The organism is Bacillus sp. SSR7 (assembly GCF_055902415.1).
The window spans coordinates 401,611-514,973 of the sequence record NZ_JBVVXV010000002.1 but is presented as its reverse complement, the minus strand read 5'-3'; the positions used below and the strand labels follow the sequence as shown (position 1 = coordinate 514,973).

The following is a 113,363-nucleotide window of genomic DNA, read 5'->3' as shown; positions in this document are numbered from 1 at the left end:
GGTATACCATTTCAACCTTTTCTTGCTAACGCCGAAATTTCAGATGATGCTACGCAAGTCGAGATTGAAACAGTAGATGATACGATAACGCTTCCATTAGAAACAGTCAAACATGCTATTCTTGGTTTTTCGAAAGAAGGAAAACCATTAAAAGAAGACGGACCTGTTCATTTATATTACAATGATGGATCTAATAGACAAAATCCAATCCGTAACATCCGCAAATTTACAATTATTTAAAGAAAAGGAGTGAGCTTCAGCTCACTCCTTTTTATAATAAATCTGCTGCTAGTTGAGCTAAATTAGATCGCTCCCCTTTTACAAATTTCACATGACCACTAATACGTTGCTCTTTAAATTTCTCTACAACATATGTTAAACCGTTATTATACTCATCCAAATACGGATGATCAATTTGCTGAGGATCTCCCATTAATACGATTTTACTTTTTTCTCCTACCCTCGTTAGTATCGTTTTCACTTCATGCTTCGTTAAATTTTGTGCTTCGTCAATTATAATGAATTGATCTGGAATACTTCTCCCGCGTATATACGTAAGAGCTTCTACTTCTATCGAACCCATTCCAGCTAAAATAGCATCTAACTCTCCTGGTTTTTTCGTATTAAATAAATACTCTAGATTATCAAAAATCGGTTGCATCCACGGCCTTAACTTTTCTTCTTTTTCTCCCGGTAAATAACCGATATCTTTCCCAACTGGAACAATCGGCCGTGCAACGAGTAGTTTTTTGTATAACCCTAAATCTTCCGTTTGCATGAGCCCCGAAGCTAAAGCTAGTAATGTCTTTCCTGTACCAGCTTTCCCCGTTAACGTGACTAGCGGAATATCTTCACGAAGTAACAATTCTAATCCCATAATTTGCTGCACATTTCGTGGTCGTATTCCCCATACTTGTTCATTGTGAAAAATAAGTTTCTTTACCTTCTTACCTAAATGATCCACAATACCTAGTGCTGAACTAGATCCACCTAATGCATCTTTCATTACTACAAACTGATTTGGATAAAAAGGATGATTTGCAATTTCGGATAAAGGCAATTCGCCTTTTTCATAAAAATAATCCAATTGTTCTTTTGATATATATCCTTCTAAAAATCCTGAATATATATTTTCCACTTCAATGACCCGATCACTTAAATAATCTTCCGCCTTTAAACCTATTGCATCTGCTTTTACCCTTACGAGCACGTCTTTACTTACTAAAATAACAGACTTCCCGTCCTCTTTTTCTTGTTCTTCTAAAGATAGGTTTTTTGCTACAGCTAAAATTCGATTATCATTTGTTTTTTCTACAAAAATATCTTGTAGTTGGACAAACGAACGATGATTTAATTCAATACGAAATGTACCGCCGTTTTCTAGCGGAATACTTTCATGCAGTTTTCCTATTTCACGAAATTTGTCTATTAACTTAGATACATAACGAGCGTTTCGTCCTACTTCATCCATATAACGTTTTTTCGAATCAACCTCTTCTAATACAACTGCTGGAATCACTACTTCATTGGTTTCAAATGAAAAAATAGATAAAGGATCCTGCAAAAGTACATTCGTATCTAACACATAAATTTTATCCAACCTGTTACCCCCTGACTCCACTTTTAAATTTGTAGAACAAGGGTTTCATCCATAAAATATGGACGAACCATTGTTATAATTATATGTACCGTATAAACGAGGTAGAATCGAAATGTATAGCCATTAAACCTTTTATTTATTTTTTATTCATTTCTATTCAATATATTACTTTTAATTATAATTATTAACATAAAATCACAATAAGTGATTACAAAAGTTAATAACTGACTTTCTTATTTATCACATTTATAATTCTTTCATTCCTGCTAACACTTGGTTATCGAGCTTTTTAGCTGCACGAAGATCATACGTTTTTTCATATGTTGGCTCAATTGCAAGTTTTGCACCATAAAACATAACATCACGTACTTCTTGTACATTTACTTCTATTACAGTTAATTTTAGAGGAATGCCTTCCATTCTATCAGTCAAAATTTCACCTGCACCACTTATGGAAAATACGGATTCATTCGCCATTATAGTCAATACCACTCCCGTACTATGTCTTATATTTTCCACAATACGTGAACGTTGATCTACTGCAAATCGAATACTAGTTTTACTCACTGCATACACCCAAGAAATAGCACTTACGTTAGGAACTTGTTTTTCAAAATCTGTTGTTGCTACCATAACAATACACTCTTTACGTAACGTTTGTACTAAATCATCTGTTAATGTGGGCTCTACTACATTCGCCATATTTCCACCTCCAAATATACTTCATATATCCTTATCATAACCTATTTTTCGAATTGCGAAAATATTATTTTTTCCCGCTATTATTCAAAAACATTACACTTCCATGATATACTTATACTGATAGAATTCGTATTGAGGTGACGAAATGAGAGTCAAATGTATGATTTGTGATAAAAAAGATATGTTAGATGATGAAAATCCTATGGCAAAAAAACTGCGTAATCGCCCTATTCATACATATATGTGCATGGAATGTTCGGAACGAATTGCTGAACGTACGATGGAACGTCATGCAAGTGGTAATTTCCGATTATATCGTGATAAAAAAGTCGAAGACGATTGGTAAAATATAAATAAGTCCTTTATCAATATGATAAAGGACTTATTTATATTTTTCAGGTTCGCGATTCATTTGATCCAAAAAACAATCAATAACTTCTAATGGAAACCTTACAGATTTTCTTTCTCCATTTATTTCATATGTAACTAAATACATTTCCTCGTCCTTCTTAACTTCCACATTTCTCAATTTATGTTCTTCATATATCATATTTCGAAATAACAAATACGTTTCTTTTGCAGCACTATCATCCGGACGTGCTTCAGCAACTGTTTTAATTGTTAACCAATTATATAACGCATCTTGTACTGAACGCATAAAACTTCCCCCCTCATCCCGCTTTTTGTTGTCTCGCTTGACGTAATCGCAACCTATAAATTCCAAGTACAATTGCCGCTACAACAAGCCCCTCTCCAACAGGTAAAAAAACTGCAAAGAAAGTTAACACTGTACACCCAATCGCTAACGATATATATATCACTATATTTTTTATTATAGATAGTTTTCTTGCAAAACCTAAATTATACACAAGTGCACTTAATATAATAATGACGCCATACAGTAACCACATCCCTAGTTCTGGATTTTCATCAACTTTACATAACTTCGCAAAAAACGACATTCTTTCTAACACCATTTATCCCCCTTCCTCATAAATCAAACCATTTTTCTTTATGTACTTAATACAAGAGTAACCTGTGAAAAAAATACTGTCCACAAAAAGAGTAAATATTCTAAAAAATAAACATAAAAAAACAGCTACCTTAATTAAAGGTAGCTGTTTTACTATTTTACGCTTCTACAGATTTCTTTTTCTTAGCAGCTCTTTCACGTTCGCTCTTATCAAGAATCTTTTTACGTAAACGAATTGATTCTGGAGTTACTTCACAGAACTCGTCATCGTTTAAGTACTCTAATGATTCTTCTAAAGTCATTAAGCGTGGTTTTTTCATTGTTGAAGTTTGATCTTTCGTCGCAGAACGAATGTTAGTTTGTTGTTTCATTTTCACAACGTTAACTGTTAAGTCATTCTCACGAGTGTGTTCTCCGACAATCATACCAGCATATACTTCTGTACCTGGTTCAACGAAGATTACACCACGGTCTTCAACTTGCATAATACCGTATTGTGATGCTTTTCCTGTTTCAAGTGAAACTAGAACACCTTGACGACGTCCACCAACTTGTCCAGCGTGTACTGGTTGGTAGCAATCGAATGTATGGTTTAAAATACCGTAACCACGAGTTAATGTTAAGAATTCTGTTGTGTAACCAATTAAACCACGTGCTGGAACCATGAAAGTAAGGCGAACTTGACCGTTTCCGTTATTCACCATATCTAACATTTCACCTTTACGTGCACCCATAGATTCCATAATAGAACCAGTATATTCTTCAGGTACATCGATTTGTACACGCTCTACAGGCTCACATCTTACGCCATCAACTTCTTTAATAATTACTTCTGGCTTAGATACTTGTAGTTCATAACCTTCACGACGCATGTTTTCAATTAAGATAGATAAATGTAGTTCCCCACGTCCAGATACGATCCATGCATCAGGAGACTCTGTATTATCTACACGTAAACTTACATCTGTTTCTAATTGTGAACGAAGACGCTCTTCAATTTTACGAGATGTAATGTATTTACCTTCACGACCTGCAAATGGACTGTTATTTACAAGGAACGTCATTTGTAGTGTTGGCTCATCAATACGTAATAATGGTAACGCATCTTGATGTTCAACTGGACATACTGTTTCACCAACGTTAATGTCTTCCATACCAGAAACAGCTACTAAGTCTCCAGCTTTTGCTTCTTCAATTTCTTGACGTTTTAATCCCATGTAACCAAATAATTTTGTTACGCGGAATTGTTTTACGCTTCCGTCTACTTTCATTAAAGCAACTTGTTGTCCAACCTTCATTGTACCGCGGAATACGCGTCCAACTCCAATACGTCCAACATAGTCGTTGTAATCAAGAAGTGCTACTTGGAATTGAAGTGGCTCTTCGCTATTATCAATTGGTGCAGGAATATGTTCAATAATTGTATCAAATAATGATTTCATATTCTCTTCTTGATTTGCTGGGTTTGAATCTAAGCTTGCTGTTCCGTTCATTGCTGATGCAAATACAACTGGGAACTCTAATTGATCTTCGTTTGCACCAAGTTCGATGAATAAGTCGATTACTTCATCAACTACTTCATCAGGGCGAGCGAAGTCACGATCAATTTTATTTACAACTACGATTGGAGTTAAGTTTTGCTCAAGAGCTTTCTTTAAAACAAATCGTGTTTGTGGCATACAACCTTCATATGCATCAACAACAAGTAAAACACCATCAACCATTTTCATAATACGTTCTACTTCTCCACCGAAGTCAGCGTGACCTGGTGTATCTAAAATGTTAATTCTTTTATCTTCATAGTGAATCGCAGTATTTTTCGCTAAAATTGTAATACCGCGCTCTCTTTCTAGATCATTTGAATCCATTGCGCGCTCTTCAACGTGTTCGTTCGCACGGAAAGTCCCCGCTTGACGTAACAATTGGTCAACAAGTGTTGTTTTACCATGGTCAACGTGGGCAATAATTGCTATATTACGTAAATCTTGTCGTTTTTTCAACATGTCCAACTCCTAATGTCTTTTTAATCCTTCTCTATTATAAGAGCGAAGGGGATACAATAGCAATTAAAATAAAAGCAAGAATGAAAATATAGTTGTATTCTTACTTTTGTGAAAGTAAAATGAGATTGGAGGGTGAAGAAATGGAACACATTCAATATCGCTTTTTATTAACGGCAATTATCGGTGTTATTTTCTTAATTGGTATCGGCATTATGATTGCTGAAAATAGTCCAATCGGTATTATTATTTGCATTATCGGCACATTTGTTACAGTTGGATACGGTTTTGTAACAAAAAGAAAAATGCGTAAATCGCAATAACGTCAAAAAGTAAGAAGCCTATATATAGCCTCTTACTTTTTTTGTTACTTGGATATAAAGTGAAACTTTAATCAGTGGGGGTTTTCTTCATCCCCCCTGATTATCAGCCCTCACCAATCGGGCTTTTCTGGGTAGCCCGACCCCCACCTCACTTCTTTACTTTCGTTGAATTTTGAGGTGGGGGTCTTACTGCCCATTAAAGCGGGATAAACGATAACACTTCTTCATACACCCCTGGCTTCGCAACTAATACGCTACTCTTCTCTACGATAGAAAGTGGCGCTCCGGAGAATGTTGTTACCTTGCCTCCAACTTCCTCTACAATTATCTGTCCCCCACCAAAGTCCCATGGTGATAATCTAGGCGTTACATATGCATCGATTCTTCCAGTTGCAACGTATACCATCTCTAAAGCTGCACAGCCATATGATCTCGTGCCTCTTGCTTTCTTAACAAGTGCCATCATACTTTCCATATTAAGCAATGGATTGTCGGTAAGCCATATCGCATTTAAAGCTACAATACCTTGCTCTACAGTACCTTTTTCTAATAAAGGTATTGGTACTTCATTGCAAAATGCTCCAGCCCCTTTTAACGCATGATATAATTCATCATGAACTGGATCATAAATAAGTCCAATCTTTCCGATACCGTTCTCATAAATTCCAATTGAAATTGCAAAATTTCTTTTTTGGTGAACAAAGTTCATCGTGCCGTCAATTGGATCAATTAACCAAACAACCCCGTCAGAAGAAGTTACCTCGTCTCCATAGCCCTCTTCACCTAAAATATGATGATGTGGGAATGTTTCTTTAATTTTCCCAATTAAAAACTGTTCTATTTCTCGGTCCATATTTGTTACTAAATCAGCTGCATTTGATTTTGTTTCTATAATAAGTGCTTTTTTCATTGATGCCATTAAACGCTCTCCCGCATCCCGAATCCACTGTTTGGCGTGTGCATCGATGTCTTTCCATACTTCTTGCATGTTTAAACACTCCGATCTATACTGTTCACAGAAAAAACGAACCCTTTATAAGGTTCGCACCAACTAATTTTTTATACATATACTATTATTACGCTTCTAAACGAATCATTTCAAGCCTTAACACTTCTAACTTTTGTACACACTCTTCTTTTTTCTGTTTATCATTTTCCATCATCGCATCATATAAAGTCGCTAATTCATAATCTAGCTCCAAACGTAGCACCGGTATTCTCTTTTCAGCATCTGTTCTCTTTAACGCATTAATCACCTGTCTCATATTATTTGCCTCCTCCCAATATTCGTCTGCCCTCGGACTAGAATTGATTAAATTTTCTGATTTTTTGTTTTATACTATACTATGTTGGATAAATCATCTATGCAACAAAATTATATTTTTTTATTTAAATTTTTTTGTGCTGTTTTTTTTATGAATAGTACAAGCTATGCTAAAATAAAAGCAAAATAGGAGTTGGAGGAACAATCATGACACTACAAACATTCAAATCAACTGATTTTGAGGTCTTTACAGTTGATGGTCTCGAAGAACGAATGAGTGCAATTAAAACGAACATTCATCCTAAGCTAGAAGCTTTAGGGGAACAGTTTGCAGCGTATTTATCCAAACAAACTGATGAGAACTTTTTTTATCATGTAGCAAAACACGCACGTCGCAAAGTCAATCCACCAAACGATACTTGGGTTGCTTTTTCAACAAATAAACGCGGATATAAAATGCTACCACATTTCCAAATTGGATTATGGGGTACTCATGCCTTCATATACTTTGGTTTAATCTATGAGTGTCCACAAAAAGTGGAGACGGCTCACGCCTTCTTAGAACATATAAATGATTTAAAAACAAATATTCCAAATGACTTCGTTTGGTCCATTGACCATACTAAACCAAGTGTAAAATTACATAAAACACTTGAAACAAATGATTTACAAAAGATGATTGAACGTCTAGCTACTGTGAAAAAAGCAGAATTATTAGTTGGTATTCATATATCACCAGAGGAGTTTTCAGCAATGACCAACGAACAATTCCTTGCTAAGATTGAATCTACGATGCAATCACTCCTTCCTTTATATGCACTTTGTAATAGATAGTAGAAAACGGACAATTTATATTGTCCGTTTTTAGTTGTTATCACATTATATCACTTCAGTTTTTATTTTTCAAAATTTTTTTACATTTTAACAAGCTTTTTTTCTTCAATTTCTTTAGCCTTTTGAATCGCACGGTATATAGAATATCCACTTACTTCTTGAAACTCTTTATCAATTTTCTTTTCTTCTGCTTTCGATGGAACAATCTCTTTAAAACGACGATATAAACCCATTAATTCTTCTCTTACAATTCCTTTTTCATATGCTTTCTCAATCGCTTCATAAAACTTCACAATTGTAACCATTTCCTCATTGGACCAATCATAATCTAACGGATATTGATATTCCATTTCGCACCTCATTTATCATTTCTTCTTATTTCAATACGCTATCTTAAAGTGATTTTTTCTACTTCACTATAGCCACTTTGCATTATACACTATTTATTCATTTTAATGGAATTGCCTTCCACTAGAAGTTAGTAGGAAGCAACTATTTAACATACTCACCGTAAAAATATTTTTTGCTATACATCTATAATTATTGGTGATATAATGCTTTTGTTTTATAGAAAATAAAGTGAAGCTCCCATCTCAAAAAAGCTTTTGTGAATGGCAGAAAAACAAGTCTCATTCTAAAAAAGAACGTAACTTTTTTAGAACAAGATTATATAAAACAAACTCTAATAAATATTAAAAAAAGAAGGGGTGTATAGATTGTCCCAATACGAAACACCATTGTTTACCGCTTTAGTTGAGCACAGTAAGCGAAATCCAATTCAATTCCATATTCCAGGGCATAAAAAAGGACAGGGCATGGATCCTGAATTTCGCGAATTTATTGGGCATAATGCATTAGCAATTGATTTAATTAATATTGCGCCGCTCGATGATTTACATCATCCAAAAGGTATGATTAAAGAAGCACAAGATTTAGCAGCCGCTGCATTTGGTGCGGATCATACTTTCTTTTCTATTCAAGGTACAAGTGGCGCAATTATGACAATGGTGATGAGCGTTTGCGGTCCTGGTGACAAAATACTAGTACCACGAAACGTGCATAAATCAGTAATGTCAGCTATTATTTTCTCAGGTGCAAAACCTATTTTCATGCATCCTGAAATTGATCCAAAACTTGGTATTTCACATGGAATCACAATTCAATCTGTCAAAAAGGCACTTGAAGAGCACTCAGATGCGAAAGGCCTACTTGTTATTAACCCAACATACTTTGGCTTTGCTGCGGACTTAGAACAGATTGTACAATTAGCACATTCTTACGATATCCCTGTACTCGTTGATGAGGCTCATGGTGTTCATATTCATTTTCACGATGAACTGCCGATGTCAGCGATGCAAGCCGGTGCAGATATGGCAGCAACAAGTGTTCACAAATTAGGTGGATCTTTAACGCAAAGTTCTATTCTTAATGTAAAAGAAGGTCTTGTGAACGTAAAACATGTTCAATCTATTATTAGCATGCTTACGACTACATCAACGTCTTACATCTTGTTAGCCTCCCTAGATGTTGCTAGAAAACGTCTTGCTACAGAAGGAACGGCACTCATAGAACAAACAATACAATTAGCGGAACAAGTTCGTGATGCTATAAATGATATTGAACATCTTTACTGTCCAGGGAAAGAAATGCTAGGTACGGATGCTACTTTTAACTATGATCCTACAAAGATAATTGTATCTGTAAAAGATTTAGGTATTACAGGCCATCAGGCTGAAGTATGGCTTAGAGAGCAATATAACATTGAAGTAGAGCTCTCAGATTTATACAACATACTATGTCTTGTCACTTTTGGGGATACAGAAAGTGAGACAAATACACTTATTGCAGCATTACAAGATTTATCAGCAACATTTAAAAATAAAGCTGATAAAGGTGTTCAAGTGCAAGTAGAAATTCCAGAAATACCTGTTTTAGCACTTTCTCCTCGAGATGCTTTTTATTCGGAAACAGAAGTCATCCCATTTGAAAATGCAGCAGGTCGTATTATAGCTGATTTCGTTATGGTTTATCCGCCAGGGATTCCAATCTTTACTCCGGGGGAAATTATTACACAAGATAACTTAGAGTATATTCGTAAAAACTTAGAAGCAGGTTTACCTGTACAAGGTCCTGAAGATATGACATTACAAACATTACGCGTGATTAAAGAGTACAAGCCTATCAGTTGATAGGCTTTTCTTTCACCCTTTTGGCCTTTTCTCATACGATATTATGTAATGTAACGTATAGGTGGGGATACTATTATGATTGTAATAGGCCGTTCTATTGTACATCCTTATATCACAAATGAATATGAGCCATTTGCAAATGAGAAACAACAAATTTTATCTATAATGGCAGGAAATCAAGAAATCTATTCCTTCCGAACATCTGGTGAACTCAGCTTTGATCTAAATTTGCGTGTTAATATTATTACTTCTGCATTAGAACTTTTTCAAAGTGGTTTTCAGTTTCGCACATTTCAACAATCTTTTTGTAACCCTCAGTATTGGAAAAGAACATCTCTTGGAGGATTCGAGCTCCTTCCAAACATACCCCCTTCCATTGCCATACAAGATATTTTCAAAAACGGAAAACTATATGGAACTGAATGTGCCACCGCTATGATCATTATTTTTTACAAAGCTTTACTAGCATTATATGAGGAAGAAACCTTCAACCGTCTCTTTGCAAACCTTTTACTTTATACGTGGGACTACGATCAAGATTTAAAGCTCATAACAAAGACGGGTGGCGATCTTGTCCCAGGTGATCTCGTTTACTTTAAAAATCCACAAGTGAACCCAGCTACAATCGAGTGGCAAGGAGAAAATACAATCTATCTAGGAAATTTCTTTTTTTATGGGCATGGCGTAGGTGTAAAAACAAAAGAAGAAATTATATACGCGTTAAATGAGCGACGAGTCCCTTACGCTTTTATTTCCGCTTTCTTAACCGATACTATTACCCGTATTGATAGCCGTCTTATGAGCTACCACGCTTCTCCTAGCACACCACAGACATCCATAGGATTTATTCCGATTAGAGATGATGCCATTGTTGCAACAGTTGGCAACACAACTACAGTTTATTAAAAAAAGCACCTACATATGTAGGCGCTTTTTTTATTTAAGCTTTTGTATGTTCTTTATGGTTACAGTCGCAATGAGATCCACATTTCCCGTATAGTACTGTTGATTTTTCATCTTCAAAATGTCCGATTGTTCCTTCACATACTTGGCATACGATTGTTCCCATTTTTCATTTCCCCCTGAGTTTTAATAGTAATCTATTTATTTATCATTAAGCTTTCGCATTATCTCTACTAGCACAGTCACAATATGTTCCGCATTTTCCGTAAAGCACTGTCGTTTTTTCATCTTCAAAATGTCCGATTGTTCCTTCACATACTTGGCATACGATTGTTCCCATTTTTCATTTCCCCCTAAGTTTATGGTCCTAAAAACTTTCAGCTGTCCATTTCCTATCAATTATTGGGCTTTTGTATGCTCTGTGTGATCACATCCGCAAGATCCACATTTCCCGTAAAGTACCGTTACTTTCTCATCCTCGAAGTGTGCAATTGTACCTTCACAATCTTGACATACGATTGTTCCCATTTTTCATTTCCCCCTAAGTTTATAATCCCAAAAACTTTTTTGTAACCGCTTAACTTTCTGTCTTTATTTTAATATGTTATACTTTTTACGTCAATAGGTTTTTAGTATAACACATTAAATATTTTAATTTTAAATTAGTATGCGATATTCAAACAAAAAAACAGCCATATTTATACGTACGACTGTTTTACATTATTTATTCTTCGTATTCCGCATGCAAAGATGTAGATGGAACTAGAAATGAGAAGAACTGAGCTAACTCAGCTGCTTCCTCTTCTGAACCTAATTTGAACACTTCCTGCAAATGTTGAACATTCTCTACATCATCTCGTCCAAGTAAAGTAGACCTTCCTGTTTGCATACAAACAATAAGTGGCTTTCCAAAAAACATATTTGTATAAATAACACCAAAATCATAACGAGTATCATGTGTCATAAACCCCAAAAATCGTACCTTCACACTTTCATGCTCATCATACAATTTTTCAAACATCGGTTTCCACCTTTCTATATCACCTTTCATTAGTATATTAAACAAAAAAAGGAATACTCCTTTTAATTGTCAAAAAATTCAGTAGGATGTAGAATGGTAGTATTCTACTAAGTTAGGGGGAACTTATATGCAACATGCCTTTATTACGCTTGTACCTAAATCCAATCAACAATCTGTTTCAATAGATGATATAAAACAACTTTTTCATTATTATAAAACAGTTACTTCCAAAACTGGTGTTCAAATTAATTACGCTTATACAAATACCGCTTTTCCGTATGAAATTTTAGATACATCAGCAACAACATTCAAACTACAATCTACTCACGATCGATATGACTCCATTTATGTTGGTGTCGGTATAGAAAAGGAACAAACTTATATTCAAGTTTCTTTACCACCTAATGCAACATTTGGTGATAAAGGAAAAGCAAATGAATTTTGCCGTTTTCTAGCGAAGAAATTAGAAGGAGAGTTACAATTATTTAATGGAAGAACAATGTATTTCTATACACGTTAATTTAAAAAAATAGAAAATATAATTAAGAAAAGTATGCAATTTGAACACGTAAGAAATAATGCCTGCTTTCTAATTTGCAATACAAAATATGCGATCACATATGCTAAATAAAGAAATACAAAAAATAGAATGACTTTATAATGCAACTTATCACCATTTGACAATGATAATACAACGGAAAAACCACTCCATAATAAAAAATGATAAAATATAACATGTAATATTCTCATGGAACCTTCTCCTTTGACATGCTCTATTTTATTAATATATGGTATTAAGTTTGAATCAATTACATATTACACGAAAGCATATATATGGCTTTTGGATTATATGTTTTAACGATTCAATTAAATTATTATATATTCATTCGACAAGTACGTATAAAGACCTTGCAAGCCATTTTTATTATAAAGTAAAAAATAGCCCATCTCTTTAAATAAGAGATGGGCTATTTTCATTACTTAAATTATTTTACAATGTGAATTGGCATTCCAAGAGCAACTTCAGCTGCTTCCATTGTGATTTCACCTAATGTTGGGTGAGCGTGGATTGTTTGAGCGATATCTTCTGCTGTCATTCCAGCTTCGATAGCTAAACCAATCTCAGAAATAATATCAGAAGCGCCTGCACCTGCAACTTGAGCACCTACAAGAAGACCATCTTCTTTACGTGTTACAAGTTGTAAGAAACCGTCAGTGCTGTTTAATGATAATGCACGACCGTTAGCAGCGAATGGGAACTTAGATACAGTTACAGTCATTCCAGCTTCTTCAGCTTGTTTCTTAGTGTAACCAACAGATGCTAATTCTGGATCAGTGAAGCATACTGCAGGAATTCCGATGTAATCGATAGCTGACGCATGGCCACTAATTGCTTCTACAGCTACTTTACCTTCGTAAGAAGCCTTGTGAGCTAATGGTGGTCCAGGAACGATATCACCGATTGCATAGATATTTGGTACGTTTGTACGACATTGCTCATCGATTTCGATGATGCCGCGGTCAGTCATTTTAACTCCAACTTGCTCAAGACCGATTTCTTGAGTGTTTGGACGACGACCTACAGTTACTAATACGTAATCTGCTTCTACAGTTTGGATTTCACCTTTAACTTCGAAGCTAACTTTTACGCCAGTTTCTGTTTCTTCAACGCCTTTAGCCATAGCTTTTGTATGGATTGTTACGTTACCTTTTTTCTGTAGAGCACGTTTAACAACAGAGCTCATAGCTTTTTCGAAACCAGCTAAGATTTCGTCGCCAGCTTCTACTACAGTAACTTCTGTACCGAAGTTAGCATATGCAGTACCTAATTCCATACCGATGTAACCGCCGCCGATTACAACAAGTTTTTTAGGAATTTCAGGTAAGCTTAAAGCGCCTGTAGAGTTGATAACACGTTTAGAGTATTTGAATCCTGGAATTTCGATTGGTGTAGAACCAGTTGCAAGAACAGCATTTTTAAACGTATAAGTTTGAGCTGCATCTTCAGTCATTACGCGTAATGTGTTAGCGTCTACGAAGTAAGCTTCACCGCGAATGATTTCAACTTTGTTACCTTTAAGAAGGCCTTCAACACCGCCAGTTAATTTCTTAACTACGCCGTTTTTCCATTCTTGAACTTTTGTAAAGTCAACTTTTACGTTCTCTGCAGTGATACCCATGTCATCAGAATGCATTGCATTCTCATAACGATGACCTGCATTGATTAACGCTTTTGAAGGAATACATCCAACGTTTAAGCATACGCCACCAAGGTTAGCTTTTTCAATGATTGCTACCTTTTGACCTAATTGTGCTGCACGAATTGCCGCAACGTATCCACCAGGACCTGCACCAACAACGACTGTATCTAATTCAATTGGGAAATCTCCTACTACCATTGTTATTACGCCTCCATTACTAATAATTGTGGGTCATTCAATAGACGTTTAATTTGGTTTAATGCTTTTTGAGCAGTTGCGCCGTCAATTAAACGATGGTCAAAGCTTAGAGATAATGCTAATACTGGAGCTGCAACGATCTCACCATTTTTCACAACTGGTTTCTCAGCGATACGGCCGATACCAAGGATTGCTACTTCTGGGTGGTTGATAACTGGAGTGAACCATTGTCCACCTGCAGAACCAATGTTTGTAATTGTGCAAGAAGCGCCTTTCATTTCAGCAGGAGCTAAACGACCTTCACGTGCTTTACCAGCAAGATCATTGATCTCGTTAGAAATTGTGAAGATAGACTTGCGATCTGTATCTTTAACAACTGGTACTAATAGACCTTTGTCTGTATCAGCTGCGATACCGATGTTGAAGTAATGTTTATGAACTACTTCTTGAGAAGCATCATCTAAAGAAGTGTTTAACATTGGATATTCACGTAATGCAGATGTTAAAGCTTTAACAACGTATGGAAGGTAAGTTAATTTAATACCTTTGTCAGCTGCAACAGCTTTGAACTTCTTACGGTGAGCAACAAGTTCAGTTACATCTACTTCATCCATTAATGTTACGTGAGGAGCTGTATGTTTAGAGTTAACCATTGCTTTCGCAATTGCTTTACGGATACCACTCATTTTCTCACGAGTTTCTGGATATTCACCAGCTGGAATTGGTTGTGCTTTTGGTGCTTCTTCTTTCGCTGCTGCTGGAGTAGCTTCTACTGCTGCTGGAGCCTCAGTTGCTGCTACTGCTTGTCCACCATTTGCAAATGCATCGATGTCAGCTTTTACGATACGACCGTTCTTACCAGAACCAGCTACTTTATGAATGTCTACGCCGTTTTCACGAGCATATTTACGAACAGATGGCATAGCGATTACGCGCTCATTTACTACTTCTGCAGTTGCTGCTGGAGTAGCTTCAGCTTTAGGAGCTTCTTCTTTTGCTTCTTCAGCTTTAGGAGCTTCGTCATGATCGTCGCCTTTAAATTTAAGGTTTTCGTATCCAGGAGCATCAAATTTAATTAATGTATCTCCAACTACTGCAACCGTACCTTCTTCTACAAGTACTTCAAGTACTTTACCTTTAACAGGAGAAGGAATTTCTACTACTGCTTTATCATTTTGTACTTCAAGAAGTACGTCGTCTTCGTTTACTTCGTCGCCTGGTTTAATAAACCATTTTACGATTTCACCTTCGTGGATACCTTCACCGATATCTGGTAGTTTAAATTCAAATGCCACGGAATTCAGCCCCCTGATTCATTTCTTTATTATGGAATATGGCAAAAGAAATCAGCATGTGCTGATTTCTTTTGCACATGAATAAGTAAAAATTAGAAGTTCATTACTTTGTTAACAGCTTCAACAATATCTTTGTGGTTTGGTAACCATACGCTCTCAGCTTGAGAGAATGGGAATACTGTATCAGCAGCTGCAACACGTACAACTGGAGCTTCTAAGTTTAAGATTGCACGGTCGTTAATTTCCGCTACAACGTTAGCTGCAATACCAGCTTGTTTTTGAGCTTCTTGAACTACAACTACGCGGCCTGTTTTTTCAACAGAAGCGATGATTGTTTCGATATCTAATGGTTGAACTGTACGTAAGTCAACAACCTCTAAAGAGATACCTTCTTTTTCAAGTTCTTCAGCAGCTTTTAATGCAGCGTGAACCATAGCACCGTAAGCGATAACAGATACATCTGTACCTTCACGTTTGATATCAGCTTTGCCTAAATCAATTGTGTATTCGCCTTCTGGTACATCTTGACGGAATGAACGGTACAATTTCATATGCTCTAAGTAGATAACTGGATCGTTGTCACGAATCGCAGAGATTAAAAGACCTTTTGCATCGTATGGAGTAGATGGAATAACAACTTTTAGACCAGGTTGTTGAGCCACTAAACCTTCTAAGCTATCAGCATGTAGTTCAGGAGTATGAACACCACCACCGAATGGAGAACGAACTGTTACTGGAGCAGTCCAACGTCCACCAGAACGGTAACGCATACGAGCTAATTGACCAGAAATTGAATCCATTACTTCATAAACGAAACCGAAGAATTGGATTTCTGGAACTGGACGGAATCCTTCAAGTGCAAGTCCAACTGCAAGTCCACCAATACCAGACTCTGCAAGTGGAGTATCCATTACACGGTCTTCACCGAATTCAGCTTGTAAACCTTCAGTAGCACGGAATACACCGCCGTTTACACCAACGTCTTCACCAAACACAAGTACGTTAGGGTCATTTTTCATTTCAACGCGTAAAGCATCAGTGATTGCTTGAATCATTGTCATTTGAGCCATGGCTTACTTCGACTCCTTTTCTTTGTAAATTTCATATTGTTCAGCTAAGTTGTAAGGCATTTTTTCGTACATGATTTCCATTAAATCAGTAACTTTTTGTTTTGGAGCTTGGTCAGCCTTAGCAATTGCTTGTTTGATATCTTCTTTTGCTTCTTCGATTACTTTCTCTTCAACTTCTTGAGACCATAGGCCTTTGTTTTCTAAGAATGCACGGAAGCGTACGATTGGATCTTTTTGTTCCCATTCGTTCTCGATATCTTTTGTACGGTAACGAGTTGGGTCATCACCAGCCATTGTATGTGGACCGTAACGGAATGTTAAAGTCTCGATTAAAGTAGGACCTTCGCCATTTACTGCACGCTCACGAGCGAAAGCAGTTGCTGCGTATACAGCTAATGGATCCATACCGTCTACTTGGATTCCGTAAATACCTGCTGCTACTGCTTTTTGTGCTACAGTTTTAGCTGCAGATTGCTTTTCTACTGGAGTAGAGATTGCATAACGGTTGTTTTGTACAACGAAGATTGCTGGAGCTTTGAATGCACCCGCAAAGTTCATACCTTCGTAGAAGTCACCTTGTGAAGCACCACCGTCACCAGTGTAAGTAATTGCAACAGATTTTTTACCACGTAATTTCATACCTAACGCAACACCAGCAGTTTGGATGATTTGCGCACCGATGATGATTTGTGGAGCAAGTGCATTTACGTTCTCAGGCATTTGGTTACCCATGAAATGTCCACGAGAGAATAAGAATGCTTGGTATAATGGTAAACCGTGCCATACTAATTGTGGCACATCACGATATCCTGGTAAGATGAAATCTTCTGCTTCAAGTGCGAAATGACTTGCTAATTGAGAAGCCTCTTGTCCAGCTGTTGGTGCGTAGAAACCTAAACGTCCTTGACGGTTTAAAGAAATAGAACGTTGATCTAGTACGCGAGTATACACCATACGGCGCATTAATTCTTTTAATTGATCATCAGATAATTCAGGCATAGCTGCTTCATTCACAACTTCGCCTTTTTCATTTAAAATTTGTAATGTTTCAAATTGAGCTGCGATAGCTTTCATTTGCTCATCAACATTAAATAGGGTCTTTTTTGTTTTAGTACCCATTCCGTTCACCTCTTCCTCTCTTGAACCATATTCTGAAACGCTTTCACTATCTATTCGCTAGATGGAAACCGCAACAATGTAAACCAACAAATTTATTTGTCGGTTGAGAATAATTTTGTGTACCTAACAATCTGTACTAATGTTTTTTCAGAAACATATTAATACAATCTTGATCACGTTTTTTAGTTTACAACTATTCTAATTACGATGTCAATTACTTTGAATACGTTTTTTTATAAATAATCTGCAGGTTTCTCCTACACAAACGTGTTTTTATTTTTCACATCTGTATTAGTAAGCATTAACCTACTGTTATATTATTCCCTTTTTAACTTGTTTTTTCTCTTAGAATAATATGTAAACGATTTAATTCCCTTTAGTTTTTCTCTCTTCTTAGCAAAAATATACAAACTCTTCTTCCTTTTATAGGTAATTACCCATACATTTCTACTCTTCCCTCCATACATTATAGTAACCGCAGTATTAGCGGGAAATGATAAAGGAGGTCATCTCATGTACGGATATTCATATTGCTATCCAACTTGTTCATATCCTTCCTACGGTTATGGCGGTTCTTGTGGTGGGTCTGGACGCGGCTTCGCCTTAATCGTTGTGTTGTTTATTCTTTTAATTATCGTTGGTGCTGCTTGCATTCGCTAATGTAAAATGAAACAACTATGGAAAGAAAGAGACGGCTCTGCCGTCTCTTTCTTTTTATTCCTACATAACCGATCTATAGTAAAATGCTTTCCAAATCGCTTCTCCTTACTTGCCGATGACTTTTTCCATCTCCTTTGGTAGACTAAAGGGGAAAGGAGAGATTACATATGCTTACAATGAAAGATGTAATTCGCGAAGGAGATCCTATTTTGCGAAACGTTGCAGAAGAGGTAGTATTACCAGCAAGCGAAGAAGATACAAATACCCTTAAAGAAATGATTGAATTTGTAATAAATAGCCAAGATCCTGAAATGGCTGAAAAATATAGTTTACGCCCTGGAATCGGATTAGCGGCTCCGCAAATCGGTATTTCAAAGAAAATGATTGCGGTTCATGTAACAGATACGGACGGTACGTTATATAGTCATGCATTATTCAATCCAAAAATCATTAGCCATTCTGTTGAACGTACATATTTACAAAGTGGTGAAGGCTGTCTATCAGTAGACCGTGAAGTACCTGGTTATGTCCCTCGTTATACAAGAATTACAGTGAAAGCAACTTCTATCAACGGCGAAGAAGTAAAATTACGTTTAAAAGGGTTACCAGCAATTGTATTTCAACATGAAATTGACCATTTAAATGGTGTTATGTTCTATGACCACATTAATAAAGAAAATCCATTTGCCGCTCCTGACGATTCAAAACCTCTGGAGCGATAGTAAAAAAAGGCGGAATATACTCTTCCGCCTTTTTACTATATGAAATAGATTCCATATTCACTTATAGCAACCCAGCCCATTTTAAACCGTGATATATACCGTCTTCACTAACATCCTTTGTCACATGATTCGCAAGTTTTTTCAAGTCTTCATGACCATTCCCCATCACAATACCTGTCCCAACCGCCTCAATCATTTCTAAATCATTTAAGCCATCCCCAAATGCATACACTTGTTCACGGTTAAATCCTAATTTTTCAATGAATTTCTCAATCCCTTTTGCCTTAGAACCACCATTTGGAATAATATCCATTGAATACGCATGCCAGCGAATAAAATGAAAGTCTGGATACTGATTTATAAACTTTTCTTCTTCATTTACTTCACAGAAAAGAAGTGTTTGATAAATATTACGCTTCTCATAAAAATCAGGTTCATATGCCGGATGCTCAAAATGTAAACTGCCAAACCCTTCTTTCACATAATCATGATATTCCACTGATGCTCTCATTTCTTGATGATCAAGATATACAAGCGGATATCCTTCTTGTTTTGCAAACTGAGTAAACTTATGTAGAGCAGCTGGATTTAATGGGTTATTAAATACTACCTCATCTTCAAATACAACGTACTGTCCATTAAAGCTAACATAATTGTGGATATTCAGTTCCTTACGAATATCTTCAAACATAAATGGTGCACGTCCTGTCGCAATTGCTACATGCACGCCTTTTTCTTGTAACTGTCTTACTGCATCTCGTGTAGATTGCGGAATCTTCTTATCATGATCTAATAATGTTCCATCAATATCAAAAAAGACAATTTTATCATTCATTTGTCAAAATCCTTTCTGTTACTCTATATTCCTATTTTGATTATCGCTTTTCAAATGCTAAAAAAAAGTATAACATATTAAACATCTGTGAAGAAAGCGTTCACTTTCTGACCTTATTTATGAAACCTGCATATATATATTAGTAAAAAATGTGGATACTTGTTCGTATGAATTTTCTTTTCTATTCTTTCTCATACTATATCTATAACTAACGGCTACTAATCGTTACTATAGAATAGCTTTCTCTGTATGAGAAAAGACAAGATTCAACATTCACTTTTGTCCTCTTTCTTATATCAGAGACGGCGTTTTCACTAGTAATATGCATGTTTAAAATAAGGAAAGGAAGGAGTAATCATGCTGAAGAAGCTGAAGAAAAAGCTGAAGCGTTATTTAAAAGATCTAGTCCGTAAAAAGACGATCGCTTAAATTGTGCCCATTTCGGGCTTTTTCTTCATTCTCATTCGAAAAAACATGAAAATCGTGACTGTTTGCTTTATAATAAGTAACAGATAATGCAAAACATAGACAAGGAGAGGTTTTCCAAATGATTTTTAAAGTATTTTATCAAGAAAAAATGACTGAGGTTCCAGTACGTGAAAATACAAAAGTTTTATATTTAGAGGCTACGTCTGAGAAGGATGTTCGTACAAAATTAAATAAGTTCGCATATAATATCGAATTCGTTCAGTCTGTGACTGGCAATCATCTTGAATATGAAAAAGAAAACGCTGATTTAACATTAGCGGAAATCGTATAGTCATATGAAATTTCTAAAGAATGATCAAGCAGCCGTTTTTGCTTTAGGTGGACTTGGTGAAATCGGTAAAAATACATATGCTGTTCAATTTCAAGATGAAATTATTATAATTGACGCTGGAATTAAGTTTCCAGAAGACGAACTCCTCGGAATCGATTATGTAATACCAGATTACACTTATTTTGTGCGAAACGAAGATAAAATTAAAGGATTATTCATTACACATGGTCACGAAGATCATATCGGTGGAATTCCTTACTTATTACGTCAAGTGAACATTCCGATTTATGGCGGAAAATTAGCAATTGCACTAATCAAAAACAAATTAGAAGAGCACGGATTACTTCGTAAAGCAAAGCTTTATGAAATTCAAGAAGATGATGTTATTAAATTTAAAAAGACATCTGTTTCCTTCTTCCGTACAACTCACAGTATCCCAGATTCATACGGAGTTGTTGTGAAAACACCTCAAGGACAAGTGGTTCATACTGGAGATTTCAAATTTGACTTCACACCGGTTGGTGAACCAGCGGACTTAACAAAAATGGCTGAAATCGGAAAAGACGGTGTACTTTGTCTCTTATCTGACAGTACAAACAGTGAAGTTCCAAACTTTACAATGTCTGAGCGCCGTGTTGGTGATAGTATTCAAGATATTTTCCGCAAAGTAGAAGGTCGTATTATCTTTGCAACCTTTGCATCAAATATCCATCGCTTGCAACAAGTCGTTGAAGCGGCTGTTGAAAACAATCGTAAAGTGGCTGTATTTGGCCGAAGTATGGAGGCAGCAATTGAAATTGGACAAAACCTCGGTTATATTCGCTGTCCGAAAGATACATTTATAGATGCATCTCAATTAAATCGTCTACCGGCTAATAAAGTTGTTATTTTATGTACAGGTAGTCAAGGAGAGCCAATGGCAGCACTTTCACGTATTGCTAATGGTACCCATCGTCAAATTCAAATCATTCCTGGCGACACAGTTGTTTTCTCTTCTTCACCAATCCCTGGTAATACAATTAGTGTAAGCCGTACAATTAATATGTTGTACCGTGCTGGTGCTGATGTAATCCACGGAAAACTGTCAAACATTCATACGAGTGGACACGGTGGACAAGAAGAACAAAAACTAATGCTTCGTCTAATTAAACCGAAGTATTTCATGCCAATTCATGGTGAATATCGTATGCAACGTATGCATATGAAATTAGCAAATGATTGTGGTATTCCAGAAGAAAACTGTTTCATTATGGATAATGGTGATGTTCTTGCCTTACGTTCAGATGAAGCAAGTGTAGCTGGTAAAATACCATCTGGATCTGTCTATATTGACGGAAATGGTATTGGAGATATCGGTAATATCGTATTACGCGATCGTCGTATCCTTTCTGAAGAAGGACTTGTTATTGTCGTTGTAAGCATTGATATGAAAGAATTTAAAGTTGCAGCAGGGCCTGATATTATCTCACGTGGTTTTGTTTATATGCGTGAAAGTAGTGATTTAATTAATGATGCTCAAACATTAATTACAACTCATTTAGAAAAAGTAATGGAACGTAAAACAACACAATGGTCTGAAATTAAAAATGAAATTACAGATACATTAGCACCATTCCTATATGAGAAAACGAAACGTCGTCCAATGATTTTACCAATCATTATGGAGATATAAGAAAAAGGACAATACCTTTATGGTATTGTCCTTTTCTCTTATCTTAAAAAGTGCTTGAAACGATCTACTTCATCGTCATGACCAATTACAATTAATATATCTCCCGCTTGAATGTTTTCCGTAGCTCGAGGGGATACAATAACTTCTTTACCACGTTTAATCGCTACAATATTCAATCCAAACTTCGCACGAATATCTAATTCGATTAAAGAATGACCATCAATTTTTTTATTTGCAATAATCTCTACAATACTATGCTCGTCTGAAAGCTCAAGATAGTCTAATACATTACTTGATGCAATATTATTAGCAATCCTTTTTCCCATATCGCGCTCTGGGTGCACAATGTGATCTGCTCCTATTTTACTTAATACTTTTTCATGATAATCATTTTGAGCTTTTACAGTAATATTTTTTACACCTAACTCTTTCAGAATTAACGTTGTTAAAATACTTGAATTTAAATTGTCTCCAATCGCAACGACTACATGATCAAAATTACGAATACCAAGACTTTTTAATACCATCTCATCTGTTGAATCTGCAATTACAGCATGTGAAGCTATATTTGCAAACTCATTAATTTTATCCTCATCTGAGTCAATTGCCATTACTTCCATACCTAATTGAGCAAGTTCCCGACAAATACTTCCACCAAAACGCCCAAGCCCAATGACAGCAAATTCTTTCTCTTTTTCACCCACAGAAATTCCTCCAATAACATCGAATACTATGTATTTTTATTGTAACATACTTTAGATTTGCTACAAAAACCTGTATATCATTCTTTATTTTTGTTTTTGCATATAAAAATACTGTTGTAAATAAAATGCGATACCGAAAATTAACATACCAAATACAAATATGTTTCCGAATGAACTAAATGTTTCAAAAACGAATAATAACGTTTCTTGTCCGAAAAAAGCAAATAATAGTTGTGTAAATGCGAATAGCAATGCCAATATGTAATGATGTTGATGGAATAAGTAATGCGTTGTACCTAAAAAAGCGATAAACGAAAGAATGAAAATCCACCAATTTTCTAAAAACAGTTGCCAATTCGTAAATTGATACCCATTTACTAATATCGCAATAATTGCTATAACCGCCATCGTTGGCACACTCCATAACAATGCACGCCCTCTAAAGAAATGAGTGCCTTTTATATCTCCCTTTTCATTTGCAATGTATGTTAGCACAACAGTACTTATATACAAAACAGAGAGAATTGTTAAAACAATTATGAGCCAAAAATGCAACTGATAATATTCATGTTCTATATTCGTCACGATAGCAGCTAACATACACGGTATTAGCATTCCCGTCCAACCATCTACTTTTCTCTCATTCCAAAATACCGTATTACCAATACGAATTCCTAATAGCATAAAAATAATGATACCTAGTACAAATAATGTAGTCTTATTTCCTACTAAGCTCGTTGAAAAAGCAATTAATCCAATAAATAAAAAAAGAACAAACCCATTCATAATTTCTAGTACAGGTGATAAATACCTTTTCACCCAGTTGTATGTCTCTTCATATTCATTATTATTCGCTAAACGGTAGGCATAAAAACTTATCCCAAAATAAACCGCTGCAATAATAACATATGTATATAAAACAAAACATAAAATCGCACTGCTAATCTGCACGTAATTCCCCACCCTTTTTTCTACGTTTCACCTTGATTTTACACACTCTCCACACGAATTGTAAACATATATAAGCTAGTTAACTAATCATCTTCTCAATAAGCGATAATGAATAATGAGCAGCGGCTCAAAACCACTGCTCATTATTTTATCCATTTGTATGCCGATGTGTATCCAAAACAAATATAAAAGATGTTTTCACCTTGGAACTAACGAATACCCACTTTAAATTGTTACCAAGTTGGCGAGCAAATTTACTTTCTAGTTCCCTTCCACTTTACATATTGATCTAAAAATACGATAGCTTTCTCAATAGCCTCTTCATCTGGCTTTAATTTTGCATGATGTAAACCATATTCTGAATTTACCCCAAGCCAAAACATAAATCCAGGAATCTCTTGAAGCATATAACCAAAATCTTCACCTGTCATTGCCTCGGTACATGTAATTACTTTCATATCAGTTTGTTCACTTACAAATTGCATAAACTCTCTCGTTAATGCTTCATGGTTATATACTTGATGATACATCGCTCCGTAGTCAATAACCGCTTTACATTGGAAGGAAGCTTCTATACCTGCAACAATTGCCTCAATCCTACTTTTAACACGACTCATTGATTCCACTGATAACGTTCGAATCGTTCCTTCTAACCGAGACTTTTCTGCTATGATATTTTGAACTGTACCGCCTGTTATTTTTCCGATTGTAATTACTGCACTATCAAGCGGGTTTACATTACGACTAATAACGGACTGAAGCTGTGTAACAAGGTGACTAGCTGCGACAATCATATCATTTGCAGTATGAGGATAAGCTGCATGTCCACCTTTCCCCTTTAAATCAACATATAACTCTGATGTATTTGCAAATAATAGCCCCTCTTTTGTAGCAATTGTTCCTACAGGGTATTCAGGTGCAATATGAAGGCCGAGAATAATATTCGGCTTCCATTCTTTTAACTCTTCACTCTCTAACATAGGAAGGGCCCCTCCAGGCCCTTCTTCAGCTGGTTGGAATAGAAATACAAGGTCATCATCTATTCTTTCTGTTACAGCTGCTGTTAGGAGGCCTAAACCGATTGTCGTATGTAAGTCATGTCCACATGCATGCATCATTCCTTCATGAACAGAAGCGAACTCATATCCAGTTTCCTCTGTAATTGGTAAACCGTCTATATCTGCGCGATAACCTATAACTTTTTCTGGATTTCTTCCCTTTACTTTAACAATGACACCTGTTCTCCATACTTTCACTTCCACATGTTCATTCGAAAGCGTTCCTATGTAATCTAAAATATACTGTTGTGTTTTCCACTCTTTAAATCCAATTTCCGGTATTTTGTGTAAGTCTCTACGAATTTGAACAAATTTGCTTACTACCATTTTTGCACCTCTATCTATAAAAAGCGTAAGAGCCTGTTTATGCTCTTACGCTTTTTTGTTTTTATTTCTCTGGGTTTAATTGACGAAGCTCTTGTTTAATTTCAGTTTTTGCTTTTGTCTTCTCATCAATCTCTTTAATTACACGTGCTGGAGTACCTGCTACAACTGTATATGGAGGTACATCTTCTGTCACAACAGCTCCTGCTGCTACAACTGCACCTTTACCTACTGTAACTCCCTCTAACACAACTACGTTAGCACCAATAACAACATCGTCTTCAACGATAACTGGTTTTGCTGAAGGTGGCTCAATAACACCTGCAAGTACTGCGCCTGCACCTACGTGACAGTTCTTACCAACAGTTGCACGTCCACCAAGTACCGCGTTCATGTCGATCATAGACCCTTCACCAATTACAGCACCGATATTAATTGTTGCATTCATCATAATAACAGCGTTGTCGCCGATTTCAACGTGGTCACGAATAATCGCACCTGGCTCAATACGAGCTTTAATACCTTTTAAATCAAGCATTGGAATTGCAGAATTACGACGGTCATTTTCAACAACGTAATCAACAATGTACTTGCTATTTTCATCTAGAATTGTCTTAATTTCAGACCATTCTCCAAATAATACACCAGACTTTTTATTTACAAATGCTTGTACCGTTTCAGGGAATGTTACTTCTTTTAAATCCCCTTTTATGTATACCTTTACAGGAGTTTTCTTTTCACTTTTTTGAATAAACGAAATAATTTCGTTAGCGTCCATCATTTTCATTCTTGTTGCCTCCTAAATCCATTTATAATGTTACTCTACCAAACGATAGAGCGAGTAGCAAGATAATAATCCTATTTTTCCATTTGAATTTCTTCTATAATTTCTAAAAATGCTTGTACTTGCTTCAATTGTCTAGCTGATTCACTCGTCAATAACCATGTTTCTCTCGTTAATTGGACAGGTGTTTTATACATATTTTCCTGTACTTCTTTTAAAACAGTAGAAGGTAAAAGAGCATAACCTATACCATTTAAAACGAGTTGTTTGCAAGTCTCAATTTGATCAACGACAATTGTTCTCTTAGGTGGATTAGAAAATAAACCATACCACCAATTTTGTATTTGTCCATAATAAGTCGAATCACTTTTAAATTGAATAAATGGTCTATTTGTTTCTTTTAACATCGAAATATCTTTTATTTCTTTATCCACTAAATAAAGTTCATCTTCAAATAATTGTTGCTTCTGGCCTTTATATTCTTGTGTTCCTCTCAATATAGCAACATGAACGTCTCCTTCATAAAATTGCTTTTGCACTTCACTACTCCAGCCAGTAAACAGCGATATTTTCACAGAAGGATATTTATGTACAAACCTCTTCAAAACAGGAGGAAGCCAATATTGACCAATAACTGATGCGACAGCTATTTTTAACGTCCCATGAGTTTCTGTTCTAAAAACAGCTAGCTCACTTTTAATATCCTCTTCCCTTTGTAGCATTTCTTTTGCGTAATTTGCGACTTTTTCCCCTTCAGGTGTAATTGTCAATCCTTTTTGCGAGCGAATAAAAAACTTCATTCCCCATTGTTTCTCCATAGATTGTAATCGTTGACTAAGCGCAGGTTGTGAAACAAATAAACGTTCCGCCGCTTTTCTCATATTTGATTCCTGTGCTAACACAACCATCATTTGAAAATCATCAATTTGCAACTTTCTCCCTCTTTCCTTAGCTTCCATACACCTTATCTCAATAAGCTTTTCATCCTTAATTTAACTACATACGCTTATATTTTTTATCTTTTTAAATATAATACATACACAACTGATATGCACGAAAAAAAAGTGACTTCTTCGGTTCTATGAAGTCACTTTTCTCACATTATCGATTATGTTGCCTTACTTTTTTATTCAACAATTTTAAAATCGCTCGACGCGTTAAAATCCCCTCAAAATACCCATCTTCATTGACAGCGCAAATAAATGGGTGATCAATAGTCATTTCTAATGCTTTTGCAAATGAATCTTCTAACTTAAGAACCGGAATATCTTTCTTCATTACTTGCTCTACTTTCATTTCGTCAAGTCTTTCAAACTCAATGCGTTCTAGCCCTAACATACCGTCTAAAATCATAGCAGTACTAATTAACCCATGCAATTTGTACATCGGGTCCAAAACAGGTATCGCCGAATATCCAGATTTCACAAGTACGAGTAAAGCATGCTCTAAACCATTCCCTATTTGGACGTGTGCTACTTTTTCTGATGAAATCATTAAATCTTTTACAAAAATTTGTTGAAACTCGTCTTTTGGAATACTAATCATATTACATCCCCCATTTTCCCTTTTTCCTGCTTATAATTACCGGCTCTATTCACATTTTATGACAGCGTTTTCACATTATTATTTTGTCCTTACATTCTTTCAGTAAAAAACAAAATTACACAGCTATTTTAGCATATAACACAAAAAAAAGACTACCATTCCGGTAGCGCTTAATACCCTTTATTTTTTAATCTGTAAAATAACCTTGTGATTTTTTTATATTGCATCACGTCAGTCTTTTTTAAACCATTCTCAATATCTGTAAGTTCCACAGCTAAAATTTCACTCGCATAATTTTGCTGAAATAAAATATCTAGTAACAAACTTTCCTCTTCTTCCGTTAAAACAAATTCCCTTTTCATATACCCCTCTCCTTATACTCGCATCGTTACCATTATTATATAAAATTTTCAGCCTATTTAATAGATGTAATATTCAGTTTTTAGTGGAGGGAATATATAAATTGTTTTTATTTCGTATATCGATTTGCATAACTAAACGCCGCATAAGCATCTGGCTTAATTTTTGCAGTTAATCCCATCGCTTGAATTTTCGCTGTCATATCTAGAATAAATTCTTTTGTTAAACCATCATTTCCGATATCTAAGTGAATCTCCATTATAAAACCAGCCCCATCTTGAGCATATGGATGCAATAAATCCCATATGGTTTGTATATGATTTGGAGTAAATAGGCATGCAATTTCTTGACTAAACTGCGTCTCTAAATATATTTTCTCGCGTAAAGTTGCTGGCTTATCTTTTACTGATTGATGGTGTAAACATCCCCAGGCTCCTTTTCCAACGCGATGAATATGAATTGCCGTAATAAACCTCGTATCCTTTTGATGTGCTTGTGAGTCTGTCCCAATGGATAAACGATATAAATTTCGCGGATCCTTTTCAATGAAATTACAAATACGGGTAAAGACCATATCAAAATTTAAATGTCTCTCTGAAACATTATAAAATTTATGTTCACCGGCCACATAGTCACGTCCTTTCAATTAGACAGACTTTTCGTATTCTCATTGTATGGGACAAAAACAAAAATTATAACTCCCTACCCTTTATTCGTTTCAATATTCCGAATTACATATTGGCAAACTTGGCACGTATAAATTACGTTTTGATTCGATTGAGCCGTTAGTACATGAATAATCTCAGCAGAATTGTGACAATTAGGACAAATCACAACTGGTAAACGTTCCATATAACACACCTCCTCACTATTTTCATCCTGCTATTTACAATTGGTGATGGATAATAAACAGTATAGGCCGAAGAAACCCTACTAATTACACTTTCACTTTATTACCATTGTAGGAAAAATGAAAAATCCTTATACATATATACTAAAAGTAATAGAACTAAAAAAGGTGTTGCCCTATGGCAACACCTTTTTTATATGTATCAAGAAATGATATCGTAAATCTCAATTGCAACCATGTCGATATTATCGAATTGATACACTTGAGGTTTTTCACCTTGTTGATACACTTCTAACTCATACATTTCACTTTTATCGAAAAATTTCACGCTACATTTGCGCTCACCGTTCACTTCAAAATAGCGTTGTGCTACTTCACCGCTTTCAGCTTGTTCTTGTAGACTAACAAGTCGAGTTAAAATTCCTTGGAGTAGAGACATGAAATCTCTCCTTTCTCTGATCTTCCTACCAATAGGTTTTACAGCTATACTCATTCTATCCGTCATAGCAGAAAAAATGTTCCACACTCTAGGATAAAGGTTATTGGCCAGAAACTCAACTAAAAATTTGTCGAAATACGAAGGAAAAAACAGAAAGAACATCTTTTCCCTTCTTTATTGCGATTTTTATACTGGAAGAATATAATAAAAAACAGTAAAAAGGAGGAATTGCAATGAAAAAAATTGAGGTTTACACACAACCTGATTGTCCGCCATGTGTTATTGTGAAAGAATTTTTAAAGCATAATAACGTTGTATACGAAGAATTTGACGTAAAAAAAGACGCCGCTGCTCGCAATCGTCTTTTATATGACTATGATTCTTATTCAACTCCGACGGTTGTAATTGATGGAGAAGTTGTTGCTGGTTTTCAAATTGAAAAATTACAACAACTTCTTAATATAGAATAGGAATAGGTAAAAACCTATTCCTATTTTTATCCCGCTATATTTTGGAAGTATGCATCTGAGTGTGGCAAGTTCATATTAAACGGAATATGCCCCTGATTAAAGTTTCACTTTATAATTGTTGTAACCTTTTTATTTCAGTTAAAAGTTCTTGGCTTTCATGATATCCAGCCAATTTCCATTTCCCTTGATCTCTTTGCAATGTTACAATTTGATATTGTCCACTTTTCGCCCGCTCATAAACATATAAAATTTTATGCTCTTCATCATATGACATTTTCGTTTCTGAATTAAAAGAAAATGGCGCTTCTTTTGCTGGAAGTAAATATTCACCACTTTGTTTATCACTTCTACTATTTTCATCTGTAAATACTTGAAGGAAATTCTCTGTAAAATATGGTGATAACGTTTCTATCATCTTATTCATCGGCAAGCGCTTCCCACGAATTGAAAATTGGCTTTCATAGCCTTTTTGTATCGTTACAAACACTTCTTTCCGATCGACTTTCACTTCCTCTTTTCCTAAAACAGTTGTAACACTATAACCAACTAGAAAGGCAACGCATACAAATAGAACTAACCATATTCCATATTTCCTCATTTTTTCACCTTCCTTTTAAGAAAACTTGTCTTTGTAGTATTCATTGTAACAATGATTATGCAAAGAAAGGGCTGGTTTCGTTCGTAAAATCTTTACAACGATAGACAGCATTTTCAGCACCATTTTCACTATTACCAATTTATGATAAAAACAAACAAAAAATGCACGAATCTCTTCGTGCATTAAAATAAAACATCTTCTTCATATAAATATTCATAGGATAAATCTATAAATAAAAAGTTTTCATCATCAATCGGGAAAGAGAATGTTCGTACCATCTCACCGGTTTCAATATCAGCATATAAATCTGAAAGTCTTGCCTTATTCTCAAAACGCATTTTCATAATATTCTCTAGAAAATACGGGCGCCAACTCCAGTTTTTCATGTAATACTCAGGCATCACAATCCATTCCCCATCTTTTTTCATAACGTTTCCTGATTGTTGGAAACCATCTTCGTTACAAATAAATATACGAAAACTACATTGTGATACACTTTGGCTAAATTGTAATAACCAATCATTTATATCTTCATTCTTTTTCTGTTTCGCTAAAACATCGCCAATTCGATCACGTAACATTTCTGTTAAATTATAAATCTTTTGTAGTTTTTTCTTCTCATGTTGAATAAATTGATGACACTCATTACCAAGTCGTTCTTTCAAAACGTTCGTTTCAATAAAATCAGGTAAGCATTCTTTCAAATAGTTCCCTTGATAGTACCTACCACCGTTTTTCCATGCATATTGTAATTGATAAAAAGCATCTATTTCTTCATATAACAATGTCGCACCAATTCTTCTAGCAAGTAATGATAAAGAATATAAAATATCTTGATAAGATTGTAAAAGTGCAGTTTGCCTTAAATTTGTTAAATCTACTTTTAAAATATCAGGTGCTAACACGCTAATACGTTCTAAATTACTTGTACCTGTTCCGACTTTATTAATCGAAATTTGAATACCATATGTACGATAATACATAAGCAAATGATTAAATTGCTCTATATCTTCTTTACATTCATGTTCTGTAATCTCTAAAACAATGTTTTTCAAATTTAAACCTTGTTTTTCATACATCAATAAAAGTTGAAGCAAACTTTCATCATCATCGTTCATTAATACGTTAGCATTCCGATGTATAAATAATAATAGTTTTTGATCACTTTCTAAATAACGATTTAAAGCTTTTTCTACTATAATGTTATCCGCTTCTAGTTGAAACTCACTTGGAATAGAGTCATCATGAAAGAAAGAAGCTAAACTTTGGATGCCCTCTTCTGTTTGAATACGCCCTACTACTTCATATCCAATTACAGTATGTTCATCAGCACTAAAAATTGCTTGATAATAAGGAAGGACTTTATCCAAGTTATTCATTACATCTAATGCATCTATCAACGTGCTTCCCTCCCTTTACTTTTCAAAAATTATAACATGATATTTACGGAAAAATAATAAAAAATCCCTTCAGTTTTCCTGAAGGGATTAGAGGGGTAAAATGCTAAGGGGAATTAGCAATTCTACTATGAAGAAAAAAGAGGTCTTAAATATAACGTATATATGACCTCTTGTAAACACTTTTCTTTCATATGTCACAATTCCGTCACATTTAACCGTGAAAAAATGAATGAAACATTCATTTTTTTATCCCTTTTAAAATGGATATTGATGTAAATGTTGTCCTCCATCCATTGTCATACAAGTTCCATTTATGTACGCAGCTTCATCTGAACATAAATAATAAGCTAGCCCTGCAATTTCTTCTGGCGTACCAAGTCTTCCAAGCGGAACACTTTGTATCGTACGCTTAGCCATTTCTTCTGAAATCCATAATTTATCAGCACCGCCCGTACGTTCAATTGGTCCTGGCGCAATAGCATTAACTCGGATTCCATATTTACGTCCCCACTCAACAGCGAGTGTCTTCGTCATTGCTAATACTCCAGCCTTCGCTGCAGCCGAATGAATAACTCCCGGACCTGCATCCCACGCATATGTTGCTACCATGTTAATGATATTTCCTTTTATACCTTTTTCAATCCAATATTTTCCGACAGCCTGACTACAGTAAAATGTACCGTTTAACACAATATTAATAACCGAATTCCAGCCGTTCACGGATAAATCTTCTGCTGGACAAATAAAGTTTCCAGCTGCATTATTTATTAAAATATCAATTCGTCCAAACTTCTCATCAATCTGTTCAATCATTTTCTGAATATCATCCGTATTTCTTACATCCATTTGTACCGGTAATATTTGTCCTGGAAATTGTTCAATTTCCAATTTTGTTTCCTCTAGTTTTTCCTTTGTACGTCCTGTAATAACAACTCGTGCCCCTTCTTTTGCAAAGCGAGTCGCCATTCCTTTTCCCATTCCGCTCGATCCACCTGTTATAATAACTACTTTTTCTTTCATATATATCCCCTCCCAAAAATGAATACACATTCATTTTATCATTTTATTTAATAGAAATCTTTATATTTTTAAACTTTTCTGATATTTTAACGTAAAGAGGTTTCTTTTTATTCGTTTTTTCGTTTTCTATACTACTTTTACATGATTTAAAATATATTAAAAAAAAACGAAAGGAGATTTGAGTAACCTGTAAATGTAACGAACACATATAATATAAACCAATTAGGTATACTCATATTTTTATGAAGAAAATTACGAGAAGAGATTTTCTAAAAACTGGAATGCGTACGTGTCTATATTCAATTATAACGACTAGCGTCGGATACTATTACGCTAAATATATTGAGCCTCATCTACTCTCTTTTACAGAACATACATTGAAATCACAACTCATACCAAAAAGTTTTCATGGTATGAAGATTCTTCAATTTAGTGATTTACATCTCGGATACTATTTCTCTCTCCAACATTTATCTCAAATCGTTTCTAAAATTAATGCTGTAAAACCCGACATTGTTCTCTTTACTGGTGATCTCATTGATAATTATCAAACATATACTGACACTCCTTTCGTTGCATCCATTTTAAAAAATATACAAGCACCCTTCGGTAAATTTTCTATTTATGGTAACCATGATCACGGCGGATATGGAACGGAATACTACGAACACATCATGCGTGAATCTGGATTTGAACTGTTACTAAACAGTGAAAAGAGAATCCGTCTACTGGATAATAGTGAAATTTCAATTTTCGGTCTTGATGATATACTATTAGGCAAACCAAAAATAAAGGAGACACTACAGCGCGCTCGGAAAAACATTTATAACATTGTTCTTGTTCACGAACCAGATATTGCACCGCAAATTGCTACATATCCAGTTAACTTACAACTTTCTGGTCATAGCCATGGCGGACAAGTACAAATCCCTTTTTTAGGCGCTATTATTACCCCAGCACTTGCTAAAAACTATGTAGAAGGTTTCTATACGATCCAAGATTTAGCTCTCTATGTCAATCGAGGCCTCGGCAGAACACGTGTCCCATTCCGATTTATGGCAAAACCTGAAATAACAATTTTTACGCTCCAACATTCGTAATCATTCGCCTATTTTCTTACATATCCTTTCTTGTACGCGCTCATCCATGTTTCATTTACCATATGATAAAAGTGAGTCCAATAAAGGAGGTTTGTTCATGTATCCATATTATCAACCAATCCCAGTCCGTTCAGCACCTATTGGTCCAGTAGGCGACTCACGCTTCTTTCCGTTTTTTGGCGTCCCATTTCTAGCTGGTATTGCTGGTGGACTGCTTGGCGGAGCATTAGCTTTCGGTCCTAGACCGTATTACCCACCATATCCACCACCTTTCCCACCGCCGACACCTTATCCTTGTTATGGTGGACCTTGTCAACAACCATTCTATTATTAATGTACCGCAACAATTCTACTAATGTTATTTCCTTTCTTAACCGATTCATGATCCATTAACATGCTTATAATAAAAAGTATTCTCTCTACGCATCCTTTATAATAAGTAGAGAACAAAGTAAAAAACCTCTTAAAAAAGAGGTTTTTTACTTTGTTCTCATTATTCAGCATCTGTATTTTGATACGCCATCTTAAATAACTTCACTTGGCTATCAATTTCTTCTGTACTACTATTAATAACATAGTAATAGTCACCAGATTTATTCTGTTCACGTGTTTTCACATTATCAGCTAAAGTAAGCTGTAAAATCGCCTTAATTCGTGCCTTCATTTCAATATCTAATATCGGGAAAGAGATTTCTACACGTTTCTCCATATTTCGTGTCATCCAGTCAGCTGAAGATAAATATATTTTCTCTTCTCCATTATGATGGAAATAATAAATACGGCTATGTTCTAAATATCTCCCCACAACACTAACTACCCGAATATTTTCACTTACATTTGGAATGCCAGGTCGTAGGCAGCATGTTCCTCGAACGATGAGTTCTACCTTTACTCCAGCTTGTGATGCTTCATACATTTTTTTAATAAGTGGTTTATCAGTTAATGAATTCATTTTAGCAATGATATATCCATTTCCATATTGCCTATGATAACGAATTTCTTCATCTATTAACTCCATAAATTGCTCTCTTATATCAAATGGCGCAACCGATAAATGATGAAAATGTGGCTTTGTTGTATAACCACTCAAATAATTAAAGAAATTTGTTGCATCGACCCCAAAGTCTTTCCGTGATGTAATATAGCCAAAATCAGTATATAGCTTTGCGGTTGCATCATTGTAATTTCCGGTTCCAAGATGTACGAACCTTTCAATTTTTCCGTTTTTTCTTCTTACAACTAGCGTAATTTTACTATGTGTTTTCAAATGACTTACACCGTAAATAACATGACAACCCGCCTGTTCTAATTCTTTAGCCCAATGCACATTATTTTCTTCATCAAACCTTGCCTTTAATTCAACCAACACCGTCACTTGTTTCCCTTTTTCAGCCGCTACCTTTAGCGCCTGAATAATTGGAGAATCACCACTTACTCGATATAATGTTTGTTTGATCGCAAGTACATTCGGGTCGTCTGCCGCATCACGAACAAAATCAACTACTGGCTGAAACGATTCAAAAGGATGATGTAATAAAATATCATGTTCGATCGCCTTTTCAAATACATCTTCCTCATCACCTAAGTCTTGAGGAGGTTGCGGAATAAGAGCCGGATATACAAGATGTTCATATAAAGGCGCTAGTTTTTTATATAAAGAAAATAGACATGTTAAATCTAACGGTCCATCCATTATATACACATCTTCATCTTTTACTTCCAACACCTCATATAATAACGCTAATACTCTTTCATCAATGTGTTCTTTGCCGACTTCTAAACGTACAGCAGCTCCCCACTTACGCTTTTTTAATTCTTTTTCAATTACTTTTAATAAATCTCTCGCACCTTCTTCATGAATCGTTAAATCCGCATTGCGTGTAATACGGAAACGAGTAACAGATGATACTTTATATCCAGTGAATAATTTATGAGTAAAACCACTAATTACATCTTCTAATAAAATAAATTTATGCTTTTGCCCTTCACTCGGTAAAAATATGAAACGTTCAAGTAATGAAGGAACTTGTACAATTCCTAACTTCGTACGGTTTTCTTCCTCCACTTGTTTCTCATCATATAACAGAGTAGCTAAATTCAAACTTTTATTTAATAACATAGGAAATGGACGATACGCATCGATAGCTACAGGTGTTAAGACCGGGAAAATTTGCTCATCAAAATACTCTTCTATAAATTCTCTTTGTTCTTTCGTCAAATCATGGAATGTTAAACGCTCAATCCCCTCTAGCTCCAACGCTGGCAACACATAATTTTTAAACGTATCATATTGTACAGTCATTAATTCATGGGCCTTTATCGCAATTTTATTTAATTGCTTTTTTGGTGTTAAGCCAGCCTTATTTTCTGGTTGGTTAAACCCAGCGCTCACTTGATCCTTCAATCCTGCTACACGTACCATAAAGAATTCATCTAAATTGGAGCTAAAAATGCTAATAAACTTTAATCTTTCTAAGAGCGGATTCATTTCATCCTGTGCTTCTTGTAGTACACGTTCATTAAATGCTAACCAACTTAGTTCTCTATTGTTGTAATAAGCTGTATCATTTAAATTGACTATATTCCCCTTCAACATTTCCATCCTCTTCACACTTCCCTTGAAACTTTTTTACTATAATTTAGTTACTTTCATTTTAACAAATTACAATATTCCAAAGTGTTAATTTTTTGTAAAGACATCCGTACAACTTATTGTTTTGATTCAAAGAATAAGTTAATATTCGTTTTCAATACTCTTTCCAGCTGCTTTTTTTGTTTTTCAGCTTGCACTTTTTCCGCTAATGCCGATTGTTCACATACAATTTTAAATGTTAATCCTTCTTTACTTTCTGTTATAGATATCGATTCAACAAGCGATCTTTGTCTTATATTTAGAGCTGCTGAAAATTGTAAAACAGCCCCTAATAGGCGGATTTTTTTTTGTTCGTTTTTATCAAACCATCCTTCAAACGGAGACAGATGTTGTTTGAATAACATTTTTGATTTATAAGACGCAATAAGCGCTAATCTAACTCGCTCTTTATGCATCATACCATCAATTGTTTTATTTGCTAATAAATAAAACGTATGTAAGCGGCTCGCTTCTTCGTCTATATATTTGCCTATATTAAATACTTTCGCTGCTTGATGAAATACTTCCCAGTCTTTTATTGACATAGAAATCAGCTCTGTTTCTTCAAGCTGTTGACAAATTAATCTTCCATGTTTAATAAGCTGCATTACAAATTCCATGTCCATTTCATATTCATGTGATAATAAATACAAACTTTCTTCGACCACGTTCGGATAATATGAAATCCCCAAATCTTTTGTCAACTCTTCATAGAAAACACCTTCTCTTAATCCTTTTCTACTTAATACAAATGCTGGCGCCTCTATAACATTAACAAGCGTATGAAATACTTCGACTGCTGGAACAATTGTATCCGCTCGATCTTTTGCCAATCCTTCCAATTTTTGAAGTTCTATGAACGACAATCCTTCCAATTCTTCTTTCACATTTTTAATATCTTCTTTTTTCATCTTGTATAAATGTACTCCTGCTATAGGATAACAAATTAAATTTTGATGAATTTTCACTAAGTTCCTCGCACTACCACCAATTGCAATAAGGGGCAATTTCTTATCAATTAACCATGGTAATGTTCGAAATTGATATTCTAGGTACGTTTGAAGCTTTTCCATCTCTTCTTCAGTAGGTATATCCTCTTTAATAAATTGTTGCTTTAAAGAAAGTGCCCCAAAGGGAAAGCTATGATACTCTAAAATCTCTCTATTTCGAAAGTATGTAACTTCCGTACTTCCTCCACCAATATCTACTGTAATCCCTTCCGAGAACGAAGTTGAATTCATAACCGCTAAATAGCCGTAACGTGCTTCTTCATATTCTGATAATACTCTAAGAGTAAAGTCTGTTTGTCCTTCAACAAGTTTTTTAATTTCCTCTTGATTCTCAGCCTGCCTAATTGTTGCTGTTGCAACACAAAGTACATGGCGCAACTGATGGAATCGTGTACTTTCTTGAAATTGAAATAATGTTTGTAACAATACCTCTATTCCTTCTTCAATCAACATACCATCGACTAAGTAATTCCTTAACCTTGCAACCACTTTCGTATTTTCAATCTCTTTATAAAAACCTCCGTTTTGCTTTTCATAAATAACTAAACGCATTGTATTAGATCCAATATCTATAATGGCATATTGCTGTTTTAATATTTCTTTCAAACTTCTCACTCTTTCATTATCAAATTTCTAAAACACATTCTATTACTATTATACAAAATAGTTGTTTTTTGTAACAATATTGCTTTAATATTGAAAATATATACAATCACTTTTTGCATATAATAAAAATCGCTTTTACTTATGGTATAATAATGAAAAATTGAAAGGAGATTCAATATGAAACCTTCACAACCACAATCTCAATTACAAAACCAACATTCTATTAATCGACTAGCTCAATCTGTTTTCGTTGTGAATCGTCATGCTAAAGCTGCAACTAATCCGAAGTATTTATACTGGTTAAAAAAGACAGCTTTAGAACGCTTAATTACTGAAAAAAAAGCTATTAAAGAAGGATTACATTTCTCTAGAAATCCACGTTTTAGCCAACAACAATCTGATGTTCTTATACGTTTAGGTGATTACTTTTTCCATATTCCTCCTACAAAAGAAGATTTTCGAATCCTACCACATCTCGGTCATCTTGAATCCTCCTATCGAAATCCGAAAACAACCTTATCTTTAACAGTAGCAAAAAAAACACTTCAAGATTATATTGGTCCTGAAGCGCTAAAACAAGAAAAAAAATTAAGTGAACCTGTCCCATGGTATAGTCGTACCTATACAAAAAAATAAAACAGTTTGGCCAATTGTAGGCCAAACTGTTTTATTTTTTCTCTTCTTTAATTTTAATATTTGCTTGTTTATAAAAAGCTATTTTTTCTGTATTATAAGATTTCGTAAATTCATTAAACTTGTCTTTTTCTGATTCAATATCTTTATAAGACTGATTTACTACTTTTACTTTTTCACTAATATCTTTTAATTTTGTCCCTTTATCTTGTAGCATTGTATATAATTCTTTTTCTTGTTTTAACGATTTATTATAGCTATCATACATTTTGTTAAATGAATCATGTCGTTTCTCATATGTGCTTTTCACTTTATCCGCTTGATCTTTCAATTTCTTATCTTCAATTTTCTTCACATATTTATCTGCCGATTTCACTTCTTCTTGTGCCTTATTTAAAGATTCTTTTTCTTTTTTAAGCACTTTTTCTCGTTCATCTGTATTTTTCACTGCTTGGTTTAGTTTTTCCTTAACAGTTTGATTATTATCTTTTCCTTCTTGAACAATCTGGTTATATAATTCTTGTCCCTGTTTCTCTAAAGTTTCAAGTTTTTTTGCATCTTCAAACATTGTTTTTTCTTGCTTTGCAGCATTTTCAAATGCAACATATAATTCCTCTTCTGGTTTCGGCCCGAAACAACCCGCTAGTAAAGTCATTGATAATGCAGTTACAATTGCTAATTTACTATATTTCAACATCTTTTTCCTCCTACTTATATACGATCATCGTGTAAAAAGCTATGAAATTATATATCCTTCTATAAACTCCACACTCGCACCTTTTTCACGAAAATCATTCATATTGTTTATAATGCTTGTACAAATTGTATTACTTGAAATTACATTTTCCGTTTTTGGACTAAATAGCAGTTCCATATCCATCTTTTACTTGGCACTTTTTAAAACCTATTAATATTATGTATTACATAAAAGTACAACGGAATTCATCACAACCATAATAATTTGAAGAACAACAGTAATCATTCACCTGATAAAAGATGTTCGTTGTTCTCTCACGTCTATCATTCCCTTTCCCGCTTTCTATCAAATAATCTCTTTGTTCATTTTACACAGTATAAATGCTATCTTGCAACTATTCCCTAAAAAGGAAAAGTGTAGAGTATGCTTTCCTCTACACTTTTAAAGTGAAACACATTGTGCAAAATGCATTGACACATCCATCATAATTATATGCCTATTTCATATATTTTTAAAGACTTTTATTACAAAAAAAGTTCTTTTTGTAATAAAAGTCAAAAAAATGTTACAATCAAAAACTTCTTCATATCATATTTCTTTACATCAAAGTTTTACTTATTTTCTTACGAATTTCTATGCTGGTACAATTGATTTTGTGCCTTTCTTAACAATTCTTCAAACGTTTTTCCTTCTATTGGATAACTAGCAGCCCCAAATAATAGAGTCATACTTAACAAGCCATTTTCTATTTCACTTTCAATATTTTTCATTAATCGGTTTGTTATTGTCGATTTTTCATGTCCGTTATCGATCGCCACAATAACATACTTATTTTCATCCCACTTCGTAACGACATCGCCTTTACGAATTGTCTTTACAATCGTACTCTCCAATTTTTGTACTAACACCTCCAATTTTTTTTCTTGCACTGTTTCTTTTAATCCTTTCCATTCTTTCACAGAAAGAATGTACACTGTAATATTATGAGAATCCCGTTCTGATAAAGCAGCTACTTTCTCAAAAAAATCAACTACAAAATCATTACTTGCCATTCCCCCTACTTCCGTATCCATACGCCCACTCGCTCTTTTATCATACCAATGTCCAAAATAATAGCTGAGTATCATTTGCAATATATAAATAATAAAGACGGTATAAAATGATCGCGAATCCAGTTTTGTAATTACATCCTGAAGCGCAATCCATTCTGTAACTGCCACTGTATTCCCAAGTAATAATCCACTAATTTTCCCTTTATGTTTCATACTTCTCCTCCCTTCTATACCAATATATGTTTCTATAACAATTATGTTTTTCTACAAAATAAAAAATGTACATATTGAGTGTATATTTCCGCTTAAGCTTGTCTACCATTTCTATTCTATTTCATATATATACCATACATTATTTTAGAAATATGGTGACCTACATGCTACAAAAGAAGAATCTATCAGATATTATACGTTTACTATCAGGTTTTCTGTTGTAGCTAAAATTATTATTTAATTCTTTCGGAGTAAACTTCATTACATACAATCAAATTGACGCTATTGTAAATTTTGTTCCCTTTCTTTTCATTCCATCTTTAGTTATACAAATATGGAATGAAAAGAAAGGAATCGAACAAAAAAGGGACTCAAAAAGGAAAACCTGCACTAAAAAAGGAACCTTTCATACAGGTTCCTTTTTATCATTGTCGCACCACAACTTCATTTGTTTGCAGCGGACCATATGATACTCCGTTATATTGAAATGTATATGTAGCCTGAAATAGTGTGTTTTTGAGTTCTTTATCTTTATTTGCTTTTATTTTACAAATTAATTCTACCTTCTCATTTGGTAATAAATTATCGATTCTCCACCTTACAAGCTGGAACAGAAACTCGCTCATTCCCTTATCCGCCTTTAATGAATTTGGAATATATGCAAAATAATCTCGAATCATATGACTTACTACAACTCGTGAAATCATTTTCATTCCTTTATTTTCAACTTCAATTCGAATAATAAGTATGTCGTTTACATCATAGGTCAGTTCATATGAAAATTTTTCTTTATACATACTACGGATTTGTAATGTAACTGCTACGTTAGGACATTCGTTTTCCTTTTTTGAGCCATCAATCCATAATACCGGTTGTAGCGGTATTGAACGCCTTCCTTGATCCGGAATTCGTTTCCATATTTTCATAATAATATTCACCCCATTTCAGATGCATCATATCCATACGACCTTATTCTGCCTCTCTACACAATATTAATAAAGCTCGTTACAAACTATATATAGTTATTACTCTTCCTTTTATCCTATTCGACAAAGTAAAGAAAAAACCATTTTTCATCTGTTAACAGCAGGTATTCTTACTGAAATATTTTTTTACAATTTCCTTCATTGACTTTTTACCAATACTAAGTATTACTCACTCTTTCGCTGTCCATACAACAGAATATTTTGACGGAAGAAAAAGTTTGCCTTTTAGTCAAATTTGACTATAATATTCTTTATGGCTTTGTCAGTGCACTTGTGTAAATTGATTTTTAAAAATATATTTATAATTTTTATACGCTGCACTCAAAACTTAATATAGTTTACTTATTATTAAAGGAGGGTTATCTTTGGAATCACAATTATCAAAAAAAGACTCCAGCAAGACAAAATTTGTTGTTGCGGGTTTACTACTTGGTATTTTAATGGCGGCAATGGATAATACAATCGTTGCAACAGCAATGGCAACAATCGTTGGAGACCTAGGAGGATTTGACAAGTTCGTTTGGGTCACGTCTGCATATATGGTTGCAACAATGGCAGGAATGCCTATCTTCGGAAAACTTTCTGATATGTACGGACGGAAACGCTTTTATATTGGTGGCCTTATTCTTTTCTTGTTCGGTTCTGCACTTTGCGGAACAGCATCTAGTATTGAGCAACTAAGTATTTATAGAGCAATTCAAGGAATTGGTGGCGGCGCTCTTATGCCTATCGCCTTCACTATTATGTACGACATATTCCCACCAGAAAAGCGCGGAAAAATGACAGGGCTATTCGGTGCTGTTTTCGGGACATCTAGTGTATTCGGCCCTTTATTAGGTGCTTATATTACAGACTATATAAGTTGGCACTGGGTCTTCTATATTAATATTCCATTAGGACTTATCTCCTTCTTCTTCATTACGAAATATTACAGTGAATCTCTAGAATTTAGAAAACAAAAAATTGATTGGGCTGGCGCTATTACACTTGTTGTTAGTATCGTTTGCTTAATGTTCGCCTTAGAACTTGGTGGTAAAGAATACGCATGGAATTCCACTGTGATTATCGGCTTATTTACAACAGTTGTTATTATGCTTATTATTTTCTTCTTCGTAGAACGAAAAGCAACCGAACCTATCATTTCTTTCCATCTATTTAAAAAACCTTTATTCGCAGCTAGCCAAGGTGTTGCCTTTTTCTATGGTGCCGCTTTTATCATCTGTACAGTTTATATCCCAATCTTCGTTCAAGGTGTTCTCGGCGGTTCAGCCTCAAATGCTGGATTAATTTTAACACCTATGATGGTTGGCTCTGTAATTGGAAGTCAAACAGGTGGACAGTTAGCTTCTCGAACAAGTTATCGTAACATTATGATGGCATCTGGCTTTTTCTTCGTTCTTGGTATTTATTTACTAAGCACTTTAACAATGGACACACCACGCCTACTCGTAACACTATTTATGGTTCTCGCTGGACTTGGTGTTGGTTTCTCTTTCTCAGTTTTAAGTATGTCTTCGATTCACAAATTAGAAATGAGAGACCGTGGTTCTGCTACATCAACAAACTCATTTTTCCGTTCACTCGGTATGACTCTTGGTGTAACGATTTTCGGTACAATTCAAAATCACATTTTTACAGATAAACTAAACACTCTCTTCCCTCCTGAACTAGCAAAATTAGCTCCAAAGGGTGGAGACACAAGTTTCTTATTATCACCAGGTGCTACCGATAAAATACCAGCTGAAATATTAACTGGTATTAAAGAAGCTCTAGCTACATCTATTGCCAGTACATTCTTCTGGGCACTGATTCCAGCTGTACTAAGTATTATTTGCATTTTACTTATGGGAAATGAGCGTCTTTTTACAGGACCAAAAACGAAACAAAAACAAAAGCAAGTAAGCTAATATATAGAAAAGAAACGGCATATCCCTTTATGAAAACGGATATGCCGTTTATAATATGTATAAAGTTTTTATATATAGGAGTTGAGACAGCATGAGCATGAAATTAGTCATTCTCGGCTTGCTACTCGAAGGAGATAAACATCCATATGAAGTGCAACACATCATGAAAGAACGACAAATGGACTGTTACATTAAATATGCAAAAGGATCACTTTACTATGCCTTCGAGCAATTAGAAAAACAAGGGGCAATTCGTGTTACAACTATTGTTCGAGATACAAATAGACCAGATAAAACAATTTTTCATATAACAGATGAAGGTAAACGGTTATTTCACACGTTACTATTAAAACAATTCGAGGCAAAAAATCAAATATATAAACCAATTTATTCGGCACTCTCTTTCGCGCATTTTGGTGATGATCAAGAGTTAATTCCCATTTTAGAAAAAAAGAAAAATGATACCGTTCAATATTTACATAACATGCAAACTATTTATGACTGTAGCAAAGGAAAAATCCCACGCGCACAACTATATATTTTGCAAAGCGTTATTGAACATATTACAGTTGAATTGCAATGGTTAAACACCCTTCTTGCAGATGCTGTTGTCGGGCGACTTTCAGAAATTGATATAGATGAAGGTTTAACTTATAAAGACGAAACTGTAAAAAGACAATAAAGTTATTTTATTTCAAAGTCTAAAACAAGTATAAACCCCTTCTAATTTAGGATGGGGTTATACTTGTTTAATTTTCTATATAAGATGAACAGATTATTTAATAACATAACTGGCATCTTATCTATGTACAGGTACTCTTTTCTTTGTAAATTTAATCGCACTCCCTTTCAATCCCCCTCATTTTTCTTACCTTTAAAAAAGTTAGAAAAATAAAAAAAATCAAAATAAAAAACTTTAGAATTTTCTTATTTTAAAACAGTAGACAAAATTCTAAAAATTGTGTTAGAATTTGTTTCAATATCATATCGCTTGTTAAATTCCTTTCAAAAGGAAAATGGGTACACGAACAGTTTGTTTCGTGTTTAAAAGGGAAGCTTGGTGAAACTCCAACACGGTCCCGCCACTGTAAATGCTGAGATTTCTTTTTGATGCCACTGTGAAAACGGGAAGGTGAAAGAAATCATATGAAGCATAAGTCAGGAGACCTGCCTGTTTTAACAACACTGATAGATTCACGGATGATGATGAGGTGTTAAAACAAAAAGGAAGGCTTATTTTCTATGCCTTTATGCTTTTTGTTATAGGTATTTCCTAGTAAACGGAAATGCTTACTTTCAATTAGGGAGGAATTTGAAATGGCAATTCAAACAAGTAACTTAGGTTATCCACGTATCGGACTACAACGAGAGTGGAAAAAAACATTGGAAGCTTTTTGGTCTAATAAAATCGATGAAGAACAATTTTTAACAACAATGAAAGAAATTCGTCTTCAACACGTTAAAGCACAGCAAGAAAAAGGAATTGAACTTATTCCAATTGGCGACTTTACATATTACGATCACGTTTTGGATACTGCTTATATGCTAGGATTTATCCCATCACGTTTTTCTGAGTTTACATCTTACCTTGATGTATATTTCGCAATGGCGCGTGGCTCTGAAGATCACGTAGCTTCCGAAATGACAAAATGGTTTAACACAAACTATCATTATATCGTTCCAGAATATGAAGAGGGATTACAAATCTCTTTAAAAGATAATCGTCCACTTCGCTTATACGAAGAGGCAAAACAAGAATTAGGAGTAGATGGAAAACCTGTTATTTTAGGACCATATACTTTCTTGAAATTAGCTAAAGGCTATACACAAGAACAATTCGCGACTATTTTAAAACAATTAGTTGCACCATACGTACAATTGCTTTCAGAACTACATGTAGCTGGTGCACAAATCATTCAAGTTGATGAACCGATTTTCGCTTCTTTAACGAAAGAAGAAATTCAACAAGCAAAAGAAATTTATGAAGCTATTCGTAAAGAAGTTCCAAATGCGAATCTTCTTTTACAAACATATTTTGATAGTGTAGAAGAAAACTATGAAGAAATTATTACATTCCCAGTATCAAGTATTGGATTAGATTTCATTCATGGTAAAGAAGGTAATCTACGTGCTATTTCAAAATATGGATTCCCAGCTGATAAAACTTTAGCTGTTGGTTGTATAGATGGCCGTAACATTTGGAGAGCCGATCTTGATGAAGTTCTTACGTTATTTACAACGTTACAAAAACAAGTCCAAACGAAAGATTTCATCGTTCAGCCTTCTTGTAGCTTATTGCATACGCCAATCGATAAAACAGAAGAAACTCACTTATCGACTGAGCTATTTGATGCGTTGGCATTTGCAAATCAAAAATTAGAAGAGTTAGTTCTTATTCATTCCGCTCTAACTCAAGGTACAGAAAGCATTCGTAATGAGCTGGAAACATATCGAAATGTACATCATACAATTCGTTCATCTGCTGCACGTAACCGAGAAGATGTCAAAGCAGCACGAACAGCACTAAAAGAAGAAGATTTTTCACGACCTCTTCCATTTGAAAAACGATATGAATTGCAACAAGTTGCCCTGAAGTTACCGTTGTTACCAACAACAACTATCGGTAGCTTCCCGCAAACAACTGAAGTTCGCCAAACGCGAAAAGAATGGCGTAACGGTGTTATTTCAAATGAACAATACGAACAATTTATTGAAAAAGAGACAGAAAAATGGATTCGTTACCAAGAAGAAATTGGTCTTGATGTTCTTGTACATGGTGAATTTGAAAGAACTGACATGGTCGAATATTTTGGTGAACGCCTTGCTGGTTTCTCATTCACTAAAAACGGTTGGGTGCAATCATACGGTTCCCGCTGTGTAAAACCACCCGTTATTTATGGTGATGTAGCCTTTATTAACGGAATGACTATTAAGGAAACTGTTTATGCACAAAGCTTAACAGAGAAAGTTGTAAAAGGAATGTTAACTGGACCGGTTACGATTTTAAATTGGTCCTTCGTTCGAAATGACATTCCAAGAAAAGAAGTTTCATATCAAATTGCATTAGCTCTTCGTCATGAAATTGAACTACTTGAATCTTCCGGAATTCGAGTAATTCAAGTCGATGAGCCAGCACTTCGTGAAGGAATGCCACTAAAAGAAAAAGATTGGGACGCTTATATTACATGGGCAGTACAATCCTTCCTTTTAGCCACTTCATCTGTAGCAAATGAAACACAAATTCATACTCATATGTGTTACAGTAACTTCGAAGATATCGTTGATGCGATTCGCGCATTAGATGCAGATGTGATTTCTATCGAAACATCAAGAAGTCACGGTGAATTTATTGATACATTAAAACATACAACATATGAAAAAGGCATCGGTCTAGGTGTATATGATATTCATAGCCCACGTGTACCAAGTAAAGATGAAATGTATAAAATCGTAGAACAATCTTTAAAAGTATGCGATCCTAAATATTTCTGGATTAATCCTGATTGTGGTTTAAAAACGAGAAGAACAGAAGAAGTTATTCCAGCTTTAGAGCACATGGTGCAAGCGGCAAAAGACGCTCGTTCCTTGCTAAAAACAAACGCATAATAAAAATGGGGTATCCTTTTTGAGGATACCCCATTTTTTATTCTTTACTTTCAAAAAAGAATTCATATTGTATTTTATATAATTCATCATCCGTTGGTTCTTCAAGAGGTGTTGCTTGTAATACAACCGTATACTCACCATTTGGAATAGGGATTTGAAATTTATTTGAAAGAATACTTGTTACAACGATACATTCATTTTCAACTGTAAAAGGAACTGTAACCGTTCTAATCACTTCTTCTTTCTCAATATGTTTCCCTGGGGTCACTTTTACTTCACAAGTATAATCAGAGAGTGCTTCAAAAATAACAGTTCCGTCCGCCTTCGCATAACCTCTCTCAAAATCCTCATCCGTCCAGTCAACGTAAGGCTGATCACCGTCATAGTTCATCAACATTAATTGCGAATACGAAATTGTTAACTCCATCGTTCCCTTCTCCTTCATTATGAAATATGCAACTACTACTTTACGTCAAATTTCACACGCGTACCATCTGGGTATTTATCTAACTTATTCCCTACCCAAGAGCCTGCTCCGCGGTTATCGGCTGGACTTATATATTCAATATGTGCTCCTTTTCCACCTTCTTTACACATCGCCATTGGCCATTCATCACGATCATACCCTTTTTTTGATGGGTATGGAGCTAACGATAATTTTCTTCTATCCGCAGCGCCACCACGGTCGATTGTACAAACTTCTGAATGTCCTTCTTTTATAGCATCCGTAATATGTTTCCCTGTCTCTGGATATCGATCTTTCGGAAATTCTAGAACTTGATCATACGCATTTGTTTTTTTAATACTTGTTTCCTCTGGAACAAGCACTTCATACACCGCTACTAGAATAGAAAGAATTGCAATAATTGAAATGATAATACCTTTTAATTGTTTCATGTATACCTCCGTGATTCTACCTGTTTCTTTTCCTCAATTATTATAACAAACTTCTCCTGTATATGTTTTCAGACATTATTTTAGCTCTTCTTCGCCATTCCGCCAAAAACTCTCATTTTTCTTCATCTTTTCACTAATGCTGTAGAAAACTAATAACCTTCCGACATTCTTTTTCAAAGGAAGTCCTCATAAAAGATTGAAATGATATATACGATACTTTTTGGGGAGGAAATATCATGGAAGCTACCTATAAAACGAAAGATGTGACGAATAAAACAGGCATCCCAAAACATATAGTCCGCAAATATAGTCAACTGTTAGAGGAACATGGTTATATGATTTCCAAAACAGCTGATGCTCGTATTTATAAACTTGATGATTTAAAACTATTGAAATCTATACACGAAAGAGTTGCTACATTGCAAGAGGACCTTTCAGAAACGATACCAATTATTTTAAAAGAAAAAGAAGCCCCACCTGTACCAGTTATACAAGATAAGCCAGAGATACAACCGAAAGAAAAAGAAGATGGGCGTAACTTTGAGGAGTTCATGTTAAAACTTGAAATGCTTGCTCAGTTAAACGAAGCAATTATTCATCAAAATTCTACTCTTATTACCCAAAATCGTTTAAAAGATGAAAAGCTAGATGAATTGATGCAACAAGTTTATGTAAAAGAAGGCTCTCAAGAAAAAATGCTACAAGAGTTAGTGGATCATGCCGCTCAAACAGATGCCCTGCAAAAAGAAAAGATGGACTTATTAATGAATCATATGTATAAACGAGAATCTAAACAAGAAGAAAAAATGAATAAACTCGTAAACCAAATTTATAATAAAGATAGCAACCGTGATGCACAACTTATGCAAGTAATTCGCGAAATTCAAGAAACAAAAAGATTAGTCGCCGCTTCAAAAGAACAAAGCTTTTTCCAATCATTTAGAAGTTTATTTAGCCGAACAAAACAAGAAAAAACAACTGAATAACATAATATATTTTTTCTAATATAAAATAAAAAGTTACCTTCTATCGGTAACTTTTATTCCTTATTTCTTACAGCTGGCAATATAATAATCGCTTCCGTTCCTTTCCCACTTTCGCTTTTATATTCCAGCGTACCATTATGCGCTTGTAAAATACTAAATGTTACCATTAGCCCTAATCCTGTCCCTTTTTCTTTTAAAGAATAATACGGTTGTCCGAGCCTTGCTAATTGTTCTTTCGTCATCCCAACACCACTATCTTTAACTCTTATTACAATCGTTTCATCTTTTTGCATAGCCGTTACTTTTAAATATCCTTTATTTCCTTGAATTGCTTCAATACCATTTTTAACAACATTCATAATAGCTTGTTTCAATTTCGTTTTATCACCGATCGTATAAAGACTTTCAGAAATCTCAACTTGCAAATATACACCTTGCATCGCTGCAAATGATGACATAAGAGTTGTCATCTCTATTAATTGAGCGGATAAGCAAATATGTTCTTTTTTCTCAATTTGTGGTCTTGCTAAATTTAAATAATCTGAAATAATTTGTTCTGCCCGGTCCAATTCAGCTAATACGAGACGCATATAATCCTTATTCTTCACATCTTCCGTACTTTCTAGCAATTGAATAAAACCACGAACAACAGTGAGCGGATTTCGAACCTCATGTGCAACACTTGCTGCTAACTCACTTACAATATTAAGTTTCTCTGACTTTTGCATCTCTGTACGTAGTATTGCATTTTCATTTAAATATTCTGTTAAGTACACCTGAAATACCATTGTCATAACCATAATAAGCGAAGCAAATATATATCCGCTATATAAGTGCGAAACATATGGTGTAAACCCCGTTTCTAACAGAACGTTAATCATGCCAATCACTAAAGAAACAAGTACGTACAATGATGAAATTATAAATGCTAAAATTAACTTCTTATCCCTTGAAAATAGAGACCATTTCTTTGATAAAAATAATGGAACTATCAATAGGAATATTACTTCTATGACTGGAAGAAGGTTTATGCCCTTTAGTGCCCATTCATAGGCAACATAAATAACGGCCGGGATTAAACCAACAATCCCACCATATAGAAAACCACTAACAATCGGGATTGGGTGAAAGTTATACCCACAAACGGCCCCAAAACAAATAGAGTATGTCATAGAGAGAACGAGTGTAATGCTAGATAAAAACATAATAAAGTAGCGGTTCGGCTTCGGAGGCATTTCTTGATAACGATTTAAACGAATCGCTTCGTATAAAAATAGCGGCAAAATAATGATGGCAATTTGGATCATTAAATCACGGATAAGCTCCATAGCCTCTCATCCCCTATATGTATTTTGATATGATTATATCATTTTACAGGTTTATTTGTTTTAAAATTTTGATTTTTCTTAACATATTTGTTAATTCTTTGTTAACAACGCATAATAATTGTTACAGATTTTCGAAATGAATGTAAACCCTGTACCAAATTTCTGCCCGACAGTATACAATGAATACGGATTACAAAGAAAATAAAAAATACTTCATGAGATGGACAACTATAGCAAAATACAGCATATAATCCATACTATCTATGTTTACAAATAAGTGATCATTATTTTAGTAGGAGGAAGATAAATATGGCGGGTACTACGCTTGTTTTAAAAGAAGAAAATTTGGTTGTTCTAGAAAATGTTGAAAAATCAGTATATGAAGAGTTACAGCATAAAACAGGAGAAGAAAATTGCACATGCGCTGTGAATGAATCAGTTGTTCACCTTGGCAAAGTATCCTCTGTACTTTGGAATGAAGATGAAATAGATTGGGAGTACGGATATTAAAAAGTCGCTTACAGCGGCTTTTTTTCTATTATCCCTCTCTTTCTACGTAACATATACGCAAGCGAAATCATAGAAAATATGTTAAAATGAACTTAATTTTCAAACGGAAGAAAGGGAGATACAATGGAACAATTCATTAACCCTAGAGTGAAGGACATCCAAATTTCTGGAATCCGTCAATTCTCTAACATGATTCAAAACTATGATAATCTTATCTCTTTAACAATTGGACAACCTGATTTTCCTACACCTTCTCTCGTAAAAGAAGCGGCAAAACGGGCTATTACAGAAAATTATACAAGCTATACACATAACGCTGGTTTACTAGAATTACGCAAGGCAGCTTGTAACTTTGTAAAAGATAACTACGATTTACATTATTCACCTGAAAACGAAACCATCGTTACAATCGGTGCTAGTGAAGCAATTGATGTTGCATTTCGAACGATTCTAGAGCCAGGAACAGAAGTCATCTTACCTGCTCCCATTTATCCAGGATACGAACCTATTATTCGATTATGCGGTGCAACGCCTGTATTTATAGATGTTCGTGAAACTGGCTTCCGTTTAACAGCCGATGCACTAAAAAATGCCATTACAGAAAAAACAAGATGCGTCGTACTTCCATATCCTTCTAATCCAACTGGTGTAACTTTATCAAAAGAAGAACTACAGGATATTGTAAATGTTTTAAAAGATAAAAATATTTTCGTCCTTTCTGATGAAATTTATAGCGAACTTGTATATGAACAAACACATACATCGATCGCTCATTTCCCAGAAATGCGCGAAAAGACTATCGTCATTAACGGTTTATCAAAATCGCATTCTATGACTGGCTGGCGTATCGGTCTATTATTCGCACCAGACTATTTAGCTGGGCATATATTAAAAGTTCATCAATACAACGTAACGTGCGCTACTTCAATCGCTCAATATGCTGCAATTGAAGCATTAACAGCTGCTAAAGATGCACCAAAAATGATGCGTCATCAATACAAAAAACGCCGTGATTACGTATATAATAGACTCATTCAAATGGGCTTAACAGTTGAAAAGCCAACCGGTGCATTTTACTTATTCCCATATGTTGGCCATTTAACATCTTCATCATTTGATTTTGCACTTGATCTTGTGAAAGAAGCTGGACTTGCCGTCGTTCCCGGAACAGCATTCTCTGAATATGGGGAAGGCTACCTTCGCTTGTCCTATGCGTATAGTATTGAAACTTTAAAAGAAGGCTGTGACCGTTTAGAAGCCTTTCTACAAAAAAAAGCTAAGAGTTAAACTCTTAGCTTTTTTTATGCATAATGATCACAAGTTTGACGCTTCAGTAATTTATGCGGAATAATGATACACTTTGCAGTAGACTCTGCATTCTCTACTTTATCAACTAAAGCTTTTGCAGCTTCATATCCTAGCTGATATATATTCACATCAACTGTTGAAAGTGGCGGACTCGAAATTTCTGATAATAAAGCATTATTAAAACTTACAATTGAAACATCCTTCGGTACAACAAATCCTTTTTTAGAAAGTGCACTTAGCACACCAAGTCCAATTAGATCATCCGTTGCCATAATTGCTGTCGGTGGTTGCTTCAATCCCATTAATTCCTCCACGGCTTGTTGACCACTTTCTCTTGAAAAATCAAAATGTAAAATATACTCTTTTGGTAATACAATGTCTGCTAATTTTAAAGCATCACTCATACCAGCCAAACGATCCCTCGTTACAAGTAAATCTGATCCACCGCCGATGAACGCGATTTGTTTATGACCTAATGAAATTAAATATTCTGCCACTTCTCTTGCAGCTGTATAATTGTCATTATCTACATATGTAATTTCATCTTTTCGATCATATGGTTTCCCAATTAAAACAAACGGGAAATTTTGTTTATGTAAATATTGAATAATCCGATCATTCTCTCTTGAATATAAAAGAATAATACCACCAATTTGGCGCCCTTGCACCATCTTTACAACACCATTAAAAATTTCATCTTCCGTTTCACCTGTCGACATATAAAGTGCATACCCTTCCACATGTGCAAATGAACTAATCCCTCTTATAACTTCTGGGAAAAACGGATTTTGAAAAGCTTTACTTGCAGAACTTGGCATAACAAGGCCAAGTGTTTTTGTTGTTTGGTTAGCTAGGTTTCTTGCGTTTAAATTAGGATGATACCCTAGTTCACTCATTACTTTCCGAACACGACGCTTTGTTTTTTCACTTATACTTGGATTATCAGCAATTACACGAGAAACGGTAGATGGTGCTACATTCGCCTTCTTCGCCACATCTTTAATTGTAACTGTCATAAAAATCCCCCTCCTTTCACTTCTCTGCCATTTTATATATTTTCATCTTGCACCCGTTGCAAGTAATAGGAGAAGTCATAAACTTTCATTGATTCTATCTTGTAAAACCTATCATATTCTCCCTCTCCATGTATTGTAAGGGATAGAGCTCTTTTTTCCTATACTATAATATACTATTTATTTCACTTCTTTTCATATGGGATGTCAAATCTCTTTTCATCTCCCTATAAACTTATTTATAGGGAGATGAAAAGAAAAATGGGACATAATGTCCCATTTTTCATCCTTTCGTACCTCCAGCAGTTAAACCAGAGATAAAGTATTTTTGTAGTGATAGGAATAAAATTGAAATTGGGATTGCAATCAATACTGAACCCGCTGCGAACGTTGTAAATTCATTTCCAAATTTCTTCGCCACCATTTCATATAATCCAACTGCTAACGTATAATTTTCTGGTGTGCGCAAAATAATACTCGCTAAAATGAAATCTGTAAATGGACCGATGAAAGTGAATAACGCTACAACCGCTACGATTGGTTTTGCAAGTGGCATAATGATTTGCCAAAAAATACGGAAATGTCCTGCTCCATCCATACGAGCTGACTCATCCAATTCTTTCGGGATCGTATCAAAATACCCTTTCATAAGCCATGTATTCATTGGAATTGCCCCGCCTACATAAATTAAAATTAATGCAAGGTGCGTATCAATTAATCCTGTTAACTGCGCTAATACGTATAAAGCGATTAACGCTGCAAAGTTTGGAATCATTTGCAAAATTAAAAATGTTAGTAAACCATTTTTTCTTCCAACAAAACGGTATCTCGAAAATGCATAAGCAGTAAAACTAATTGCTAACACTGAGAAAACCATCGTTAAAACACTTACTTTTAATGTGTTTTTATACCATAGTAAATAATTACTATTCTCTAAGTCTAATAACTTACGATAATGATCTAGCGTTGCATTTTGCGGAATAATACTTGATCCAGATAAACTATCACCCGGATTAAACGATGAGCCAATAATCCATAATAATGGATAGAAAATGATGGCACACATTACGAAAATAACGAGATAACTTAATGAGAGACGTAACATCTTTTGTCTTTTAATATTCATTTACATCATATCCTCTTCTTGGAATGATTTTGTTCTCTTAAATTGCCATAACGCAACTGTAATAACGATTAACGATAAGATCATTGTAAGAGCTGCTGCTTTTCCGTACTGCGCGGAAGTCATCGTTAACTTATAAATCCATGAAATTAAAATATCTGTTCCACCTGCGTCTTGTCCAGCTACAGCAGGACCTCCGCCGTTAAATAGATAGATGATACTAAAGTTATTAAAGTTAAACGTATATTGCGTAATTAATATTGGTGCTGTTGCATATAGAACAAGTGGCAATGTAATTTTACGAAACTGTTGCCAAGCTGTAGCTCCATCTACTGTAGCCGCTTCGTATAATTCTCCTGGAATCGATTGCAGTATACCTGTTGTCATTGCAAAGACGAACGGGAATCCAAGCCACGTTTGAATCATAATTAAAGCAATCTTCGCCCAAAATGGATCTGTCATCCAAGCAATCTTTTCAATTCCGAATAAAGCTAGTACTTGATTGTTAATTGCTCCAAATGTTTCATTAAACATACCAGAGAAAACAAGAATAGATACGAATGCTGGGACCGCCCACGGTAAAATGAAGATTGTTCGAATAATCGCCTTCCCTTTAATACCAGGCTGATTTACGATAATTGCTAAGAAAATACCAAGCGCAACTTGTAATGTCGTTGCAACGAATGTCCAAATGACAGTCCAAGAAAATACACTTAAAAATGTCTCTCTCCACATCGGTAATGTAAAGATATCAATAAAGTTTTTAAACCCTACCCAATCTACTAATTTAGCTGGAGGAGAATGATATAAATCATAGTTCGTAAATCCAATTAAAATTACGAAAATGATTGGAAAGACAACGACAAAGATAAGTAATAGAAACCCTGGTGAAACCATTAAATATGGAAAACCTTGATCTAGTAAATTACGGTATTGCTCTTTTACAGAGTTTAAAGGTGTTCCTATATCCCGTTTCTTCCCGTTTTGGTATGCATCATATAAATTAAATGCATATATTCCAAGTCCAAACACGATGACGATGAGTGCCAAGATTCCCTCTACTAATAGAAAGACAGAATGGTCACGTGGAACTTCTGTACCAAGCGTTACAATTCCCCATAATCCCATATTTAATAAATCAGCAAAGGCTACAATAAATGAACCTGTTAAGACTAGAAAAATAAGACCTTTTACAAATTGCTTGTTATACATTTGGCCCACGCCTGGAATGATAGATAACATGGTTGCCATTTTCCTATGTTTTGAACCGTTTAAACCGTTTGCTGGTTCCATAGATGTTTGCATGTTCCTTCCCCCTTTTTTCTGGGAGAGAATTCGTGCCCCTTATATGAGAGGCACGAATTTCACCTTATTTTTTCTTACTATGATTTGCCTCAATATTACCTTTAATTTGCTTCACTGCATTGTCAAGTGCTGCTTTTGGTGCCTCTTTTTCCGTAACAACTAATTGAAGTGCATCTCCAGCTGGTTTCCATACTTCTTGCATTTCTGGAATGTTCGGCATTGGAATTCCATTTTCAGATTGTGTTGCAACTGCTTTTGCAGCTTCGTTGTCTTTAATGATTGGATCTTCCATTACTGCTTTTACTGGAGGAATTTCTTTCGTTTTCTCAAATCGAATTTTTGCGTTCTCTTCATTTGTTACCCATTCAGTGAACTTTGTAGCTAAATCATTTTGTTTAGAGAAACTTGTTACATGCCATCCTTTAACACCAACAAATGTTTTCATTGGTTGACCGTTTGGTAATTTTGGCATTGGAGCAACGCCATAATCAATTCCGTTCTTTTCCATTGCTTGGAACGCCCATGGACCGTTCATGATAGATGCTGCTTTTCCTTCGTTAAATAGTCCATCAGCAGCAGGTCCACCAGATTCACCGATAATACCTTTCGGGAATAACTTTTCTTTGTACCATTTTTGAAGATATTCAGCACCTTGTACTGCTCCGCTATTATTTAATCCAACATCACTTGCATTTGGCTTTCCATCTTTTTCACCAAACACATAACCACCCATACCTGCCATGAATGCATTAGCAAAGTAGAAGTTATCTCCTAGCGTTAAGAACCCGTATTTGCCATCTTTCGTAAATTCTTTTGAGAAGTTAAACAGCTCGTCCATCGTTTCTGGTGCTTTTGGCATTAATTTTTTATTGTAAATAAAGATTGGTGTCTCAATTGCTTTTGGTAAACCGTATAATTTTCCGTTATATGTCTGTGCTTCTATTGATGAATCAGTAAATTTACTCTTTACAGCATCGTCAGCTTTCACTTCAGAAAGTAAACCTTCTGTTACTGCATTTCCGATTTGATCATGTGGCAATGTTACAACATCTGGTCCCGTCCCCGCTGGTCCATCAAGGCGTAACTTCTTCACTTGATCTGTCATTTGCATTTCAACAACTTTTACTTTTACTTTATATTTTTCCTCAAAGCTTTTCACTGCTGGTTCTAAACCAACACCTTTTTTATCATCTTCCCAAACGAGTAGATCATAATCTTTCTTTGCTTTACTTTCTTCTTTTTTCCCTGAATCTTTCGGTCCACATGCAGATAACATACCAATTGATAATGCTGAAACCGTTAATAATGATAATGCTTTCTTCATCCCAAAAACCTCCCTGAATTGTATATGTACCCTACTAATTGAAAACGTTTGCATTGAATGGTTTAATAGAAGCGCAAACAATATCTCAATCTATGAAAACGTTTGCGCTATTTGTCTATCATTATACATTCTTTTATTCATTTTGCAAATATTAATTTTAAAAATATTATTACTATACTCTTTGTACATTGACTTTATACGAAATGAATACTACTCTTATAAGCAATATTAAAGCTATGCAAAAGGCAATCGTTTGCAACATATGCTTTATTATGATACTTAAGGGAACAATATGCATAGAGATAGTAAAGGGGGATTTTTTATATGCTTAAAGACGCCATCTATCATAGGCCAAAAGATAATTACGCATACGCTTACGATGAAAAAACGATTCATATCCGAATACGTACGAAAAAAGACGATGTTCAAAGCACCAATCTTATTTATGGTGATCCTTATGAATGGACAGACGGGAAGTGGATTTCTTTAAGTGCACCGATGAAAAAAACTGGTTCTACTGCATTATTTGATTATTGGTCCATTTCCATCGAGCCGAAATTTAAGCGCTTACGTTATGGCTTTGAATTAAAAGCAGAGACAGAAACGCTTATTTATGCAGAACGCGGATTTTTTTCCAGCATTCCAAATGATGACGTTGGTAACTTTTTTTGTTTTCCATTTATTCATGCAAATGATGTATTCAAAGCACCTTCCTGGATTAAAGATACTGTTTGGTATCAAATTTTCCCAGAACGGTTCGCTAATGGAGATCATACGTTGAATCCAGAAAACACCCTTCCTTGGGGAAGCGCTGAACCAACTCCAACTAATTTTTTCGGCGGAGATTTTGCTGGTATTATGCAAAAACTCGATTACCTTGTTAAGCTTGGAATTTCGGGAATATATTTCACACCTATTTTCAAAGCACATTCAAACCATAAATATGACACAATTGACTACATGGAAATCGATCCGCAATTTGGCACAAAAGAAACATTCAAAGAACTCGTTGAGGCATGTCATACACATGGTATAAAAGTAATGCTCGATGCCGTATTCAATCACAGTGGATACTTTTTCGATAAATTTCAAGACGTACTAGAAAATGGTGAACAGTCAGCATATAAAGAATGGTTTCATATTCATGAGTTCCCTATTAGAACTGAGCCACTTCCGAATTATGATACTTTCGCGTTTACACCGTATATGCCAAAATTAAACACTGCACACCCGGATGTAAAAGAATACTTACTTGAAGTAGGGCGTTATTGGGTAAAAGAATTCAATATAGACGGGTGGCGCCTTGATGTAGCAAATGAAGTCGATCATAGCTTTTGGAGAGAATTCCGAAGCGAGATAAAAGCATTAAATCCTGAAGTATATATTTTAGGAGAAATTTGGCACGATGCACTTCCATGGTTACAAGGAGATCAATTTGATGCTGTAATGAGCTATCCTGTCACAAATGCTCTACTATCTTACTTTGCCAACGATTCCATTAAAGCAAATGAATTTATGAAACAAATTACAGAATCTCTCCATTCCTACTCTATGAATGTAAATGAAGCAGCATTTCATTTATTAGACAGTCATGATACACCAAGAATATTGACAACATGTAACGGAGATAAAAATAAGTTACAGTTACTTTATGTATTCCATCTTTCTTTCATCGGCTCTCCTTGTATTTATTATGGAGACGAGATTGGCATGGACGGTGGTATGGATCCAGCTTGTCGCAAATGTATGATTTGGGATACGAAAGAACAAGATCATCTATTACTTACACATGTACAAACATTAATTTCATTACGAAAGCAATATAAAGCATTTGGAGGACATGGTACTTTCCAATTTATCGAAGCAAATGATGAACATAATTATATTTCTTATACGAAAACATACGAAGATGAAACGATCTTTTTCGTTTTAAATCCGACTAATAGTGACATTACAGCTTCACTCCCTCTCCATGTTACTGGAAAGAAAATCATTAACATTTATACAAACGAAGAATTTTCAGCGGAAGCAAGTGTATTACAAATTACACTTCCTCCATATGGATTCTCCATATTAAAATGGTAGTAAAAAAATCCTTATACCAAAACGGTATAAGGATTTTTCTTATTTCAATTTGAATACTATTGCTTCATACGGACGTAATGGTATGTTTTCTATAGGTCCATTCTCTACGTCGTAATTGTGTATGAGTAACTCTACTTCACTATAACTAACGTCCTCAGGCAATTCAAATATACATTCTTCCGCAGCAAAGTTTGCAATAACAAGAAGTTTTTCATCTCCATATGTTCTTACGTATGCAAAAATAGATGGATTATTCTCCAATATTAAATCATATGATCCATACACAACTATTTCATTATTTTTGCGTAACTCAATTAATTTTTTATAATAATAAAAAATTGAATCTTTATTTTGGATCGCTTGTTTCACATTAATTTCTTTGTAATTAGGGTTTACCGTAATCCAAGGTTCACCTGTTGTAAATCCAGCGTGATTCTGATCATCCCACTGCATCGGAGTTCTAGCATTATCACGACCCTTTATATAAATAGATTCCATTACTTTTTCTATATCTTCACCACGGTCTATCACTTTTTCTTTATACATATTTAACGTTTCAATATCTCGATATTCATCAATCGACTCAAATCGGACGTTTGTCATTCCAATTTCTTCTCCTTGATAAATATACGGTGTTCCTTTCATCATATGAAGCACCGTCGCTAACATTTTCGCAGATTCAATGCGATACATTCCATCATTACCAAAACGAGATACAACGCGAGGCTGATCATGGTTATTCCAATACAGACTATTCCAGCCTGTATGTTCTAATGCTTTTTGCCACTTCGTTAAATTCTCTTTTAAAGTAAAGAGTGAACATGGTTTTACATCCCATTTTCCGCCTTCTCCTGAGTCTAAATCCATATGTTCAAATTGGAATACCATCTGCAGTTCTTTTCGTTCTTCCCCGGTATACAATTTCGCTTCTTCTGTCGTTACACCAGGCATTTCACCAACCGTCATAATATCATAATGAGACAATACTTCTTCATTCATTTCATGTAAATATTTATGAATGTTTGGACCGTTCATAAAATGCTTATGACCTGAAACATACCCCTCTTCTTCTGTTTCAACAGCTGGTAATCCCTCTTCTTTAGAAATAAAATTAATAACATCCATACGGAAGCCATCAATTCCTTTTTCTAACCAAAACTTCATCATTTCATAAACATCTTGCCTTACCTTTTCATTATCCCAATTTAAATCTGGCTGTTTTTTAGAAAACAAATGTAAATAATATTCATCTGTCATTTCATCATACTGCCATGCTGATCCACTAAACGCTGCTCCCCAGTTATTCGGGTCTTTTCCTTCTTTTCCAGGGCGCCATATATAGTAATCTCTATATTTATTATCTTTTGATTTACGTGATTCAATAAACCAATTATGTTCATCAGAAGTATGATTAACAACTAAGTCCATCATAAGTTTCATATTACGTTCATGCATTTCATGTAATAGCTCATCCCAATCTTCCATTGTTCCGAACTCATTCATAATTTTACAATAATCACTTATATCATAACCATTATCATCATTTGGAGATTCATAGACTGGTGATAACCAAATTACATCAATCCCTAATTCTTTTAAGTAATCTAACTTTGAAATAATACCGCGAAGATCCCCGATACCATCACCGTTGCTATCCATAAAGCTACGAGGATAAATTTGATATACTACACTTTCTTTCCACCACTGTTTTTCCATTATGCTACCCCATTTCATTCATAATTCGATTTTCTCTTTTCAAGGCGCAAACGTTTTCATTAATGAATGATAACAGATTCTATCTTAATTTAAAATAGCGCTTACAACTTTTATTCTTATTTTTCTAAGAAAACATACGAAATTTACTAATATTCTTCTAATTTATGAAAACGTTTTATTTTTTTGTTTATTTTTTGAATCTATTCGTTTATAATGAACTCAAAGAAAACGTTTGCATAATTATTTCTAGGGGGAAATACCATGGCAGAACTGAAATTAGAACACATTTATAAAATATATGATAATAACGTAACAGCTGTAACAGACTTCAATTTACACATTCAAGATAAAGAATTTATCGTATTTGTCGGTCCTTCTGGATGCGGAAAATCTACAACATTACGAATGGTGGCTGGACTTGAAGACATTTCAAAAGGAGAGTTTTCAATTGATGGTAAGCTAATGAATGATGTCCCTCCAAAAGATCGCGATATCGCAATGGTCTTCCAAAACTATGCTCTATATCCACATATGAGTGTATATGATAATATGGCATTTGGATTAAAACTTAGAAAAATACCAAAAGATGAAATTGATCGTCGTGTGAAAGATGCAGCAAAAATTTTAGGACTGGAACAATATTTAGATAGAAAACCGAAAGCTTTATCCGGTGGACAACGTCAACGTGTTGCGTTAGGGAGAGCAATCGTTCGAGACGCGAAAGTGTTCTTAATGGACGAGCCTTTATCTAACTTGGACGCTAAATTACGTGTTGCAATGCGCTCAGAAATTTCTAAGTTACACCACCGCCTTGGAACGACAACAATTTATGTAACACATGATCAAACTGAAGCGATGACAATGGCTTCTCGTCTTGTTGTTATGAAAGACGGAAAAATTCAACAAATTGGTACTCCAAAAGAAGTATATGAAACACCTGAAAATATTTTTGTTGGTGGATTTATCGGCTCTCCAGCGATGAATTTCTTCCGTGGTAAATTAACTGAAACCGATTTCGTTATAGACAATGCTGTAAAAATTAAAGTAACTGAGGGAAAAATGAAGATATTACGTGAACAAGGCTATGTAAATAAGGATATTGTTTTAGGTATTCGTCCTGAGGACATTCATGATGAACTATTATTTTTAGAAGCTTCACAATCTACTGCCTTCACAACAAAAATTGAAGTTGCTGAGTTATTAGGTGCTGAATCTATTTTATATATGAAACTTGGAAATCAAGATTTTGCAGCACGTGTTGATGCAAGACATACATTTTCACCCGGTGACCAAATTAAACTAGCATTTGATATGAATAAAGCGCATTTCTTTGATAGTCAAACCGAACAACGCATTCGTTAAAAAATAATTTTCATACAAAAAAACCGTCCACATATATTGAGGGCGGTTTTCACTATTATACGAGGGCTTCTACTGTATGAAATGATTGTCCTTTCGTGCCAATAATACCGAAAATTGGTAAGTCACTCAGCACCACTTCTTCTTGCTGTTTCATAAAAGATGACGTTAATTGTTTTATCTCTATCCATACGTCATTAATACAAAGTACATTGGAATCGTTCTCTTGTTGGCGTGAAAATATAGAATCTATTTTATATAAACCAGCATTTTGAAAAAGCATATCAATGCGACTGAATGCATTCAAAGTAATGCTGATTACGCGCTGCCAATCTCCTTGTTTTTCCATATCATAGGATACAAAAAGTGCTTCTCCGCCTAGATTCGTAATTTCCTCCACTGTTGCTTGTCCACTTTCTTGATCGATATCCGTCACAATTACTTTTGCGCCTTGTTTAGCCAACAAAAGAGCTGTATTACGTCCAATACCGATGCCACCGCCAGTTACGATGGCAACTTTTCCTGCAAGCTTCATTTTCATTACCCCTTCTATAAGTCTTACCGTCATTCAGTATACCCCTTTATGAGATTAGTCTGCAAGCAAGAAAAGTTGCTTATTCATTTGTAAGCGATTACTTTTTTACTTCTTCTTTTTTCTTACTATTACGCTGATCGAACACTAAACCGATGAAAATTAAAATCCCCCAAAAGATTACGCTACCTCCAGTCATTTCAATTTCCTCCTTATTATATAAACATATTATTTTAATCATTATAACATTTTCTTAATTTTCAATCTATTTAACCCAAAAATGATATAGATTAACTTTTTCCTTGTGATATATCCATTAAAATATATTTGCATAACAAAAAAGAGACCTTTTTATATAAAAAGGTCTCTTTTTTGTTATACAAGACTTATCACTTTCGTTTTTGTAATTAAATCCTGAAAACCACAATTATCTTTGCGGAATAACATCATATATACGTTACACAACACCGGAATTCCAAGTAGTAATATGTTCGGTAATAACAATACAAAAAATCGAATCGTTAATGTTTGTAACGTTAACTTTTCACTCTTCAATGAAATTAATTTTATTCTCGTTACCTTTTTACCAAGTGTTACACCGTTCCAAATAAAGGGTAGCAAAATAAAATATATCGCCATTAATATAAAAACTACTGCAAGATCATATCTATAATCGCCAAAACTAATATTAAAGCGATTAAAAATAGCACTATAATTTCCAGTCATAACAGCTACTACTGCACCATACATAACCGAGATTAAAAACATGTCAATTAGGGAGGCACCTATGCGATTCATTACAAGCGCTGGACGATGCATCTTTAACTTCATTTTTATGTCGACTCCTTCATATCCTTCTTTACCCGTCTCATCGTACCACTTCTAAAAAACATTGTAAACTAGCGTTTCTCTTACTTTTCTTGTACAATGTGTTACAACAGCATTGTAAAGGAGGTTCCCATATTGAAAAAATGGATAATCCTATTCGTCGCATTCCTATTAGCCGGTTGTTCTGGAAATACAAATCATATAACATATACGATTAACGATGAATACGAGCTCATACGTACTTCTGGAAATGCATTTGAACTTTTCCCCACGCAAGATGCTGTATACGCCACACAATACATTCCTGCAAAAATTACAGACATAGCCTGGGATGATAAATACATTATTGCAAAACAAACTGAGGAAAAGTCAGATCCGAATAATCCTGACGGGGCAATTGCAAATAAAAAAAGCGAGCATTATTGGATTATTGACGTAAAGCATAATAAACGTTTTGGCCCCTATAATGAAAAGCAATTTGATGAACAAAAAGATGCGTTTAAAATTAAGGTGCCTTTTCAAAGTGTAGATTCATACATAGAAGAACGGAAAAAACAGTCAGCATAATAGTTTGAGCGCTGACTGTTTTTTCTTACATATATTTAAAAACAACTTACTCAGAAAGTGAGATGTTAAAAGTTTGTGGCTCTTTTACAACATCTTGCGTTTCTGTATCTGCTGCGATTACATTATCTGTTGTAAATTTAATATCCTTTACCTTTTCTTTTCCATCATCAAGTATTAGGCCGATAATACCATCTCTTGTTTCACCAGGCTTATAGTCTTCCCTTGATACATTTTTTGTACCAACGAGCGTATCTTCATCATATAAAAAGTTTTGCGTTGCTACTTTAAAATGTTGTTTATCATTAATCGCAACATCATTCATAGAGAAAAATTGTATATTTTTATTCCCGCTATTTTCCACCTTATATGTAATTTCAACGTAACGAATCGTATCACTAATCTCTGTACCACTTAGCGATGCATATAACTCCGCATCTTCTTGACTGACTTTATCTCCTAATCTACGCTTTACTTCTTCAGGAGTTAATGCCGTATATACTTTTAATGTATTTTTTGCGTCTTTACTCATCTGCGATAAAGAGATTACTTTCACATCTTGTACGTGAATTTTCATTGGTGCTACTTCAAATGTTTGATTTACTGAATGAATCTGTTCTAACTTAAAAGTACCCCAGCCAGTTTCTTTCACTTTTTGTCCTACTTTTTTCAGCTCACGCCCACCATATTCTTTTGTTTCAGGAATAGATTCTTTCTTCTTCGGTTCAACTTTCTTTTCTTCTTGATGGAAGCAACCACTTAACATAAGAAGAAAACTACATAAAACAAAAATACTTTTCCATGCTTTCATCATATAATTTCTCCTAACACTATCATTCATTAATATTAATTAGTCCTTTGCTTTGTAAACTATGGAAACAATGAGAAGTCCACAAAACGAACTTGTTAGTCCAGATACTATTATACCTCCTATTTGGAAAATATGAAAATAGGGATCTACGAACGTGTGAACGACAAATATAAGAACTGCCACAATGATTGCCGAAATCCAATACTTCCTTTTTTCTGAAGCTATCATCATATCTTTTCCTGTTTCATCTTTATACTTCCATAGTACGTACAATAGTAATAATAAACCGACACATGTACTCCCATGCTGCATATATTTATACACTGGAATACTATATAATTCTCTTTGTAAAAATGGTATTTTCATAACGAAGTAGCCTGTATGATGAGTAAATGCATCCCAAACGACATGCGTGAGCATACCAAATAAAGCGGAATAGCAAAATACAAAGAAATCTTTCCATGTATGAAGCCCCCACCTCTCATCTACCGCATAAATATAGTAGCCAGCAAATGGTTTAGGTAAATGCGTTATAAACGGCTTTTTTAAAATGTAATGATACATATATGCGAGCAGAAATACAAGTGGTAAATTTAAATATAAGAACCCAAGCCATGTATGGCCAATAATACCATACGGTCTAAAGTGTAAAAAATATTCAAAATCAGGCGCCATACTCCCTAATATAAGAGCCGTTACTGAAATAGATTTGGACTGTTTTTTCATAAAAGGAAGAACTGCTGCTGGATGTGCAAATGTAAACGGCATGTTTTGGCTCCTTTTTAGAATTACAATAGATTACATACTATCATAACGATATGAATAATATCCATGCAATATTTATTTTCACATTGGAATATGATAGTTTAAATGATATAATCCACATGAAATATTCAGAAAATAAGGAGGGGTTCACGTGTCATTAACACTTGTCTTTTTTCTTGTTCTGTTTACCTTGTTTTTAAGTACATACATTGGATTTTTTCTATGGAATCATTTAAAAATTATAAAATACACGCCCACTTTCGTTGGCTTTATGAGCGTTCTTTTCATTTTTATATGGAAGAGGATAACTTTCGGTTGGGAAGGTCTCGGTTTTGGCGCACTTCAGTATACAATTTTCGCTACAAGCTGTCTTACACTTGTATTTGCTGCCTTTTTAGAATCAAAATCTGTTATGAATTGAGGTTTCTATATTGATTGACGTACCCTTTTTAAAAAATGTCACATTAAAAAAAGAAAATATCCCTAGTTTTTCCGTATATCCTTACTGTCTACCCGCTATCCGAACATTACAATCACTAGCTTTCCACCCAAATGTAACATTCATTATTGGAGAAAACGGGACGGGTAAATCAACATTACTCGAAGCGATTGCAATTGCTTTAGGATTTAATGCAGAAGGTGGAACGAAAAACTTCCACTTTAGCACAAACAATTCACATTCATCTTTACATGAATACCTTCGAATTTCCAAAAGTTTCAATACACCAAACGACGGTTTCTTTCTTCGCGCTGAATCGTTTTATAACGTTGCTTCTTATATTGATGAAATGGATGCCGATTCATACGCACGTGGAAATCCAATTATTGACTCATATGGTGGTACCTCACTACACGAACAATCACATGGTGAGTCATTCTTCTCCTTATTTATAAATCGTTTTTCAGGACAAGGTTTATACATTTTAGATGAGCCCGAGGCCGCCCTATCACCAATGAGACAACTTTCTATGCTCATTCGAATGCACGAACTAGCGGAACAAGGTTCACAATTTGTTATCGCGACGCATTCTCCTATTTTAATGGCTTATCCTGAATCCACTATATACTCTTTAACACAAGAAGGGATTCACGAATCCACATTAGAAGAAACTGAGCATTACCAAACGACGAAACTTTTCTTTGAAAATCGCGATCGATTATTTCATCATTTATTTGATTCTTAAAAAAAAGAAGCAGCGATTGCTGCTTCTTTTTTATAGTGCTTCTATAAATAATGCTACCCCAATACCGCCGCCGACGCATAGAGAGGCAATTCCTTTTTCTAACCCACGTCTTTTCAATTCATGAATTAAACTTACAGTAATACGAGCTCCTGTGCAACCAATTGGATGTCCAAGTCCTACACCACTACCGTTTACATTCACTTTTTCACGATCTAAACCTAATTCTTTCTCTACAGCTAAGTATTGCGCAGCGAAAGCTTCATTAATTTCCAGTAAATCTGCATCTTCTAATGACCAATCTACTTTTTCTAATCCTTTACGAATTGCTGGTGCTGGTCCAATACCCATAATTTTCGGATCCACTCCAGCTACTGAATACCCAACAATTCTAGCTAACGGTTGTAAGCCTTTTTCTTTCGCTTTTTCTTCGCTCATTAATACTAGAACCGCACTTCCGTCATTCAGGCCAGATGCATTCCCTGCAGTTACTGATCCGCCTTTACGGAAAGCTGGTTTTAATCCAGCTAATTTTTCTGCTGTAATATCAGCACGTGGATGTTCATCCTTCGAAAATACTACTTCTTTTCTACGTTCTTTTATCGTAATAGGAACAATTTGATCGTCAAAGTATCCAGACTGGATTGCCTTCAGTGCCAATGTATGACTGCGAAGCGCAACTTCATCTTGTTCCTCTCTTGTAATTTCATATTGTTCAACTAAATTTTCCGCTGTTTCCCCCATCATAATATGATGAATCGGATCTTCTAACACTTCCCACACCGTATCACGAATTTCTCCGTGTTGTAGGCGTTGTCCCCAGCGGTGTTGTTTCAATGCATAAGGGCTTGAACTCATTGCTTCTACTCCACCTGCAACGACAACTTCACTTACACCTAATTGAATTTGCATTGCAGCCGACATAATTGCTTGCATACCTGAAGAACATTGGCGTTGGATTGTATAGCCCGTAACTGTGTCAGGAAATCCTGCCGCTAATGCAGCTGTTCTCGCCGTATTTGCTTCATCAGTTCTTTGAATACAATGGCCTAAAATCACTTCATCAACTTCGTGTGGTTCTACCCCGCCCCGTTTTACAGCTTCCTGAAGTACAGGAACAGCTAATTCTACTGGCGTTACATTTTTTAGCGCTCCCCCAAAAGTTCCAATTGGCGAACGAACTGCAGCTGTAATAACAACATTATGCATTTTGCACTTGCCCCTCTCTTATGTACCCTAGTCAGTTTTTAGGTGAAATTCCATAAGATGTATGTCTACACTTATCATACTATAAACATACTAAAAAATCAAAATATTTAATATAATAAAAATAGAAGGAATTAACCTTCTATTCTGTTAATGCGTATAGGAATTTTTGTAAAATCTTCTCTGTTGTTTTATTCAAATTCGGTAACTTATCTACCGGAAAATATTGAAGCTGTAATCCTTCATGGTCAAGCCTTAATTCTCCACTCACATGATGCCCCTGATACAGATGTATGACATTAAAAATTTCATCTCCATTTGGATATTGGAAGTACACTTCTTTTCCCGAAAGAACCCCGATAAATTGCATAATTTTCGCATTTAGTCCCGTCTCTTCAAACAGTTCTCTGCGAGCAGTTTCTTCTGTCGTTTCTCCTAGCTCCATCGCCCCGCCAGGTACACCCCAATCAAATGTATCTGAACGATATTGAAGCAATACTTCTTGATTATCATTTAAGATAATAATTGCTGATCCTACTAGAATAAGCGGCCTTGTACCAACGACTTTGCGTAACTCTTCAATATACCCCAATATGTAAACTCTCCTTTCCTCACCCTTCCTTATCATAACAAAATTTTTCTCCTTTTGTTGATGTAATTTTAAAGAAAAAAAGGAAGCTTTCGCCTCCTTTTTTCACCTTTATTTCTTAAAACTTTCATATTTTACAGCTTCAAAAGCTTCTTCAATTTCATCATTACGATAATGGACATATGTAAAACGCCCTAGTTCTACTAATCTTGCTATTTCTTGTAACGCTTTCTGTTGCTCATATGTTCCCTCAAGCTTAATATGTACATAAAATTTCATTAATGGATGTTCATATAAAGGTTCTCCCACCTCTACATATACATCTTCCACCCCTTGAACAACTCTTACATAACTTGCAAATTGATAAAGAGCTTCTCTGTCTGAAACGATTTTTAATGTATACATATATTCTCCCCCTTTTCTTTACTATATCAAAAAGATGATCACACTACGTTATAGAACTATGAAATTTTTTCGACTTGTCATCTATATATTCAATAAAGAAGGCGTTTATCCATACATGACATCTTTTCCCCACATATATTATAGGAAGAACTTTTTCAGTTGAGGTGTTCCTTATGGATCCATACGTCAATATATGTATTTGCATTACTCCAGGCGCCGATATTTCTGATGACCGTATCGCAAAGGATTTAGCGGTTGCAGAGTCAATTTGGCACCCGATTACATTTCAAATTCAAGAAGTAATTATTTTAAATGAAATTTTCCGTTTTTCTGACCGTGAAATTAGTTATAAAAATTCTATTCAAAGTCAGGAAAAATTAGCATCCTTTTTCCAAACTTGTGTAAATGAAGCTCCTGCATGCGACCTTTACATTTGTTATATTGGCAGTGATTATTTCAAAGAAACAGCAGTAATTGCCTGCGCTTACTCTTTAGCAAAACAGCAACAACTTACAGGGTATATCGTTTTAACAAACTCGGCTGCTCCTATGAAAAATATATATACGCTCGCTCACGAAATCGGTCATATTTTATTTACAAGACGTGTTCACGGAAAACTTACTCACGCAGATCCTCATTCTCCAATTGGCTCGGAGCATCATCCTTCCCCAACAAATCTTATGTACCCGATAGTCCCGCGCCCTGAAAATGTTCCTATTCATTCTCTATTAACGAACGAACAAAAAGCACTCTCTTTACAAAGCTCTTTATTGCAAAGAAAAAAACAGTAACAATTTTGTTACTGTTTAAAATAATATATTCCAATCAACAAACCAAATTCCGGCTGCAACGGATGCAAATATACAACTAAACATAAATACAATTACTCTAAAAATCTCTATATGATATTTCTTTGGAAATAATTTTTGGCATATCCAGAGCAGCCCTTTACCTATTAAACCGAAGGATAAAACATAACCTGAAAATTGCTAAACCTAAAAATACAATAGACAATATACCTTAAAATATACTTTGCATATTTGTTCTCCTCTTAATAAAAATTAGCATTCAACTAGTTTACACTTTTTCTCTCTTCAATTTTTAAAGACCATCTCATTAATCCATATAAACTTCCGTACAGAAGTAAAGGCTCTAACATTCCCAAATACGGGTTTTGCTTCCCTAATTCTTTAAATACAAACATAATAAATAGCGGGAAAATAACAGCTAATATCCCAATCCAGCCAAGTATGTACGCTTCCCCAATTAACAGTACTAACAAGATAACTCCAGCTAGTATATAACTTTGTATAGTCGTTAATTGTAATACAGGCGTCCCATACCATTTATTCATAAACATTAATAATACTAGTAATAAAATTGGTAGCAATGCTGCTACATAAATAATGCTAAATTCTTTTACTTTGCTCTTAAATGATGACATTTTAAAAGCAAATATAATTCCTACAATCGTAATCATTAATACAATTGGGTATCCAATTAATTGTACATTCGTTAATGTGAATTCATGATTTGGGCTTTCAAATAAAATATTTGTAAGTAACCAATATCCCCCTATTCCAATTATCATTCCTAAAATAGTCTTTATACTCCCGCCTTTATCCTTTTCCATCTCCTTCGCTAATTCTTCCGCATACTCTTTTGGCGAATCACCAAATATATCACTTACCGTTTTTCCTTCTTTCTCACCTTCAATTAAATGAATCTCTGCATCTTCTAAAAAAGCATCCACATCTTCTTCTTTCATTCCTTTCGTTATTAAATACACTTTCGTATCAATTAAAAACTTTTCTCCTTCTTTCGAAATCTTCATGATAATCCCTCCCTTATTAAACCGTCTCTCTTCTATTCGTCTTCATCATAATTTCAAGGAAAATTAAAATAAACAAACTTCCGTATAAACATATAATTTGAAATAACATTGGAACAAGGTCTTCTGATGTAAATGTTTTAAACAGTAACATAATCGAAAGTGGAATAATTAAATATAAGTTTTTAAACCATCCATCAAAATATATATTGATCGCTACTGTAATGATGAAAACACCACCAGCTAATATATAACTTTGCAACTCGGTGAATGTAAATATTTTTGTAGGATATATCACATCTAATACCGTAACAACCCCCATTAAAAACATTGGCGCGATCATAACTAAAAACCACATAGAAAACCACGTTTTTGTAAAACTTGTTACAAAGGTCATTTTGCGCAGTAAAAAATTAGGACCTATAACAACTAAAATCAATGACAAACTATACCCCACGCACTGAATAAGTGACATCTGTAATAATCCGTTATTCACTATTAGGACAGAAGCAATAATCCAAAACGATACGATATTCATTACTGTAAAACCAATTTGCTTCCACGTTTCTTGTCTATCTCTTTCCATCACTTTTACAAGTTCATTTGCATATTCTTTCGGTGAGCTTCCGAAAATTTCTTCTACGCTTTTCCCATCAATCTCACCTTCTATTAAATGAAGTTCTGCGTCTTCAATAAAGCTTTCCATATCGGTTTCTTTCACACTCTTTGCAGTCAAAAACAATCTCATATCTAATAAAAATTTTCGTGCTTCATTTGATAGCATTATTTTCTTCTCCCCTTCCCTTCAAGTAGACGTTCCACACTACTTTGCATCGCTTCCCAGCGATCCATAAATTCATCCAGTGCATCTTCGCCATTTTCTGTTAACGTGTAATACTTCCGTTTTGGACCAGATGAGGATTCCTTCATTACACTTGTTATAAATCCTTCCTTTTGCATTCTTATTAATAACGGATAAATACTTCCCTCACTCGCCATTGTAAAGCCATACTTTGCTAGCTTCTCACTCATTTCATAACCGTATATTTCACCTTCAGAAATAATAGCAAGTAAGCATCCTTCTAAAATTCCTTTTAGCATTTGACTTGTCGACATAATTCAAATCCTCCCACTATCTTGTTTTACAAGATAGATAAGCATTAGTATCTTGCTTTACAAAATAGTATAGCAGAGACTATTTTGCAAAACAAGATAGCTAACAATATTTTCCCAAATCTTTGCAGGATTTTTATTATCCACTATCTAAATAGAGCAATATGAGAACTTTATTACGAAGGGATGTTTTTCATCATGGTTACAAATCGAGTTGTTTTTTTAACAGGTGCTGCAAGTGGTATTGGTTATGAAATGGGAAACGCTTTTGCAAAAGAAGGTGCAAAAGTTGTTATTACCGATCGTCTTGAAGAACGTGCAAAAGAAGCTGCCAGCCAACTACAAAAAGAAGGCTATCAGGTTATCGGTTTAAAATGTGATGTTACATCTGAAGAAGAAATAGAAGCATCCATTTCCCAAACTGTTAATCATTTCGGTTCATTAGACATATTAATTAATAACGCAGGAATGCAGCACGTTTCACCAATTGAAGATTTTCCAACCGAAAAGTTTGAACTACTTATTAAAATTATGCAAATCGCTCCTTTTATCGCAATTAAGCATGCCTTTCCGATTATGAAAAAACAAAAATATGGTCGTATTATTAATGTTGCTTCGATTAACGGACTTGTTGGATTCGCCGGAAAATCTGCCTATAATAGCGCGAAACATGGCGTAATTGGATTAACAAAAGTTGCCGCTTTAGAAGGGGCTACTCACGGAATTACTGTAAATGCCCTTTGTCCTGGTTATGTCGATACACCTCTCGTACGTAACCAACTACAAGACTTAGCTACTACACGAAATGTACCACTTAAAAATGTTTTAGAGGATGTCATTTATCCACTCGTACCACAAAAGCGCTTATTACAAGTACAAGAAATCGCTGATTATGTGATGTTTTTGGCGAGCGAAAAAACTAAAGGAATAACTGGACAAGCCGTTGTTATCGATGGGGGTTATACTGCTCAATAAAAATAAAGTTTGCTCACGAAGAGCAAACTTTATTTTTTATCTCGAGGATCATTATACTGTAGTAATTGCCGCGGCAACTTTTCTATTGCAACAATGACCCCATCTAATTTACTTTCAATCCGATGGAGCAAATATAATGTTACAACAATTGGAAACCCTACATTGCCTATCATCTTGATCCACTCTTCCATCTTTTTCGCCTCCTTTCATTATATAAATAAGAGAAAAGAAAACATTTAGGCATAAAAAAACAAGCTATTATTGTATTAGCTTGTTTTTTCAAACAGTGATGCAATTTCTCGCTTATAATCTCCACGTATAATACCTTTCTCTGTAATAATACCTGTAATTAATTCATTCGACGTTACGTCAAATGCAGGGTTAAAAACATCAGTTCCAATTGGTGCCACTTGTTTCCCAAAAATTTTCGTAACTTCTGTTTCGTCTCTTTCTTCAATAACAATTTCAGCCCCTGTTTGTTTCGTAATATCAAATGTAGATAACGGAGCTGCAACGTAGAACGGGATACCGAAGTACTTTGCTAATATAGCTAAATTCATTGTTCCGATTTTATTTGCTGTATCTCCATTTGCGACAATTCGGTCCGCTCCTACAATAATTGCGTTGATTTCTTTCGTTTGAATAGCATGAGCTGCCGTATTATCTGTAATAAGTGTTACATCAATATTTGCCTGTTTTAATTCCCAGGTCGTTAAGCGACCGCCTTGTAAAACTGGTCTCGTTTCACATGCATATGCATGTAAATGTACACCTTTTTCTTTCCCAATATAAAACGGTGCTAATGCAGTACCATATCTAGCAGTTGCGATACTGCCAGCGTTACAAATTGTTAAAACGTTATCACCATCTTGAAAACATGTTAATGCATGTTCTCCAATACTCCTGCATACTGCTTCATCCTCTTGCTGAATAAGAAGCGCTTCTTCTTCTAATATTTTTTGCGCTTCTTTTATTGTAGTAATTTCTCGAATGGATTCTCTCATACGATCGATTGCCCAAAATAAATTGACTGCTGTCGGGCGTGATGTTCCTAAATAATTACAATCTCTATTAAACTTCTTTTGAAATTCTTCAATATGTACAGTATCATATTTTTTTGATGCAAGCGCCAAGCCAAATGCAGCTACAATCCCAATTGCCGGTGCTCCTCGTACTTCTAGCATGACAATACTTTTCCATACCTCTTCAATTGTCGTTAATGTTTTGTATTCTGTGCTATGCGGTAACTTTGTTTGATTTAATACTGCAATAGCATTCCCTTTCCAACTGACAGACCTCGGAATTGTAACAATTGTACTCATGCTTTTACCCCTCCAGAAACTGTCTGTTGGAATAATGATCGGAACAGTTGAATATCAGCGTTTTTAGATTCATATTTTATTAGTTCTTTACCTAAGGATAACGCTTGTTTCTTAGCTTGAATTCTTGTTTCTTTATTTGTTATTTCATCTAAATCAGCTACATGCGCTAGGCCAATTGTTCTACGGATAAGCTCACATCCAGCAAATCCAACAGCATCAATAAAGATATTTTGCAAAATAATTGGTAACCATTGTTTTTCTTTCGTATATGCTTCTACACCTTCTCCAATCCATAACTTCGTAAAAGTTTCTACAAAATAACTCCATGTCTTCTCTATATGGAAAAATAGTACACTTCTCTGTTCTTCTTCTCTAGATAAAGCATTTAATAATAAATTTGCAATAAATTGACCGATGTCAAACCCAAATGGGCCATATGTCGCAAATTCTGGATCAATCACTTTCGTTTCAGAAGGTGATGAAAAAATACTACCTGTATGTAAATCACCATGAATAAGAGTTTCTTTTCTTGTTAAGAACTTATATTTATATTGCGCTACTTTTAGTTTTAAAGTTTTATCACTCCAAAGTTCATCAACAGCCAATTGTAACTCCGGCTCATAATCATTCGTATCGTAATGTCCAAACGGATCTGTAAACACTAAATCTTCTGTAATTTTGCAGAGGTCTGGATTTACAAATGTACCTTCTAGTACCCTTTTCTCTTCTGACTGTAAACCAAAATCTGAAGTGTAAAATAAAACATTTGCTAGAAAACGACCGATATGCTGGGATAAAAGTGGATATTCTTCTCCGTCTATTAATCCTTTTCTTGTAATTGTTAGTCTTGATAAGTCTTCTATTACCGTTATCGCTAACTCTTCATCATGACTGTACACTACTGGAACATAATCCGGTACATACTTCGCAAAAATTTTCAGTGCCTTACTTTCAATTGTCGCTCTTTTTATAGATAACGGCCAGCTTTCACCAACTACTTTCGCATACGGCAGTGCCTGTTTTATTATAATAGACTTCTCTCCATCATCTAATTTGAACACGTAATTTAAATTTCCATCTCCAATTTCATGACAAACTACATTTTCTTTCTTTTCAAAATAACCGTGTTCTTTCGCATATTGTATAGCTGTTGTTTCAGTTAATGCATAATATCCCATCGTCTTCTCCCCCTTTTTTATATTCAGAGGTTTTTCTGACGTAGAAAAACCTCTTTCCACTAAGAAAGAGGTTTGAAGTTTATCTTCTCCCCTCTTATCTGCCAGAAAGTTTTACTTTCTGCTGGAATTAGCACCGTGCCTTTTGGCGTCATAAACGCCCCATTTCACAATGGTATTACGGTCGGTTGCTGGGCTTCATCGGGCCAAATCCCTCCACCTGCTCTTGATAAGAGTTGTATAATTTTTTAGAATTTTTAACTTTATGTTGAAGACTATACCAAGAATAAAAATCACTTGTCAACATTTTATTTGTATAATTCTGGACGTCGATCTGCAAAAACTGGAATTCCTTTGCGTACTTCTTTAATTTTCTCGAATGTAAGCTCGCCAAATAGAATTGATTCTTCTTCATTCGCTTCTACAACAACTTCGCCCCAAGGATCGACAATTAAAGAATGGCCGGCAAACTCATTATTTGGATCCTTCCCTGCCCTATTACATGCTACAACATAACACTGATTTTCAACTGCTCTTGCTTGTAATAATAAACGCCAATGCGCTAAACGAACGAATGGCCATTCAGCTACAACAAATAAAACTTTTGCACCTTTAGCAGTATGAACGCGCATCCACTCCGGAAAACGAATATCATAGCAAATGGTGCCGGCGCACTCTACATCATCTAACTTAAATTCACCAGTACTATTTCCAGCGATTAAATATTTATGTTCATCCATAAGCTGAAATAAATGCACTTTACTATATTCATTGACTAGTTCTCCTTTATTCGTTACAACATACATTGTATTTGTAACACCTTGCTCCGTTTGCTTTGCTATAGAACCACCAACAATATGTACACCATATTGTTTCGACCATTCTATCAACTTTTCTTTCGTTTCCAATCCATCCCTATCTGCAATTTCAGAGAGTCTCGTTAAATCATAACCTGTTGTCCATAGTTCTGGTAAGACGATAACATCTGGTCTTTCTTTCATCGCTTCGTTTATTTTATGTTTAGCATTCTCAATATTTTTTTCTACATCTCCAAAAACAATATCCATTTGAATACATGCGACTTTCATTTTGTCAGCCCCATCCTTAATTTTTTCTTTACAAAATACTGGAAAGATTATATCATTTGTCACTAGAATTGTAACAACTTTCAAAAGAGGTGGAAAGCATGAAATTATTTCAACCTTCTGAGATCGTAACATCATTGCCTACACAATTTTTCGCTTCACTTGTTGCAAAAGTTAACAAAGTCGTTGCAGCAGGGCACGATGTTATTAATCTAGGACAGGGTAATCCAGATCAACCAACACCACAGCATATCGTAAAAGCTTTACAAGATGCTGCTGCAAAAGCGATTCATCATAAATATCCGCCATTTCGCGGACATGAAAGTTTAAAAGAAGCTGTAGCAACATTCTATCAACGCGAATACGGCGTAAAATTAAATCCAAAAACGGAAGTTGCTATTTTATTCGGCGGAAAGGCTGGGTTAGTAGAATTACCAGTTTGTTTTACAAACCCTGGTGATACGATTCTCGTTCCAGATCCAGGTTATCCAGATTATTTATCAGGAGTTGCTTTAGCAAAAGCTCAGTTTGAAACAATGCCACTTATTGCAGAAAATAACTTTTTACCAGATTATACGAAAATTGATGACTCTATTGCCGAGCGTGCAAAATTAATGTTTTTAAACTATCCAAATAATCCTACAGGTGCTACTGCATCAAAAGATTTTTTTGATGCAACGATTCATTTTGCTAATAAACACAATATATTAGTTGTTCATGATTTCGCTTACGGTGCTATAGGGTTCGACGGTCAAAAGCCTGTTAGTTTCTTACAAGCAGACGGCGCCAAAGATACGGGAATTGAAATTTATACATTATCAAAAACTTTCAATATGGCTGGATGGCGTATTGCCTTTGCAGTAGGGAATGAAAGTGTGATTGAAACAATTAACTTATTACAAGATCATATGTATGTTAGTATTTTTGGTGCAGTTCAAGATGCTGCCCGCGAAGCATTATTAAGTTCACAGTCTTGCGTAGGAAACCTCGTAAATAGTTATGAATCTCGAAGAAACGCTCTTATTTCTGCTTGTCACTCGATTGGTTGGAATGTAGACATTCCAACCGGATCATTCTTTGCATGGCTTCCTGTTCCAAAAGGATATACATCTGAGCAATTTTCTGATATTTTACTAGAAAAAGCACACGTTGCAGTTGCTCCTGGTGTTGGATTTGGTGAGCATGGCGAAGGATACGTCCGTGTTGGTCTCTTGCATACAGAAGATAGATTACGAGAAGCCATTAATCGAATTGATAAATTAAATTTTTTCAAAAAGTAATTGACAACATGAAAAACATCTGACAAAATTCAGTTATCTTAAAAATTTAAACATTTCTAAATACTTCTTATCAAGAGCAGGTGGAGGGACGAGCCCGACGAAACCCGGCAACCGATCTACAATTGTAGACACGGTGCTAATTCTCGCAGCATTACGCTGACAGATAAGGAGCTGGTTGTAAAAAAACCTCTCCTTAGCTGAGAGGTTTTTTTATTTAACTAGGAGGTTATAACAATGAGCGGAATTATAGCGACGTATTTAATCCATGATGATTCACATAACTTAGAAAAAAAAGCTGAGCAAATTGCACTCGGTTTAACAATTGGCTCTTGGACTCATTTGCCACACTTATTGCAAGAACAATTAAAGCAGCATAAAGGCAGCGTCATTCATGTTGAGGAATTAGCTGAACATGAACATACCAATTCGTATTTACGTAAAAAAGTAAAACGCGGAATTATTAAAATCGAATATCCGTTATTAAATTTCAGTCCGGATTTACCAGCAATTTTAACGACTACATTTGGAAAGCTCTCACTTGATGGCGAAGTAAAATTAATTGACTTAACTTTTTCAGACGAATTAAAAAAACAGTTTCCTGGTCCAAAATTTGGGATAGATGGTATTCGAAATCTTTTACAAGTACATGATCGTCCCCTTTTAATGAGTATTTTTAAAGGAATGATTGGACGAAATATTGGGTATTTAAAAACGCAATTACGCGATCAAGCAATTGGTAGTGTAGATATCGTAAAAGATGATGAAATATTATTCGAAAATGCATTAACACCACTTACGAAACGCATCGTATCTGGAAAAGAAGTTTTACAATCCGTATATGAAACATACGGACATAAAACGTTATATGCCGTAAATTTAACAGGACGAACTTTTGATTTAAAAGAAAATGCGAAACGTGCAGTGCAAGCTGGAGCTGATATTCTATTATTTAACGTATTCTCTTACGGACTAGATGTACTACAATCACTTGCAGAAGATGATGAAATCCCGGTTCCTATTATGGCACACCCTGCTGTAAGTGGTGCTTATTCCGCATCCAAGTTATATGGAGTTTCATCTCCATTATTACTCGGGAAACTACTCCGTTATGCTGGGGCTGACTTTTCATTATTCCCATCTCCATACGGAAGTGTTGCGCTAGAAAAAGAGGAAGCTCTTGCTATCTCAAAATATTTAACTGAAGACGATGCATTTTTCAAAAAGAGCTTTTCTGTTCCGTCTGCTGGTATTCACCCTGGTTTCGTTCCCTTTATTGTACGAGATTTCGGTAAAGATGTTGTTATTAATGCTGGTGGCGGAATACATGGACATCCAAATGGGGCGCAGGGCGGCGGTAAAGCTTTCCGTGCTGCAATTGATGCTACTTTGCAAAATAAACCACTCCATGAAGTAGATGACATAAATTTGCATAGCGCACTACAAATATGGGGAAATCCCTCTCATGAGGTGAAATTATGAGTATTCAAGTATTTTGTGATTTCGATGGCACGATTACAAATAATGATAACATTATGTCCATTATGGAAAAATTTGCACCACCAGAAGCTGAAGAAGTAAAGAATAGAATTTTATCACAAGAGCTATCTATTCAAGAAGGTGTTTCTCAATTATTTCAATTCATACCTACTAATCTGCACGATGAGATTATTCAATTTTTAATAGAGACTGCTGAAATCCGTAGTGGTTTTCATGAGTTTATACAATTCGTAAAGGAAAATACCATTTCTTTTTACGTAATATCAGGTGGAATGGATTTCTTCGTCTATCCACTCTTACAAGGAATCATTCCAAAAGAGCAAATTTATTGTAATGAAACAGACTTTTCAGCAGAGTTTATTACAGTTAAATGGCCTCATTCTTGTGATGATCATTGTCAAAATCATTGCGGATTATGTAAATCATCATTAATCCGTAAATTAAGTGATACAAATGACTTTCATATTGTAATTGGAGATTCTATTACTGATTTACAAGCCGCGAAACAAGCTGATAAAGTGTTCGCTCGCGATTTTCTTATTACAATGTGTGAAGAAAATCATATTGCTTATACACCGTTTGAAACATTTCAAGATGTGCAAGCTGAATTAAAACATTTGTTGGAGGTGAAATTATGAAACAACTTTTTCGTCAATGGTATGACTTAAGCGAGATAAAAAAAGAATTAACAACACGCAATTGGTTTCCAGCAACGAGTGGTAATATTTCTATAAAGGTTAGTCATGAACCACTGACTTTTCTCATTACAGCAAGTGGTAAAGATAAAACAAAAACGACTCCAGATGATTTTCTATTAGTAGATCATCTAGGGATTCCCGTATTAGAAACTGAATTACGTCCTTCAGCAGAAACAATCTTGCATACACATATTTATAACCATACGAATGCTGGGTGCGTCCTTCATGTTCATACAACCGATAACAATGTTATCACAAATTTATATAGTGATGCAGTCACACTTCAAAATCAAGAAATTATTAAAGCTCTCGATATTTGGGAAGAAGGTGCAACAATAAACATTCCTATTATCGAAAACCATGCCCATATCCCAACGCTTGGAGAAAACTTCCGAAAGCATATACAAGGAGATTCGGGAGCAGTATTGATCCGTAACCATGGTATTACCGTATGGGGTCGAGATAGCTTTGATGCTAAGAAAAGATTAGAAGCTTATGAGTTTTTATTCCAATTTCATATAAAACTATTATCAATTCAAGGAGGCGTTTCTAATGGCGCAAATTCGTATTCATGAAGTAAATACTCGTATTGAAAATGAAGTGGAAGTATGTAAATTTCTACAAGAGGAAGGCGTTTTATATGAGAAATGGAACATCTCTAAGCTTCCTACTCATTTAAATGAAAGTTATTCTTTAACAGATGAAAACAAGGCTGAAATATTAGCTGTGTTTTCAAAAGAAATTGCTGATGTTTCATCACGCCGAGGTTATAAAGCACACGATGTAATTTCACTTTCAAATAGCACACCTAACCTTGACGAACTATTAATTAATTTCCAAAAAGAACACCATCATACTGATGATGAAGTTCGCTTTATTGTTAGTGGTCATGGCATCTTCGCCATTGAAGGAAAAGATGGGACATTTTTTGACGTTGAACTTGAGCCAGGCGATCTCATATCTGTTCCTGAAAATGCAAGACATTATTTTACCTTGCAAGATGATCGTCAAGTTGTAGCTATTCGTATTTTTGTTACAACTGAAGGCTGGGTTCCAATCTATTAAGGTAGTTAGTTGAATAAAAGGCCTTGGACCCCCTTTTCCAACCTTTTATTCACTCTACATATATACATCCTCCTATGGAGCAGGCTTATTTCAAAAAATGAAATAAGCCTGATTTTTTATCGTTCTAATCGTATTATTCCTTCCGTTCAGTACAATCTCTCCCTTCAATTTTTCAAGTGTATTTATTAATACTTTTTGAACATTTATTGAACTTTTTTTGAACTTTTTTCTGAAAATTCTGTTTTATATATGATATACTACAATTAACTAAGAAGGAAAAGAAAATCGCAAACAGAGGGGGAGAATCATGAGTTTACTTATCGCACTTATACTAGGAGTTATGTGTGGAGCACTTCCTGTTATTTTAGGAGCCATTATGGAAGAGTTAGAAGTTGGTGTTTTAGGTTTTGTTGCATCTTGTGTAAGCGCTTTACTTTTTGGTTTGTTCGGTGCTATTCCTGTTTCAATTCTCTGTGCATTTTATATAGTACGCCATGCTCGTGCAAAACAATTCGGTCCTAATCACATCGCGCAAGTTATTCCATTCCCAATCGAACGATGCCGCCGGGCTTCTAGCTTATAATTACAAAATTAAAAATAAATAAAAGTCCTCAAATGAGGACTTTTATTTATTTTCTTCTAGAAATTGAAACAATTCTTGTAGATGCAAAGCGTCTTCACTATAGCTAACAGATACATGATATATACCGTCAATCTCCGCTTCCATGTAAAGGTCAACTCCATCTCGATCATATTTCAATGCCAAATAAAATTCCATTTCTTCTAGCATCTTTTTTGAAGTTCGAATAACGTAATGCCCTTTCTCATCTCTTCCATATTCGAAATTCGGTTCAAAATCATATTTTTGTTTAAAAGCTTCTTTTTGTTTTTCATTAATTTGTATACATGTTGCTCTTTGTACAGTATCAATTATCTCATCAAATTTTTGAAGATCCATCTCATTTACCCCCTTACGTATTTTTTGTATAACACTTGTGTTCCGCTATTCTCTTCCCCATCTTTTATTAGCTCTTCATACAATTCCTTCGCCAAACTTAAACCTGGTACTGGTAATTGTAATTTTTCAGCCTCATCTAACGCAATCTTCATATCTTTCATAAAATGCTTTACATAAAACCCTGGTTCAAAATCTCCCTTTAGCATTCGAGGAGCCAAATTACTTAATGACCAGCTACCTGCAGCACCCGTTGAAATGCTCTCTAACACTTTATCTGGATCCAGTCCAGCTTTATTCGCGTAAGCAACAGCTTCACATACACCAATCATGTTGGAAGCGATCGCAATTTGATTGCACATTTTTGTATGTTGTCCACTCCCAGCTGCTCCTTGCAACTGAATATTTGTTCCTAACTTTTCAAATAACGGTAAACATCTATCATATATTTCTTTTTCTCCACCGACCATAATCGCGAGTCTTGCTTCTTTCGCACCAACATCTCCACCAGATACAGGCGCATCTAACGTATATATATTCTTACTTTTACCAGTTTCATTAATACGTTTTGCCAATGTTGGTGTAGATGTCGTGAAATCAATTGCTATCGTGCCTTCATTTGCATTCTCTAAAATTCCATCTATCCCAAAGTACACTTCTTCTACATCATGTGGATACCCAACCATAGTCATTACAACATCAACTTGCTTTACTAACTCTTTCGGTGTATCACACCAATTTGCACCATCTTGCACTAAAGAGTCTGTTTTCGATTTTGTTCTATTATATACATATACTGTATGACCGTCTTGCATGAAATGACGCACCATACTTTTTCCCATTACACCAATACCAATGAAACCAATTGATACATTTTTATGTTTCATTTTCTCATCCCCTTTGTTCTAATAAATCACTTACCATCTTTCGGAAATCTTTATTAAAGTCATCATCCATACTATTTTTCACATTTGAAAATAAAATAACAAAAGTGCCTTTTTCTTTATTAAAATTATTGAAAGTGTTCCAACCAGATAGTACACCATGATTATGAAAATAATCCGGATATATGTAAAAACTAAATGCATATTTTCGTTCTTTTGAAGGTGAAAACATCGCTTGTATACTTTGTTCAGAAAGAAGTTTTCCATTTATAATTGCTTCGTCTAATTTCTTCATATCTCCAACTGTCGTATACATCTCACCACAACCATATAGCCAATCCATGCCTAACTTCTGCGCCGGTACAAGCTCTTGATTTTTTTTCACATAACCCTTTGTAAAATTTTTATCTCCAGGTACCATATTTCCCATACCAGATTCATGCATATCTGCTTTTACAAATATATTTTCTTTTATGTAATCTCCTAAAGGTTTTTTCGATATATGTTCTATTATATAGGCAAGAACCATATAATTATAATCTGTATATCTCCAACCTGTTCCTGCAGGAAATTCTAAATTTTGACGTCCAATCCAATTAATTAACAGTAAACGGGAAGCAGCATTAACATTGCCTTTTGCGTGTTCAGGTAAACCAGAGGTATGCGTTAATAAATGATATAACGTAATATTTTTATTCTCCGGAAATGAAGGAATATATTTATTCACATTATCTTGAATATTTAGCTTCCCTTGATCCTGCAGTTGTAAAATAGATGTAGCCACAACTGTTTTCGTAATAGAACCAATACGATATTTTGTGTGAGGCGTATTTTCTATTTTATTTTGAACATCAGCATACCCATATCCTTTATTCAATATAACATGCTCTTTATCTGTTACCAAAACTGTTCCATTGAATTGCTTTCCGACTAAATATTGATCTAATTTTTGAGATATGCTAGCATAATCAATTTGCTTTTCTTTTTTTTCTTCTTCTATATTCTCTTGCACTTCTGATTCAACAGCAGGATTCACCTTAGTTATTAATTCTTTACTTTCCTTTATATTAGGATTATAGAGAAAATAGTATACTCCTCCACAAACTACAGCACATATTGAAACTATCATCATTATTTTTTTCATCATATTGTTCCTCCATAATTCCTTCGTTCAAAATCCCTCCTACACTCTATTATCAAGTAATAAAAAAAAATCGCAACAATTTGTTGCGAAAAATCACTTTTTTTCTTTTCTATATACACACACTTGATTTTTCCCATTTTTTTTCGCTTCATATAATGCAATATCCGCTCGTTGCATTAATTCTTCTCTTGTAATCCCTTTTTCATATAATGCAACTCCAAAGCTCGCTGTTAATTTCGAAATTCCTGAGAATTGCTTTGTTTCAATGAAAAATCGTAATGACTCCGCAACTTGAAATGCTTCTTTTTCTACTGTATTCGTTACTAAAATAATAAATTCTTCTCCTCCCCACCTAGCAAATACATGTTGCTGCTCCACTTTAGATTTCATGAGCTCTGCAAGCTCAATTAATGCTAAGTCACCAAAATCATGGCCATATGTGTCATTTACTGCTTTAAAATTATCTATATCAAACAAAATAAGTGCTATGTTTTCATTATTACGCATCGCATTATCCCATTCTGCCTCGAGTATTTTTTGGAATTTCAAACGATTATAAATCTCTGTTAACGAATCTATCATAGCAAGTCTTTCTTGTTCTTGATAGATTTCATCTAATTCGGTAATCTCTGTACACTTCACAATAAATCTTGATAAATCTTCTGGCAATGGTGTCGCACGCAATAAAAAAGTTGACACTTCCCCTTCATAGTTGGACATCTTAATTCTTCTATCATATGATAATGTATCATCTAACCATGTTATATCATGAGTTGTTGAATAGTATCCATTTTCTCTAATAAGATGTTCAGCAAATACTAAATGTTGCTCACGATAAGCAAACAAATTTTCATATCCGAAAAACTCTAAAAAATTTGTATTACAATCAACAATCTCATCGTCTTCTACTATAAACAATAGATCATTTCGAAAATCAAACATCGTTTGAAGTAGTTCTTGTTGCAAACTTACTTGCCGCACTAAAGAAAGCTGATATAAACTTTTATTCACTTCCTCTAACACCATTTGCGGAGTCACAGGGGCTATCACAATATTACGTATTCCTAACGTAAGCACCTCTGCAAACTCACTTGTTATTTGTTGATCCCAAATGACAATAAATGTACTCTGCGTGTTATACATATTCTTTATATATTTTATTTGAGAAAAATCTGTTACATACATAATTATAATATGTGGTTTAGTCCTCTGAAATAATACTTCTCCTTCTTCAAAACTATTTGCTATAAACATACATTTTGGATGGATATTTTCTATCGTTTGTTGATGTGTGCATCCATTTTCTATATAAAGGACATTTAACTGAAGATCTTGTAATACATTTTGGAAAACCGTATTCTCTAATAAAAAATGTAGTATGTTCATCACTAGTCTTCACTCACTTCATATATCTTGTTCTACTGAATTCCTCACAAACATTTTATAAAAACCGTTCTCTAAAAATTTTAATGAGTGAGGGATACATGTTAACAAGCTAATTGAGAATGTTCTCTTCGTTTTTCACTCTATAAATTCCTTTTTTAGTGTATGATTATAGGAATTGTATCGTTTGTATGAATGCCCTAGCTTCCGCTTTAAAACTTGACAATTAAAATAAAGATATTATATTCTTAAATTCGACAACTTACAAAATGTAAGTAGAATATATTACATTTGTTTTTTTCATAATTTGATATGTAATTTGGAGGATATATAATGACAAACGAAAACTTTTTTAATGTTCTATATGAACGCACATCTACACGTGCATTCAACCCAGAGAAAGAAATTTCATCTACAGAGTTACACGAGATTTTAAAGGGAGCTGCTCAAGCACCTTCTGCTTGGAACTTACAGCACTGGAAATTCCTCGTATTCCAAGGTGAAGATGTACAGAAACGATTACATCCAATTGCTTATAACCAACAACAAATTCTTGATGCTTCTGCTGTAGTCGCTATTTTAGGTGATTTAGAAGCTTATAAAAATGTTGAACAAGTTTATGGTCCAATTGTAGAACAAGGATTTATGAAAGAAGAAGCAAAAGAGCGCTTAGCTAAAAATATTGAGTCTGCATATGCCCGTGAGCAATTCCCAAGAGATGCAGCCTTTTCAAATGCATCTTTAGCAGCAATGCAACTTATGCTTGCAGCTAAAGCAACTGGCTGGGATACTTGTGCGATTGGTGGTTTTAACCCACAAGCACTTGCAGAAGAATTCAATGTTTCATCTCGCTACGTACCAATTATGCTTATTACAATTGGTGAATCAACTTTAAAAGGTCACCCTGCACCACGAATGAGCGTAGAACAAGTGAGTGAATGGGCAAAATAATAAAGTGAAACTTGAATCAGTGGGGGGGTTTGTGCATCCCCCACCTAACTTCTTTGCTTCCGCTGAATTTTGAGGTGGGGGTCTTACTGCCCGCAAATAGCGGAATAAAATGAAGCTTTAATCAATATGAGGGTCTTATTTCCCTTTCATACGAATAAAAAAGAAACGAAGGTAATTTCATTACCTTCGTTTCTTTTTTATTCTGTCACACATCCGTAATACTAGAATGTATGATTCGACATCCGGACATAAAAAACAGTAAATTTCATGCTATTCGTATACACATAAATGACGTTTCGTGTCGAATTTTGTTAAAGTATCGAAATATAACCGTGTGTTTTTGTTACAATTATGATACAATGATAACAAATAGATAACAAGAGAGGGATTTTCATTGAGTTCATACGGAAGCTTTATTGCACTTTTATGTTACATAGTAACTGTACTGCTTCTATATTTTATTGGCGATGCTGCAAATATTTCAGTTTTACAATTTCCAAAAGAAGAAGCATTCCAATTAGAATCAGAAAAACATACTGCACGATCCATTGTACCGCTACTGTTAGCTCTTCCTGTATATATCATCGTTTTATATAAAAGCAAAAAAGTGTAAAGGCTACCTATTTCATTCATTTCGGTGGTCTTTGCACTTTTTTGTGATATCTATCCTATTTTAAACATCATTCCGTAATAAACACCCAGCTAGTCTTTTAAAATGAGAAATTCCCCTAGAAAAAATTCCACTCTCTGTCCAGTCACTCACTACCGAACTTACATAGATTATAAGTGTGAAGGGGGTGATGAGGATTATGTTTGGATCATTTGGATGCTGTGATAACTTTAGAGACTGTCATCATCATGAAAGAGAGTGCAGACATCATGAGAAAGAGAAAGAGAGAGAAGTAGTTAGACCACAACAACCAGCTGTATGTAACGTACTTGCTAACATTTCAGTTGGAACAGAGCTTTCTCTTTTAAGCATTAGAGGTAATGGCACTTTCAACAATGTAATTTTTGAAGGTTTCGCTAACGGTGTTGCTCTTTTCTCTGCTTTAGCTCGTAATAACAAAGACAACAAAGATAACAATAAAGACGATAAGAACAATCAAAACCGTAATACTTTTACTGGTATTTTACGTGTATGCCCAACTGATATCGTTGCTATCGCTATCTAATTCTGTTCCTTATCCTCTATAGTAAAAAAATAAGATTTACTTTTCTCATAGAAAAAACCTGAGACCGATTTCAAATCGACTCAGGTTTTTTTATTGATTATATGCTTTTAACTAGTTCAACAACTTCTTCAGCAGTTGACATCATTAATGCTTTTTCTGCTAATGTTTCCATTTCTGCTTTTGACAACTTGCTTAGTTGTGTTCTTGCAGGAAGAATAGATGTTGCACTCATACTGAACTCATCTAAACCTAATCCTAATAATAATGGGATAGCAAGTGAATCGCCCGCCATCTCACCACACATACCAGCCCATTTGCCTTCTTTATGAGCAGCATCGATAACCATTTTTACAAGACGTAAAATAGATGGGTTATATGGTTGGTATAAGTAAGATACTTGTTCGTTCATACGGTCTGCAGCCATTGTGTATTGAATTAAGTCGTTTGTTCCGATAGAGAAGAAATCAACTTCTTTTGCGAATTGATCTGCTAATACGGCTGAAGCTGGAATTTCAACCATCATACCAACTTCAATAGAATCAGAAACAGTTGTACCCGCTTCTACAAGTTTCGCTTTTTCTTCTAATAAGATTGCTTTCGCTTGACGGAACTCATCAAGAGTTGCAATCATTGGGAACATAATTTTTAAGTTACCGTATACGCTAGCACGAAGTAATGCACGAAGTTGTGTACGGAACACATCTTGCTCATCAAGACATAAGCGAATTGCACGGTATCCTAAGAATGGGTTCATTTCTTTTGGTAAATGTAAGTATGGAAGCTCTTTATCTCCACCGATGTCAAGTGTACGAACAACAACAGGTTGACCTTCTTTTACACCTTCAAGAACTGCTTTATACGCTTCGAACTGCTCTTCTTCTGTTGGAAGATTGTCACGGCCCATGTATAAGAATTCTGTACGGTATAAACCAACGCCTTCTCCGCCATTATCGATAATACCTTGTACATCATTTGGTGTTCCGATATTTGCAACAAGCTCAACGTGATGTCCATCACTTGTTACAGTAGCTTGGTCTTTTAATTTTGCCCATTCAGCTTTTTGCTCTTCAAATTTCGCTTTCTTTTCTTCAAACGAGCGAAGAGTTTCTTCTGATGGATTAACAATTACTTCTCCATCTAAACCATCGATGATTACGATATCGCCGTTTTGGATTTTCTCCATAACAACTTTCGTACCAACAACAGCTGGAATTTCCATAGAACGAGCCATAATTGCAGAGTGAGATGTACGTCCACCGATATCAGTTGTAAAACCTTTTGCATACTTACGGTTTAACTGAGCTGTATCAGATGGTGTTAAATCTTCAGCAATAATGATTACTTCTTCAGAAATTGTACCAGGATTTGAGAAGTTAATGCCTAGTAAATGTGCAAGAACACGTTTTGTTACGTCACGAATGTCCGCAGCACGTTCTTTCATATATTCGTTATCCATGTTTTCAAACATAGAAATAAACATTGATGCAACTTCATCCATTGCAAATTCAGCATTTACTTTTTCACTATTTACTTTATCTTTTACTGGGTTTACTAGTTCTGGATCATTTAACACTAATAAATGTGCTTCAAAGATCGCAGCTTTGTCAGCACCTAGCTCAGCAAAAGCGTGGTCCTTAATAGCTTCTAATTCAGTTTTTGCTTTCTCAAGCGCAGCTTCTAAGCGTGCAATTTCTGCAGCTTCGTTTGTAATTGATTTCTTTTCGATGTTAAATTCAGGATTTTCAAGTCTGAAAGCCTTTGCAATAGCAATCCCACTTGATGCAGCGATCCCTTGAATGTTAAGAGTCATTATTCTCCTAATCCTTCGTTTTTCATAGTTTCTTCGATAGCTGCTAGTGCTTGAGCTGCATCATCACCATTTGCAGTGATTTTAATTTCCGCGCCTTGTTGAATACCTAAAGACATAACGCCCATGATTGATTTTAAGTTAACGTTCTTTCCGTTATACTCTAAGTTAATGTCAGAACCAAATTTGCTTGCAGTGTTTACAAGTAGAGTTGCTGGACGAGCATGAATTCCTGAGTCGCTAGTTACTTTAAAGATTTTTTCCATGATAATTTATCTCCTTTAAATTACAGTATTTTTTAGTTGTATAGACGTGAGTACTACATCATCTATTGTATATAATAGGCGATGTCCGGTCAACCACATCGCCTATTATAATTATAAACATTTTGCGTCAAATTCCTACTGAATGTCAATAATAGCGTTTTCGCCCTTCTTAACATTTCCATCTTTTTTCAATTCGACTTGTTGCCCTTGTTGTAAATTCGTAAATACAATTGGTGTAATGATAGATGGTGCATTTTCTTTTACAAATGCAAGATCTACTTTTAATAATGGTTGTCCTTGTTTCACTTTGTCACCTTGTGCTACAAGTGCTTCAAAACCTTCACCATTTAATTTTACAGTATCAATACCGAAGTGGATTAAAATTTCTTTTCCACCTTCAGATTGAATACCAATTGCATGCTTTGTAGGGAATACGTTGACAATTTCACCGTTAACTGGAGAAACTACTGTTCCTTCTGTTGGCTCAATCGCAAATCCGTCTCCCATCATTTTTCCTGAGAATACTTGATCAGGCACTTCTGTAATTGGTAGGATTTTCCCTTCAATTGGTGAAACGATCGTTTCATTTTCATCAACTTTTTGAGGAGCTTCTTCTACTTTTACAGGCTCTTCTTTTTCAACATGAGGTGTACGACCTGACATAATATCATGAATTTGTGATTTTAGTGTGTCAGATTTCGGTCCGAAAATAGCTTGAATGTTATTTCCAACTTCAAGTACACCAGCTGCTCCAAGCTCTTTTAAGCGATCTTTGTTTACATTCTTTTGTTCGTTAACTTGAACACGTAAACGAGTAATACAAGCGTCTAAAGAAGCAATGTTTTCTTTACCACCAAGTGCTACTAATACTTCACGAGGAAGTTCACCAGCTTCTGCTTTTCCTGCACCTTCATTCGCATTTGTAACTTCACGACCAGGTGTTTTTAAATCCCATTTACGGATTGCAAATCGGAATCCGAAGTAGTAAATAACTGCTAGTACAAGACCAACAATAATTACCCACCACCATGCCGTACGGCCTGGTAGTACACCGAATAATAGGAAGTCAATTAAACCACCAGAGAATGTCATACCAATTTTAACACCTAAAATTTGCATTGTCATAAATGATAGACCAGCGAATACTGCGTGAATTCCGAATAATACTGGTGCTACGAATAAGAATGAAAATTCAAGTGGCTCTGTAATACCTGTTAAGAAAGATGTTAATGCAGCAGAACCTAAAATACCAGCTGCTAATTTTTTGTTTTCTGGACGTGCTTCATGGTACATTGCTAAAGCTGCTGCTGGAAGACCGAACATCATGAACGGATACTTACCAGTTGTAAATGTACCTGCTGTTAATTCTACACCGTCTTTTAACTGTGCCATAAAGATTTTTTGGTCACCACGAATTAATTCGCCAGCCGCATTTGTATACTGACCGAATTCGAACCAGAACGGTGAATAGAAAATGTGATGTAATCCAAATGGAATTAATGAGCGTTCAATTAAACCGAAAATAAATGCTGCTAGCGTTCTATTTGCATCAATCATTTGATGTGAGAACGTATTTAAGCCACCTTGAATGTATGGCCAAACGAAGCACATGATAATACCTACTATTAAAGAGAATGTTGCAGTTGCGATCGGTACGAAACGCTTACCTGCAAAGAAACCTAAGTATGATGGTAATTCAATGTTGAAGTATTTATTGTAACAATATGCCGCTACTATCCCGACGATAATACCACCAAACACTCCAGTTTGTAGCGTTGGAATTCCTAATACGTTTGCATACGCTGGATCTGCAAATCCAATTTTTACTGGGTCTGCTCCAGAACTTGTTACTTTCACTAGCTTATCTACTTCTAAGAACACACTCATCGTTTTGTTCATAATTAAGTAGCCGACGAATGCTGCTAAACCAGCTACTCCGTCTCCACCAGCTAAACCTATTGCTACCCCAACTGCGAATAGTAATGCAAGGTTAGCGAAAATAATATCACCAGATTGTTCCATAATTTTTGCTACCATTACGAACCAATCTGCTTTTAAAGCAGGAATAACATTTGTTAACTGTGGATTTTGAAATGCATTACCAAATCCAAGTAAAATACCTGCTGCCGGTAAAATCGCTACTGGAAGCATAAGCGCTTTTCCGACTTTTTGAAGAACACCAAAGATCTTCTTAAACATGGAAACCCTTCCTCTCTTATCTATATTGATACCTTCCGACAAACGCCAAAAAGGCATGAGGAAAAAAAGATAGAACGATAGCTATACAAAGGGTAGTATATCCCTTTCTCTAGCTTACATTCCTTACTTTTCTCCACTCATGCCTGATCGAATCAGTAACACGTGTCAAAAATAGGTTTACGTATAAGTTCACTATAATTAAGGCAAACGTTTTCGTTTTATACCTTAATGTGTTTGTCGAAATTTGTATAACTTTGCAATAGTTATTATACATAACTATTGTAAGCGATTCAATGATTTTTTTTAACGTTTTCATTTTAGACAAAAATATAGGGCTTTTTACACATGCTCTGCCTTCACTAAGCGCTGCAGGTGCATCGTTAAATATATACTCTCTGCTTCATAAACAGGAAGTTGCAGCTCTTTTTGCATGACCTTAACTAGCTTCCAAGCTAAATTATAACAGACAGGATATTCCGCCTTTAATAAATCAGCAAAACTTTGTGATTCCTCTACTTTCTCCCCTTTTTTCACCCGTTCAATAGCATACTGCAAATGACGAATAAGGCGTAAATAGTGAATACTTTCTTGGTCTAATGTAATTTGTAAGTTTGTCTCAATTAAAGATACAAGCTGTGCAATGAGACGAGAGTTTTGATTAACTGAAGATAAATCTGAATTTGTAAGTGAACTGTAAATATGGAGTGCAATAAACCCAATTTCTCCTTCTGGCAATGTAATTTGCAAACGAGAATTTAAAAGGTTTACAACACCTTCAGCAATTTCATACTCTTCTGGATAGAGCATTTTCGTTTCAACTAAAAAAGGATTATCAATTGTAAGTCCTTGTTTTAAACGCTTAATTGCAAAAGAAATATGATCTGTTAAAGCGATATGAATATGTTCATTCAATGGCGATTTTGCTTTTTCTTGAATATAGAACATAATATCATTCATTAATTCAATTAATTTTTCACTCACATGTGGAACGAGCAGTTTGTATTGTTCACGATCACGTTCATTTTTTAGAACAAACATTTTTTCAATTTGTTCTTGCTCCAATACATCTTTCGCTTTTTTCCCAAATCCAATTCCTTTACCAATCACTACTACTTCCTCATGTTCAGGATGGCTAGCAATGATGACATTATTATTTAAAACTTTTTTAATTTCTAGATAATTACTCATATAACACCACCCTCGTACTTAAATAGCCTGCTTTTATGTTACAGAACATTCTTCTTTGTCGTCAATGTAAAACATCTACCATTTCATAAAAATTCATTTTTTAGACATGTTTATATATGATGCGTATAATGTAAGAGCAACTGTACATAGAAAGGAGATAGCAACATGATTAAAATGTTTGTAAGTGATATCGACGGTACAATGATGCAACACGGAGGTTTAATTGACGAACAGGATATTGTAGCACTTCGTAGTCTTGCTGAACAAAATGTGATTCTTTGTTTCGCTTCTGGCCGACTTGATAATGAAATTGCAGACTTAATGAAAGCTGTAAATACAAATTTCCACCGCATTAGTGTTAATGGTGTTTTTGTATATACAAATGAAAATAAGCAGCTATTATCTGCAACTTTTGATTCCAGCATTCTTCCTGAGTTGTTACACATGACGAATGAAGATCCTTATTTCCGTTATGTTAGTGATGAACATAATTACTACATTGAAGAAAAAACACCGTTTATTCATGAACTTGAGCAACAAGTAACGATGACTTCTGTCGAAGAACCAAATTTATTACAGAAAATAGATGATACAATTTTCCCGAATAAAATTTCTGTCGGTGGAACAAAGGAGAGCTTACAACTCCTTCAGAAAAAAATTGATGAAAAATTTCATGGAAAAGTTAGTACGTTCATTTCAGCAGAACAATGCTTAGATGTAATGCCACCTAATATTAGTAAAGGTTCTGCTATTTCTGTTTTATTAAAAGAGTTTCAATTACAACCAGAGGAAGTTGCTTGCATAGGGGATTCTTATAATGATATTCCAATGTTTGCTTTAACTCCTCACAGTTTTGCTATGGCTCAAGCAGATGACGCAGTAAAAGAACACGCTCACTATGTAGTAAATACAGTTAAAGATGCTGTTAACCACGTAATTGCTCATAATAAAAATACGACTCACTCCTTGTAAGGATGAGTCGTATTTTTTCTTTACATGTTAAACAATTTGACATTTACTGTACTTCACAAACTGAAATATATTATTTGTTACGTGCGATGTTTGTAATAAACTTATAACGATCTCCACGATAAATACATTTCACATACTCTAACGGTACTTCACCTTCTGAATATGACCATTGACGCATGACAAGCACTGGCGCCTTTTTAGGAATATGCAGATGTTCCGCTTCATTATCCGTTGCAATTGAAGCTTCAATTGATTGAGTAGCGCTAACAAGTTTGAAGCCCAGTTTTTTCTCTAAATGTTCATATAAAGATTGTTGCAATATTTCTTCGTTAATATCTTTTACAAGAGCTGGCGACAAATATGTCGTCTCAAAAGCAATCGGTTCATCATCAGCTAAGCGAATACGCCTCACTTCATAAACCGACTCTCCCTCCTGTATTCTCAGCCGGTCTGCTATTTTCGCAGTAGCTGGAACTAGGCGGAAACTTAATAATTGACTACTTGGGTTCATCCCACGAGAAATCATATCTTCTGTGAATCCTGTCATTCCTTGCAATTTTTGTTCCACTTTCGGAAGTTGGACAAACGTACCGATTCCACGTTTCCGATATAAATAACCTTGTTCCACTAAATTATTAATCGCCTGTCTGATTGTCATACGACTCACTTCGAACTTATCGCAAAGTTCATTCTCAGATGGGATTTTATCTCCCGGCTTCCATTCGCCGTCCTCAATTAGCTGTTTCACCCACTCTTGAATCTGATAATAGATCGGAAATGGTGAATACTTGTCGATGTTCATCAGCAATCGCCTCACTGCATAAAGATAGAGCTTCTTGATCAGCGATTACGGTTACATTCGGATGACGTTGTAAAACTGTAGCAGGACACGCTTCACTATATGCACCTTGCAATAATTCTTTAACCGCTTCTGCCTTTTTAGAACCCATAGCAACAAGTAGAATTTGTTTCGCTTTCATAATGCTCCCAATTCCCATTGTAATTGCATGAGTTGGCACATCTTCTTCTTTTTCGAAGAAGCGAAGGTTTGCTTGGCGTGTAGATTCTGTTAATTCAACAATGTTTGTTGGAGAATTAAACGGTGTTCCTGGTTCGTTAAATCCGATGTGACCGTTTTCACCGATTCCAAGAATCTGTAGGTCAACTGGGTTAGCAGCTAGAATGCCCTCGTAACGTTTGCACTCTTCCTCTAAATCACTTGCCATCCCGTTTGGTACATAAGTTTGTTTAAATAGAAGATGATCAAACAACTGTTCTTGCATGAAATAGTGATAGCTGTTTTTATCTTCATGTGGTAAATTTACGTACTCATCTAAGTTTACAGTGGTTACACGGCTTGTATCAAGTTTATTTTTTCGCATTTCTGCATAAATACCTAATGGAGAGCTTCCTGTAGCCATTCCTAATGTTGGATTTTCTTTTGTTTTTACAACTTCTTCAATTAATTTATAACCTGCTTCTGCTAGTTCTTCTGGAGTTTTTACAACAAGAATATTCATTTCATTACTTCCCTTCCTTCATATGAATTCCTAAACGAACCGTATCATATACATGTAAATCTTCATTCATCACAACAAAGTCTGCATCTTTTCCTACCGCTAATGCACCTTTATTATTTAATCCAAACTCTTCTGCTTGGTTCACTGATGTCATTAGTACTGCTTCTTCGATTGAACAACCTGTAAATTCAATTACATTTCGGAAAGCTTGATCCATCTTTAGAATACTACCAGCTAACGTTCCATCTTCTAATCGAGCACTACCATCTTTTACATGTACTGGCTGTCCGCCAAGCTCATATAATCCATCTTCAAGACCTTTTGCACGCATTGCGTCAGTAATAACACTTACTTTTTTCGGTCCTTTTAATTTATATGCTAATTTCACCATATCAGGGTGAATGTGAATACCATCTGTAATTACTTCAACCATTACATCTGGATTTAATAACACATGACCAACAACTCCTGGTTCACGGTGATGTAATCCACGCATTTGATTGTATAAATGCGTTGCATGTGTAATGTTTCTATTTTTTAGTTGCGCATCAATTGCATCGGTATGTCCCATTGTGCCAACAACACCAGTTTCAGCAAGATACTGCTCAAACTCTAACGCACCTTCTTCTTCAGGTGCATATGTTACTAATTTAATTAAATTCCCGCTTGCTTCCTGCCATTGTTTAAATTGTTCAATATTCGCAGGAACAATATGTTCAAGTGGTTGTGCACCTGCACGTTTCTTTGAAACATACGGTCCTTCTAAGTGAATATATTCGAAATGTGCTCCTTTTTCTTTCGCTTCCTTCGCAGCATGTAGTGCTGCTTCGATTGCTTCTGGAGCTTGTGTCATTGTTGTTGGGAAGTAAGTTGTAACTCCTTCTTTTAACATTTCTTTACCTAGAGTTACTAACCCATCGCTATTTGCATCCATCGCATCAATATCGTATCCACCATGAATATGAACATCAATCATACCTGGAATCACAATTTTTCCTGCCGCATCTAAAACCGTTTCATTTTCTTGTGATACATATTGAGCCATCAAACCAATTTCTTTAATTGTTTCTGCGTAACGAATAAATCCGTTTTCCACTACTTCTTGACCTGTATAAATTTTGGCATTGATGACAACTTGCGTTTTCATTTTCATCGATCCTTTCCCATGAAATACCTACTTGTTATTATTACCTTATTCGCCTAATCCCATCTTAATATATGCACGAGTAGTTGTCTATACATTCTAATGAAATTTCCTCTTTGTTTAACAAAAAGGAAGCTTAGTACGTCTCTCACAATTATAATATATGTTATTCATTTTTTCCAAAAAGGAACAATATCATCTATCGCATGAATCACTTAAGTAACGGCATTAATCCGCTAGACCCAATTGTAATATGTTCGCCGTCTGTTTCCATTTCTACTGTACGCTTATTTGTTCCATACATCATTATACCACGCTGTTTTAATCGTCTCACTACACTTTGATGAGGATGTCCATACGGATTTCTGCTACCATAAGAAAGAATCGCGAACTGTGGTTCTACCTTCTTTATAAATCTTTCACTTGTTGAAGTATATGAGCCATGATGTCCCACCTTTAACACATCTGCATGTACATCAAATCGCTTTAATATTTCAGTTTCCGTCCGCACATCAGCATCACCCATTAGTAAAAAATCTGCCTTACCATACCGAATCTTTAATACAATTGAAGATTCATTATTTTCATCTTTAGACTTCCCGTTGTTTAATACTTGTATGGAAACATGCGGATCTAGCGGTATGTATTGGCCCTCTTTTACTGAAATGAAAGGGATTCCCCTTTTCTTTATATGATTTCGATACGTATGATAAGTAAGAGAACTATATGTTTTTCCACTATCTAATATAAGTGATACCGGCATTTGCTCTACAATCGGAATGAGTCCTCCAATGTGATCCATATCCGGATGAGTACTGACGATAGCATCTAAATGGTTAATTCCTTTTTCAATTAGTTTTTGGATGATAACCTCACCAGCTTCATAAGGTCCTCCATCAATTAACATCGTTTGTCCATTTGGCAATATAATAAGTGTTGCATCACCTTGTCCAACTTTTAAGAAACTCACTTTCATTTTACCAAAATGTTGCCGCTGCATATGTAAAGGAGACGCGGTATGAATAGACATCATATACCTTTTGGCAGATGCACTATTTAAAGAAAAGCATAACAAAACAGAAACTAATAATAAAACACTTCGTATACCTCTCATAACTCGTCTCCTTTTTTCAATTAGTATGGCACGGTATATAATTGATATACAAAAAAAGCTTAGCAAAATGCTAAGCTTTTATTTCGATATCTCTTGTAAAGAACCGAAGAATAAATCCGCTTCATTCATTTGTTCGTTTTCTTCAGAAAGCGGAGGTAAATCATCTAATGTTTTTAATCCAAACGTGTCTAAAAATTCTTTCGTCGTTCCATATAAAATAGGACGCCCAGGTCCTTCTGCTCTTCCCATTTCTTTTATAAGTAAGTGTGATACTAACGTTTGTAACGCCTTATCGGTTTTTACCCCTCTAATCTCTTCCATTTCAGTTCTTGTAATGGGTTGACGATATGCAACAATCGCTAACGTTTCTAGCGCGGCCTGAGAGAGTGAAGCAGCTGTTGGGATATCTATTAGTTTTTGATAGTACGACGCATGTTCTTTCTTTGTAGCAAAACGATATACTTTTGCATACTGTACAATTTGCAAACCTCGGTGTGCACCTTCACATTCTTTTTGCATTTCTTCTAAAATATCGATTACTTCGTTTCCTTCAATTTCAAGGACTTTTGCTATTTGTTCAGGATAAATCCCTTCATCACCAGAAACAAATAAAAGCCCTTCAATGATTGATTTCTGTTCTGTTCTATCCATCTTACGAGCTCCTTCCTCCTATTTTCTCCATAAAAATACACAGCAAAAAACCGAATCACAATCAATGCGTTCGGTTCAATATTTTTTCTCTTGTTCCAAACGATACATTCAAACCTAGCATGAGATATACTATTTCTATCCCATTTTCCATACTAACTCTATGCAGATTTAGTATAGCTTGATACGAAAATTTCATCAAAATTATGTTCTTGTTCAATTACGATTTGTTGATTTTTCATAAGCTCAAGAACCGCTAAAAATGTTACAACCATTATTTCCCTTTCATCATCAACAAACAAATCATAAAAACTTTGACGACCACCTTGTATTTCTAACTGCTTTAAAATATCCGTCATACGCTGTTCAATTGGTATTTCTTGACGAGTAATACGTGTTGTCACAGGTTTCTTTGCTTTTTTACGGCGCATTAATTTTTGAAATGCCGCTAGCATATCATATAACGTAACATCAAGAGGCAAGCTTGTCTCCTCTTCTTGTTGCAATGATGTAAAATCAATTGGCGGACGTGTATATAGCTGTGCTCTTTCTTGTTCTCTTTCTTTTAGTTCAGTAGCAACTTGCTTATATTTCTTATATTCAATTAACCTCTCCATCAATTCTTGACGAGGATCATCTATAAAGTCATCACCGTTATCAAGTACATCTTCTTCATGTTTCGGCAACAACATTTTACTTTTAATTTGTAATAACGTTGCAGCCATTACTAAATACTCACTTGCAACATCTAATTGTAGTTCTTTCATCGTATGAACATAAGATAAATATTGCTCTGTAATTTCCGCTACAGGAATATTATATATATCAATTTCATAACGATGTATTAAATGTAACAATAAATCTAAAGGCCCTTCAAAAGCCTCTACTTTAAAATTATACTGCACAAAGCATCCCACCACATTTTTTCTATAACAACATAAGTATAGAGCATACTCATGTTCTATCCAACCTTTTTAAGAAATTTAATTAAAAATAGACCTATGCCTATGGCATCATGCCCACCACTTCATATGATAACAGTGTAGTAAGAACAATGTAGGAGGTCAAAAAACTATGGGTCACGTTGATTGTGGTTTTAGCGGTGGGTTCGCATTACTTGTTGTATTGTTTATTTTACTAATTATTGTAGGGGCAGCTTGCTTCTGCTAATATGAACAATAAACGACTAGGGAGAAATTCCCTAGTCGTTTATTGTTCATATTTCTATGATAAACTTATACTTATAACCGTTAGATAGGGGCGAAGAAAATGTATCCTACGGAATACATACAGTTTTTAATTCATTTTCACGGAGATTATGATTATTTTGAATGTCACGAAATACTGGAAGAGTATTGGAAAACAAAACCGAGAGGAAATCGGGATAATTATTTAGTCGGCCTCATTCAAATTGCAGTTTCTTTATACCATCACAGACGCTCTAACTGGAATGGCGCAGAGAAGATGATGAAAAGCGCCATAACGATTTTAGAAAAAAACAGTGCACATTTACTTCGTTTAGGAATAAATGAGGTACAACTTCTGTTCTTACTCAAAGATAAATTGCAATCTATCCAGAAAGAAGAAGGTTTTACACCGTTATTTTTACCATTGTCGGATACAACATTAGAAAAGTACTGCATAGAATTATGTCAGAAACAAAACCTTCCTTGGAAAGACGTGAATGCTACTTCTAATGAATTTATAATACATAAGCACACATTACGTGATCGAACAGAAGTCATCGCTGAACGAAACGAACAATTACAAAAAAGAAAGCAGAGATAATAAACTACTTATCTCTGCTTTCACGAATGTATATTTTGTTCAAGCCCTTTACACTTTTTGCAAAAACTTGCTGTTTGCTCATTTCCGCAAATTGTAAAATCAAGAAATTTACTCTTTAACTCTTGAACCATCTTCGTCCCAATACCCATATGACGGTGAGATGGGTTCACACTCAAATGCTGAATTTCCAAAACTTGATTCTCTTTTTTTACAATCCCCATTATCCCAACAAAATCTTCGTTTTGTTTCCACAAATACAATTGCCAATCATCCTTTGCTTCATAATCTTTCATAGTCAATTGTAATGTTTTCACATCTTTTTCAGTTGGCATAAATGAAAGAAGCCCCATTGCAATCTTTTCATAACTTTTTTTAAAACGAATTAACATAACCCTTATCCCTTCTTACAAAAGTTACAAACTATTAAATCCCCTCAATCACTCTTTTCATATCACATTCATTTTACAATATTTTCAACAGAGTGAGAAGAGCTTAAAACAACTTGATAATCATACAAAGCGAAAAGAAGAAAGTCAAATATACATTTCATTACTATTTTTGTTAAGTAGATAAAAGAAGAAACGCTGTTATATGAAAATGAAAAGAAACATCCACCGCTCATTATCACTTCACTATTCATCACCTTAGAGCAGATGAATTCTAGCAAAATGAATGTAACAAAAAATCTTTATTGAAACGTGTAATCTAATGTATTCTATGTAATTTGTTAATATTTTGTTCTCATAAGCGACTTATTTTCACTACAGTCACATTACTACTTGTATCATGTACCTTAAACGAAATACCCATTCCTATTAAAAATAAAAAAGAGAGCAATAGCTCTCTTTTCTCATTCACTTATTCTTCCCAAACTTTAACTTCTTTCATTACATCACCTTGACGCATGTTTAATACTGTTTCAATACCGCTTGTTGCTTTACCAAATACAGTATGTACACCATCTAAGTGTGGCTGTGGCTCATGAACGATAAAGAATTGACTACCGCCTGTGTTACGGCCAGCATGAGCCATAGAAAGTGATCCTACAAGGTGTCTATGAGGATTTCCATCAGTTTCACATGGGATAGAGTAACCTGGGCCACCCGCACCTGTTCCTGTTGGATCTCCACCTTGGCTTACGAAGCCAGGAATAACACGGTGGAATGTCACACCATCATAAAATCCTTGCTCTGCTAGTTTTTTAAAGTTTTCTACTGTTTTTGGTGCCTCTTCTGGGAAAAATTCTAAATCGATTTTTTCACCATTTTCCATTAATATGTATCCTAAAGTTTTCATACGTATATGTCTCCTTTCAACTATCTCAGCACTATATTACCACATTCATGACTAGAAACAAAAAGAATCCGACAATCTACATACTTCTTTTTTGAAATGTGGAAAAAGCTAGGTGACAAATAAGAAATATATACTATAATAACTGTGTTGCCCGAAAATTTTAGAAAGAGAAAGGGAGCGATTTTTCGTGAAAACGAAATTACTAGCTCTGCTATTAGCTGTAGCAGTATTTATTATGCCAACAGCTTCGTTTGCAGACATCATCGAAGGAGAATCAATTGTTACACTAGGAGAAAACTTGTCTGAACAACAAAAACAAGATCTGTTAAAAGAAATGAAAGCACCAAAAGATGCTACAATTATTACTGTGTCTAATGCGGAAGAACATAAATTTCTAGAAGGGATTGTTCCAAAAGCGCAAATTGGTACGAGAGCAATTTCCTCTTCTATGATCACATACACAAAGCCAGGTTCTGGTCTCATTGTACGTTCAAAAAACATTAATTCAATAACAGATGCAATGTACACAAACGCACTTATTACAGCAGGTGTGAAAGATGCAGAAATTCAAATTACTGCACCATTTAAAGTTTCTGGAACTGCTGCTTTAACTGGCTTAATGAAAGCCTATGAAACGACATCAAACAAAGCAATTCCTGAGGAAGTAAAAAAAGTAGCCAATGAAGAAATGGTGCAAACATCCCAGCTCGGCGATAAAATTGGTGAAGAAAAAGCTGTTCAACTTGTTGCGAAAATTAAAGAAGAAATTGCCAAAGAACAGCCAAAAACAACTGAAGATTTACGTTCATTAATTAAAAAAATTGCAGATCAACTTGGTATTACATTAACGGATGAACAGTTAGATAACTTAGTTGCGCTATTTGATAAAATGAAAAATCTTAATATCGATTGGAATCAAGTTGGCAGTCAGTTAAATAAAGCAAAAGAACACGTTTCTGCCTTTTTAGGATCTGAAGAAGGGCAAAGTTTCCTAGATAAAGTGAAAGATTTCTTCTCAAGTATCATTGATTTTGTTAAATCTTTATTCAAGTAAAAAGAAGCTCGTCAGTGACGAGCTTCTTTTCTTATACAAGTAACGGCAATTTCATAATAGCTTCTTCAACCGAACGAACTATATGATTTGCCTTCTCCTTCACATATGGATGAGCATGATGCAGAGTGAATGAATGTGGGGTTACTTCAAACATAGAAATATCATTGAAAGAATCTCCAATGCATGCAACTTCATTTGCTTCAATTTGCAAATGTTCCATTAGTCGTCTTAAAGCACTCCCTTTGCTTACTCCCCTGGGCATAATGTCAACATAGCGTTTACCAGACATAAAAACTTCCGCTTCGTTTTGAAAGGTATCTCGTAATTCTTGATCTAATGCTTCAATTGTCTCTTCTTCCCCAAAAACAAACAATTTCGCAGGATGTACAGTTTTACCAAATTCCTCTTCTAATGCTTCTATTTCAGCGATATGCACGCCCATATACGTTTCAAAATTATGGTGATGTTCATTTTTTCTTTTTGTATACCGTTGCTCATTTGCACAAACAATATCTGCTAGTCCCTTTTTATGGATATATCGATATATTTCCTGGGCAATCCCATCTTCAAAACTTGATTCATGAAATATTTTCCCATCCGGTAGTAACATCGTCGCTCCATTTAAACTCGTTGTGTAATACGGGAATGCAAACCTATTTACGACTTCATCAATTCGATGAGTAAAGCGGCCTGAGGCAAAACAAATATTTGTCCCTTTTTCAGCTAACCAACAAATTGCACGTTCATCTTCTTTTTGCATATCATTCACATTGTAAACGAGCGTGTCATCTAAATCACTTACAAATAATTTAATCATGTCCTCTTCCCCTTCCATACACAATATCTACTCTAAGTGTACACAAAAAATGTTTGATTTTTGTTAAAAAACAATAAATTTTTGCTAAAAAAATAAACGGGTGTATAATCCCGTTTATTTTTGTCTTTTTACATTTTGAGGTCTTACAATACTTGGTCGTACTTTTAAACTAGACATCGTCGGACGGAGTAGAATTTTTGTTAATGCGCCCCAATCAAATGGTAAAAACGGCCATAAATAAGGTGTTTGCAAACTTTTTATAGACGTTAAAAATAAAATCAATATCGTCATACCAATTACAAAGCCCATTTCATGGAAGAGACCTGTTAAAATAATAACAAATAATTTTCCAACCTTATTCCCTAGCCCTAACTCATAACTCGGTGTCGCATATGCACCAATCATAGAAACTGCTACATATAAAATAACTTCTGGTACAAACAAACCTACATCGATTGCTATTTGACCAATTAATATAGCGGAAATTAATCCTGCTGCAGACGATAACGGCGTTGGAGTATGAATGGCAGCCATCCTTAAAAACTCAAGCCCGACCTCTGCCATTAATACTTGTAATAAAATTGGTAAATGTGTCATCTTAGTCGGTCCAATAAAAGCAAGATTTTCTGGTAAAAGAGTTGGATCAAATACAAACACTAACCAAAATGGTAGTAAAAACAAGGAGAATAAAACACCTAAAAAGCGTACCCAGCGTAAAAATGTCCCAACAGCTGGATTTTGTCTAAACTCTTCTGCATGCTGTAAATGATGGAAATATGTTGTTGGCGTAATCATAGCACTCGGTGATGTATCAACTAGTACTAGCACATGCCCTTCCAATAGATGGTTTGCCGCTACATCCGGTCTTTCTGTATATCGAATAAGCGGGAATGGATTATAGCTTTGCTTTACAACAAATTCTTCCACTGTTTTATCCGCCATCGTAATGCCATCAACATCAATGTTATTTAATTCTTGTTTTATAATCTTTACTAAATCTTGATTTGCAACATCTTGTACATATGTAATACAAATATCCGTTTGCGATCTATCCCCTACTCGAACAATTTCGTTTCGAAGACGTGGATCTCGAATTCTCCTACGAATTAACGCTGTATTTACAACGATATTTTCAACAAATCCATCTCTCGCACCGCGTACTACTTTTTCGGTATCCGGCTCTGTCGGTGTTCGCCCTGGATAGCTACGAACATCTATCGCGAATGCTTCTGTTTCACCCTCTACAAATATAATAATAAGCCCTGATAACGCTTGAACCATTACTTCATCCATCGTTTTCACTTTACTTACTTGCTGATGAATTAAACGATTCTCTAAAAGCTTTACTGTATCTTCTTCAACATCCCTTATTTCATTTGTATCCACAGCTTCTTCTAAAATAGGAATGATATAATTTGTATCACAAAGTCCATTTACGAATAACACAGCAATTTCTTTATTCAAAATTTGAAATTTACGAATACCAACATCAAATGTAACGCCTAATCCAACCGTTTGTTTTAAATAATTTTCATTGTCACTTATGAAAGTTGAAATAGGGATATCTATTTTTTTAGGCTTCGTCATAAAACCCACTCCTTTCCAAAATTAACTGAATTGCTTTTTTCGTAATTGGTGAGCCTCTCTCCCATTCATCGTTTCCACACATCTTACCAATATCACCAATTCCAACAATGACAGGAACATTCAAATCATCTAGACAATAAATTGTATCTCCGCTAATTCTGCCAATTTCACCATCTGGGAGTCCAAACTTATCAACGCCATATTCCGTTAAATTCCCGTTTCGATCCACGCTTACATCTACACGTGCCCATTCCCAATGATGTGTATTAGACGCTACAGCCAAAATCCCAAGCACATCAATTTGTTTATGCGTGGCTACATATTTTAAAGCTTTTTCACCAGATCCTTCTCCAATAAATCCACTGTCATCAAACATGACAAATACAGGGTCATATGGCGTTTGCATAATAAGCTCAACAACTTTTTTCCCTGTCAATTTGGTTGGATTACTTTGTGATGCTGAAATACACCTTCCCCCAAATTCCTTCGTTAAAAGCTCAATTGTTCGCTTTGCATATTCATCTCCATCTGTGACCAAAACAACCCTTCGTCTCATTTGATTTATCCTTTCGGTTTACATATAAGTGCTATAAAAAATGAAAATAATATCGCTGCAGAAATACCTGCAGACGTTAAACTAAACATACCCATACCAATCCCTATATATCCGTGTTTCTCTGCGGCATGCATTGCCCCGTGTAATAGGGAATGTCCAAAACTTGTAATAGGAACTGTTGCCCCAGCACCCGCAAACTTTATAAGCTTATCGTACAATCCAAATCCATCTAAAACTGCTCCTATCACTACAAAAGTAGCCATTAAATGAGCCGGTGTTAACTTTGCAAAATCTAACAATACTTGTCCAACTAGACAAATAGCGCCTCCTACAAGAAATGCATATATAAAATCCACAATTCACTCTCCCTTCACTCTCTCAAATACGACACCATGTGCAATTGTTGGGATTGTTTCTTTCTGCTGCATCATCATCGGGCTTAATAAAGCACCAGTAGCAACGACAAAAATTCGTTGTAAATTCCCTTTTTGCATCTCGCTTAATAAATGACCATATGTGACAACAGCTGAACAAGCACAACCACTACCACCAGCAAATACTTCTTCTTGACCCGAATCATAAATCATTAATCCGCAATCATTATATATATGCTCAATATCATAACCTTCTTCCAGTAACAGTTGTTTCGCGATTGGTGTCCCAATAGCTGATAAATCACCGGTAACAATCAAATCGTAATCGGCTGCACTTCTCTTCAAATCTTCAAAATGTTGCTGAATTGTATGAGCTGCAGCAGGTGCCATCGCCGATCCCATATCTAAAGGATTGGCAATTCCTAAATCTTGCACTTTTCCAATCGTAGCTGACGTAATTTTAATGGCACTTTTTTCTTTACTAATTAATATGGATCCCGCACCTGTAACAGTGGAATTTGCTGTCCCTGGTTTTTGTCCCCCATACTCTGTTGGATAACGAAACTGTCTTTCTGCTGTTGCATTATGACTACTTACCGTCGCTAAAACACGATTTGCGAATCCACCGTCTATAAAGGCTGATCCGACCGCTAAAGTCTCCATCGAGGTCGCACAAGCACTAAACATGCCTAAAAAGGGAATTCCCCACTTACGCGCAACGTAATTTGCTGTTACTGTTTGGTTTAATAAGTCACCCGCTAAAAAGAAATCAATTTGTGATGTTTCTACATTTGCTTTTTGCATGACTTGTTGAATAGAATCTGACATTAATCTTCGTTCCGCAAGCTCCCAGTTTTCCTCTCCGCAATGTAAATCATCATATGAAATATCAAATTCCTTTCCAAGAGGGCCTTCAGCTTCTTTTGGACCGACGGCAGTACCGGTTGCATTCACATAAATATCATTTTGAAATACCCACGTTTGTTTTCCTGTCAACCTCATACTAGCCCCTCCTTTAGGACATCAAAATTTGAAATGTATATCTTATTAACCCAATAATGTATGCCCCAACAACCCCAAAAACGATTACACTTCCCGCTAGCTTAAACATGTTTGTAGCAACCCCAAGCACAATTCCTTCACTCTTATGCTCTAGCGCAGCACTTGCCATAGAATTCGCAAATCCCGTAACAGGTACGGCCGACCCTGCTCCAGCAAATTGCCCGATTTTATCATATACACCACAACCTGTTAAAATCGCCGATAATAGTACAAGAGTTGCGACTGTTGGATTCCCTGCCTCTTGTTCACTAAAATGAAAATAATGTATATAAAATTTCATCAATACTTCTCCGATTGTACAAATGAGTCCACCTACAAAAAATGCCTTAACACAATTTATAGAATAATTTGGTTTCGGATGGTATTCCTTCACTTTATTTACGTAATCGTCCTTTAGTTTTCGCCCTGTCATTTATATATTGCCTCCTACTTTACGAAATAAATCCAGTGAAACAACGAGCCTATTACTTTTCCAAGTACAAGAGCAACGAGTAAAACAACTATTTTCCCCTCTACCCCTACTCGTTTCGCTAAAATAGGTAAAACATTTAACACTTCTGTTAATGCGGCAGCGAGCATTCCAATGAATGTGCCACAAAATACTCCTAATATAACAAGCCAATATTGCGATGTTTGAAATGTAATATTTTTCAAACTACACCAAGCTCCTGTTAACGTACCTGCAATAACTGCCCACTCAAAATATTGAATGTGCTTTCCACTTCTCGTTAATTGAGCTAGACGAGGGATTATACCAAGTACAGCTAAAAATGCGACATATCCGCTACCTACTGCAATTCCTCCTGCTAAAGCAATTAAAATAACGAATCCAGACTCAATCATCGGTAAGTTGTTTCATATTATCCTTGTTTTCATGAACAATTACATATTGGTCAAGTGACTGCTGGTATTGGAACATCTCCACTTCTAACGGACTCGGTTCTTCATTAATACGCTTTTGAAATACATGATTAAAAAATAAAACCATACCTAACCCAAGACCTAATGAATAAGGAATTTGAAATAGAAGTGGTTGCGCCTTAAATTCTCCCGTAATCATGTAATATAATCGTTGGTGCACTTGTTGCATACTTACATCTTCATGGAAATAAATGATCGCAAGGGCCGCTCCAATGAAAAGTAACAACCATACAAGTCCGAAGAAAATCGGATGTACTTTCTTTTTTTCATATATAATTTCAACAAGAGTTTGTCCAGAACCGAGTAAATTAATTTGTATATGGGCCACCTTTCGCCTAATAATCTCAATAATTTTCATAACATCAATTACAACATGCGTCTTATCATGCGCTGTTATTTTGTAAACTACCTCATCCTGTAACGACTGAACTACCAGAGCATCTCCGGCAAGTTGAGCAACATCACCGAGCTTTACTTCATACGTAGGAGAAACTTTTAATCGATTACGCATTTTAATATAAATTGTTTGTTCCAATTTCCATTCACCTCTTCACTCTTCCTCGTAGTTGTAGTATGGTTATTGAATTTTTTTCTAATACAATTTTTTCATAAAAAAACATCTGTACCAATTCGGTACAGATGTTTTTTAGTTTATGCCTTTTTCTTAAATAAATTTGCAATACTTAATGCGAGCCCTCCCCAAATGACTACTATTCCAATAACCATCATCATAATCGCTGATCCACTCATTATGAAACACCCCGATCTTTCCATTCTTTTTCAAGCTTAGCAGAATCTGAATGTATTTGTGTATTCCATTTCTTTAAACTAATAATTAACGCAACGATAAGGAACGCTGCTGCAATTGACCAACCATACGTAACGACAAACTCTGTTGGGTAATCTCCATAGTTCTTTTTAATATTTTGGAGTGTACCATCAATTAACATGTACCCTAACATAAGCGGAGTAATAACGAGTAAACTCACCCTCCAAAACGTCCCTAACTTAATATCAGATACGAAGTTTGCATGGTTTTGATAAACCGGTAAACGACGTAAAATGAGTCCTATCGTAACTACTTCTGCTAGCGCAATTGTAATTAATCCGAAGTTATTAGCGAAGTAATCCACAACATCTAGGAACATAAGACCGCCACGTGTCGCAAAAACGAGAGAAACGAGTACGAGAAGCGTCCCCATAATTCCAATTGTTTTTTGGCGGCTTAAACTAAACTTTTCAGATACGGCAGCAAAACATACTTCCGCAAGCGAAATGAGGGATGTAATCCCAGCAACCGTTAATGATAAGAAAAATAATACGCCAAATAAAGGTGACATTGGTAATTCATTAATAATTTGCGGGAATACTACAAACGCAAGCCCTACACCAGCACTTGCTACTTTATCAACCGGTACTCCCATATTGTTTGCCATAAATCCAAGAGCTGCAAAAACCCCAATCCCTGCTAATAATTCAAATCCTGAGTTGGCAAAGCCCGTAATAAAGGCATTATTTGTTGTATCTGAGTTTTTCGGTAAATAACTAGAGTACGTAATCATAATTCCAAATGCTAAAGATAAACTAAAGAAAATTTGACCGTAAGCAGCAAGCCATACTTTCCCATCAAAAATACGACTCCAATCCGGTTTAAAGAATGCATCTAACCCTTGCATCGCACCTTCCATCGTCACTGCACGAACTACGATAATAAGGAACATAACAACTAATAAAGGGATGAAAATACGGTTAACAACTTCGATTCCTTTTTTAACTCCTTTGAATGCAACACCAAGCACAATAATCCAAACGAGAGCTAACGGAATTAACACTTCTGGTACAAGTCCCCCAAATTGTCCTGGCTTATCTGCAACCTGTAAATACTCTTTAAATAAAAATGATTGCGTGTCTTTCCCCCATGCTCCAGTAATTGCAAAGTACGTATATGAAATAGACCAAGCAATAATTACTGCATAATATGTTGAAACGATAAATGTTACGCACATTTGCCACCATCCGATGAATTCAGCACGCGGATGAATACGGAAGAACGTAAGTGGCGCGGAACCACGGTGACGATGCCCAAGAGCAAATTCAAACGCTAATAATGAAATACCAGTCGTTAATAATGCGAATAAGTACGGTAAAAAGAATGCGCCTCCCCCATTTTCATACGCTGTATAAGGAAAACGCCATATGTTTCCTAATCCAACGGCAGAGCCGACCGCTGCGAAAATAAATCCGGCCCTCGTTCCCCATTGTTGCCTCGTTTCCATATTTCCTTCCCCCTTTGTGACAAGTTCATAATTGGATTATATTTTAAATTTACTAAATTATCAATAAATTCTGTTAATTTTTACGAAAGTTTACAATCTCCTCCTATTAAAGGCATAAAAAAAGATCGAATAGCTATTCATCTATTCGATCTTTCATCTGTTTTAATATTTTCTTTTCAAGTCTTGAAACTTGTACTTGCGAAATGCCTATTCGCTCCGCTACTTCCGATTGGGTTTGGTCTTTATAGTAGCGTAGATATACGATTAAACGTTCTCGCTCATCTAATTCTCTAATTGCCTCTTTTAAAGCAATTTTATCAAACCATTTCGTTTCAGATTGATCTGCAATTTGATCTAAAATAGTAATTGGATCCCCGTCGTTCTCATACACCGTTTCATGTATAGATGAAGGGGCACGACTCGCTTCTTGCGCCAGAACCACTTCCTCTGGCGTTAGTTCTAACGCTTCGGCTACTTCATTAATCGTTGGGGCCCTTCCGAATTCTTTCGAAAGCTCGTCTCTCATCTTTCGAATTTTATTTCCTGTTTCTTTTAAAGATCTACTTACTTTCACTGATCCATCATCACGTAAAAATCGTTGTATTTCTCCAATAATCATGGGAACTGCATATGTTGAAAATTTCACGTCGAAAGATAAATCAAATTTATCTACCGATTTTAAGAGCCCAATACATCCAATTTGAAATAAATCGTCTGGTTCGTATCCTCGATTAAGAAAACGCTGCACAACCGACCATACGAGACGCATATTACTTTGAACGATTGTATCTCTCGCTTGTTGATCTCCATCTTGACTTTGTTGAATTAACGCTTTTAGCTCGTGGTCCTTTAACTGAGGTTTCTTCTTCTCATTTTTGACCTCTATGTCCATAGGCTATTCTCCTTAATTGCATAGAGCGTTACTATTTGATAAGTATTTTGTCAAATGGATTGTTGTCCCGAAAGATTCGTTTGAAATAACTTCTACTTCATCCATAAAATTTTCCATGATAGTAAATCCCATTCCGGAACGCTCTAATTCAGGTTTAGTTGTAAAAAGGGGTTGTCTCGCTTCATCTAAATTAAAGATGCCAATCCCTTCATCTCGAATCGTGAGTTTCACCATTGCTTCTTCCAAAATTACAGAAATATAAACAACACCTTCTGCATTTCCTTCATACCCATGAATAATTGCATTCGTAACCGCTTCTGACACAACTGTTTTAATCTCTGTAAGTTCTTCCATCGTAGGATCTAGTTGCGCAATGAAAGCAGCTACTGTAACGCGAGCGAACGATTCATTTTGACTTAACGCTGAAAATTGAAGGTTCATTTCATTTCTCATTTATGCCACCCCCAACGTCGCGAGCGCATGCGCTTCACTTTCTTCTAAGCGAACAATTTTAAATAAGCCCGACATTTCAAATAAACGCTTAACAGGCGGTGAAATTGCACAAACAACCATTTCTCCACCTAATCCCTTTACATGCTTATATCGGCCTAATATAACACCTAAACCAGAACTATCCATAAACGATAAGTTCTCTAGGCTCAAAACAATATGATGAACACCATGTGTCTCAATCATATCTGTTACTTTCGTTCGCAACTCTTCGGCAGTATGATGATCTAATTCACCCGCTAGCCTCACACATAGGACGTCACGTTTTACTTCTAATTGCATGGAAAGACTCACACGATTTCCTCCTTATGCTCAAACTTTACTGATTTACATACATAAAGATTTTCGTGATACAACATAAGAATCCTTCCTACTGACAAAAGAAGAACTATTTCGCCATAAAGTGAAACCATTCAGCAATTATTTACTTACATACGAATAGAAAAGCGGCAAAATGTTTGCCGCTATTTTGATGTTGAAAACATCCCAAAACTTCTTTTAAATAACTCCCACCAGCTCGCTGCAGCAACATCTTCTTTTGCTACAATTGTTTGTTTTAATAAAACATCTTTATCTTTCTTAATAACAAGTGTACCAAGTGCATCGCCCTTTTTAATCGGCGCTTTCACTTTCTTTTCAGCAATTACTTCTTGCTTTACCTTGTCCATATTTTCGCCCTTCTTCATAAGAAGAGATACATTGTCGGAGGCTACTAAATCTACTTTTTCTTTTTTCCCTTTTCCTACTTGGACAGTCTTAATCTTTTCGCCTCGTGTATACAATTTCTTTGTCATATATTGACCAAATGCGTAGTCAAGAAGCTTCGTTACTTGATTGTTCCGTTCTTTCGATGTAGGCGCTCCCATAACAACTGAAATAACACGCATCCCATTCTTTTCAGCCGATGCTGTTAAACAATATTTTGCTTCTGTCGTAAAGCCCGTTTTTACACCATCTACTCCAGGATAAAAACGTACTAACTTATTCGTATTCACGAGCCAAAACTTCTTATCCGTATCTTCACGTAAATAGTCTTCATATTTTCCTGTGTATTTACGAATAAGTGGATATTTCATCAACTCTTTCGCCATTATAGCCATATCATTTGCTGTAGAATAATGGTCTTTAGCCGGCAGACCTGTCGGATTTTGAAAATGAGTATTTTTCAGTCCTAAATCTTTCGCTTTTTTGTTCATCATATTTACAAACCCTTCTTCTGAACCAGCGATATGCTCCGCTACAGCAACAGATGCATCATTTCCAGATGCAATAGCAATACCCTTTAGCATTTCATTTACGGTCATCTCTTCTCCAGGCTCTAAAAAGATTTGTGATCCACCCATTGAAGCTGCATGCTCACTTGCTCTAACTTTATCGGTCAGTTTTAATTTTCCTTTTTCAACTTGTTCCATAATTAATAGCATTGTCATAATCTTCGTCATACTAGCAGGTGGTAACTTCTCATTTGGATTTTTATCAAACAAAACTTTACCTGTATCTTGTTCAATTACAATTGCTGATGACGCTTGTTCCGCTAACTTCGGCGTTGTTTCTTCTGTTTTCTCCTGCTTCGTCTTCTCAGATTGTGCGAAACTAACTGAAGTACCAGAAAGCAATAACATGAAACAAACAAGTATTCCAAAAACTCGCTTCATGACTAACCCTCCATTCTATATCAAACCTATTTTTTCCAATTTACTGTTTTTTAATACCATATT

At 35.1% G+C, this 113,363-nt stretch carries 131 protein-coding genes, 2 pseudogenes and 3 riboswitches (1 of these 136 running past the window's edge); of the genes and pseudogenes, 42 read left to right on the top strand and 91 right to left on the bottom strand.

Going from position 1 to position 113,363, the window contains the following annotated elements; translation table 11 throughout:
• Positions 1–240, top strand: the final stretch of a protein-coding gene (locus AC0NJG_RS06835) for a molybdopterin-binding protein (RefSeq protein ID WP_087954452.1). It extends 258 nt beyond the left edge of the window; the window shows 240 of its 498 coding nt (coding positions 259–498); the start codon falls outside the window, past its left edge; it ends in the stop codon at positions 238–240.
• A 31-nt stretch (positions 241–271) separates the two neighbouring features.
• On the opposite strand, the gene AC0NJG_RS06830 is transcribed toward AC0NJG_RS06835, so the two are convergent.
• Positions 272–1,600 carry a PhoH family protein gene (locus AC0NJG_RS06830; protein WP_000358083.1) on the bottom strand — a complete coding sequence of 443 codons (1,329 nt, stop codon included), beginning with the start codon at positions 1,598–1,600 and terminating at the stop codon, positions 272–274.
• Positions 1,601–1,846: 246 nt separating this feature from the next.
• Entirely contained in the window at positions 1,847–2,302 is a 456-nt protein-coding gene (locus AC0NJG_RS06825; protein WP_000024588.1) for a pyridoxamine 5'-phosphate oxidase family protein, read from the bottom strand.
• 145 nt (positions 2,303–2,447) lie between these two features.
• On the opposite strand from AC0NJG_RS06825, the gene AC0NJG_RS06820 reads away from it, so the two are divergent.
• On the top strand, positions 2,448–2,648 hold the full coding sequence (locus AC0NJG_RS06820) for a YlaI family protein (RefSeq protein WP_001995040.1): 201 nt from the start codon (positions 2,448–2,450) through the stop codon (positions 2,646–2,648).
• Positions 2,649–2,684: 36 nt separating this feature from the next.
• Here AC0NJG_RS06820 and AC0NJG_RS06815 read toward each other — a convergent pair whose 3' ends face one another.
• The 3 genes from AC0NJG_RS06815 to typA form a co-directional block, all read right to left on the bottom strand.
• A complete protein-coding gene (locus AC0NJG_RS06815; protein ID WP_087954451.1) occupies positions 2,685–2,960 on the bottom strand; it encodes a hypothetical protein in 276 nt (91 codons plus the stop codon).
• 13 nt (positions 2,961–2,973) lie between these two features.
• Positions 2,974–3,276: a YlaH-like family protein gene (locus AC0NJG_RS06810; RefSeq protein ID WP_000893666.1), complete on the bottom strand. Its 303-nt coding sequence runs from the start codon at positions 3,274–3,276 to the stop codon at positions 2,974–2,976.
• Between the two features lie 157 nt (positions 3,277–3,433).
• The gene (gene typA / locus AC0NJG_RS06805; RefSeq protein WP_000914763.1) at positions 3,434–5,278 is read right to left on the bottom strand and encodes a translational GTPase TypA; all 1,845 of its coding nucleotides are present in this window, start codon (positions 5,276–5,278) and stop codon (positions 3,434–3,436) included.
• 140 nt (positions 5,279–5,418) lie between these two features.
• On the opposite strand from typA, the gene AC0NJG_RS06800 reads away from it, so the two are divergent.
• Complete coding sequence (locus AC0NJG_RS06800) at positions 5,419–5,598, top strand: DUF5325 family protein (protein WP_000400127.1); 180 nt, start codon at positions 5,419–5,421, stop codon at positions 5,596–5,598.
• 196 nt (positions 5,599–5,794) lie between these two features.
• Here the strand turns inward: AC0NJG_RS06800 and AC0NJG_RS06795 are convergent, their stop codons facing one another.
• Entirely contained in the window at positions 5,795–6,586 is a 792-nt protein-coding gene (locus AC0NJG_RS06795; protein ID WP_087954450.1) for an inositol monophosphatase family protein, read from the bottom strand.
• A gap of 88 nt (positions 6,587–6,674) precedes the next feature.
• Positions 6,675–6,863, bottom strand: a complete 189-nt coding sequence (locus AC0NJG_RS06790; RefSeq protein WP_001250168.1) for a hypothetical protein — start codon at positions 6,861–6,863, stop codon at positions 6,675–6,677.
• A gap of 206 nt (positions 6,864–7,069) precedes the next feature.
• Between AC0NJG_RS06790 and AC0NJG_RS06785 the strand changes: the two genes are divergently transcribed.
• Entirely contained in the window at positions 7,070–7,696 is a 627-nt protein-coding gene (locus AC0NJG_RS06785) for a YktB family protein (RefSeq protein WP_000175082.1), read from the top strand.
• An 80-nt stretch (positions 7,697–7,776) separates the two neighbouring features.
• Here the strand turns inward: AC0NJG_RS06785 and AC0NJG_RS06780 are convergent, their stop codons facing one another.
• Entirely contained in the window at positions 7,777–8,046 is a 270-nt protein-coding gene (locus AC0NJG_RS06780) for a UPF0223 family protein (protein WP_087954449.1), read from the bottom strand.
• A gap of 366 nt (positions 8,047–8,412) precedes the next feature.
• Between AC0NJG_RS06780 and speA the strand changes: the two genes are divergently transcribed.
• Positions 8,413–9,885 carry an arginine decarboxylase gene (gene speA / locus AC0NJG_RS06775; RefSeq protein WP_000084887.1) on the top strand — a complete coding sequence of 491 codons (1,473 nt, stop codon included), beginning with the start codon at positions 8,413–8,415 and terminating at the stop codon, positions 9,883–9,885.
• A 75-nt stretch (positions 9,886–9,960) separates the two neighbouring features.
• Entirely contained in the window at positions 9,961–10,791 is an 831-nt protein-coding gene (locus AC0NJG_RS06770; RefSeq protein ID WP_000635351.1) for a protein-glutamine gamma-glutamyltransferase, read from the top strand.
• 34 nt (positions 10,792–10,825) lie between these two features.
• Here AC0NJG_RS06770 and AC0NJG_RS06765 read toward each other — a convergent pair whose 3' ends face one another.
• The 4 genes from AC0NJG_RS06765 to AC0NJG_RS06750 form a co-directional block, all read right to left on the bottom strand.
• Positions 10,826–10,954 (bottom strand): GapA-binding peptide SR1P, encoded by a 129-nt coding sequence (locus AC0NJG_RS06765; protein WP_087954448.1) that lies wholly within the window; start codon positions 10,952–10,954, stop codon positions 10,826–10,828.
• 45 nt (positions 10,955–10,999) lie between these two features.
• On the bottom strand, positions 11,000–11,128 hold the full coding sequence (locus AC0NJG_RS06760; RefSeq protein ID WP_474062938.1) for a GapA-binding peptide SR1P: 129 nt from the start codon (positions 11,126–11,128) through the stop codon (positions 11,000–11,002).
• A 59-nt stretch (positions 11,129–11,187) separates the two neighbouring features.
• Positions 11,188–11,316, bottom strand: a complete 129-nt coding sequence (locus AC0NJG_RS06755) for a GapA-binding peptide SR1P (protein WP_000536778.1) — start codon at positions 11,314–11,316, stop codon at positions 11,188–11,190.
• Positions 11,317–11,512: 196 nt separating this feature from the next.
• Complete coding sequence (locus AC0NJG_RS06750) at positions 11,513–11,809, bottom strand: DUF3055 domain-containing protein (RefSeq protein WP_011040622.1); 297 nt, start codon at positions 11,807–11,809, stop codon at positions 11,513–11,515.
• A 127-nt stretch (positions 11,810–11,936) separates the two neighbouring features.
• Between AC0NJG_RS06750 and AC0NJG_RS06745 the strand changes: the two genes are divergently transcribed.
• Positions 11,937–12,329 carry a DUF1885 family protein gene (locus AC0NJG_RS06745; protein WP_087954446.1) on the top strand — a complete coding sequence of 131 codons (393 nt, stop codon included), beginning with the start codon at positions 11,937–11,939 and terminating at the stop codon, positions 12,327–12,329.
• Here AC0NJG_RS06745 and AC0NJG_RS06740 read toward each other — a convergent pair.
• The 5 genes from AC0NJG_RS06740 to pdhA form a co-directional block, all read right to left on the bottom strand.
• Positions 12,326–12,559, bottom strand: a complete 234-nt coding sequence (locus AC0NJG_RS06740; RefSeq protein WP_087954445.1) for a hypothetical protein — start codon at positions 12,557–12,559, stop codon at positions 12,326–12,328. The two genes, AC0NJG_RS06745 and AC0NJG_RS06740, sit on opposite strands and share 4 nt — an antisense overlap.
• Positions 12,560–12,795: 236 nt before the next feature.
• On the bottom strand, positions 12,796–14,208 hold the full coding sequence (lpdA, locus tag AC0NJG_RS06735; protein WP_000260111.1) for a dihydrolipoyl dehydrogenase: 1,413 nt from the start codon (positions 14,206–14,208) through the stop codon (positions 12,796–12,798).
• Between the two features lie 5 nt (positions 14,209–14,213).
• Positions 14,214–15,503 carry a pyruvate dehydrogenase complex dihydrolipoyllysine-residue acetyltransferase gene (gene pdhC, locus AC0NJG_RS06730; protein ID WP_000863427.1) on the bottom strand — a complete coding sequence of 430 codons (1,290 nt, stop codon included), beginning with the start codon at positions 15,501–15,503 and terminating at the stop codon, positions 14,214–14,216.
• 92 nt (positions 15,504–15,595) lie between these two features.
• Positions 15,596–16,573, bottom strand: coding sequence for a pyruvate dehydrogenase complex E1 component subunit beta (gene pdhB, locus AC0NJG_RS06725; RefSeq protein ID WP_000068166.1), 978 nt, complete (start codon positions 16,571–16,573; stop codon positions 15,596–15,598).
• A 3-nt stretch (positions 16,574–16,576) separates the two neighbouring features.
• The gene (gene pdhA / locus AC0NJG_RS06720; RefSeq protein ID WP_000536893.1) at positions 16,577–17,692 is read right to left on the bottom strand and encodes a pyruvate dehydrogenase E1 component subunit alpha; all 1,116 of its coding nucleotides are present in this window, start codon (positions 17,690–17,692) and stop codon (positions 16,577–16,579) included.
• Positions 17,693–18,205: 513 nt separating this feature from the next.
• Between pdhA and AC0NJG_RS06715 the strand changes: the two genes are divergently transcribed.
• Positions 18,206–18,352, top strand: a complete 147-nt coding sequence (locus AC0NJG_RS06715; protein WP_000274562.1) for a YjcZ family sporulation protein — start codon at positions 18,206–18,208, stop codon at positions 18,350–18,352.
• Positions 18,353–18,519: 167 nt separating this feature from the next.
• A complete protein-coding gene (gene def / locus AC0NJG_RS06710; protein ID WP_046197916.1) occupies positions 18,520–19,074 on the top strand; it encodes a peptide deformylase in 555 nt (184 codons plus the stop codon).
• Positions 19,075–19,135: 61 nt separating this feature from the next.
• On the opposite strand, the gene AC0NJG_RS06705 is transcribed toward def, so the two are convergent.
• Positions 19,136–19,909, bottom strand: coding sequence for a Cof-type HAD-IIB family hydrolase (locus AC0NJG_RS06705; RefSeq protein ID WP_474062937.1), 774 nt, complete (start codon positions 19,907–19,909; stop codon positions 19,136–19,138).
• 547 nt (positions 19,910–20,456) lie between these two features.
• Here AC0NJG_RS06705 and AC0NJG_RS06700 point away from each other — a divergent pair.
• Positions 20,457–20,669, top strand: coding sequence for a DNA-dependent RNA polymerase subunit epsilon (locus AC0NJG_RS06700; RefSeq protein WP_000576444.1), 213 nt, complete (start codon positions 20,457–20,459; stop codon positions 20,667–20,669).
• A gap of 4 nt (positions 20,670–20,673) precedes the next feature.
• Complete coding sequence (rnjA, locus tag AC0NJG_RS06695; RefSeq protein WP_000670368.1) at positions 20,674–22,341, top strand: ribonuclease J1; 1,668 nt, start codon at positions 20,674–20,676, stop codon at positions 22,339–22,341.
• Positions 22,342–22,379: 38 nt separating this feature from the next.
• On the opposite strand, the gene AC0NJG_RS06690 is transcribed toward rnjA, so the two are convergent.
• From AC0NJG_RS06690 to AC0NJG_RS06645, 10 genes are all read right to left on the bottom strand, one after another.
• The gene (locus AC0NJG_RS06690; RefSeq protein ID WP_000504032.1) at positions 22,380–23,045 is read right to left on the bottom strand and encodes a potassium channel family protein; all 666 of its coding nucleotides are present in this window, start codon (positions 23,043–23,045) and stop codon (positions 22,380–22,382) included.
• 84 nt (positions 23,046–23,129) lie between these two features.
• Positions 23,130–23,996: a cytochrome C oxidase assembly protein gene (locus AC0NJG_RS06685; RefSeq protein ID WP_087954444.1), complete on the bottom strand. Its 867-nt coding sequence runs from the start codon at positions 23,994–23,996 to the stop codon at positions 23,130–23,132.
• Between the two features lie 254 nt (positions 23,997–24,250).
• Positions 24,251–25,381: an N-acetyldiaminopimelate deacetylase gene (locus tag AC0NJG_RS06680; RefSeq protein WP_087954443.1), complete on the bottom strand. Its 1,131-nt coding sequence runs from the start codon at positions 25,379–25,381 to the stop codon at positions 24,251–24,253.
• Between the two features lie 61 nt (positions 25,382–25,442).
• A complete protein-coding gene (dapD, locus tag AC0NJG_RS06675) occupies positions 25,443–26,165 on the bottom strand; it encodes a 2,3,4,5-tetrahydropyridine-2,6-dicarboxylate N-acetyltransferase (RefSeq protein WP_000783248.1) in 723 nt (240 codons plus the stop codon).
• A gap of 71 nt (positions 26,166–26,236) precedes the next feature.
• On the bottom strand, positions 26,237–27,121 hold the full coding sequence (locus tag AC0NJG_RS06670; protein WP_087954442.1) for a LysR family transcriptional regulator: 885 nt from the start codon (positions 27,119–27,121) through the stop codon (positions 26,237–26,239).
• A 142-nt stretch (positions 27,122–27,263) separates the two neighbouring features.
• Entirely contained in the window at positions 27,264–27,707 is a 444-nt protein-coding gene (gene cbpB / locus AC0NJG_RS06665; protein ID WP_000623566.1) for a cyclic-di-AMP-binding protein CbpB, read from the bottom strand.
• A 170-nt stretch (positions 27,708–27,877) separates the two neighbouring features.
• A complete protein-coding gene (gene abbA, locus AC0NJG_RS06660) occupies positions 27,878–28,069 on the bottom strand; it encodes an antirepressor AbbA (RefSeq protein WP_000817794.1) in 192 nt (63 codons plus the stop codon).
• Positions 28,070–28,176: 107 nt separating this feature from the next.
• Positions 28,177–28,695 carry a ribonuclease H-like YkuK family protein gene (locus tag AC0NJG_RS06655; protein ID WP_000896650.1) on the bottom strand — a complete coding sequence of 173 codons (519 nt, stop codon included), beginning with the start codon at positions 28,693–28,695 and terminating at the stop codon, positions 28,177–28,179.
• Positions 28,696–28,769: 74 nt separating this feature from the next.
• Positions 28,770–28,919, bottom strand: a complete 150-nt coding sequence (locus AC0NJG_RS06650) for a hypothetical protein (RefSeq protein WP_000440538.1) — start codon at positions 28,917–28,919, stop codon at positions 28,770–28,772.
• Between the two features lie 200 nt (positions 28,920–29,119).
• Positions 29,120–29,356, bottom strand: a complete 237-nt coding sequence (locus tag AC0NJG_RS06645) for a YkuJ family protein (RefSeq protein WP_000055151.1) — start codon at positions 29,354–29,356, stop codon at positions 29,120–29,122.
• Positions 29,357–29,589: 233 nt separating this feature from the next.
• On the opposite strand from AC0NJG_RS06645, the gene AC0NJG_RS06640 reads away from it, so the two are divergent.
• A complete protein-coding gene (locus tag AC0NJG_RS06640; protein ID WP_000717880.1) occupies positions 29,590–29,826 on the top strand; it encodes a glutaredoxin family protein in 237 nt (78 codons plus the stop codon).
• Between the two features lie 109 nt (positions 29,827–29,935).
• Here AC0NJG_RS06640 and AC0NJG_RS06635 read toward each other — a convergent pair whose 3' ends face one another.
• From AC0NJG_RS06635 to fadH, 3 genes are all read right to left on the bottom strand, one after another.
• A complete protein-coding gene (locus tag AC0NJG_RS06635; protein ID WP_001233820.1) occupies positions 29,936–30,424 on the bottom strand; it encodes a DUF3993 domain-containing protein in 489 nt (162 codons plus the stop codon).
• Positions 30,425–30,606: 182 nt separating this feature from the next.
• Positions 30,607–31,824, bottom strand: coding sequence for an EAL domain-containing protein (locus AC0NJG_RS06630; RefSeq protein ID WP_474062936.1), 1,218 nt, complete (start codon positions 31,822–31,824; stop codon positions 30,607–30,609).
• Positions 31,825–32,079: 255 nt separating this feature from the next.
• Positions 32,080–32,844, bottom strand: coding sequence for a 2,4-dienoyl-CoA reductase (gene fadH, locus AC0NJG_RS06625; RefSeq protein WP_000660909.1), 765 nt, complete (start codon positions 32,842–32,844; stop codon positions 32,080–32,082).
• A 242-nt stretch (positions 32,845–33,086) separates the two neighbouring features.
• Here fadH and AC0NJG_RS06620 point away from each other — a divergent pair, with 242 nt between their 5' ends.
• Both AC0NJG_RS06620 and AC0NJG_RS06615 read left to right on the top strand, forming a co-directional pair.
• Positions 33,087–33,944 (top strand): metallophosphoesterase, encoded by an 858-nt coding sequence (locus tag AC0NJG_RS06620; RefSeq protein ID WP_087954440.1) that lies wholly within the window; start codon positions 33,087–33,089, stop codon positions 33,942–33,944.
• 97 nt (positions 33,945–34,041) lie between these two features.
• A complete protein-coding gene (locus AC0NJG_RS06615) occupies positions 34,042–34,278 on the top strand; it encodes a hypothetical protein (RefSeq protein ID WP_000283744.1) in 237 nt (78 codons plus the stop codon).
• 159 nt (positions 34,279–34,437) lie between these two features.
• On the opposite strand, the gene AC0NJG_RS06610 is transcribed toward AC0NJG_RS06615, so the two are convergent.
• Both AC0NJG_RS06610 and ppx read right to left on the bottom strand, forming a co-directional pair.
• Positions 34,438–36,546 carry a polyphosphate kinase gene (locus tag AC0NJG_RS06610; RefSeq protein ID WP_087954439.1) on the bottom strand — a complete coding sequence of 703 codons (2,109 nt, stop codon included), beginning with the start codon at positions 36,544–36,546 and terminating at the stop codon, positions 34,438–34,440.
• Positions 36,547–36,653: 107 nt separating this feature from the next.
• On the bottom strand, positions 36,654–38,192 hold the full coding sequence (gene ppx, locus AC0NJG_RS06605) for an exopolyphosphatase (RefSeq protein WP_087954438.1): 1,539 nt from the start codon (positions 38,190–38,192) through the stop codon (positions 36,654–36,656).
• Positions 38,193–38,369: 177 nt separating this feature from the next.
• Here ppx and AC0NJG_RS06600 point away from each other — a divergent pair, with 177 nt between their 5' ends.
• Positions 38,370–38,828: a YkyB family protein gene (locus tag AC0NJG_RS06600; RefSeq protein WP_000804871.1), complete on the top strand. Its 459-nt coding sequence runs from the start codon at positions 38,370–38,372 to the stop codon at positions 38,826–38,828.
• Positions 38,829–38,859: 31 nt separating this feature from the next.
• Here AC0NJG_RS06600 and AC0NJG_RS06595 read toward each other — a convergent pair whose 3' ends face one another.
• Both AC0NJG_RS06595 and AC0NJG_RS06590 read right to left on the bottom strand, forming a co-directional pair.
• Entirely contained in the window at positions 38,860–39,522 is a 663-nt protein-coding gene (locus AC0NJG_RS06595; protein WP_087954437.1) for a YkyA family protein, read from the bottom strand.
• A gap of 623 nt (positions 39,523–40,145) precedes the next feature.
• A complete protein-coding gene (locus AC0NJG_RS06590; RefSeq protein WP_000680842.1) occupies positions 40,146–40,787 on the bottom strand; it encodes a diguanylate cyclase domain-containing protein in 642 nt (213 codons plus the stop codon).
• A gap of 164 nt (positions 40,788–40,951) precedes the next feature.
• Between AC0NJG_RS06590 and AC0NJG_RS06585 the strand changes: the two are divergent.
• Positions 40,952–41,181 (top strand): annotated as a pseudogene (locus AC0NJG_RS06585) (hypothetical protein).
• Between the two features lie 31 nt (positions 41,182–41,212).
• Here AC0NJG_RS06585 and AC0NJG_RS06580 read toward each other — a convergent pair.
• Complete coding sequence (locus tag AC0NJG_RS06580) at positions 41,213–41,713, bottom strand: hypothetical protein (RefSeq protein ID WP_087954435.1); 501 nt, start codon at positions 41,711–41,713, stop codon at positions 41,213–41,215.
• A 425-nt stretch (positions 41,714–42,138) separates the two neighbouring features.
• Here AC0NJG_RS06580 and AC0NJG_RS06575 point away from each other — a divergent pair, with 425 nt between their 5' ends.
• The 3 genes from AC0NJG_RS06575 to metE all read left to right on the top strand — a co-directional run bounded on the left by AC0NJG_RS06575 (position 42,139) and on the right by metE (position 47,286).
• Complete coding sequence (locus AC0NJG_RS06575; protein WP_087954434.1) at positions 42,139–43,680, top strand: MDR family MFS transporter; 1,542 nt, start codon at positions 42,139–42,141, stop codon at positions 43,678–43,680.
• A 91-nt stretch (positions 43,681–43,771) separates the two neighbouring features.
• Positions 43,772–44,362, top strand: coding sequence for a PadR family transcriptional regulator (locus tag AC0NJG_RS06570; protein WP_087954433.1), 591 nt, complete (start codon positions 43,772–43,774; stop codon positions 44,360–44,362).
• Positions 44,363–44,681: 319 nt separating this feature from the next.
• Positions 44,682–44,869, top strand: a riboswitch (cobalamin riboswitch).
• A gap of 128 nt (positions 44,870–44,997) precedes the next feature.
• A complete protein-coding gene (gene metE, locus AC0NJG_RS06565) occupies positions 44,998–47,286 on the top strand; it encodes a 5-methyltetrahydropteroyltriglutamate--homocysteine S-methyltransferase (RefSeq protein ID WP_087954432.1) in 2,289 nt (762 codons plus the stop codon).
• Between the two features lie 37 nt (positions 47,287–47,323).
• Here the strand turns inward: metE and comJ are convergent, their stop codons facing one another.
• Together comJ and nucA are read right to left on the bottom strand one after the other, a co-directional pair.
• Complete coding sequence (gene comJ / locus AC0NJG_RS06560; protein ID WP_000424015.1) at positions 47,324–47,713, bottom strand: competence protein ComJ; 390 nt, start codon at positions 47,711–47,713, stop codon at positions 47,324–47,326.
• Between the two features lie 35 nt (positions 47,714–47,748).
• Positions 47,749–48,183: a DNA-entry nuclease gene (nucA, locus tag AC0NJG_RS06555; protein ID WP_087954431.1), complete on the bottom strand. Its 435-nt coding sequence runs from the start codon at positions 48,181–48,183 to the stop codon at positions 47,749–47,751.
• Positions 48,184–48,419: 236 nt separating this feature from the next.
• Here nucA and AC0NJG_RS06550 point away from each other — a divergent pair, with 236 nt between their 5' ends.
• A complete protein-coding gene (locus AC0NJG_RS06550; protein WP_087954430.1) occupies positions 48,420–49,169 on the top strand; it encodes a DUF3967 domain-containing protein in 750 nt (249 codons plus the stop codon).
• Positions 49,170–49,222: 53 nt separating this feature from the next.
• On the opposite strand, the gene kinB is transcribed toward AC0NJG_RS06550, so the two are convergent.
• On the bottom strand, positions 49,223–50,497 hold the full coding sequence (gene kinB / locus AC0NJG_RS06545; protein WP_474062935.1) for a sporulation sensor histidine kinase KinB: 1,275 nt from the start codon (positions 50,495–50,497) through the stop codon (positions 49,223–49,225).
• Between the two features lie 309 nt (positions 50,498–50,806).
• Between kinB and AC0NJG_RS06540 the strand changes: the two genes are divergently transcribed.
• Positions 50,807–51,007, top strand: a complete 201-nt coding sequence (locus tag AC0NJG_RS06540; RefSeq protein ID WP_000929285.1) for a hypothetical protein — start codon at positions 50,807–50,809, stop codon at positions 51,005–51,007.
• A 123-nt stretch (positions 51,008–51,130) separates the two neighbouring features.
• Positions 51,131–52,294, top strand: a complete 1,164-nt coding sequence (locus tag AC0NJG_RS06535) for an aminotransferase A (protein WP_048550590.1) — start codon at positions 51,131–51,133, stop codon at positions 52,292–52,294.
• 14 nt (positions 52,295–52,308) lie between these two features.
• On the opposite strand, the gene malR is transcribed toward AC0NJG_RS06535, so the two are convergent.
• The 4 genes from malR to AC0NJG_RS06515 all read right to left on the bottom strand — a co-directional run bounded on the left by malR (position 52,309) and on the right by AC0NJG_RS06515 (position 57,080).
• Positions 52,309–53,331, bottom strand: coding sequence for a maltose operon transcriptional repressor MalR (malR, locus tag AC0NJG_RS06530; RefSeq protein WP_087954428.1), 1,023 nt, complete (start codon positions 53,329–53,331; stop codon positions 52,309–52,311).
• 280 nt (positions 53,332–53,611) lie between these two features.
• Positions 53,612–54,454, bottom strand: coding sequence for a maltosaccharide ABC transporter permease MalD (gene malD / locus AC0NJG_RS06525; protein WP_087954427.1), 843 nt, complete (start codon positions 54,452–54,454; stop codon positions 53,612–53,614).
• The gene (gene malC / locus AC0NJG_RS06520; protein WP_001194989.1) at positions 54,455–55,756 is read right to left on the bottom strand and encodes a maltosaccharide ABC transporter permease MalC; all 1,302 of its coding nucleotides are present in this window, start codon (positions 55,754–55,756) and stop codon (positions 54,455–54,457) included.
• A 64-nt stretch (positions 55,757–55,820) separates the two neighbouring features.
• Complete coding sequence (locus tag AC0NJG_RS06515) at positions 55,821–57,080, bottom strand: extracellular solute-binding protein (RefSeq protein ID WP_087954426.1); 1,260 nt, start codon at positions 57,078–57,080, stop codon at positions 55,821–55,823.
• A gap of 324 nt (positions 57,081–57,404) precedes the next feature.
• Between AC0NJG_RS06515 and AC0NJG_RS06510 the strand changes: the two genes are divergently transcribed.
• Entirely contained in the window at positions 57,405–59,165 is a 1,761-nt protein-coding gene (locus AC0NJG_RS06510; RefSeq protein WP_087954425.1) for an alpha-glycosidase, read from the top strand.
• Between the two features lie 39 nt (positions 59,166–59,204).
• Here AC0NJG_RS06510 and malL read toward each other — a convergent pair whose 3' ends face one another.
• Positions 59,205–60,881 (bottom strand): oligo-1,6-glucosidase, encoded by a 1,677-nt coding sequence (gene malL, locus AC0NJG_RS06505; RefSeq protein ID WP_474062934.1) that lies wholly within the window; start codon positions 60,879–60,881, stop codon positions 59,205–59,207.
• Positions 60,882–61,142: 261 nt separating this feature from the next.
• On the opposite strand from malL, the gene AC0NJG_RS06500 reads away from it, so the two are divergent.
• Entirely contained in the window at positions 61,143–62,243 is a 1,101-nt protein-coding gene (locus AC0NJG_RS06500; protein WP_474062933.1) for an ABC transporter ATP-binding protein, read from the top strand.
• 55 nt (positions 62,244–62,298) lie between these two features.
• Here the strand turns inward: AC0NJG_RS06500 and AC0NJG_RS06495 are convergent, their stop codons facing one another.
• The 3 genes from AC0NJG_RS06495 to AC0NJG_RS06485 form a co-directional block, all read right to left on the bottom strand.
• The gene (locus tag AC0NJG_RS06495; RefSeq protein WP_000218416.1) at positions 62,299–62,808 is read right to left on the bottom strand and encodes an SDR family NAD(P)-dependent oxidoreductase; all 510 of its coding nucleotides are present in this window, start codon (positions 62,806–62,808) and stop codon (positions 62,299–62,301) included.
• Positions 62,809–62,872: 64 nt separating this feature from the next.
• The gene (locus tag AC0NJG_RS06490) at positions 62,873–62,971 is read right to left on the bottom strand and encodes a flagellar motor protein (RefSeq protein WP_087954423.1); all 99 of its coding nucleotides are present in this window, start codon (positions 62,969–62,971) and stop codon (positions 62,873–62,875) included.
• A 176-nt stretch (positions 62,972–63,147) separates the two neighbouring features.
• Positions 63,148–63,603, bottom strand: coding sequence for an RDD family protein (locus AC0NJG_RS06485; protein ID WP_048550602.1), 456 nt, complete (start codon positions 63,601–63,603; stop codon positions 63,148–63,150).
• A 132-nt stretch (positions 63,604–63,735) separates the two neighbouring features.
• Here AC0NJG_RS06485 and AC0NJG_RS06480 point away from each other — a divergent pair, with 132 nt between their 5' ends.
• A complete protein-coding gene (locus AC0NJG_RS06480) occupies positions 63,736–64,167 on the top strand; it encodes a DUF3997 domain-containing protein (RefSeq protein ID WP_048550603.1) in 432 nt (143 codons plus the stop codon).
• A 46-nt stretch (positions 64,168–64,213) separates the two neighbouring features.
• Here AC0NJG_RS06480 and AC0NJG_RS06475 read toward each other — a convergent pair whose 3' ends face one another.
• Complete coding sequence (locus AC0NJG_RS06475) at positions 64,214–64,978, bottom strand: hypothetical protein (protein WP_087954422.1); 765 nt, start codon at positions 64,976–64,978, stop codon at positions 64,214–64,216.
• A 36-nt stretch (positions 64,979–65,014) separates the two neighbouring features.
• Positions 65,015–65,743, bottom strand: a complete 729-nt coding sequence (locus AC0NJG_RS06470) for a DUF4184 family protein (protein WP_087954421.1) — start codon at positions 65,741–65,743, stop codon at positions 65,015–65,017.
• Between the two features lie 148 nt (positions 65,744–65,891).
• On the opposite strand from AC0NJG_RS06470, the gene AC0NJG_RS06465 reads away from it, so the two are divergent.
• Together AC0NJG_RS06465 and AC0NJG_RS06460 are read left to right on the top strand one after the other, a co-directional pair.
• The gene (locus tag AC0NJG_RS06465; RefSeq protein WP_087954926.1) at positions 65,892–66,161 is read left to right on the top strand and encodes a hypothetical protein; all 270 of its coding nucleotides are present in this window, start codon (positions 65,892–65,894) and stop codon (positions 66,159–66,161) included.
• 10 nt (positions 66,162–66,171) lie between these two features.
• Entirely contained in the window at positions 66,172–66,924 is a 753-nt protein-coding gene (locus tag AC0NJG_RS06460; protein WP_474062932.1) for an AAA family ATPase, read from the top strand.
• Between the two features lie 30 nt (positions 66,925–66,954).
• Here AC0NJG_RS06460 and AC0NJG_RS06455 read toward each other — a convergent pair whose 3' ends face one another.
• The 3 genes from AC0NJG_RS06455 to AC0NJG_RS06445 all read right to left on the bottom strand — a co-directional run bounded on the left by AC0NJG_RS06455 (position 66,955) and on the right by AC0NJG_RS06445 (position 69,121).
• Positions 66,955–68,130: an acetyl-CoA C-acetyltransferase gene (locus AC0NJG_RS06455; RefSeq protein ID WP_087954419.1), complete on the bottom strand. Its 1,176-nt coding sequence runs from the start codon at positions 68,128–68,130 to the stop codon at positions 66,955–66,957.
• Between the two features lie 139 nt (positions 68,131–68,269).
• Positions 68,270–68,719: an NUDIX hydrolase gene (locus AC0NJG_RS06450; protein ID WP_474062931.1), complete on the bottom strand. Its 450-nt coding sequence runs from the start codon at positions 68,717–68,719 to the stop codon at positions 68,270–68,272.
• Between the two features lie 108 nt (positions 68,720–68,827).
• Positions 68,828–69,121 carry a DUF3928 family protein gene (locus AC0NJG_RS06445; protein ID WP_087954417.1) on the bottom strand — a complete coding sequence of 98 codons (294 nt, stop codon included), beginning with the start codon at positions 69,119–69,121 and terminating at the stop codon, positions 68,828–68,830.
• A gap of 173 nt (positions 69,122–69,294) precedes the next feature.
• On the opposite strand from AC0NJG_RS06445, the gene AC0NJG_RS06440 reads away from it, so the two are divergent.
• Complete coding sequence (locus AC0NJG_RS06440) at positions 69,295–69,912, top strand: ImmA/IrrE family metallo-endopeptidase (RefSeq protein ID WP_087954416.1); 618 nt, start codon at positions 69,295–69,297, stop codon at positions 69,910–69,912.
• A 15-nt stretch (positions 69,913–69,927) separates the two neighbouring features.
• Here the strand turns inward: AC0NJG_RS06440 and AC0NJG_RS06435 are convergent.
• The 4 genes and pseudogenes from AC0NJG_RS06435 to AC0NJG_RS06420 all read right to left on the bottom strand — a co-directional run.
• A pseudogene (locus tag AC0NJG_RS06435) lies at positions 69,928–70,104 on the bottom strand (DNA-binding protein); the annotation flags it as partial.
• Between the two features lie 89 nt (positions 70,105–70,193).
• Positions 70,194–70,955, bottom strand: a complete 762-nt coding sequence (locus AC0NJG_RS06430) for a DUF1129 domain-containing protein (RefSeq protein WP_087954415.1) — start codon at positions 70,953–70,955, stop codon at positions 70,194–70,196.
• A 16-nt stretch (positions 70,956–70,971) separates the two neighbouring features.
• Positions 70,972–71,736: a DUF1129 domain-containing protein gene (locus AC0NJG_RS06425; RefSeq protein ID WP_308900363.1), complete on the bottom strand. Its 765-nt coding sequence runs from the start codon at positions 71,734–71,736 to the stop codon at positions 70,972–70,974.
• Positions 71,736–72,068 (bottom strand): PadR family transcriptional regulator, encoded by a 333-nt coding sequence (locus tag AC0NJG_RS06420; protein ID WP_087954413.1) that lies wholly within the window; start codon positions 72,066–72,068, stop codon positions 71,736–71,738. The genes AC0NJG_RS06425 and AC0NJG_RS06420 overlap by 1 nt, the downstream gene beginning before the upstream one ends.
• Positions 72,069–72,263: 195 nt before the next feature.
• Here AC0NJG_RS06420 and AC0NJG_RS06415 point away from each other — a divergent pair, with 195 nt between their 5' ends.
• Positions 72,264–73,040 carry a 3-hydroxybutyrate dehydrogenase gene (locus AC0NJG_RS06415; protein WP_087954412.1) on the top strand — a complete coding sequence of 259 codons (777 nt, stop codon included), beginning with the start codon at positions 72,264–72,266 and terminating at the stop codon, positions 73,038–73,040.
• Between the two features lie 29 nt (positions 73,041–73,069).
• Here the strand turns inward: AC0NJG_RS06415 and AC0NJG_RS06410 are convergent, their stop codons facing one another.
• The 4 genes from AC0NJG_RS06410 to AC0NJG_RS06395 all read right to left on the bottom strand — a co-directional run bounded on the left by AC0NJG_RS06410 (position 73,070) and on the right by AC0NJG_RS06395 (position 76,709).
• Positions 73,070–73,231 carry a YvrJ family protein gene (locus AC0NJG_RS06410; RefSeq protein WP_087954411.1) on the bottom strand — a complete coding sequence of 54 codons (162 nt, stop codon included), beginning with the start codon at positions 73,229–73,231 and terminating at the stop codon, positions 73,070–73,072.
• A 75-nt stretch (positions 73,232–73,306) separates the two neighbouring features.
• Complete coding sequence (gene mtnA / locus AC0NJG_RS06405; RefSeq protein WP_087954410.1) at positions 73,307–74,362, bottom strand: S-methyl-5-thioribose-1-phosphate isomerase; 1,056 nt, start codon at positions 74,360–74,362, stop codon at positions 73,307–73,309.
• Positions 74,359–75,540, bottom strand: a complete 1,182-nt coding sequence (gene mtnK, locus AC0NJG_RS06400) for an S-methyl-5-thioribose kinase (RefSeq protein WP_474062930.1) — start codon at positions 75,538–75,540, stop codon at positions 74,359–74,361. Before mtnK ends, mtnA begins: the two co-directional genes overlap by 4 nt.
• A 91-nt stretch (positions 75,541–75,631) precedes the next feature.
• Positions 75,632–75,773, bottom strand: a riboswitch (SAM riboswitch).
• Between the two features lie 72 nt (positions 75,774–75,845).
• Positions 75,846–76,709 carry a carbon-nitrogen family hydrolase gene (locus AC0NJG_RS06395; RefSeq protein ID WP_474062929.1) on the bottom strand — a complete coding sequence of 288 codons (864 nt, stop codon included), beginning with the start codon at positions 76,707–76,709 and terminating at the stop codon, positions 75,846–75,848.
• A 14-nt stretch (positions 76,710–76,723) separates the two neighbouring features.
• On the opposite strand from AC0NJG_RS06395, the gene AC0NJG_RS06390 reads away from it, so the two are divergent.
• From AC0NJG_RS06390 to AC0NJG_RS06365, 6 genes are all read left to right on the top strand, one after another.
• Positions 76,724–77,902, top strand: a complete 1,179-nt coding sequence (locus AC0NJG_RS06390) for a pyridoxal phosphate-dependent aminotransferase (protein WP_087954407.1) — start codon at positions 76,724–76,726, stop codon at positions 77,900–77,902.
• A 64-nt stretch (positions 77,903–77,966) separates the two neighbouring features.
• Positions 77,967–78,072: riboswitch (SAM riboswitch) on the top strand.
• A 64-nt stretch (positions 78,073–78,136) separates the two neighbouring features.
• Positions 78,137–79,381 (top strand): 2,3-diketo-5-methylthiopentyl-1-phosphate enolase, encoded by a 1,245-nt coding sequence (gene mtnW / locus AC0NJG_RS06385; protein WP_087954406.1) that lies wholly within the window; start codon positions 78,137–78,139, stop codon positions 79,379–79,381.
• Positions 79,378–80,037, top strand: coding sequence for a 2-hydroxy-3-keto-5-methylthiopentenyl-1-phosphate phosphatase (locus AC0NJG_RS06380; RefSeq protein WP_087954405.1), 660 nt, complete (start codon positions 79,378–79,380; stop codon positions 80,035–80,037). Before mtnW ends, AC0NJG_RS06380 begins: the two co-directional genes overlap by 4 nt.
• A complete protein-coding gene (locus tag AC0NJG_RS06375) occupies positions 80,034–80,672 on the top strand; it encodes a methylthioribulose 1-phosphate dehydratase (RefSeq protein WP_087954404.1) in 639 nt (212 codons plus the stop codon). The genes AC0NJG_RS06380 and AC0NJG_RS06375 overlap by 4 nt, the downstream gene beginning before the upstream one ends.
• Positions 80,650–81,162, top strand: a complete 513-nt coding sequence (locus AC0NJG_RS06370; RefSeq protein WP_087954403.1) for a cupin domain-containing protein — start codon at positions 80,650–80,652, stop codon at positions 81,160–81,162. The genes AC0NJG_RS06375 and AC0NJG_RS06370 overlap by 23 nt, the downstream gene beginning before the upstream one ends.
• A 307-nt stretch (positions 81,163–81,469) precedes the next feature.
• On the top strand, positions 81,470–81,745 hold the full coding sequence (locus AC0NJG_RS06365) for a hypothetical protein (protein WP_087954402.1): 276 nt from the start codon (positions 81,470–81,472) through the stop codon (positions 81,743–81,745).
• Between the two features lie 42 nt (positions 81,746–81,787).
• Here AC0NJG_RS06365 and AC0NJG_RS06360 read toward each other — a convergent pair whose 3' ends face one another.
• From AC0NJG_RS06360 to AC0NJG_RS06345, 4 genes are all read right to left on the bottom strand, one after another.
• A complete protein-coding gene (locus tag AC0NJG_RS06360; protein ID WP_048550633.1) occupies positions 81,788–82,120 on the bottom strand; it encodes a DUF3909 family protein in 333 nt (110 codons plus the stop codon).
• Positions 82,121–82,125: 5 nt separating this feature from the next.
• Positions 82,126–83,004, bottom strand: coding sequence for an NAD(P)-dependent oxidoreductase (locus AC0NJG_RS06355; protein WP_087954401.1), 879 nt, complete (start codon positions 83,002–83,004; stop codon positions 82,126–82,128).
• Between the two features lie 4 nt (positions 83,005–83,008).
• Positions 83,009–84,148 (bottom strand): serine hydrolase domain-containing protein, encoded by a 1,140-nt coding sequence (locus AC0NJG_RS06350; RefSeq protein WP_474062928.1) that lies wholly within the window; start codon positions 84,146–84,148, stop codon positions 83,009–83,011.
• A gap of 90 nt (positions 84,149–84,238) precedes the next feature.
• Positions 84,239–85,531 carry a GGDEF domain-containing protein gene (locus AC0NJG_RS06345; protein ID WP_140168694.1) on the bottom strand — a complete coding sequence of 431 codons (1,293 nt, stop codon included), beginning with the start codon at positions 85,529–85,531 and terminating at the stop codon, positions 84,239–84,241.
• Positions 85,532–85,861: 330 nt separating this feature from the next.
• Between AC0NJG_RS06345 and AC0NJG_RS06340 the strand changes: the two genes are divergently transcribed.
• From AC0NJG_RS06340 to AC0NJG_RS06330, 3 genes are all read left to right on the top strand, one after another.
• Positions 85,862–86,479 carry a nitroreductase family protein gene (locus AC0NJG_RS06340; protein ID WP_087954399.1) on the top strand — a complete coding sequence of 206 codons (618 nt, stop codon included), beginning with the start codon at positions 85,862–85,864 and terminating at the stop codon, positions 86,477–86,479.
• 394 nt (positions 86,480–86,873) lie between these two features.
• Complete coding sequence (locus tag AC0NJG_RS06335) at positions 86,874–87,092, top strand: hypothetical protein (protein WP_000100487.1); 219 nt, start codon at positions 86,874–86,876, stop codon at positions 87,090–87,092.
• Positions 87,093–87,288: 196 nt separating this feature from the next.
• A complete protein-coding gene (locus AC0NJG_RS06330) occupies positions 87,289–87,654 on the top strand; it encodes a DUF3915 domain-containing protein (protein ID WP_000468015.1) in 366 nt (121 codons plus the stop codon).
• Between the two features lie 97 nt (positions 87,655–87,751).
• Here the strand turns inward: AC0NJG_RS06330 and ptsP are convergent, their stop codons facing one another.
• From ptsP to glcT, 4 genes are all read right to left on the bottom strand, one after another.
• Complete coding sequence (ptsP, locus tag AC0NJG_RS06325; protein ID WP_000174221.1) at positions 87,752–89,464, bottom strand: phosphoenolpyruvate--protein phosphotransferase; 1,713 nt, start codon at positions 89,462–89,464, stop codon at positions 87,752–87,754.
• Entirely contained in the window at positions 89,464–89,727 is a 264-nt protein-coding gene (gene ptsH, locus AC0NJG_RS06320; RefSeq protein WP_000411079.1) for a phosphocarrier protein HPr, read from the bottom strand. The genes ptsP and ptsH overlap by 1 nt, the downstream gene beginning before the upstream one ends.
• A gap of 135 nt (positions 89,728–89,862) precedes the next feature.
• Positions 89,863–91,926, bottom strand: a complete 2,064-nt coding sequence (gene ptsG, locus AC0NJG_RS06315) for a PTS glucose transporter subunit IIABC (protein WP_087954398.1) — start codon at positions 91,924–91,926, stop codon at positions 89,863–89,865.
• Between the two features lie 339 nt (positions 91,927–92,265).
• Positions 92,266–93,114, bottom strand: a complete 849-nt coding sequence (gene glcT / locus AC0NJG_RS06310) for a glucose PTS transporter transcription antiterminator GlcT (protein WP_087954397.1) — start codon at positions 93,112–93,114, stop codon at positions 92,266–92,268.
• A 165-nt stretch (positions 93,115–93,279) separates the two neighbouring features.
• On the opposite strand from glcT, the gene AC0NJG_RS06305 reads away from it, so the two are divergent.
• A complete protein-coding gene (locus AC0NJG_RS06305) occupies positions 93,280–94,086 on the top strand; it encodes a Cof-type HAD-IIB family hydrolase (protein WP_000594235.1) in 807 nt (268 codons plus the stop codon).
• A gap of 70 nt (positions 94,087–94,156) precedes the next feature.
• Here the strand turns inward: AC0NJG_RS06305 and phnF are convergent, their stop codons facing one another.
• The 6 genes from phnF to scpA form a co-directional block, all read right to left on the bottom strand.
• On the bottom strand, positions 94,157–94,888 hold the full coding sequence (gene phnF / locus AC0NJG_RS06300; RefSeq protein ID WP_002194085.1) for a phosphonate metabolism transcriptional regulator PhnF: 732 nt from the start codon (positions 94,886–94,888) through the stop codon (positions 94,157–94,159).
• Complete coding sequence (nagB, locus tag AC0NJG_RS06295; protein WP_474062927.1) at positions 94,818–95,606, bottom strand: glucosamine-6-phosphate deaminase; 789 nt, start codon at positions 95,604–95,606, stop codon at positions 94,818–94,820. Before nagB ends, phnF begins: the two co-directional genes overlap by 71 nt.
• Before the next feature lie 4 nt (positions 95,607–95,610).
• Positions 95,611–96,753 carry an N-acetylglucosamine-6-phosphate deacetylase gene (nagA, locus tag AC0NJG_RS06290; RefSeq protein ID WP_474062945.1) on the bottom strand — a complete coding sequence of 381 codons (1,143 nt, stop codon included), beginning with the start codon at positions 96,751–96,753 and terminating at the stop codon, positions 95,611–95,613.
• A gap of 208 nt (positions 96,754–96,961) precedes the next feature.
• Positions 96,962–97,864 (bottom strand): ComEC/Rec2 family competence protein, encoded by a 903-nt coding sequence (locus tag AC0NJG_RS06285; protein ID WP_087954396.1) that lies wholly within the window; start codon positions 97,862–97,864, stop codon positions 96,962–96,964.
• A gap of 78 nt (positions 97,865–97,942) precedes the next feature.
• Positions 97,943–98,515, bottom strand: a complete 573-nt coding sequence (scpB, locus tag AC0NJG_RS06280) for a segregation/condensation protein ScpB (RefSeq protein WP_000376224.1) — start codon at positions 98,513–98,515, stop codon at positions 97,943–97,945.
• Positions 98,516–98,673: 158 nt separating this feature from the next.
• Positions 98,674–99,417: a segregation/condensation protein A gene (gene scpA, locus AC0NJG_RS06275; protein ID WP_001199762.1), complete on the bottom strand. Its 744-nt coding sequence runs from the start codon at positions 99,415–99,417 to the stop codon at positions 98,674–98,676.
• Between the two features lie 169 nt (positions 99,418–99,586).
• On the opposite strand from scpA, the gene AC0NJG_RS06270 reads away from it, so the two are divergent.
• Both AC0NJG_RS06270 and AC0NJG_RS06265 read left to right on the top strand, forming a co-directional pair.
• On the top strand, positions 99,587–99,682 hold the full coding sequence (locus tag AC0NJG_RS06270; RefSeq protein WP_000510194.1) for a YjcZ family sporulation protein: 96 nt from the start codon (positions 99,587–99,589) through the stop codon (positions 99,680–99,682).
• A 99-nt stretch (positions 99,683–99,781) separates the two neighbouring features.
• A complete protein-coding gene (locus tag AC0NJG_RS06265) occupies positions 99,782–100,300 on the top strand; it encodes a DUF309 domain-containing protein (protein WP_087954395.1) in 519 nt (172 codons plus the stop codon).
• A gap of 20 nt (positions 100,301–100,320) precedes the next feature.
• Here AC0NJG_RS06265 and ribT read toward each other — a convergent pair whose 3' ends face one another.
• From ribT to AC0NJG_RS06250, 3 genes are all read right to left on the bottom strand, one after another.
• Positions 100,321–100,689 (bottom strand): GNAT family N-acetyltransferase RibT, encoded by a 369-nt coding sequence (gene ribT / locus AC0NJG_RS06260; RefSeq protein WP_088326688.1) that lies wholly within the window; start codon positions 100,687–100,689, stop codon positions 100,321–100,323.
• Positions 100,690–100,757: 68 nt separating this feature from the next.
• Positions 100,758–100,940: a hypothetical protein gene (locus AC0NJG_RS06255; protein WP_087954393.1), complete on the bottom strand. Its 183-nt coding sequence runs from the start codon at positions 100,938–100,940 to the stop codon at positions 100,758–100,760.
• A gap of 218 nt (positions 100,941–101,158) precedes the next feature.
• Positions 101,159–101,596 carry a peptidylprolyl isomerase gene (locus AC0NJG_RS06250; protein ID WP_000853783.1) on the bottom strand — a complete coding sequence of 146 codons (438 nt, stop codon included), beginning with the start codon at positions 101,594–101,596 and terminating at the stop codon, positions 101,159–101,161.
• A gap of 187 nt (positions 101,597–101,783) precedes the next feature.
• On the opposite strand from AC0NJG_RS06250, the gene AC0NJG_RS06245 reads away from it, so the two are divergent.
• A complete protein-coding gene (locus AC0NJG_RS06245) occupies positions 101,784–102,650 on the top strand; it encodes a DUF1002 domain-containing protein (RefSeq protein ID WP_000850502.1) in 867 nt (288 codons plus the stop codon).
• Between the two features lie 31 nt (positions 102,651–102,681).
• On the opposite strand, the gene AC0NJG_RS06240 is transcribed toward AC0NJG_RS06245, so the two are convergent.
• The 14 genes from AC0NJG_RS06240 to dacF all read right to left on the bottom strand — a co-directional run bounded on the left by AC0NJG_RS06240 (position 102,682) and on the right by dacF (position 113,300).
• Positions 102,682–103,485, bottom strand: coding sequence for a Cof-type HAD-IIB family hydrolase (locus tag AC0NJG_RS06240; RefSeq protein ID WP_061183918.1), 804 nt, complete (start codon positions 103,483–103,485; stop codon positions 102,682–102,684).
• Between the two features lie 96 nt (positions 103,486–103,581).
• A complete protein-coding gene (spoVAF, locus tag AC0NJG_RS06235; protein WP_087954392.1) occupies positions 103,582–105,054 on the bottom strand; it encodes a spore germination protein SpoVAF in 1,473 nt (490 codons plus the stop codon).
• Positions 105,041–105,610: a stage V sporulation protein SpoVABEA gene (spoVAEA, locus tag AC0NJG_RS06230; protein ID WP_001254414.1), complete on the bottom strand. Its 570-nt coding sequence runs from the start codon at positions 105,608–105,610 to the stop codon at positions 105,041–105,043. Before spoVAEA ends, spoVAF begins: the two co-directional genes overlap by 14 nt.
• 5 nt (positions 105,611–105,615) lie before the next feature.
• A complete protein-coding gene (gene spoVAE / locus AC0NJG_RS06225; protein ID WP_000345905.1) occupies positions 105,616–105,966 on the bottom strand; it encodes a stage V sporulation protein AE in 351 nt (116 codons plus the stop codon).
• Positions 105,967–105,969: 3 nt separating this feature from the next.
• A complete protein-coding gene (gene spoVAD / locus AC0NJG_RS06220; RefSeq protein WP_087954391.1) occupies positions 105,970–106,986 on the bottom strand; it encodes a stage V sporulation protein AD in 1,017 nt (338 codons plus the stop codon).
• A gap of 13 nt (positions 106,987–106,999) precedes the next feature.
• Positions 107,000–107,458: a stage V sporulation protein AC gene (gene spoVAC / locus AC0NJG_RS06215; protein WP_474062926.1), complete on the bottom strand. Its 459-nt coding sequence runs from the start codon at positions 107,456–107,458 to the stop codon at positions 107,000–107,002.
• A gap of 14 nt (positions 107,459–107,472) precedes the next feature.
• Positions 107,473–107,889: a stage V sporulation protein SpoVAB gene (gene spoVAB / locus AC0NJG_RS06210; RefSeq protein ID WP_087954389.1), complete on the bottom strand. Its 417-nt coding sequence runs from the start codon at positions 107,887–107,889 to the stop codon at positions 107,473–107,475.
• A complete protein-coding gene (spoVAA, locus tag AC0NJG_RS06205) occupies positions 107,882–108,502 on the bottom strand; it encodes a stage V sporulation protein SpoVAA (protein WP_087954388.1) in 621 nt (206 codons plus the stop codon). Before spoVAA ends, spoVAB begins: the two co-directional genes overlap by 8 nt.
• 116 nt (positions 108,503–108,618) lie before the next feature.
• Positions 108,619–108,717 (bottom strand): methionine/alanine import family NSS transporter small subunit, encoded by a 99-nt coding sequence (locus AC0NJG_RS06200; protein WP_000016826.1) that lies wholly within the window; start codon positions 108,715–108,717, stop codon positions 108,619–108,621.
• A complete protein-coding gene (locus AC0NJG_RS06195) occupies positions 108,717–110,243 on the bottom strand; it encodes a sodium-dependent transporter (RefSeq protein ID WP_087954387.1) in 1,527 nt (508 codons plus the stop codon). Before AC0NJG_RS06195 ends, AC0NJG_RS06200 begins: the two co-directional genes overlap by 1 nt.
• Positions 110,244–110,376: 133 nt before the next feature.
• The gene (sigF, locus tag AC0NJG_RS06190) at positions 110,377–111,135 is read right to left on the bottom strand and encodes an RNA polymerase sporulation sigma factor SigF (RefSeq protein WP_000350734.1); all 759 of its coding nucleotides are present in this window, start codon (positions 111,133–111,135) and stop codon (positions 110,377–110,379) included.
• A 12-nt stretch (positions 111,136–111,147) separates the two neighbouring features.
• Complete coding sequence (gene spoIIAB / locus AC0NJG_RS06185) at positions 111,148–111,588, bottom strand: anti-sigma F factor (protein ID WP_001243400.1); 441 nt, start codon at positions 111,586–111,588, stop codon at positions 111,148–111,150.
• A complete protein-coding gene (spoIIAA, locus tag AC0NJG_RS06180) occupies positions 111,589–111,939 on the bottom strand; it encodes an anti-sigma F factor antagonist (RefSeq protein ID WP_000059133.1) in 351 nt (116 codons plus the stop codon).
• A 170-nt stretch (positions 111,940–112,109) separates the two neighbouring features.
• Positions 112,110–113,300 (bottom strand): serine-type D-Ala-D-Ala carboxypeptidase DacF, encoded by a 1,191-nt coding sequence (gene dacF, locus AC0NJG_RS06175; RefSeq protein WP_000831992.1) that lies wholly within the window; start codon positions 113,298–113,300, stop codon positions 112,110–112,112.
• Between the last annotated feature and the right edge of the window lie 63 nt (positions 113,301–113,363).

Excerpts from the sequence above, each read along its gene's own strand:
- AC0NJG_RS06825 (WP_000024588.1), bottom strand. The coding sequence starts at position 2,302 with ATGGCGAATGTAGTAGAGCCCACATTAACAGATGATTTAGTACAAACG.
- AC0NJG_RS06820 (WP_001995040.1), top strand. The coding sequence starts at position 2,448 with ATGAGAGTCAAATGTATGATTTGTGATAAAAAAGATATGTTAGATGAT.
- AC0NJG_RS06815 (WP_087954451.1), bottom strand. The coding sequence starts at position 2,960 with ATGCGTTCAGTACAAGATGCGTTATATAATTGGTTAACAATTAAAACA.
- typA (WP_000914763.1), bottom strand. The coding sequence starts at position 5,278 with ATGTTGAAAAAACGACAAGATTTACGTAATATAGCAATTATTGCCCAC.
- AC0NJG_RS06800 (WP_000400127.1), top strand. The coding sequence starts at position 5,419 with ATGGAACACATTCAATATCGCTTTTTATTAACGGCAATTATCGGTGTT.
- AC0NJG_RS06795 (WP_087954450.1), bottom strand. The coding sequence starts at position 6,586 with ATGCAAGAAGTATGGAAAGACATCGATGCACACGCCAAACAGTGGATT.
- AC0NJG_RS06790 (WP_001250168.1), bottom strand. The coding sequence starts at position 6,863 with ATGAGACAGGTGATTAATGCGTTAAAGAGAACAGATGCTGAAAAGAGA.
- AC0NJG_RS06785 (WP_000175082.1), top strand. The coding sequence starts at position 7,070 with ATGACACTACAAACATTCAAATCAACTGATTTTGAGGTCTTTACAGTT.
- AC0NJG_RS06780 (WP_087954449.1), bottom strand. The coding sequence starts at position 8,046 with ATGGAATATCAATATCCGTTAGATTATGATTGGTCCAATGAGGAAATG.
- AC0NJG_RS06770 (WP_000635351.1), top strand. The coding sequence starts at position 9,961 with ATGATTGTAATAGGCCGTTCTATTGTACATCCTTATATCACAAATGAA.
- AC0NJG_RS06765 (WP_087954448.1), bottom strand. The coding sequence starts at position 10,954 with ATGGGAACAATCGTATGCCAAGTATGTGAAGGAACAATCGGACATTTT.
- AC0NJG_RS06760 (WP_474062938.1), bottom strand. The coding sequence starts at position 11,128 with ATGGGAACAATCGTATGCCAAGTATGTGAAGGAACAATCGGACATTTT.
- AC0NJG_RS06755 (WP_000536778.1), bottom strand. The coding sequence starts at position 11,316 with ATGGGAACAATCGTATGTCAAGATTGTGAAGGTACAATTGCACACTTC.
- AC0NJG_RS06750 (WP_011040622.1), bottom strand. The coding sequence starts at position 11,809 with ATGTTTGAAAAATTGTATGATGAGCATGAAAGTGTGAAGGTACGATTT.
- AC0NJG_RS06745 (WP_087954446.1), top strand. The coding sequence starts at position 11,937 with ATGCAACATGCCTTTATTACGCTTGTACCTAAATCCAATCAACAATCT.
- AC0NJG_RS06740 (WP_087954445.1), bottom strand. The coding sequence starts at position 12,559 with ATGAGAATATTACATGTTATATTTTATCATTTTTTATTATGGAGTGGT.
- lpdA (WP_000260111.1), bottom strand. The coding sequence starts at position 14,208 with ATGGTAGTAGGAGATTTCCCAATTGAATTAGATACAGTCGTTGTTGGT.
- pdhB (WP_000068166.1), bottom strand. The coding sequence starts at position 16,573 with ATGGCTCAAATGACAATGATTCAAGCAATCACTGATGCTTTACGCGTT.
- pdhA (WP_000536893.1), bottom strand. The coding sequence starts at position 17,692 with ATGGGTACTAAAACAAAAAAGACCCTATTTAATGTTGATGAGCAAATG.
- AC0NJG_RS06715 (WP_000274562.1), top strand. The coding sequence starts at position 18,206 with ATGTACGGATATTCATATTGCTATCCAACTTGTTCATATCCTTCCTAC.
- def (WP_046197916.1), top strand. The coding sequence starts at position 18,520 with ATGCTTACAATGAAAGATGTAATTCGCGAAGGAGATCCTATTTTGCGA.
- AC0NJG_RS06705 (WP_474062937.1), bottom strand. The coding sequence starts at position 19,909 with ATGAATGATAAAATTGTCTTTTTTGATATTGATGGAACATTATTAGAT.
- AC0NJG_RS06700 (WP_000576444.1), top strand. The coding sequence starts at position 20,457 with ATGATTTTTAAAGTATTTTATCAAGAAAAAATGACTGAGGTTCCAGTA.
- rnjA (WP_000670368.1), top strand. The coding sequence starts at position 20,674 with ATGAAATTTCTAAAGAATGATCAAGCAGCCGTTTTTGCTTTAGGTGGA.
- AC0NJG_RS06680 (WP_087954443.1), bottom strand. The coding sequence starts at position 25,381 with ATGGTAGTAAGCAAATTTGTTCAAATTCGTAGAGACTTACACAAAATA.
- dapD (WP_000783248.1), bottom strand. The coding sequence starts at position 26,165 with ATGAAAATGATGGACGCTAACGAAATTATTTCGTTTATTCAAAAAAGT.
- AC0NJG_RS06670 (WP_087954442.1), bottom strand. The coding sequence starts at position 27,121 with ATGGAAGCTAAGGAAAGAGGGAGAAAGTTGCAAATTGATGATTTTCAA.
- cbpB (WP_000623566.1), bottom strand. The coding sequence starts at position 27,707 with ATGATTAGTATTCCAAAAGACGAGTTTCAACAAATTTTTGTAAAAGAT.
- abbA (WP_000817794.1), bottom strand. The coding sequence starts at position 28,069 with ATGAAAAGGGAATTTGTTTTAACGGAAGAAGAGGAAAGTTTGTTACTA.
- AC0NJG_RS06650 (WP_000440538.1), bottom strand. The coding sequence starts at position 28,919 with ATGGAACGTTTACCAGTTGTGATTTGTCCTAATTGTCACAATTCTGCT.
- AC0NJG_RS06645 (WP_000055151.1), bottom strand. The coding sequence starts at position 29,356 with ATGTCTCTACTCCAAGGAATTTTAACTCGACTTGTTAGTCTACAAGAA.
- AC0NJG_RS06640 (WP_000717880.1), top strand. The coding sequence starts at position 29,590 with ATGAAAAAAATTGAGGTTTACACACAACCTGATTGTCCGCCATGTGTT.
- AC0NJG_RS06635 (WP_001233820.1), bottom strand. The coding sequence starts at position 30,424 with ATGAGGAAATATGGAATATGGTTAGTTCTATTTGTATGCGTTGCCTTT.
- fadH (WP_000660909.1), bottom strand. The coding sequence starts at position 32,844 with ATGAAAGAAAAAGTAGTTATTATAACAGGTGGATCGAGCGGAATGGGA.
- AC0NJG_RS06620 (WP_087954440.1), top strand. The coding sequence starts at position 33,087 with ATGAAGAAAATTACGAGAAGAGATTTTCTAAAAACTGGAATGCGTACG.
- AC0NJG_RS06615 (WP_000283744.1), top strand. The coding sequence starts at position 34,042 with ATGTATCCATATTATCAACCAATCCCAGTCCGTTCAGCACCTATTGGT.
- AC0NJG_RS06610 (WP_087954439.1), bottom strand. The coding sequence starts at position 36,546 with ATGGAAATGTTGAAGGGGAATATAGTCAATTTAAATGATACAGCTTAT.
- AC0NJG_RS06600 (WP_000804871.1), top strand. The coding sequence starts at position 38,370 with ATGAAACCTTCACAACCACAATCTCAATTACAAAACCAACATTCTATT.
- AC0NJG_RS06595 (WP_087954437.1), bottom strand. The coding sequence starts at position 39,522 with ATGTTGAAATATAGTAAATTAGCAATTGTAACTGCATTATCAATGACT.
- AC0NJG_RS06590 (WP_000680842.1), bottom strand. The coding sequence starts at position 40,787 with ATGAAACATAAAGGGAAAATTAGTGGATTATTACTTGGGAATACAGTG.
- AC0NJG_RS06580 (WP_087954435.1), bottom strand. The coding sequence starts at position 41,713 with ATGAAAATATGGAAACGAATTCCGGATCAAGGAAGGCGTTCAATACCG.
- AC0NJG_RS06570 (WP_087954433.1), top strand. The coding sequence starts at position 43,772 with ATGAGCATGAAATTAGTCATTCTCGGCTTGCTACTCGAAGGAGATAAA.
- metE (WP_087954432.1), top strand. The coding sequence starts at position 44,998 with ATGGCAATTCAAACAAGTAACTTAGGTTATCCACGTATCGGACTACAA.
- comJ (WP_000424015.1), bottom strand. The coding sequence starts at position 47,713 with ATGGAGTTAACAATTTCGTATTCGCAATTAATGTTGATGAACTATGAC.
- nucA (WP_087954431.1), bottom strand. The coding sequence starts at position 48,183 with ATGAAACAATTAAAAGGTATTATCATTTCAATTATTGCAATTCTTTCT.
- AC0NJG_RS06550 (WP_087954430.1), top strand. The coding sequence starts at position 48,420 with ATGGAAGCTACCTATAAAACGAAAGATGTGACGAATAAAACAGGCATC.
- kinB (WP_474062935.1), bottom strand. The coding sequence starts at position 50,497 with ATGGAGCTTATCCGTGATTTAATGATCCAAATTGCCATCATTATTTTG.
- AC0NJG_RS06540 (WP_000929285.1), top strand. The coding sequence starts at position 50,807 with ATGGCGGGTACTACGCTTGTTTTAAAAGAAGAAAATTTGGTTGTTCTA.
- AC0NJG_RS06535 (WP_048550590.1), top strand. The coding sequence starts at position 51,131 with ATGGAACAATTCATTAACCCTAGAGTGAAGGACATCCAAATTTCTGGA.
- malR (WP_087954428.1), bottom strand. The coding sequence starts at position 53,331 with ATGACAGTTACAATTAAAGATGTGGCGAAGAAGGCGAATGTAGCACCA.
- malD (WP_087954427.1), bottom strand. The coding sequence starts at position 54,454 with ATGAATATTAAAAGACAAAAGATGTTACGTCTCTCATTAAGTTATCTC.
- malC (WP_001194989.1), bottom strand. The coding sequence starts at position 55,756 with ATGCAAACATCTATGGAACCAGCAAACGGTTTAAACGGTTCAAAACAT.
- AC0NJG_RS06515 (WP_087954426.1), bottom strand. The coding sequence starts at position 57,080 with ATGAAGAAAGCATTATCATTATTAACGGTTTCAGCATTATCAATTGGT.
- AC0NJG_RS06510 (WP_087954425.1), top strand. The coding sequence starts at position 57,405 with ATGCTTAAAGACGCCATCTATCATAGGCCAAAAGATAATTACGCATAC.
- malL (WP_474062934.1), bottom strand. The coding sequence starts at position 60,881 with ATGGAAAAACAGTGGTGGAAAGAAAGTGTAGTATATCAAATTTATCCT.
- AC0NJG_RS06500 (WP_474062933.1), top strand. The coding sequence starts at position 61,143 with ATGGCAGAACTGAAATTAGAACACATTTATAAAATATATGATAATAAC.
- AC0NJG_RS06495 (WP_000218416.1), bottom strand. The coding sequence starts at position 62,808 with ATGACGGTAAGACTTATAGAAGGGGTAATGAAAATGAAGCTTGCAGGA.
- AC0NJG_RS06490 (WP_087954423.1), bottom strand. The coding sequence starts at position 62,971 with ATGACTGGAGGTAGCGTAATCTTTTGGGGGATTTTAATTTTCATCGGT.
- AC0NJG_RS06485 (WP_048550602.1), bottom strand. The coding sequence starts at position 63,603 with ATGAAGTTAAAGATGCATCGTCCAGCGCTTGTAATGAATCGCATAGGT.
- AC0NJG_RS06475 (WP_087954422.1), bottom strand. The coding sequence starts at position 64,978 with ATGATGAAAGCATGGAAAAGTATTTTTGTTTTATGTAGTTTTCTTCTT.
- AC0NJG_RS06470 (WP_087954421.1), bottom strand. The coding sequence starts at position 65,743 with ATGCCGTTTACATTTGCACATCCAGCAGCAGTTCTTCCTTTTATGAAA.
- AC0NJG_RS06455 (WP_087954419.1), bottom strand. The coding sequence starts at position 68,130 with ATGCATAATGTTGTTATTACAGCTGCAGTTCGTTCGCCAATTGGAACT.
- AC0NJG_RS06445 (WP_087954417.1), bottom strand. The coding sequence starts at position 69,121 with ATGTATACATTAAAAATCGTTTCAGACAGAGAAGCTCTTTATCAATTT.
- AC0NJG_RS06440 (WP_087954416.1), top strand. The coding sequence starts at position 69,295 with ATGGATCCATACGTCAATATATGTATTTGCATTACTCCAGGCGCCGAT.
- AC0NJG_RS06430 (WP_087954415.1), bottom strand. The coding sequence starts at position 70,955 with ATGAAGATTTCGAAAGAAGGAGAAAAGTTTTTAATTGATACGAAAGTG.
- AC0NJG_RS06425 (WP_308900363.1), bottom strand. The coding sequence starts at position 71,736 with ATGCTATCAAATGAAGCACGAAAATTTTTATTAGATATGAGATTGTTT.
- AC0NJG_RS06420 (WP_087954413.1), bottom strand. The coding sequence starts at position 72,068 with ATGTCGACAAGTCAAATGCTAAAAGGAATTTTAGAAGGATGCTTACTT.
- AC0NJG_RS06415 (WP_087954412.1), top strand. The coding sequence starts at position 72,264 with ATGGTTACAAATCGAGTTGTTTTTTTAACAGGTGCTGCAAGTGGTATT.
- AC0NJG_RS06410 (WP_087954411.1), bottom strand. The coding sequence starts at position 73,231 with ATGGAAGAGTGGATCAAGATGATAGGCAATGTAGGGTTTCCAATTGTT.
- mtnA (WP_087954410.1), bottom strand. The coding sequence starts at position 74,362 with ATGAGTACAATTGTTACAATTCCGAGGTCTGTCAGTTGGAAAGGGAAT.
- mtnK (WP_474062930.1), bottom strand. The coding sequence starts at position 75,540 with ATGGGATATTATGCATTAACTGAAACAACAGCTATACAATATGCGAAA.
- AC0NJG_RS06390 (WP_087954407.1), top strand. The coding sequence starts at position 76,724 with ATGAAATTATTTCAACCTTCTGAGATCGTAACATCATTGCCTACACAA.
- mtnW (WP_087954406.1), top strand. The coding sequence starts at position 78,137 with ATGAGCGGAATTATAGCGACGTATTTAATCCATGATGATTCACATAAC.
- AC0NJG_RS06380 (WP_087954405.1), top strand. The coding sequence starts at position 79,378 with ATGAGTATTCAAGTATTTTGTGATTTCGATGGCACGATTACAAATAAT.
- AC0NJG_RS06375 (WP_087954404.1), top strand. The coding sequence starts at position 80,034 with ATGAAACAACTTTTTCGTCAATGGTATGACTTAAGCGAGATAAAAAAA.
- AC0NJG_RS06370 (WP_087954403.1), top strand. The coding sequence starts at position 80,650 with ATGGCGCAAATTCGTATTCATGAAGTAAATACTCGTATTGAAAATGAA.
- AC0NJG_RS06365 (WP_087954402.1), top strand. The coding sequence starts at position 81,470 with ATGAGTTTACTTATCGCACTTATACTAGGAGTTATGTGTGGAGCACTT.
- AC0NJG_RS06360 (WP_048550633.1), bottom strand. The coding sequence starts at position 82,120 with ATGGATCTTCAAAAATTTGATGAGATAATTGATACTGTACAAAGAGCA.
- AC0NJG_RS06355 (WP_087954401.1), bottom strand. The coding sequence starts at position 83,004 with ATGAAACATAAAAATGTATCAATTGGTTTCATTGGTATTGGTGTAATG.
- AC0NJG_RS06350 (WP_474062928.1), bottom strand. The coding sequence starts at position 84,148 with ATGATGAAAAAAATAATGATGATAGTTTCAATATGTGCTGTAGTTTGT.
- AC0NJG_RS06345 (WP_140168694.1), bottom strand. The coding sequence starts at position 85,531 with ATGAACATACTACATTTTTTATTAGAGAATACGGTTTTCCAAAATGTA.
- AC0NJG_RS06340 (WP_087954399.1), top strand. The coding sequence starts at position 85,862 with ATGACAAACGAAAACTTTTTTAATGTTCTATATGAACGCACATCTACA.
- AC0NJG_RS06330 (WP_000468015.1), top strand. The coding sequence starts at position 87,289 with ATGTTTGGATCATTTGGATGCTGTGATAACTTTAGAGACTGTCATCAT.
- ptsP (WP_000174221.1), bottom strand. The coding sequence starts at position 89,464 with ATGACTCTTAACATTCAAGGGATCGCTGCATCAAGTGGGATTGCTATT.
- ptsH (WP_000411079.1), bottom strand. The coding sequence starts at position 89,727 with ATGGAAAAAATCTTTAAAGTAACTAGCGACTCAGGAATTCATGCTCGT.
- ptsG (WP_087954398.1), bottom strand. The coding sequence starts at position 91,926 with ATGTTTAAGAAGATCTTTGGTGTTCTTCAAAAAGTCGGAAAAGCGCTT.
- glcT (WP_087954397.1), bottom strand. The coding sequence starts at position 93,114 with ATGAGTAATTATCTAGAAATTAAAAAAGTTTTAAATAATAATGTCATC.
- AC0NJG_RS06305 (WP_000594235.1), top strand. The coding sequence starts at position 93,280 with ATGATTAAAATGTTTGTAAGTGATATCGACGGTACAATGATGCAACAC.
- phnF (WP_002194085.1), bottom strand. The coding sequence starts at position 94,888 with ATGAACATCGACAAGTATTCACCATTTCCGATCTATTATCAGATTCAA.
- nagB (WP_474062927.1), bottom strand. The coding sequence starts at position 95,606 with ATGAATATTCTTGTTGTAAAAACTCCAGAAGAACTAGCAGAAGCAGGT.
- nagA (WP_474062945.1), bottom strand. The coding sequence starts at position 96,753 with ATGAAAACGCAAGTTGTCATCAATGCCAAAATTTATACAGGTCAAGAA.
- AC0NJG_RS06285 (WP_087954396.1), bottom strand. The coding sequence starts at position 97,864 with ATGAGAGGTATACGAAGTGTTTTATTATTAGTTTCTGTTTTGTTATGC.
- scpB (WP_000376224.1), bottom strand. The coding sequence starts at position 98,515 with ATGGATAGAACAGAACAGAAATCAATCATTGAAGGGCTTTTATTTGTT.
- AC0NJG_RS06270 (WP_000510194.1), top strand. The coding sequence starts at position 99,587 with ATGGGTCACGTTGATTGTGGTTTTAGCGGTGGGTTCGCATTACTTGTT.
- AC0NJG_RS06265 (WP_087954395.1), top strand. The coding sequence starts at position 99,782 with ATGTATCCTACGGAATACATACAGTTTTTAATTCATTTTCACGGAGAT.
- ribT (WP_088326688.1), bottom strand. The coding sequence starts at position 100,689 with ATGTTAATTCGTTTTAAAAAAAGTTATGAAAAGATTGCAATGGGGCTT.
- AC0NJG_RS06255 (WP_087954393.1), bottom strand. The coding sequence starts at position 100,940 with ATGAATAGTGAAGTGATAATGAGCGGTGGATGTTTCTTTTCATTTTCA.
- AC0NJG_RS06250 (WP_000853783.1), bottom strand. The coding sequence starts at position 101,596 with ATGAAAACTTTAGGATACATATTAATGGAAAATGGTGAAAAAATCGAT.
- AC0NJG_RS06240 (WP_061183918.1), bottom strand. The coding sequence starts at position 103,485 with ATGGAAGGGGAAGAGGACATGATTAAATTATTTGTAAGTGATTTAGAT.
- spoVAF (WP_087954392.1), bottom strand. The coding sequence starts at position 105,054 with ATGACGAAGCCTAAAAAAATAGATATCCCTATTTCAACTTTCATAAGT.
- spoVAEA (WP_001254414.1), bottom strand. The coding sequence starts at position 105,610 with ATGAGACGAAGGGTTGTTTTGGTCACAGATGGAGATGAATATGCAAAG.
- spoVAD (WP_087954391.1), bottom strand. The coding sequence starts at position 106,986 with ATGAGGTTGACAGGAAAACAAACGTGGGTATTTCAAAATGATATTTAT.
- spoVAC (WP_474062926.1), bottom strand. The coding sequence starts at position 107,458 with ATGACAGGGCGAAAACTAAAGGACGATTACGTAAATAAAGTGAAGGAA.
- spoVAB (WP_087954389.1), bottom strand. The coding sequence starts at position 107,889 with ATGATTGAGTCTGGATTCGTTATTTTAATTGCTTTAGCAGGAGGAATT.
- AC0NJG_RS06200 (WP_000016826.1), bottom strand. The coding sequence starts at position 108,717 with ATGAGTGGATCAGCGATTATGATGATGGTTATTGGAATAGTAGTCATT.
- AC0NJG_RS06195 (WP_087954387.1), bottom strand. The coding sequence starts at position 110,243 with ATGGAAACGAGGCAACAATGGGGAACGAGGGCCGGATTTATTTTCGCA.
- sigF (WP_000350734.1), bottom strand. The coding sequence starts at position 111,135 with ATGGACATAGAGGTCAAAAATGAGAAGAAGAAACCTCAGTTAAAGGAC.
- spoIIAB (WP_001243400.1), bottom strand. The coding sequence starts at position 111,588 with ATGAGAAATGAAATGAACCTTCAATTTTCAGCGTTAAGTCAAAATGAA.
- dacF (WP_000831992.1), bottom strand. The coding sequence starts at position 113,300 with ATGAAGCGAGTTTTTGGAATACTTGTTTGTTTCATGTTATTGCTTTCT.